Genomic DNA, 115,343 nt, shown 5'->3' on the forward strand with positions numbered 1-115,343 from the left:
CAGGGTAGGTTACCCACGCGTTACTCACCCGTCCGCCGCTCTCCCCCGAAGGGGTTCGCTCGACTTGCATGTGTTAGGCACGCCGCCAGCGTTCATCCTGAGCCAGGATCAAACTCTCAAAAAAAATTTGATGGCTCAGATACTATTGTTATCAAAATATCTGGCTTTATATGGTTTGTTTCTTGTTTTCTTATAAATTAACCTACTGTTTAATTTTCAATGTTCTTTTCAATACTATCTCTGTGCTTTTCTTTGTTTCGTTTGCGTCTCTTTCGAAGACAAGTATTACTATATCAAATTATAAATCTTAAGTCAACACTTTTTTAAAACTTTTTTTAAAAAAATTAAAAAAGGTTATATTTTTGTTATTGATCCCCCTATTTCTTATACAATAACAGTATAACCTTTTAGTAATTATTTAACAATATCTTAATTTTATTTTTATTTTGCTACTTTCTCCATATAGTAATTTACTGTATTTTGTCCACTTACAACACCTGCTCTTGGTGTAGCACCCACCTTAACATTAGATTTACGTTTCACATTTGCACTGCTATTGAATATATTCACCGTATCTTTACACAGAAAAACCATTACATCTAGCACTAAAAAGCTTACACAAAAAAAACACAATAGATTAATTAATTGAAACATATCCGTTCCTCCACCCAATTATTTATTTTTCATGTATATACAGTTCTTAATTATATTCAAACTTCCTTTACAAAAATTCCTTCAAATAGTATCACAATAAAATGTCATCTACTAAAATTTATCAGTATAAAGTCGCAACCCCCAAAAACGTATATCAATTTATAAGAAATGTTGTATGATTCTAAAAACAAAACATTTTTTATATAAAATTTTTTATAAAAACTTTCAAATTACTATAAAATTAAACACAAAACTTCCAACGATTTATTGTTTTATAAAAATATAGTCTATTAATAGATGCTAATAACTGCTAAAAATTAGATTAATATATCGATTTACTATTAATTTTCACATAATACTTTTATATTTAGTACAATAAAAATATACTCCTACTCTAATAATTATAAATTAGCGCAGGAGTATATATTTTTATAATATAACTTTTAAAATTATAAATCTATTTACTAATATAGATTTACACATAAATAACATTTATTAAATAATTGTTTTTACTTTTACTCTTCATCTTCATTATCTTTATTATTGTCTATTGGTTTCATAGTAGGGAATAATAATACATCTCTTATAGATGGAGAATTAGTCAATAACATCATAACTCTGTCTATACCTATTCCTAGCCCACCAGTAGGAGGTAGACCTACTTCTAGAGCGTTTAAGAAGTCTTCATCAGTTTCAAAAGCTTCATCGTCCCCAAGCTCTCTTTTTCTCTCTTGATCCATAAATCTCCCTCTTTGGTCAATTGGATCATTTAACTCTGAGAATGCATTGGCAAGCTCCCATTTATTAGCAAATGCTTCAAACCTATCTGTTCTTCTAGGATCATCAGCATTTCTCTTAGATAGTGGTGATATTTCAACTGGGTGGTGAGTTATAAATGTTGGCTGAATTAATTTATCTTCACCAAATTCCTCGAAAAATGCATTTATAACCTCTCCCCTTCTCATACCAGGAGTTAATTCTATTCCTTTTTCTTTAGCTACAGCTAAAGCTTCCTCATCTGTATTAATTGTTGAGAAATCTACGCCAGTATACATTTTTACACACTCTTCCATAGTCATTCTTTTCCATGGAGGTGTAAAATCTATTTTAGTTCCTTGATAGTTAATTACCATACTACCTGTAGTTTCTTTAGCCATATAAGAAATTAAATTCTCAGTTATATCCATCATATCAGTATAATCACCATATGCTTGGTATAATTCCATAGCTGTATACTCAGGGTTATGCTTAACTGACATACCTTCATTTCTAAACATTCTTCCCATTTCGTAAACTTTGTCAAAACCACCAACTATTAGTCTCTTTAAATATAGCTCGTTTGCAATTCTTAAATACATAGGAATATCAAGAGTATTGTGGTGAGTTATAAAAGGTTTCGCATTAGCCCCACCTGCAATAGTGTTTAGTATTGGTGTCTCAACTTCTAAGAATCCCCTTTCATCTAGGAAGCTTCTTAGAGCTTTTAAAGCCTTAGTTCTAGATAAGAATGCCTGTTTAACCTCCGGATTAACTATTAAATCAACATATCTTTGTCTATATCTAAGTTCATGGTCTTTTAGACCATGATATTTTTCTGGAAGTATTTGTAGTGATTTACTAAGTAATACTACACTCTTAGCCTTAATAGATATCTCGCCCTTTTGAGTTCTGAAGATCTCTCCTTCTATACCTAGAATATCTCCAATATCATATTTTTTAAAGTAGCTATAATCTTCTTCACCTATTGCATCTTTTCTAACGTAAGATTGTATTCTACCATTTTGATCTTGTATATCTATAAATCCAGCTTTTCCTTGGATTCTTTTGCTCATTATACGACCAGCTATTCTTGCTGTTTGACCTTCTAATTCATTAAAGTTATCTTTTATTTCGGTCGAGTAATGAGTTCTATCATATCTACTCTCTTTAAATGGATCTCTACCATTTTCTTGTAACTCTGTTAACTTGTCTCTTCTTACCTGAAGGACTTCACTAAGATTTTCTTTTACTTCAGATTCTCCATTATTTTGCCCATTGTTTTTCATTTTTTACCTCCAATTTATCTAATTATCTTTTGATATCTAAAATTTCAAATTTTATAACCCCATCAGGAACTTGAACATCGACTGTTTCGCCTACGCTTCTTCCTAATAGAGCTTGCCCAACTGGAGATTCGTTTGATATTTTGCCATCATAAGGATCTGCCTCAGCTGAACCAACTATAGCGTATTCTATTTCTTCGTCATACTCTAAATCTTTAAGCTTGATTATAGAACCTATAGTTACAACGCTAAGATCTATCTTGCTCTCATCTATTATTACAGCTTTTCTAAGCATGTTCTCTAACTTAACTATTCTTTCTTCTAATTGTGCTTGTTCATTTTTAGCTTCATCATACTCAGCATTTTCTGATAAATCACCAAATGAAATAGCAACCTTTATTCTTTCTGCGACTTCCTTTCTCTTTGTAACCTTTAAATACTCTAACTCAGCTTCAAGCTTTTGATATCCTTCTTCTGTTAATAACGTTTCTTTCATATCTACCATAATCTCCACATCCCTTTCGCATACTTTAGGAAAAACCTAATTTATTTTAATTAGTTATAATCTTTTATATTGTTAAAATTTTTTATAATTTATCCGCTATATTATAAGTCACTCTCTTTTTTATGTCAAGGAATCCTGCAGATAGCGTTTTAATTTTGCTACTACTTCCTCATAAGATTCAATCTTATTAATTTCATCTCTAAGTCTTGCAGATTTTTTTAATCCTTTTAAATACCAAGCAATATGTTTTCTCATTTCCCTAACTGCTACATACTCCCCATCCTCTTCTAACGCTAAATTCAAGTGGTTAATAGCAGTACTTATTTTTTCCTCTACACTCGGCTCTGGAACAATTATCCCACTATCTAAATAGCTATTAATTTGATTAAATATCCATGGGTTACCTTGCGAACCCCTACCTATCATTATAGCATCACAACCTGTTTTGTCTAACATTTTTATTGCAGCTTTTATATCAAAAACATCACCATTTCCTATTACAGGAATTTTTACTGTTTCTTTAACCTGTTTTATAATATCCCAGTCAGCAACTCCTGAATAATATTGCTCTCTAGTCCTACCGTGAACTGCAATTGCAGATATACCTGCATCCTCAGCTATTTTTGCTATTTCAAGTGCATTTATACTGTTATCATCCCAACCTTTTCTTATTTTAAGAGTCACAGGTTTTGTCGAATTATTAACCACTGCCTTCAATACTACACCAGCTTGTTTTGGATTTTTCATAAGAGCTGATCCATCTCCATTTTTTACTACTTTAGGAGCAGGACATCCCATATTTATATCCAAAATTTCATTTGGATATTCATTTAAGATTTCTGTAGCTCTACCCATGTAATCTGGATCGGATCCGAAGATTTGCACTGAGATTGGGTGTTCTTCATCTCTTATATTTAGCATCTTTTTTGTCTTTTCATCATCATAACACAAAGCTTTAGCATTTATCATTTCCGTATAGAGTAAATCACATCCTTTCTCTTTACATATAAGTCTAAACGCAAGGTCAGTAACTCCTGCCATAGGAGCTAAAAAAACTCTACCTCCAAGTTCTACATTTCCTATCTTCATATCTATCTCCTTACTAAAAGTATTCATCATTGTCTAAGTTAAATTATATTAAATTCTTAATATATACATCTATAATAAATTTTCCTTCTATCTAACGATTTCAATTCATTAATTTGTAGACATATAAATTATATATTGCATATAGAAATTCCTTCAATAATTTTAAAAAGGGAACTAGATATATCAATCCAATTCCCTGTAATTCTATTCTTTATTTTTTTCGTATATTATTCTTAATCCTTCTAGTGTAAGCAATGAATCTACATAATCTATACTGTCGGTTTCAGATGCTATCAAATTAGCTAGACCTCCTGTAGCAATTACCTTTATATCAGGATGATTCAACTCTTTTTTCATCATGTCTATGATCTTATCAACTAGTCCAACATAGCCGTATATTATACCAGATTGCATAGAAGCTACTGTATTTTTACAAATTGTAAACCCTGGCTTAACCAATTCTACTCTAGGTAATTTCGACGCTTGTTGGAAAAGAGCTTCACTTGATATCTTTATTCCAGGTGCTATTGTTCCACCTAAATACTCATTGTTTTCTGATATTGCACAAAATGTAGTAGCAGTACCAAAGTCAACTAGTATAAACGGTGAGACATACTTTTCAATGCCTGCAACTGCGTTTACTATTCTGTCTGCACCTACTTGTTTTGGATTATCATATTTTATATTTAGTCCAGTCTTTACACCTGGACCAACTATAAGAGGCTTCTTTTTACAGTATTTATAACAAAAATTTTCTAGTGAGTGCATTACATTAGGCACTACTGAAGATATTATTATATCTTGTACTGAATTTATATCCAAACCATCTCTTTCAAATAAACTGCTTATAAGTATACCGTACTCATCAGATGTCTTTTCTTTATCTGTGTTTATTCTCCAATTTTTTAATAGCTTTTTACCCTTGAAAACACCTAAACCCATATTAGTATTTCCAATATCAAATACTAGAAGCATGTTCTTAACCTTCTTTCCTTTTTTTGAATGCAACAGCAATTGAGGAAACAACTAAAGCTGCAAGTACAGCTTCTGGGATCCCATTAGTCACAGCAAGTCCAAATATAACTTTACCTCCAGAACCGCTTAGACCTAATGCATGCATATATTTATCAGCATATAAAAGATATACAAGTCCTAATACGCCACATGTGTTCATCAAAGATCCAATCAGACCTGTAATAAACCCAGATAAGTATACCTTTTTTGTAACTTTCAAAATTAATTTGAACACATAATAAGACAGTACTCCCATTAGAACTCTAGGAACTAATGCAACTATTGGATTCATAAATACGAAAGATACAACTGTTGGAGCAGTAATCGCTCTGATTAAACTCGTCATACCAAAAATAAATCCTATTGCCGCTCCAACTACTGGCCCTTCTATAATTGCTCCTATAATTACAGGCAAATGCATAATTGTAGCATTTACTGGTCCTATAGGTATAAAACCTAAAGGTGTCATAGACAACATTATAGATACTGCTGATAATAACCCAATAACTGTCATTTGTCTTAAATTATTCTTACCCCTTGATGATACATTTGTATTCATTTTTAAATACACCTCCGTTTCAGCTCTGAAAAGATGCCGAACTATTTTTTAACTTTTGAATCTTCTTTATAAATCTTTTGTCATTAGTCAAGCTTTTAGAAAACTAAAATGCTAGCTAGACAAAACAATTTTATCAATTCAATATTTCGTTGTCAATAATTTATTAAAAACATGTTATTTGTCCAAATTGAGCCATTATTCGAAATTAATTTTATTTTTGATTATTTTTACTTTAATTATTATTTATTTTATCTTTTAATTTTAATTGTCTTATTTTTCACAATTAATGTACAAATTTCGCAATTTAAAACTTTTTTTATAAAATACTACTTAATTACGTTAATTAATACTTACTTATATAAATATTTAGCGTTAATTATAATGTTTTCAATTTATAATCTTCTAATTCTCTATATGAAACAATTCCACCAAGGGATTCTGCATTTTTAATTGCGTTAACTATGCTTTTTTCAACCACTTCTACTGCTAATGATCCTACAAGTGTAACATCTGTTTCTATCTCCCCTGTTGCTAATGTAAAAATGGTATCTCCATCATGTTGAGTATGTATCGGAAAAATCGATCTAGCATATCCATCATGAGACATTTGCGATACTTTTTTACAATCTGCTTTAGAAAACTTAGCATTAGTAGCTACTATTCCAATTGTTGTATTATCTATGCTAAAGCCGCCATTAGAAACTCCCTTTTTCATCAAATCATAACTATTTAAATTCGTCTTCTTATCATCATCAAGTACCCCAGCTATAATTTTACCATTTTCATAGATATCTCCAAAGGCATTTACTGCAACAATTGCAGATACTACAAGACCGTTATCTAATTTAACAGAGTGGCTACCAATTCCACCCTTCATGGAGAATTCTTGACCTTTAACCTTACCAACAGTTGCGCCACAACCTGCTCCATAATTTCCTTGTTTTAAAACTTTATCAGAGGATACTTCACTAGCTTTGTAACCCATTTGTTTATCTGGTCTACATTTACAGTCACCTACACCTAAATCAAATAAAACTGCGCCCACTACTATCGGTACATTTGTTACACCTACATCAAACCCAATATTATGTTTTTCTAAATATTCGCTTACTCCACAAGATGATTCGAGTCCGAATGAAGATCCTCCAGATAAAACTACCGCATGAACCTTTTGTACCATGTTAATAGGATCCAATAAATCGGTCTCTCTTGTGCCTGGCGCTGATCCCCTAACATCTACACCACAAGTTGCTCCGTCTTCGCATAGAACCACCGTACAACCTGTCATACCTTTTTCATCTTCTACCTGTCCTACTTTTAGCCCTTTTACATCTAAAATATTATTAAACATATCCATTTTCTCCTCTTACAGATACTTCCCCAGAATTAACTTCTGTAATATTTCCATGTTCATCCTGAACTAGCAGATTACCTTCTTCATTAATATCAAGACATTTCTTTAATTTTCTTTCATTATTCTCAATTACATATACATTTTTTCCTATGATTGCTGAGAATTTTCTATTTAAAATTAAAATTTCTCTCTTGTCATTTTTTTCAACATATTCTTTATATATAGTTTCAAAATTCTCTAGTATACCAATTATGATAGTTTCTCTATCTATATCGAATCCTTCTTTTAATATTGATGTTGCTTTAGTTGATAATTCTTGATCAAAATCTAGAGTTTTTACATTTATACCCATTCCAAGCACAATATAGTTTATACTCTCATTTTCTGCAGATAACTCTGTCAATATACCACATATTTTTTTACTATTTAAGGTAATGTCGTTTGGCCATTTTATACGAGCATCTATTCCCAAATTATTTAGTGCTTTTACTACCGCCGCGCCAGCTACTAAAGTTACAAATGGCGCGTTTTGTATTTTTATTTTAGGTTTAAGTATCATGGTCATCCAAATGCCTTCTCCAGAATTTGATGCCCAATTTTTTCCTAATCTACCTTTACCAGCTGTCTGTTCTTCACTAATAATAAGAGTACCGTGCTCATTATCTTTTGCAACTTTCTTCGCGTATACATTAGTCGAATCTATTGTATCCAAATAAACTATATTTTTTCCTATACTCTCAGTTTTTAAATTACTTTTTATTTTTTCTATATCCAACTAAATCCACCACCCCATGTTAAGTCTATTAAAATTCTAATATAATTCAACATAAAAGACAAATAAAAAAGAGTTATATCAAATGTTTTTGTATCACATTTAATATAACTCTAAATATTAATTATTATTTATCTTATCTAGTCTTCTTTATTTGAATCATCATCTTCATTAGATTCATTATTATTAGTAGTGTCTCTATTATCTCTAGTTTTATCTTCTTTTGATTTATCTAAAGAAATATCAATCTCACTTTTTCTAAATTCTATTACTTTTTTGTTTGAGTCAGAATCCTTAGAATCTTCTCTATCGTTAGTTTCAGCTGTAGTAGCTTCTTCTCCACTTCCTAGAGATAATTCTTTATTAAAAGCTTTTAGGAATTGATCTGCATCAAGAGTCTCGTATAATAGTAACGCCTGTGCTACGTACTCTAGTCTATCCATATTATCTAATAATATTTTTTTAGTCATTCCGTATGCTTCATCTACTATTTCTTTTACCTCTTGGTCTATTTCAAATGCTACAGCCTCAGAGTAATGTCTAGTGCTTGAGAAACTATTTCCTAAGAACACTTCATCCTGACTATCGAATGACATAGGTCCAAGTTTAGAACTCATTCCGTATTTAGTAACCATACCTCTTGCAGTTGAAGTCACTCTTTCTAAATCGTTAGAAGCTCCTGTAGATATATCTTTTAGTATTAATTCCTCAGAAACCCTTCCTCCTAGTAAGACTACTATATTTTCTTCCATTTCGTTCTTTGTAGCATAGAATTTATCTTCTACAGGTAATTGCATAGTAAATCCACCAGCCATACCTCTTGGGACTATAGTAACTTGATGAACTGGACTTACATTGTCTTGTACATGTGCACATATTGCGTGGCCAGCCTCATGGTACGCCGTAAGTCTTCTTTCTTTTTCACTTATAACTCTTGACTTCTTAGCAGTACCTGCAATAACTTTTGTTATGGCCTCTTCTATAGTTTCCATTTTTATTTTCTTTTCTCTTTTTCTTGCAGTTAATATAGCTGCCTCATTCATAAGGTTTTCTATATCAGCTGGAGTAAATCCAGGTGTTCTTCTCGCTAATACATCCATCTTAACTGAGTCGTCAAGAGGTTTGTTTCTAGAGTGAACTTTAAATATAGCTTCTCTACCTCTTACATCAGGCGTACCAACTACTACCTGTCTATCGAATCTACCGGGTCTAAGCAGTGCAGGGTCTAATATATCAGGTCTATTTGTTGCTGCCATGATTATAATCCCTTGGTTTACACCAAATCCATCCATTTCGACTAATAATTGGTTAAGAGTTTGCTCTCTCTCGTCGTGTCCTCCGCCAAGTCCAGCTCCTCTCTTCCTACCAACAGCATCTATCTCATCGATAAATATTATAGCTGGCGAACTCTTTTTAGCTTGTTCAAACAGATCCCTAACCCTAGAAGCACCAACCCCGACAAACATTTCGACGAAGTCTGAACCACTTATACTGAAAAATGGAACTCCAGCCTCTCCTGCAACAGCTTTTGATAGGTATGTTTTACCTGTACCAGGAGGTCCAACCATTAGCATCCCCTTTGGTATTCTGGCTCCTAGCTCAATATATTTTCTTGGATTTTTCAAGAAATCTACGACCTCTTGTAAATCCTCTTTTTCTTCTTCTAGACCAGCGACATCTTTAAATGTTACCCTTGTCTTTTCATCATCTTTATGAACTTTGGCTTTTGACTTACCAAAACTCATGACCTTTCCGCCTCCACCTTGAGACTGATTCATAAATACGAACCAAAGCACAACCATAAGGAAAAGTATCAACATAGTTGGCAGCATCTCTACAAACCATGGTGTAGTAGGACGTGGCTCCCCAGTAAGTTTTAATGTTCCGGCTTCTGCTTGATCTAAGACCTCATCAGCTAGTTTATCACCCATAACCTCTGTTGGAACGTATGATTTAAACTCAAAAAGCTTTGGTTTAGGCTCTTCACCTTCTTTTTTTGCTTTTTCTGTTATTATGTTTCCATTTTTATCTTCTTTATATCTTTTACCTTCTACTTGAGTTCCACTTATAAAATTAATTTCTTTTATATGTTTATTCGTCAACTCACTGTAAACTTCTGAAAACTTTAGGTTTTCGATTTCTTTTGGAGTATTGCCATAAAATTGAATAACCCCAAATATGATCACAATTAGTATCGCATAGAATGCAAACCCTTTAAATTTCTTATCCAATATAGAAGTCCTCCTTTCACGCGTTGTTTTTTCTATAAATTGTTAAAAGTAATTTTTAAGACTTCTCGTGTATTCTCGTCGATTTTATAATCTTCACTGAGCCTATAATCACCTACACACATAACACCAACTTCATCTAGAACTATAGGTATCCTACATCTTTCATCTTTAGGTATTTTTAGATCTATAAACAAATCTTTAATTTTTTTACTTCCTACGGCGAGTTTAATTTTATCGCCTTGCTCCCTATTTCTTATTACTACCCCTCCCTTTACCTTATTAAAATCAAATCCTTTAGAATTTTTACCAAGTCTCATGCTTTTATATCTGTCTATACTTATAATCTCTGTCTGAACGACTTTATTTATATCTTTGATTTTAATAAAGCCGTTGTAAGGAATATTATAACAAAACTCTATTTCCTCAGTTACAAGTTCTTTATCTGATAGTATTATACTATCTTTTTTCCTATATGCAAACATACCCCTTGGAAGTATTATCATTTTATCTATTTTAGAATTACTTTCTAGAGACATTACATCATCAATGTGTACTTGATCTATAAAGTTAGTATCTCCTAGAATTTTTTTAACACCATATCTAATTACTCTTGATTTTATAGCATTGTGAAGTTTTGTATAAATTGGCATACTTATTTCTATGCAATTTTCATTTTCTCCATTCTCTAAAATGTCATTAAATACTTTTTGTACTTCATTATCTATGAAATCACTATCATTTTTTAAATTTTTACTCATTCTCACTATAGACTCTATTATATTTGGATTAAAATTATCCCTCATATAAGGCAATAATTCTAGTCTTATTTTATTTCTAGTGTATATACTCTCTAAATTTGTTTGATCTATACGTGGATTAAGGTCGTACTTTTCACAATACTGTTCTATCTCATCCCTACTTAAATCAAGTATCGGTCTGATTAAACAGCCATCTCGCTTGTATTCTATACCTCTTAGACCCTTAAGTCCTGTTCCTCGCATAATACGCATTAGAATCGTTTCTGCTTGGTCATTCATGTTATGCCCTATTGCTATTTTATCTGATTTTGTCTTTTCTTTTATTTCATAGAACATCTCGTAGCGCAATTTTCTAGCTCCATCTTCTAAAGACATCCCTTTTTCTTCACAGTATTTAGGAACATCAATTGATTTAACAAAAAAAATAATGCCCAATTCTTTACAAAGTTGAGATACAAATAATGCATCCCTCTGAGCTTCTAAACCCCTGATTTGGTGATTTAAATGGGCTGCGTAGATTTCTATATCTAATTCTTCTTTTAATCTATTCAAAACGTGTAATAGACATACTGAATCGGGTCCACCAGATATGCCTAGTACGATTTTATCACCTTTTTCAATCAAATTGTGATTTCTTATTGTATTCATTACTTTTTCAAATACCATATCTATCCCTCTTATACTTAGTTTTTATTAACTTTTAAGTATGTTTTCTATAAAAAACTCTTAAATCCTTGTTTTTTACGATTATAAAGTTTTATATAAATACAATAATACCAAATAAATTAATTAAAAGGTAGTTTTTTAACTACCTTTTAATTAATTTCTCAAAATAATTGTATCTATTCAGCTTTTGTAATTTTTATATTTATATCATTTTTGCCAGATAACAAATCCTGTATCTCAATATCATAATTTAAGTTTACCTCTACACTGTCATCATCTTTAAAATCAATCGACATAAAATTTGTTTTAATGTTCATTAATATTACACCTTGTGGAGTCTTATATTTAGTGGTTGTTAGGCAATCTTCTTTAAAAGTCATTAGAGACTCAACATTCCCAAATTTTTTTATACTTATTGACCCATCTAATATTTTAATTGTATTAGTAACTTCCATTTCATCTTCAACTTCTTTATATACTATATAAACACCGTCTTTTTTATAGTATATTCTACCTAAGGTTTTTACTTCTAAAAAATCTACTTCATTATCTCCAATTGCTTGTCTTGTGCTTATATCTATATTTACATTCAAAATACTTTCCTCCAAATATCGCGTGACAATTTAGTATTTCTGTATTTCTACTTGATTTACATCAGTTATTTCTTTCTTTAAGAATTCATTTGCTATTGACGAAAATTTCACCGGTATATCAGACACATAGTACTCGTATTTTACATCTTCAAAATCTCCGTTATTTAAAATGCCTTGATCTCCTAGTATTTTTTTTAGATCCATAGCCGTTTCCTTGGCTGGATTTACCAGTTTTATATCCATACCTAACTCTTCTCCAATTGTTCTCTTAAGTATCGGATAATGAGTACAACCTAATACAAGACAGTCTATATCCTGCTCCTTTAATTCCTTTAAATATCTTTTAGCTGTAAGTTTTGCCACATCGGTGTTAGCCCATCCCTCTTCAGCTAGAGGTACAAATAGAGTACATGCTTTATCTACAATTTTTATCTCTTTATTTAACTTTGCAATCTCTGTATTATAAGCTTTCGATCTTATAGTACCTTCTGTACCAATAATACCAACTATATTATTTTTAGTTGTATTAACTGCTGTCCTAGCTCCGGCCTCAATAACACCTAGTATTGGAATATCGTAATGTTCCTGAGCCTCTGCTAGAGATCTAGCTGTTGCAGTGTTGCAGGCTATTACAATAGCTTTAACATCTTTGCTTTTTAAAAAGTTTATTGCTTGAAATGTATATTTCATAACGGTCTCTTTGGATCTAGTACCATATGGCACTCTTGCTGTGTCTCCAAAATAAACTATATTTTCGTTTGGCAATATTTTAGTTATTTCTTTTAGTACTGTTAGTCCCCCTAATCCCGAGTCAAATACTCCTATAGGTTTATCACTCATTTACTACACCCACTTTGCTTTTACGTTATGTTTTCTTTATGAAATTTACCGATATTTATATTTTTCTTTATATGTATTTCTATATTCTATTGATATTTCAATTTATTGTCGATTTTAAAAATTATTACCTAAATGATAATTATAGATTATTTCAACAAAAAAATAAAGGAGCTATCTTCAAATAGAATAAATTTTCTAAAAAAGATAGCTATAATTAAATTTCATATTAAAACTAAAATGATTTTTCTATTTTATCTATTATTTCAACAACCTTAAACTTCATTTTAGTCTTACTTGCAGTACTTTTACTCTTTTGAGTTATAAGCTTATACTCATCTTCAGTTAAAACACTCCTCAACTTCTCATCTGTCTCCTTATCAATAACGCCACTTTCTTCATCTACAAAGCACAGTGGAGGAAACATTACGCACCACCAATTACGCCCTTCTCCCTTCCCTATAACTACCCTTAATGCTTTATATTCGCCAGCAGGCAAAACCATATTTGAGTACTGTTTAGTAGGGAATTCACTGTACGTTATACCTACTTCAACAGTGTAGTTATAACCATTTTTTTCTATAACATTTTTACTTATTTTAGTTAAATTACTATACTCACTTTTTATTATCTTTTCACTTTCTTCAATACTTTTTGATTTTTTTAACTTAGGTTGAAGGTAAGAAATTATTTCATCCCTAACCTTTAACTTAAGAGCTTGATCCTCATCTGAATCGCTATTTGCTATTACATGAAACCTTATTAACTTTTCTTTATAATTTTTGGATAAATTATTTATTTTAAGAGCATCACTACTTATAGTAACAGTCATAATAGTAATAACTGATACTAATCCAAGTATTAAAACTACTAGTCTCATCTTTCTTCTTTTCATCAAACTGCCCCCTTTATGATTTTACTATCTTGGAGTATATCCAGAAGCAGTTATATTATTCATTAATTATTTAATAATTTTTGATTAGGTTAAATATAGGGCTTTTCAAAAGTATTTTTATCACCTCTCTTGAATAACCCTTTTTGTTTGTTATTGATTTTCACTATATACGATTAGCTATTAACACTATAACGGCCAGATGTGCTGGATAGAAAATATAAAACATCCACTTTGTAAACTTATTCTTCAAACCAAGCTTTCCGTTGTACATTAAAATAGGTAATATAGCGAAAACCATCATCCATTGATAATCGTAAATAAATATTTGATCATACATCTCAGGTGAACTTAAATTTTCTATTACTTGGCATAAGCTAAATAGTACGTAGACAATCGCCATTGGTATTTTTTTTTCTTTTAAAAAGTAAAAAATTAAAGTCATACCTAGACCAAATATTGAACCTTCAGTAAACATGTATGCTCCACCTAAAACTATTAATGCAATAATTGAAATTATTTTTTTAGTTGCTGAACCTGACGTTTTAAAGTATTCAATTAGCATCATTATTGCAACTGATAATGTCAGTGATAGGAATATATTGTTATGAATACCTAGTAACTTATCTACTCCAATCATAATTATCCCGAATACTGCTAATCTTTCTAAATATTTTTTTCTACTTCTAGTGTGAAAGAAACCTTCAACTATTAAGTAGAAAAATATTGGAGCTGCTATCTTACCTAAATATCCAAACCAAATGGGAATATTTATACCCGCTCCTCCTAAGTATGTGTATACATGATCTAGCGTCATAGTTATAATTGCTAATATTTTTAAAGTAAACGAATCTAATCTTTTCATAATTCCTCCTAAGTTAGTTATTTTAATTTCATATCTATATTACAAATAATATTTTATTTAAACAATTTTGGTCTATGACAGTATTCTTACATTTTTGTTATATAAAAAAAAAATTAAAATATCAAATAATTATTTAATTAACTATCTATTTTCCTATATAATAGTGATAGTAAAAAATTTATAATGATTAGAACTATAAACCATTGGAAAAACTATCTATTAGAAAGGGGCGATTTATCATGAATTATAAAATTTGGATCGTAGAGGATGATATAGGAATTGCAGAACTCCTAAGCGGTCATTTAAAAAAATACGGGTTCGATGTTATATGCTGTGAGAACTTTGAAAATCTAATGGATGAGTTTTATGTAATTGATCCTCATCTAGTACTTATGGATATAAATCTTCCTGTATTTGACGGTTTTCATTGGTGCCAAATGATACGAAAAACTTCTAAGTGCCCTATTTTATTTATATCTGCAAAAAATGAAAATTCTGCACAGGTATTTGGAATGGAAAGCGGCGGAGATGATTATATTACTAAACCATTTTCATTTGAGATAATCACAGCAAAAATAAACGCTCAGTTAAGGAGAGTCTATGGATCATATGCAGAAAATAAAGATGATGATATTTATTGTGTAGATTGTAATCTTTCTCCACGAGCACTTATGCTACATCGAGGGGAAAAAAGTGTAAACCTATCTAAAAATGAAGTTGCTGTATTAAAGTTATTTTTTGAAGCATACCCTCAGGTAGTACCAAGAAAACTTCTTTTAGATGAACTTTGGGATACAGATGAATTTGTAGAAGAAAATACATTAAATGTCAATATAAGTCGTGTTCGTAAACGATTAGAAGAAGTGGGTTCAAACATTTCAGTAAAAGCAGTTAGAGGTATTGGCTACCGTATGGAGAAAGAAAATGAAGTATAAATTTAATTTATTCATAAAAGATCATATTTGGATCTTTATATTTTATACAGTTGAATTTGCCTTTATATATATTGGGTTAAAATATCTGAGTGAGGAATTTACAAATGTACTATATATGGGCTTTTTAGGACTGTTTATATTATTATGTTTTTTAGGGATTCGTTATTATAGAACAAGGGAGCTTTATCATGCACTAGAAGAACCAAAAGTTAACATAGAAGATTCTATCCTAATAGATCCCAAAAGTTCACTATCTCAAGCCTACAGCGATTCCCAAAAACATTACCGCACATCATACCTCAATGAAATTAACAGTTTGAAATTAGAACGTAAAAAATTTGAAGTCATGAGCAATAGATGGGTACACCAAATGAAGACACCAATCTCTGTCATACAACTAATATCTCAAAATCATAAGTTGGAAGATGATTATCAGCGAATTACTTATGAAACTGAGAGGTTAAATCACCAACTAGTACAGTTATTGAATATATATAAAATCGGCAGTATGGAACATGATTTTCATATAGAGAAGACCTCTCTTAAAGACTTAGCTAAGCATGCTGTCAATGATTTAAAAACATTATTTTTACAAAAATCAATATATCCTAAAATTCAAATGGAAGAAAACCCGTATGTATACACTGATGTGATGTGGATGGAATTTGTATTATACCAGTTGCTCAGCAATGCAATTAAATACAGTGAAGAAGAAGGAAGCATAACTGTATCAGCTGAATACAAAAATAATACAGTAAATCTTTTTGTTATAGATGAAGGCTTAGGCATCGATAACTCCGACCTTCCTAGAATCTACAACCTATTTTTCACAGGTTCAAACGGGAAGTCTAAAGGAGAATCAACAGGAATGGGGCTATATATGGTAAAGGAAGTACTTGATTATCTTGGACATGGAATTAAAGTATCTTCTGTTAAAGGTAAAGGAACCATGTTTAATATTACATTCCAAGGAGAAAGGTGACATCTATGTCACCTTTTGTAATGTTAGTAGATTTTTTCTTTTATATTTTATTATTATAATAAAGAAAAAAAGGAAGGATTAAATAGATGAAAGTACTTAAAGTTAATCAAATAGAAAAAATTTATGATGGAAAATTACCATATCAGGCACTAAAAAATATTAATTTTGAAGTAGAAAAAGGCGAGTTTACAGCAATTATGGGACCATCTGGAAGTGGAAAATCTACACTACTTAATGTTATTTCAACAGTGGATTCACCAACGAGTGGAAAAGTTATTATAAACGATCAAGAACCACACAGCATGGGAGATGACAAACTTGCTAGTTTTAGAAGAACTGAACTAGGATTTATTTTTCAAGATTTCAATCTAGTTAACACTCTAACCGTAGGAGAAAATATTATGCTTCCTCTTACACTTGAGGGAATACCAATTAATGAAATGAAAAAACTTACAAATGAAACTGCTGAATTCCTTGGAATAGGTAAGATTTTAAATAAAAGAGTGTTTGAAATTTCAGGGGGACAAGCCCAACGTTGTGCAATTGCAAGAGCAGTCGTACATAACCCTTCTTTATTATTAGCAGATGAACCCACAGGTAATTTGGACTCTAAATCAGTCAAAGATGTTATGAATCTCTTCACAGAGTTAAATAAGAAACATCAATCAACAATTCTGATGGTAACTCATGATGCTTACGTTGCAAGCTTTTGTGACAGGGTATTAATAATAAAAGACGGTATGCTATATCAGGAACTTTACAAAAATAATTTACAATCAGTTTTCTATCAAGAGATTCTAAACACGATGGCCTTCTTAGGGGGTGACGATCGTGACTTTATTTAATTTCGCATGGAATAATGTGATGCGTTCAAAAAGGACTTATCTTGCTTACTTTTTGAGCTGTACTTGTTCAGTGTTTGTGTTCTTCTCATTCGCTGTATCTTTGTTCCATCCGAACCTATCTGTCATTGATAGTGGCTCCACTTTAGGTTTGACTATGGGAGTAGGAAATGTAGTCGTTTACTGCTTTGCATTTATGTTTATTACGTATTCACTCAATTCGTTTTTGAAAGCCAGAATGAAACAATTTGGACTTTTAACAATTTTAGGTACATCAAAAAAACAGTTAAATAAAATAATATTTCTAGAAAATATGGTAATAGGAATATTATCAATAATAAATGGTATTTTTTTCGGAATTGTTTTTGCGAAATTTTTCTTAATGCTATCTGCTAAAGTTGTAAAAGTAGAAGATTTTAATATGTATTTTCCTTTAGTTCCAATAGCAGTTACATTTTTATTATTTTTATTACTATTTTTGGTTGTTTCGTTATTAATTCCACATATGATTAGGAGAAAAGATATAGTTAAACTTTTACATGCAGAAAATGCTAGTGAAAAGCCTGCTAAGTTCAATCTGCTTTTAACTATTATAGGTATTATTGCTTGGGTATCGCTATTTGTGTTTTATAAGAATTCAAGCGACTCATCGTCCGGTACTTACCTAATGATTGTAGCTTTAATTGTTGGAACATACTTTTTATTCAACCAAGTACTAGGTGGATTCCTTAATATTATCAAAAGGAGAAAATTATATTTTCGCAGTGCAAACATGATAACAATTTCAGGAATTTCTTTAAAAAACGGATCTAACTCTCAGGTTATGATGCTTGTTTGTGTATTGTACATGATTTCGTTCCTTGCAATTGTGGCTTTAACGGGACTTAGTAAAAATGTAGAAGAAATCGCAAGAGAAGATGAACCGATTGCGTATCTTTACGTTGATAGAGGCAGCCCTGAAAAAACTAACGATCATCTAAAAGAAATTGAAAATATACTTAAAGATAAAGAGGGATATAAAAAAGCCTCATTTGATTTTTTAACGATTGGTGATAGAAGCGGGGTTATTTCGCAAAAGGATTATAATAATGCAATGAGTCTTACAGGAAAAACGGAAGTAGACCTTGATGATTCAAGGGTTTACCTTGTTCCAGGTAATAACTATAATACAAACTTGCAAATTGATAATAAAATCAGACAAAATTTAGAACATAGTACTAATAATAAGTTAGAAATATCTGGAAAAGCTGATACATGTGTTATAACTACAGGGTATTTTTCACAAGTATATGTAATAAGTGATGCGAACTATAAAAGCGTTGAAAAATCAAAAAAACTTCCTGTAACTCACATGTTTGGATATGAGATTAAAGATTGGAATACTGATAATTCGGAGTATAAAAAATTTGAAAAATTAAATCATAAGTGGACAGTTGTAGAAGGTGATGGATCCGATTTAGGTTTATTGGGATCTGCAACATTATATCAAGTTGAAAAGCAGGGAAAAAATCTTTCTTTATACCTAGGTTTTTTACTATGTTTAGTGTTTCTTCTTTCAGCAGCAAGTCTTATATATTTTAAACTATATACCGAGCTTGACAGAGAGTGTAAGCGTTTTGCAGGTATTGTCAAAATGGGCTTATCAAAGAGAGATTTGTCCAACATTTTATTGAAAGAAGTTTCACTTATGTTAATGCTACCATTTATACTAGCGTTTATCTATATGTGGTTTGGTATATTTCTTCTTAACCAAACTATTAATACTCCGATAACAAAACATGCTATGCAGTTAAGTTTGGTATTTATAATAGTCCAAGTAGTTCTTCTTACAATTGTTACTGGAATTTACCGAAAAGCTGTTTTTAAAGAAGTCTTTAAATAATTTTTTAATACTATATGTTTTATTTAACACAAATGATTAATTGTTTTTCTTATTTTTATATATTAAATTAATTTTATTTAATTATTTATAAAAATTAGATAATTAAAAAAGAGGGTAGATCTACCCTCCTTTTTATTTAATCAAATTTTTATCCTCGGTTTAAAAAATCAAGTGCAAACTGAACGTGTAGTGCTGTTCCATATTTTAAGAAATCTTCATCAACTTTGAATTTTTCATGATGAGGAGGATATACACAATCCTTAGCTTCGTTGCCAGATCCTATCCAAGCGAATACACCTTTTGCATGTTCAAAGTAGAATGACATATCTTCTGATCCCATAAGTTTTGGCATATCAGCAAGACAATCTTCACCGAAAACTTCACCAGCCGCTTGTCTAGCTAGCATGGTTAAATCATCGTCATTGTATACACTTAGTGTACTTGGTATTATTTCGATTTCAACCTTTATTTCATATGCATCTGCTATCGCTTTTGCATGTCTTTGTATAGCCTTAAGAACTAAATCTCTCACATCTTTATTGAAATATCTCAAAGATAAATCTAATTCTGTGAACTTAGCTATTATATTAGCTTTTGTTCCTCCAGAGAATTTACCTACTGACACTACTATTGGCTCTTGTGCGTCAACATTTTTAGTTACTATTCCTTGTATATCAGTTACAAACATCGCAGCTGGATGTATTGTATCCTTTGCTAAATGTGGAGTTGATCCATGTCCAGATACCCCTTCAAATTTAACGTGTATAGTATCACACCCTGCTGATATATAACCAGGATTCATAACAACTTTTCCTACTTCTAAATCTGGATAGTTGTGCATTCCGAAACATCCGTCTACACCTTCCATGCCACCGTCTGCTATTATTAGTTTTGCTCCTTCAAACGTTTCTTCAGCTTCTTGAAAGAAGAACCTTACTTCCCCATTTAATTGATCTTTCATTTTTGATAAAATCTTTACTACTCCAAGTAGCATAGCTGTATGTGTATCATGACCACAAGCATGCATTAAGCCTTCTTTAGTTGATTCATAGTCTACACCAGATTCTTCTAAAACAGGAAGAGCGTCTGTATCTCCTCTAAGCATTACTGTTTTACCAGGCTTATCTCCCTTTATCCAAGCTATAACTGAAGTTCTTCCAGCTTTTTTGTATTCTACTCCTAATTTTTCTAATTCTTCAATTATTCTAGTTTGAGTTCTAATCTCTAGACCACTTAACTCTGGATTCTCATGTAAATCCCTTCTAAAGGCTATAATATAGTCTTCTATTTCTTTTGCTTTATCTAATATAATTGACATAAAATCACCTAACCCTTATAAATGTTTTGAGCCTTAGTTTCAGTTGCTAGCAGTGAAAATACTATTGATGATGCTACCGCTATAACCGGAACTATAAATGCTTTTTTATATGAAACTGCAAGCGCTAGGCCTGCTGCTACATTTGCGTCTATAAACTTCCCACAAATTACAGGAAGTATCGCTGCGAAGAAGAATCCACAAACATTAACTATTGACATTGACATACCAGCTAATTTTGGATTGCTCACTTCTTTACCAAGAGACCAACAAATAACGCCTATTGATCCTGAGATACCTATCATTGCTGCCGCTACTGTTACTAACCATATTGGCGGTTTTGCAAATACTATAAGTGACCATCCTACTATTCCTATTATAGATAAACCCAACATTGGTAATTTTCTATTTCTCATCGTGTCTGATATCTTACCGACGAAAACACATGCTATACCAGAAGCTAATAGAGCTATTGCTATTATATTAGCTGCAGATGTTTTACTAAGGCCATATTCAGCTATCAAATATGGAACCCCAAAAGTACCTGAGAATAAAAGTGTAGAACCATTTATTGTTCCAAATGCAAACGCTGGAAACCAAATTTTAGGATTCTTAACAATAGCAAATAACTGTTTTACTACTCCATCTGATTCACCGCTTGGTGCAGCTTGAACTGGATTAACTTCTGGCAATCCTTTTTCAGTAGGAGTATTTTTAATAAATAACATTACTAGTACAGCAAGACCTAGTGATATTACACCCATTGATAAGAATGAGGCTCTCCAACCAATTAGACCAACTATTATTAGAAGTGGTGTTTGTGCAAGTAATCCACCTAAACTTCCTATAAAACTTGTTACACCACTCATAGTGGCGAAATCTTTTGCTGGGAACCAGTTTGCTTGTATCTTAAGTATTGATAAGAAAACAACTGAAACCCCAAGTCCAACAAGTAATCTACTAAAATATGCTAGCATTATTGTACTTGCGAATGAGAATAATATTGAACCTACGGCTGCAATAACACTTCCCGCGATAACTGTTTTTTTAGGACCTAAATAATCAACTAAAATACCTGTTGGCACTTGCATTAAAGTATAAGCATAGAAATACATAGCACCTAAATTTGCTATCTGAGTCGCGTTCATTCCAAAAGATTTTTCTAAGTCGCCAACTATAACTCCAACAGACATTCTATGAAAGAATACTGTAAGATAAATTACAACCAATATTCCCCACACTACCCATCTATAAGAGCTTACTTTTGATTCATTTTGAATGATACCGCTTTCTTTAGACATTTTTTGCCCTCCTCAATTGCATTTTTTTATATTTATAACTGCAAATTTATTTAATTAATTAATAGTTTAATTTATTCTGAATAATCTTTCATCGGTCTTTGATGACAAATAAAAGTACTTTTTTTTGTTCCTCTGGTACATATATATTAAATATTATTGAGTATGAGCGAACTATAAGTAAGATTAGTTATAAATTAAACGGTATTAAAATTTCTTTATTAAAAAATAAAATCAAAAAAAGCCTGGATAATTGTCCCAGGCTTAAAATATAATTTATTTAAATTTATTATTTATTAAATTTTTAATTTAGTCAAACATCTGGTATATTCTTACAGCAAGTAATACATTAACCTTAGATTCATAATCAGTAAGATCATCATCAACCAGTTCACATATTTTTTTATACCTATACTTCATTGTGTTGTAGTGTATAAACATATCCTTTGCGGAATTTTTTAAATTCCAATCGTTATCTATAATACAAATCAAAGTTTTTAAAAGCTCTGAATTGTAGTTTTCATCATGATCTAGAATACCGGATAGTTTCTCTTTATAAAATATCTTCGTCTCTTCATTTTTATAGATTGTATACAAAAGTCTGTAAACACCTAACTTTTCATATAAAATAGTTGCATCATGCCCCTTATGAATAACTCTACCAATTTTGATAGATAAATTTGCTTCTTCATAACTTTTATGTGTTTCCATAACATCAGATTTTATACTACCAAACCCTACAGTTGCAGTGAACTTATGTTTACTAGAAATTACAGCTCTTAAATCATCACCTAATTTTTTTACATAATTATCGAAATCACTTTCATTTTTATCATCTTGTTGTATTAAAAATACTATCCTATCACTAAACTTAACGTATACAGTGTCATTGTAAGTTATCTTCATGAAATCTACGCACGTTTGTAGTATTTTCTTACTTTCATTCTCTAGTTTATCTATAGAAGATTTATTCTCTAACTTTAAATATTCTTCTTTGAAATCATCAATATCTACAACCATAGCGCATATGCTTCCAGAAAAGTCCCATCCATATATAGATGCTCTACTTTTTATCTCATCTTTAAACTTAATATTATTCATTATAAGGTCTTGTACAAATTCATTTCTATGTCTTTCTTTAATCTGCATACTAGAAATCTTTTTCTGAACATCTAGTATAATGGCTGTATTCACATGTGATAATGCATTATTTGCATCACTGTCAATTGTAAATCCATTTTCATTTAAAAATATGATATATCCATATGTCTCGATATTAACTCCTATTCTATAATTGTCAAATTCCTCGAGTATTGATTTAATATTCATCTTTTTCATATTCTCGTACATATGGTTTTTATTATTAGAAAAATACATCTTTTGAAAATGTAAATCATAATACATTAGATTCTCTTTTAATAAATCAGATAGTACATCTATGATAACTTGCATTCCTTCGTTATTTATAACTATATTAGAAAACCTGTTATTAATTTCCTCAGATAACTTTAGTGATTCAGACTGATGATCTATGATCTGTATAAGAGCGGGATTTATTACATCAATAAATGCAAATCTAAATGGAACGTCTATTATAGGAAAGTTTAATTCATCAGCTTTTTGCTTAACATCATCTGGTAGTATTTTTATAAATCTAGATAGTTTAATGAATAGTGAAGACATTCCATTATCGTGCAATTTCTGTATCGTATTTACAAATTGATCAGGATTTATTTTGAATATATATCCACTGCATAAAACAATTTCATAACCATTGGTCCATGGAAATGGATCTGGAGCATCCATTACTGTTATTGATCTTACAACTCTATCTAAACCATTCTCTCCAGCAATAACAGTCATTCCTTCAAATTGCGGATTATTTAAAATATCTCTTACAGAAGTTTCATTTCCCAAAAGTTACCCTCCTTAATGATATGTTCTACATTTGCATCGTACTTGAATAAAAGAAAAAGAAGGTCTCCCTTCTTATAAATCTGCTTGTTTAAGTGTAGCATTATTTATTATATACTCTTCACTATTTTTTATATGTGTTAATGCACTTTTTTCTGCTGTTATAACATCTCCATCAATAATGGCCTTAACAAGTTTTTCGTGTTCATCAACAATCCTTAGTGATATATCGTACCCACTCATATATGACAACCTAAATTTATATTCTTTTTCCCAAATAATTTTAGTAGTCTTAGTCAATGATTTATTATTAGCTATATTAAATATATAATGATGTAGTTCTATATCAAGTTCCGAAATCGCTACCATTAAACTTTTATCTTCTTTTTCTGATAAATCTTTAATTTTTTTTATTATTTGTTTTAATTTTTCTATATCTTTTTCATTTCTTCTCTTAGCTGCCAATTTTGCTGCCAAACTTTCTAGACTCGCTCTTACTTCCAAAACATCTAAAATTTCTTTTAAAGACATATTTGTTACATAAGCACCTTTTCTAGGTAACATCACTACTAAATCTTCAAGTTCGAGCTTTCTGATCGCTTCCCTTACAGGTGTTCTACTTACTCCTAAACCTTCTGCAAGTTGTATTTCCATTAGTCTTTGTCCAGGTTTTAATCTTCCTGTTAGAATCGATTCTCTTAAGTTTTCAAAAACTACATCTCTCAATGGTTTAAAATTGTTCAAATCTAGCTTAGGTAAGTTATACATTGATTTCAGCTCCTTTATCACTATTTTTAGTAAAATATACTTGCTTATATCTTTTTAATAGCTCCACTTTACATTTCAATGCATCCTCTTCACTTTTAAATATCCCAAAAACTGTTGGGCCGCTACCACTCATTAACGTCCCTAAAGCATTAAAATCCATAATTATACTTTCTATTTCATTTATTACTTTGTGTTTTTTTGAAGTCACACTTTCTAAGACATTTACCATATTTTTTGAAACAGTTTCTATATCTTCTTCCTCTAGTTTTTGTAATAATAACTTTGTATTAGGTCTAGTATCTACATTTGCCATATTTAAGTTTTGGTATACTTCTTTTGTAGAAACAAACAAATTAGGTTTACAAACCACTATGTTAGTACCATCAGGAAGCCCTTTTATATAGGTTAATTTCTCACCTATATTTTGAGCTAATGCGGGTCTGCCTGAAATACAAAATGGAACATCTGATCCCAACCTAAGGCCTAAGTTTTGAAGTTCTTCTTCTCTTAAATTAAGGTCCCATAATTTATTAAGACCTACTAATATTGCTGCAGCGTTAGAACTACCACCAGCTAACCCAGCTGCAATAGGAATGTGTTTCTCTATGTATATTTCTAAACCTTTACTAATATTAAACTCTTTTTTTATTAATACCGCAGCTTTATAGGCTATATTTCGTCTATCTAAAGGCATATTTGAGCTATTGCTTTTAATTATTATTTTTTTATTATCTAATTCCTTTATTTTGATAATATCATGCAAATCTATAGATTGCATTATCATCTCAACTAGTGAATATCCATCTTCTCTTCTACCTACCACATCAATTGACAAATTGATCTTAGCTCTGCTCTTTAACTGTATAAAACCCATAACTGCCTCCTGTATACTTAATACAAATTTTATGTATATATCACTATTATACTATAAAAGTATACCTTGCTTCATTACCTTTTTACTATTTTGAAAAAAGTTTAATCTTATATAATTTTATTATTTTTTATATAAAATCTTAGAGATATTTGAGGTTACAATATTTTTTTCCTGAATATATAAAAAAATGCAGTCAATCTTTTACAATTGACTGCTCGACAAGTAATATATTTATCTTTTCCAAAGTGCAGTAAAATACCATTCACTGAATGCTCTGGCAACTGCTCCGAAGTATCTAGCCAAAACCCGATTTTCGGAGTATCTTTTAAAATTCTGAATACAGCAGGAATGAAATAGTCTTCTTAACCTATATTTGAGAGAGTTTTTATACTTTTAATTTTAACTAAGCATAGCAACTTTCTTTTCAAGAATTAGACACTTACCTTCTTGAATTGGTTCTTCCAGGCTAATATCATTTAAATCTGCTATCTCAGATTCAGTTGTATTATACTTCTTAGCTATATTCCAGAATGTATCTCCTTTTTTACACATATACACTATGATACTTGGAGCATTCGAAAGGTCGTAAGGCCCTTGGTCCTCTCCTTTAACTATAAAGCTTTCTGTGTTTTTATCTAGAGCTTCTGTAACCCTCTTAAGCCTTACATTTAAATCTATCTGATCTCTATTTAGATCAGCATCAACCTTGTCAATTGATACTGTATTAAATACTGTAGATACATCTGTCATATTTTCTATAGGCATATCATTCTCAAATGGAATTTCTTCGCTTATTGTGTACACCATTTTTAAGCCTTCAACAGGTACATATAATACGTCTAATTTAACTATACCTTGTATTACACTTTTGTTGTCTTCTACATATGAATTCTCGATTGAAGCAGTACAGCAAACGCTTACTATATCTTTTATTTGTATATCGTCATTGTCATTTCTTAGATTCTCTCTTACTGTAAATGTATCTTCAAAATTACTTAGTGCTTTATTTAATTTTATTGGTTTATGGTCGAACTTTATCATTGTCTGTGGTGAATATGCATCTTGTAATACTTCTCTCGTAACTTCATCAGTTACCTTAACTTTACAAAGAGCAGTACAGTCGATTTCTAGTACTCCATTAGAACTATCGGAACTTTGTTTGAAATTATGGTTGAAGTCAGAAATAGTTAGCAATACCTCTTCCTTCATTCCATCGCCTACACCAGCCATCTCCACAAATTGAGTAAACTCTATACCCAATCTATCTAATTCTACCAGTTCACCCTCATAAGTACTTGCAAGAGGATTTATCTCCAAAACTCCTCCTACTATAACTTTATTATCCGTTACTCTGCTTTCCTTAACCCTTATGCAAGGATTTAAGCTTATAATCGATTGTATTTCATCTGTATTAATATTTATAGTATCTCTTATAGAGCTATCTGACTGTTCTATACCTACTATATCCTGAAATTTGATCTCTTTTCTATGTTTTTGTATGCCTTCAACTTGAGAAACATCTTTTACTATATCTAAGGCCTGCTTTTCAAATAAACTTCCTCTGACATTCATAAGAGCTCCTATTTTTAGCTTCCTTTCATTCATAATAGTACAGTCCATATGCTCTACTTCTGGGAATAGCATGTGGTCCATATTGTGTAGTACATTGTCTTTTTCTACTACCTCGTTTATATCTATCTTTCCATCAACGTTTGAGACAGTCTTTTTATCATCAGCTATGTAAATTACATTGTAGTTAAAGCTTCCTCTTAGAAGTATTTTTCCATCTGTTGCTTCAACTTTTCTAAATGATATGTACCCTTCAGTTTTGACAATTTCATAGACATCCATCTTTTTATCTGGCACAACAGTCTCCGCTTCAATAAAAGTCTGGAATTTTCCAAAGTCTATTCTATTATCAAGTTTAATTACATCTTTAATAAGTTCCATAGTTTACCCTCCTAATACAAAAATAAAATATCACACTATATTTATATTAAAAGAACAAAAAAAAAATTACACCTATTTTAAATAGGCATAATTTTTAACTTATCTGTAAATTATCTTGATCTCTGAAAACTTGTAGTTTAACGTTAGATGTCAATAGGTCCGAATAGCTATATGATACTCTAGGGTATCCGTTACTCTCATCATCTAGTTTTATAACAAACACGCTTGGATATACTTTTTCTAGTATTCCCTCTTTAGTAATAATCTGCTTTCTTCCTTTATTGGCCTTCAATAAAATTTTCTTGCCAATGTGTCTTTCTAAGCTCATTCTGATTTTATCCAAAGTCTGAACAGTAGCCACAAAATCACCTTCTTTAACGATTATATGTTTACATAATATCATAAATAAACATATTTGTCAAATGCATAAACAATAATTTTATATTTTTTTGAAATAAAAGTCAATACTTTTTTTAAAATTTATGAAATTATTGTGAATTTTTTACTATATCATCATTTTTGGCATGGCCCATCTGAATTTTCCTCTAGTTTCAGAACCTCCTACTCCCTTAACTCCTGTGACTGTTTGCTCTATTACTTCTTCTATCGGAACTACTACATCAATTCTAGAACAAGCTATTTTTTCAACAATAAAAACAGGGTCCAACGCGTGTATCATTATTCTTCCAGGAGAACTCGCATAGTTAGCCCCTGCCCCTATAATTTTCTCATAATTTGATTGGCATGCTCCTGCAAATATCACCAAACTATCTAAGTTTGGTTGCCATTTTCTGGCTTCTTTTACTGCCTTAATAAAGTTTAAAGAGTTTCTATAATTATTTATATTATCTACACTGCCTCTTTTAAGAGTCATTGAATCATGGCCCGTTATTACAAGTATATCCGGGTTGTATTTTTCCAAGAGACCTCTAACTTCTTTATATTGATTTGACTCTGACACTGCAGCCCCAGCAGCTGGAATTCCAAGCTCAGCATATACATCTAGGCAGATATTCAAATACTCTTTATCGCCATCAATTTGTAGAACTTTTCCAGGTATCCCATATGCATTGGCGGTAGCTTGAAGTTTAGGTATTGATCTTGTCATCTTCTTTTCCCTATCTTTAGCCTTTTTTACTGATCTAGATAATCTAGTTTCAACTTCTTTATCTATTAATATCTCCCTCAAATCAGGAGCTGTAACCGGCACTAAATCGTCTAACTTAGCATCTGCTATAATCCTAAAGGCAACACCCTTTAAAATTGCTATTTTATCTCCTGTTTCATCTGTACCAAAAGATACTATTTTGAAGATTATATCTTTATTATATGATTCTCTAGCTACAACGTCTCCTATCTTCATAGTGAATAAACCTCCAATAAAATATTCTTAGTCTATACTATGTTTAATATAATGATTTGTTTACTAGCTAGTTCATCTGTACTTTATAAAACATCTTTAATTACTCTAAGGACGTTTTTATTGTAAATTTTCTCTATTTGATCCTCTGAGAAACCTTCTTTTTTTAGTGGATCATAAAGTTTTCCCATTTCAGATGCGTCTTTTATATCTAAATTTGATTCTATACCATCAAAGTCACTTCCAATGGCAATTACATCTATTCCGCCTACATTATGAATATGTTTTATATGATTTACCATATACTCTAATTTACTATCAACTCCTTGGTCTTCGGATAAAAAAGTATGATAAAAGTTTATACCTGTAACACCACCGCAGTTCGCAATAACTTTAATCATATCATCAGTTAAATTTCTAGAATGGTTTGTAACAGCTCTAGCATTTGAGTGAGTGGCTATTATAGGCTTTCTAGATATTTCTGCAATATCATAAAAACCTCCATCTGATATATGTGAAACGTCTATAATCATTCCTAATTCATTCATTGTATGTACTACTTCTCTTCCAAAATCTTTAAGCCCTTTTTTTCTGAATTTTTCCTCATTATGAGGATAACAAAGCTCATTTTCGTGATTCCAACTAAGTGTTATCATTCTGACACCTAAATCGTAAAATTTATTTAAGTATTCGATTTTTCCTTCTAAAACAGCTCCCTCTTCTATAGATAAAAGCGCCGTCACTTTATTATGCTGTTGATTTTTCATGATTTCATCGTAATTTGTAGCAAGTTTTATAAATTCTTTGTTATTGTCCATTTCTTCATGAAACTTTTTAGCCATACTCATACAATAATCGTATGGATTTTTGATTACATCAAGGTCTATATAAAGCGCAAATGTCTGAGCTAAACAGTTACCTTTTATAAGTTTTTCAATATCAACGTGAAAATCATTTTTTTTAAGGCCACATTTATTATCATCCATAAGTTTTGAAACTGTATCACAATGTAAATCTATAAACTTCATAATTATTCCCCACTTTCACGATGTTTTTATAATATAAATTATTTAAGAATCAATAAAATTATATCACGATATAATAAACTATTTTATAATCAATTCTATTTTCAAAATCTTTAACCATGTAATAATTTATTTACAAGTTTTATAAGGCAAGCTTCAAATTTAGCATTATCCACTTCTTTTCTCTTTTTCGGATTTGAGGTTTTAAATCCTCCTCTTCTAGCTGTACTGTTTAGATGTCTCTCAAATAACATTTGATCTATATTATCTAATGTATATAAAAATCCATTTTGATGTATGACAAAGGCTTTTTTCCCAAGAGCCATAGAAGCCAATCCATAATCTTGGGTTACAAGTATATCTTTTTCTTTAATTTTATTTATAATTGCGAAATCTACTGAGTCACTTCCTTTTTCTACCACAATAACATTACTGTAACCGTCGTTTATATCGTGAGTTGTATCAGTGAACATTTTTACTTTAAGGCCATAATCTTTCGCGACCTTTACAATCTCTTTTTTTACGGGACATGCATCAGCATCAACGAAAATTACCATAATTTCTCCAATCTTCGAAATAAAAAACTATCTCATCATAATTCACTATAAAATTATATTGAGATAGTTTATGTTGACAATGTTAAATTTTTATATAAAATGCCTATGATATCTTTCTAAAAGTTATTTTCCTCAAAACAACTATTATTTACCACAACATTTTTTGTATTTTTTACTACTTCCACATGGACAAGGATCATTTCTACCAATTTTTTCTTCTTTAACTATAATTTTAGACTTTTTGTAGTCTTTGATTACTTGTTTTCTATGATCTAATGACAGTATATCATCCCAGCCTGGAAGTCCATATAACCAATGAGCTTCTACATTTACCATATTAAAGAATAGTTTTTCCAAGTCAATTTTCAAAGATACTTCTGAATCAGCTTCTATATCCTCTAATACTACATCTTCCTTTAAACTTTCACTTATTCCATCTATGAATCCCATAAAGTACTCATTTGATGTATTAAACTTCTCAGCAAGTTCACTTACTTTTCCTTCTACAACGTCTAATTTTTCATTTAAAATCTCGTTATATATACTAGCCTCAACTTTTAAATAGTCTTCCCAAAATTTAACTTCGGCGTCTTGGCTCTCATGATTGTCACTTAAATCATTCCAAGAATCAAATAAACTCATAAGTTTTCCTCCTAAATTACCTTATATTTATACAGTATCTTTTGATCTTCTACAAAATTTCTGTACTGGCTTTATTAACTATTACATTATATCATAATTAAACAATTCTTTTAACACCTTAATAGCATAGTTTTGATCAATGAAAAAAGGACTTGTTGCAACTGTTATAACAGTTGATTTCTCTATGTATTCTTTAATTTTGCTCATTTTAAAGTCTCTATTTATGTAGTCCATATCCTTCGAGAATATATCTAAATCTATATCTAGTACATATTCACCGGTTATCTCCAAGTTAAAGCTATACATACTGTCTACTATTATAACTTCTGAGAATAAATTATACTCTAGCGCAGGCTTAATAAAATTTCCAACATTTAGAACTTCATTTGTATATCTAAAAACATCATCTATATCTTCTATATTTACATTGTAGTTTTCTGGAGCTCTAGTATCCTTATGTTGATCTACATGTACTAATTTACACCCTTTTTCAAAGCCTCCAGACAAAAAACTATTTATCCAAAAGTAAAATGCATGATTGTGATTGTCAAATATATAAACTTTTTTACCATTAAAATTGTATTCTACTAAGTTTTTTAAGCCTTTACAAAGAATCTCTTCTCCATTCTCAACTTCATTAAAACAGACTTCATCTCCTAATACAACGTCGTTTAGATCTCCATTTATAAGCCTTGGTACAAATATACTTTTGTTACTTCTTTCATCATATGAAAATATATTATTACCTACAGGTCTGTTTATATAGAATCCAGTGTATTTATCCATAAATTTTCCTCCTCTCGACTTATCTTATATAGTATACAATTTTTCATGTATTATATAAATATATTATATAACTTCCTATAAATAAAAATGGGGATGAACATTTATAGTTCATCCCCATATTATATTGTGTACATAAATCAATTCCGTTTATATTAACAGTTTAAGCAATCAATTCCGTTTATATTAACAAGTTTAAGCTTATTTAGTACTATTTTTCTTGTTCATTTTCATAAGTGTATAAGTAGCGAATATTCCTATAAATGCACAAACCACTGAAAGTATGAATATATAAGTGTAACCTGTTTGCCCGTACTTATCTAACCAGTTACCTGCAACTGTATAATAGAATGCATCTGGTGAGAATCCTAAAAATGATGCAAAACCAACTACAGCACCAGTAGTCTCAATAGGTATATTTGACTCAGAAACTGTAGCAAAATAAATTCCTCTAGCTCCAAATAAAATTACACTTAGTATTATCATGTTAATAACTGCTATCCACATAAATGATGGACTCTTTGGAATAAATAAGAATGCTGCAGTACTTACAGCCATAAATAAAAATCCTACAAATAATACTTTAATAGATGATCCAACCTTATCAGTAACTATTCCTGTAATAGGCGATGCACCCATTTTAATAACATATGTTCTAATTATTGATAGTGCAGAAACTAATGTTAAAGGCATTACATAAACTTCCGATAAGTATGGACTTAAATATGTTAAACTTGAGAATACAAGATAAACTGAGAATATAGTTAAACCTAATAACCAAGCTTTTGGCATAGTTATCACTTTTAAGAAAGATGAAATACTCATTCCATCATTTGATTCTTCAGTGTCTTTAACATCATCAATTAAGAAGTATAATATTATTCCGCAAACTATTGAGGATATAGAATATAGCCAAACAACATATTTAAATCCTACTGTTATTTCAGCAAATTTACCAAAGAAATAAAGTCCTATAAAAGAAATAACTGTTCCTGCTATTCCTGATAGACCTTCATAGAATCCAAATAATCTACCTTGCTCAGATTCATCGCCAAGCATTCTTATAACTTTAACCGAGGCTGGGAAGAATGTCATTATAGTTGTGAATCCCCACAAAACGAACATTACAACTAACATACCGTATGATGGGAATGTAGCAAAGTAAAATCCTAAAAGTCCCGAAACAACTAGTGAAAGTGTGATCAGTTTTTTTACAGAAAATTTGTCTGCAAACCAACCTCCTACGAAGTAAGATACCATTGCAACCATACCATAAGTACTAAGTAAGTTACCAATTTGAGTATGGCTAAGTGATAATGCCTGTTGCATAGGATCATAAAATGCCGATTTCATATATGGCAAACTATACATTGCTGTCATACCAAATGCTAATATAAAAATAATTGAAAATCTTTTAATATTGCTCTTTTTTTCCATGGTTAGTCTCCTTGTTGTATTTAATATCTATCTTACTAAATAATTTTATTTTTATTATATTACTTAATTTTTTCAATAGATTTAGAGAAATCATTTATTATGTCTTTTGATGATTCAAGTCCTAAGGCTATTCTTATTAGATTTTCTCCATCCATTTGAACTAGCGTATGTTCTTCTCCTAAACTAGTAGCTATCGTACATACTTCTAATGAGTTCATTAACTTTCTACTAGCCTGATCCCTTGTAAGTCCATTTATCCCATCCTTTAGTTTGAATGAAACTACTCCACCGCCAAGTCCATTCATTTGAGTTTGACATAACTCATACTGAGGATGTGATTTTAAAGCTGGATACTTAACTATTTCAACATTTTCGTTGTTCTCTAAGAATTCAGCAACTAATAAAGCATTTTCACAGTGTTTTTTGATTCTCATGTCTAATGTCTTTATACCTCTTAATATAAGCCATGCATTTATTGGAGACATGGAAGCTCCTGTGAAACAACATAAGCTTGGCCATCTTACTAGATCTATTAATTCTTTAGAGCCGGCAACAGAACCACCTAATGCGTCTCCATGACCGTTCATATATTTTGTTAAACTGTGTATAACTAAATCTGCTCCTAAATCTAATGGCCTTTGAACAATAGGAGTTCCAAAAGTACTGTCTACTATCAATAAGCTCTTATGTTCATGTGCTATGTCTGCTACAGTTTTTATATCAACCAAGTCTAATGATGGGTTTAAAGGAGTTTCAACATAAACAATTTTCGTATTCGCCTTCATTTCATCTTTAATATTTTGTGGATTTATAGCATCTACAAATGTAATTTCTACTCCAAATTTTGAAAGTAATTCGCTCATAAATAGTTTTGTATGTGAGAATATGCCATTTGAACTTATTATATGGTCTCCACTTTTAACCAAAGCCAATAGAGTAGATGTTATTGCACCCATTCCAGATGTACTTGAGATAGCGCTTTCTGCATTGTCAAGCATAGCTAATTTAGACTCTAACTCTGTTAATGTAGGATTACATTCTCTTGAATACACATACCCCCAAGTCATACATAACTCTTCAAAATGTTCAACTGAATTTGCTGCAAAAGTCGCAGTCTGATATATTGGAGAAGCCAAAGATCCTGTTGTCGGATCTGGCTCATGACCCCAATGAATTATTTTTGTCTCTAGTTCATGATTGTTATTCATACTCATTTTCATTTCCTCCATGCAATTAATAAATATCGTTTTCACACTTAGTGTTCCTCAAATTTGTATATAAAATCCAATTTGTAAAATACCAAGTTTAATAGCTCATTCTGCAAATGATTTTATTCATTCGACATATAAATACTTTTTTCTCTTTGTCATAACCTATTATAAACTCTATAGTAACTATAGAGTCAATATCTTTTTATCATGATTTTATTGTATTTAACGGGAATTTTAATCCTTTTTTACATATTTTTTATCTTAACACTGTATCAGCAATAGAGTTATTGCAGTTTTAGGGCAAAGTTTAAGACAGTACATATAAGCTAGATGAATATATATATAAATCTACATCATTATGCTTAAATTAATACTGTCTTAATAAATATTTTGATTACAAATATTATTTAAATTCTGTATTAAATAAACTATCGTTTAATAAATTCAAATTTTTTAAATTATAATCAAAAGACATCATTAAACCCCAACTACAGTTCCAACTCCCCAAGTTCCACAAATTTCGGGTGACAGATTAGCGATTACTGTATTATCACTACCTCTTATAACCGATATGTCACCAGAACTATAGTTGGCAACATACACTATATTTCTAAAGACATCAATTGCTATATCGTAAGGTGCAACCCCTACTCTCATAGATCTAATAACTTTGTCAGTACTACCATCAATTACTGATATAGTACCACTTGTAGTATTTGAAACATAAATCAAATTTGTAATAGGGTTTACACTCAAAAATTGAGGTCTTTTCTCAACCACTATATTATCTAATATACAATTCGTTTCTTCATCTAATACCGTTACATAATCTGTACTCGATGAATTATATCCGATATAAACTTTATTTGTATTTGGATTTACTGCTATCCCAGACGGTGCAGAATCTACATCTACATAATCTAATACAGAGTTTGAGATTCCATCTACTACTGTGATATTATTAGATCCATTATTAGTGATATAGATCCTATTTGTATTTAAATTTATATCTATTTTTGCTTGTGAGCTTCCTTTTGGAGTCTTAATATTATTTATAACTTTGTTAGTTATACCATCAATAACAGATACAAATCTTGATCCCCTATTAGCTACGTATATTAAGTTTGTATTTGGATTAACTCGAACATAAAATGGAGACTCTCCAACCTCAATTTTTTTTACGACCTTATTAACTCTTGCATCAACTACTAAGACGTTATTTCCAGTAATATTTGCAATATAAACTAATTTAGTAAAATTATTTACATCTACACCTCTAATATCTGACGAAACCTTTATTTTTTCAATTATATTGAAATTTACACCATCAACTACTGAAATTACACCTTTTGATGATTCCATGCCCAATCCTGAAATATAAATATTACATTTTTTGCTTTTACAGTCATTTTCGACATCACGTTTTAAACCGTGATCATTCATTGATAACCAACCTCCTATCAGAAGTAACCAATAAAGATTTAACTAATATTTATTTTATGTAAAGCAAATATTTATGTTCTTCTTAGGTAAAAAGCAACTATATATTAAAAAATACATTTAAAAAGGAGATTATTTTATATAAATAATCTCCTTTTTAATCAAAATTAATTTAATTTTATACTAAGCATCTAAGGTCTATTTCTCTTTTCTTTACCTGTATCTGTATTTCTGTCAATAAATCATCCTTGTGACTAGCCGATAGTGGATCTACAATTGGAATCTCGTAAATATACCCCTCAACTGGAATTCTCTTGTACTCTACATAATCGACAATTTTTTTTATATGTTCGTAATTGCCACTGTAATCTCCCTTATATGTCATACAAATAAAATCACCAGAAGAAATTTCAGATATATACTTTTGAGACTTTTCATTAAAAAGATCTCTTTCTACAGTTACAAAACTGTTCTCATAATTTACTCTATTTTCTTTTATAAAATTATCGATAGAAATTAGTCCACTTACTCCACCGTAAAAAACAGATATATTTTCTTCTAAGATATTTGCTATCTGTCTTCTAGACAACTCTAATGTCTCTTCGTGGCTTAAACCTTCTTCATAGTCTATAGACAAAATACTTCTTTTCGGTATATGTTTTCTTATTATCTTTCCTACTTCATCAGCTTTGAAACCTTTCTCAATGGTCTCTTTTTTTGTACTTAAAACTTTTTTGATTAACTCTAATTCTTTAATTTTATCTTCTACCATTCCTATTTTACTATTTAACAATTTTAATATTTCTTCATTACTATCTTCTAAATTTACTTTTATCTCTTTAAGTGACATCCCCAGGTATTTTAAATACTTGATTAAATCAAGTTGAGAGAACTGATCGATAGAATAATATCTATAACCGCTATCGTAATCGACATGTACTGGCTTAAATAAGTCAATTTGATCGTAATATCTGAGTGTCTGAATGCTTATTTTATGAAGTTTTGCCATTTCACCTATAGAAAAGTATTTACTCATGTGATCCACCCTCTATCATTATTTAAATATATTCCATGGGTATTCATTTGGCTGTGAAGATTCAAATTCCATTTTTTCTTTGGTCGTTGGATGCACTATTTCAATTTTTTGTGACCAAAGTGCTAATTGTTGCCCTACTTTATTCATCTTTTGACCATATCTTTGATCGCCATATAGCGGATGATTTCTGCTTGCAAACTGAACTCTAATTTGATGAGACCTTCCAGTCTTCAAATCGACTTCGACCATACTCAAGTCGCCCTTACTAGAAATTAAATTGTAGCTTAGTTCAGCATTTTTGGCTTCTTTATGATCTTTGTTTACTATACTTACCGTATTAGTTTTTTTATTTTTATATAAATAGTCTTTGTACACATCATTTTCCTTATTGAAACTTCCATGTACTATAGCTCTATAAGTCTTTTTAAAAGTTTTATTTCTGACTTGTTCAGAAAGTCTAGAAGCAGCTTTAGAAGTCTTGGCAAACACCATAACTCCACCAACAGGTCTATCAAGCCTGTGAACAAGCCCAATAAAAACATTTCCCGGTTTATTGTATTTATCTTTTACATATTTTTTTAGTAAATTCACCATATCTTTATCATTTGTTTTATCCGACTGAGATAGTATGTTTACAGGTTTTTCAACTACTAGAAGATGGTTATCTTCGTAAATAACTTTTACCACTATATGCTCTCCCATCTACCAAATATTCCGCACGGTAATATTTTACCGTCTCTAGATGCTGGTATTCCAAGTTCTCCACCGTATATATTACCATCTTTTACTTTTTTTCCAATTGTTGTTGATAGAACATTTTCTAGGACTATAGGAGAAAAACCTGTAGTGTATGAATTTATTAAGAAAAATAGAGGATCATCAGAAAGAACTCCCATACATAACTCAACAAAACTAAATAGTTTCTCTTCTATTTGCCAAACTTCTCCTTTAGGTCCACGTCCATATGAAGGTGGATCCATGATTATTGCATCGTATTTTTTACCTCTTCTTATCTCTCTCTCAACGAATTTTACTACATCGTCTACTATAAATCTAACTTGTCTAGATTTAAGTCCAGACAATTCTATATTATCCTTTGCCCAATTTACCATTCCTTTTGCTGCGTCAACATGACAAACCTCGGCTCCTGCATAAGAACAAGCGACTGTCGCTCCTCCAGTATAAGCAAATAAATTTAATACCTTTATTGGTCTATTTGCTCCTTTTATCTTATCCATCATCCAATCCCAATTTGCAGCTTGCTCAGGAAAAAGACCTGTATGTTTAAATCCAGTTGGTTTTATATGGAACTTAAGTGCTTTGTAATTTATAGTCCATTGCTCTGGATACTTTTTTTTATGCTCCCATTGTCCTCCACCTCTATTACTTCTATGATAGTGACCATGTGGATTTTTCCATAGAGCCCATTCAGATTCCATAGGCCAGACTACTTGAGGGTCAGGCCTTCTAAGGACATATTGACCCCAACGCTCTAATTTCTCTCCATTTCCCATATCTATTAATTCATAATCTTTCCATTTATCTGCAAGTAATAACATTTTTTCCTCCTGTTAAATACATCTAATATTCAGTATTATACCATAATTTTATAAGCTTTATGTTGTTTTTGTTAACACAATTATATCTCAATTCATACACTATTATAGTTTAAGTAAAGTAGAGAGGAGATTTCTATGATTAATTATCGTGTTAATGCAAATTGTACTCACAATCTTTTATACGTAAGATTCAACGAAGAATTTGGGAGGGAAGGATATTTTTCTTACGATATGCAATACCCCTCATTGTTTAATATCGCCGGACAACAAAATGCTGGAAACCCAGGAGTTTTAAGAGATATAAACACCGCCATAAAAAAATCTGTTGATGATTTTAAAACTGGAATTTCTGAAGAAGCCGCTGCCTATAACAAAAATGCTGAAAACAGTTCTCAAACACCTAGCAGATTCAATGTTACTTCCAACTATGCAATAACATTTAGTATGAATTCAACATTAAGTTGTATTCTAGATTTAAAAGGTCAAGCTACATCCGCTGGAATTTTGTATAATACCCTAAACAATTACAATGTAGATCTAATCACTGGGAAAGAACTTACTCTTGCAGATGTATTTAATTCAGATGTAGATTATATCAATCTTGTATCCGAGTACATAAAATCTACAATTACTGAAAATATTAATTGGTTTTATGCACTTGATAATTTTGAGATTCCCGCTGATCAAGCATTCTATTTAACATTTGATGGTGTTGTAATTTATTTTGGAATAGATCAAATTGCTCCAGCGGAATTCGGTATACCTAAATTTAAGATTAACTATGCCGACTATGGTACTGAGATAAACCCTAGATTTTTCTGCGCTTTTTAATCTAAAAAAGGTGATAACGTATATGTTATCACCTTTTTAAATTTATACTTGAATTAAATTTTATGTTTTAATTAATTTTAGCTATTCTCCTAAATTGTATACCTTAAGCTTATCTTCATCTATCTTCTCTTTTCTGACTCCTACCATAGCCTTTAGTGTATCAAGAGATGTCATTACCTCGGTTGAGAACTCTATTGCAGTTCTTCTTATCTTAAATCCGTCTCTCGTTGAATCATTACCTTTTGTAGGTGTATTTATCACTAGATCTACTTGCTTATTTCTTATTACATCTAGTATATTGGGTCTAGCTTCTTCTACTCTATTTACAATTTCAGCTTCTATTCCATGTTCCCTTAAGCTATTTGCTGTACCTTCTGTAGCTACAAAAGTGTATCCAAGATCTCTCATATCTTTTGCTATATTTATAAATTCTTCTTTATCATTGTCATTAATAGTTGCCAGAACAACACCTCTTTCGTCAGACATATGTTTTCCAGCTGCTATAAATCCTTTGTAAAGGGCTTCTTCTAGATTTTCTCCAACTCCAAGAACTTCTCCCGTAGACTTCATTTCCGGTCCAAGACTTACTTCTACTTTAGATAGTTTTGACATAGAGAATACTGGAACCTTTACAGATACTAACTCTGGTTCTTTGTATATTCCTGTTCCATATCCAATGTCTTTTAACTTATCGCCTAACATGCATTTAGTAGCTATGTCTATTATTGGTACATTACTAACTTTACTGATATATGGAACCGTTCTGCTCGCTCTTGGATTTACTTCTATTATATATAACTCTCCATGGTATTCTATAAATTGTATATTTACCATTCCTATCACGTTTAGATCTAGTGCTATTTTCTTAGTATAATCTAGTATTTTTGCTTTTATTTCATCCGAAATATTTTGACTTGGATACATTGTTATACTATCCCCAGAGTGAACTCCCGCTCTCTCCAAATGTTCCATTATACCCGGTATTAATATATCTTCTTGATCACATATAGCATCAACTTCTATCTCTCTACCAGTTAGGTATTTATCTATAAGAACTGGATTTTTACTGTCCCTATTAAATGCATCTTCTAGGTACTGAGTTAATTTTTCTTGGTTGTAAGTTATCTCCATCCCTTGTCCACCAAGTACATATGAAGGTCTAACTAATACTGGATATTTTAGTTCATTTGCTACTTCAACACCTTCTGCTACAGTCCATACACCTTTTCCTTTTGGTCTATTTATATCCAATCTCTCTAGAAGTTCATCGAATTTTTCTCTGTCCTCTGCTGCGTCTATATTTACAAAATCTGTACCAAGTATCTTTATATTCTTTTCATGTAAAAACTTAGCAAGTTTTATAGCAGTTTGACCACCAAATTGAAGTATAACTCCATCTGGATTTTCTTTTTCTATTATATTTAAAACTTCTTCTTCAGTTAATGGTTCAAAGTAAAGTTTATCAGAAGTATCAAAATCTGTACTTACTGTCTCTGGATTGTTATTTATTATTATAGTCTCTATGCCTTGTCTTCTAAGTGATTTTATACAATGAACTGAGCAATAATCAAACTCAATCCCCTGACCTATTCTTATAGGTCCTGATCCAAGAACTATTACTTTCTTTTTATCACTTACTTCTACTTCATCGTACTGATCGTAAGTTGAGTAGAAATATGGAGAAAGTGCATCAAATTCTCCTCCGCATGTATCAACCATCTTATAAGCAGGCTCTATACTATACAGTTTTCTAAGCTCGTATAATTTTTCTGGGCTTAATTTCATTAAATCTGAAATTCCTTTATCCGAGAATCCTTTTTTCTTTAATTCTAGCAAGTAATCTTTGTCTAAATCTTCTATCTTAAGCTCTTTTAATTTTTCTTCTTGTTCAACTATCCATTTAAATTTATTTATAAACCATTTGTCTACACCAGTTATCTCTTCTATCATCTCTAGCTTATATCCTCTTCTAATCATTTCGGCTAGATCAAATAATCTTTCATCATCGGGTACTACAACTCTTTGTTTTAGTTCTTCTATTGTTCTCTCTTCAGAAGCTCTGTGGACTAAAGAGTATTTTCCAGTTTCAAGAGATCTTATTCCCTTTAATATCGCAGCCTCAAAATTGCTACCAATACTCATTATCTCTCCAGTTGCCATCATTTTTGTACCAAGCTTTCTGTTAGCATGTCTAAATTTATCAAATGGCCATTTTGGTATTTTTACCACTACATAGTCTAATGTCGGTTCGAAACAAGCGTAAGTCTTTTTTGTGACAGCATTTTCTATTTCGTCTAAAGTATATCCTAATGCAATTTTTGCAGAAACTTTTGCTATAGGATATCCAGTTGCCTTAGAAGCGAGTGCTGAAGATCTACTTACTCTAGGATTAATTTCTATTATCGCATATTCTAAACTGTGTGGATTAAGCGCTATTTGAACATTGCATCCGCCTTTTACTTCTACTGCATTTATTATATCTATAGATGCTTTTCTAAGTAATTGGTACTCTTCATCGCTTAAAGTTTGACTCGGAGCTACAACTATACTATCTCCAGTATGAACTCCTACGGGGTCTACGTTCTCCATATTACAAACTGTTATACAGTTTCCATTTCCATCTCTTACTACTTCGTACTCTATTTCTTTCCATCCTTTTATACTCTTCTCTAAAAGTACTTGTCCTACTGGGCTTAATTGAAGTCCGTGTTGAAGTATCTCTCTAAGTTCTTCCTCAGTATCTGCGATTCCTCCGCCTGTTCCTCCTAATGTATAAGCTGGTCTAACTACTACTGGATATCCAATCTTATCGGCAAATTTCAAACCAGATTCTAAATCTGTGACAATATCACTGATTACTACTGGTTGGTTTATTTCCTTCATCATCTCTCTGAATAAGTCTCTGTCTTCACCTTTTTTGATAGATTCAACTGAAGTTCCTAAAACTTTTACATTGTATTTTTCTAGTATACCTTTTTCGTGTAGCTCAACTGCAAGGTTAAGACCTGTTTGTCCACCCATTCCTGCAAGTAGACTATCTGGCTTTTCTTTTTCTATTATCTTTTCAATAAATTCTACTGTTAATGGCTCTATATATATTTTATCTGCTACCTCTTTGTCAGTCATTATAGTAGCTGGGTTACTGTTTATAAGTACAACTTCTACTCCTTCTTCTTTTAGTGCTTGGCAAGCTTGTGTTCCAGAGTAGTCAAATTCTGCTGCTTGCCCTATTATAATAGGTCCTGAACCTAGTACTAAAGTCTTTTTTACATCTTTTAATTTAGGCATAATTTTATCTCCTCGCATAACAAATTTTAAATCGGTCCTAACTCAAATTACATTTGAGTCCATACCTTCTTTAATCTATACTTATATCCAAACTTTTATCTGAATTCTATTATATAAGGTCTAAAAACTTGTCAAATATATAGTCGTTGTCTTTAGGCCCTGGGCAAGCTTCTGGATGATACTGCACACTGTATATCGGAAGTTCTTCATGTCTCATTCCTTCAACAGTATTGTCATTTAAATTTATCTGAGTTACTTTCACTTGTTTAGGGACATCTGAAACATAGTAACCATGGTTTTGAGAAGTTATAAATACTTTACCTTCCTCTAAATCCTTAACTGGATGGTTACCACCTCTATGTCCAAACTTAAGTTTAGATGTCTTCCCACCAAGAGCAAGTGCTAGTAGTTGATGCCCTAAGCATATTCCAGCAATTGGTTTTTTGCCTATTAAATCTTTTATATTGTCTATTACGCTTACTAAATCTTCAGGATCTCCAGGCCCGTTTGATAAAAATATTAAATCTGGATCTAAATCTAGCACTTCTTTAGCAGTTGTTGAAGCTGGAAGTACTGTGATATCACAATCACGTCTTTTAAATGATCTAATAATATTTTTCTTTACCCCATAGTCCATTATTGCAACTTTTTTTCCGTTTCCCTTTATATACTCTACTTCTTTTCTAGTAACGGTATTCACTGCTTCTGTATTTGAAAACTGCTCTAATTTGTGCTCAACATCTTCTAGTTCATTATGTTCAAGCGTTATTATACCCTTCATACTTCCGTTTTTTCTTAATATTTTTGTTAGTGCTCTGGTATCTATACCTTCAAGCCCTATTACTTTATTTTGTTTTAAATATGTCTCTATATCCATCTCACATCTAAAATTATTTGGGAAATCACATTTTTCCCTAACTATAAATCCCTTAACATGAACTCCCGATGACTCAACTGAATCTAAATTTATTCCATAATTACCTATAAGCGGATAAGTCATAGTCACTATTTGTCCGTAGTAAGAAGGATCTGTTAAAACTTCACCATACCCTGTCATTGAAGTATTAAATACTACCTCTCCTACGCTATCTTTTAAGTACCCAAATGCTTTACCTTCAAATACTGTACCATCTTGTAAAATTAATTTTCCCTTCATGTTACTACCTCCTAAGCATTTTCAATTTCTCTTACTATGTTAATAGCTGATTCTCTTGGGTTTTCTGACTTCGTTATAGGTCTTCCTACCACCAAATAATGAGCTCCTCTTCTTATTGCATCTGCTGGAGTAACAACTCTCTTTTGATCCCCTACTTCAGCTGCCTTTGGTCTTATTCCCGGGCAAACTGTTATAAAATCTTCTCCACAAGCTTCTACAATCTTATCTACTTCTTGTGCAGAGCATACTACACCATCAATTCCAGCTTCTTTAGCTAACTTCGCTCTCTTAATAACTAATTCCTCTGTTCCTAAGTTACATCCTATATCTTTTAAATCTTGGTCACTAAGTGAAGTAAGAACCGTCACTCCGACTATTATCGGTCTTTCTATATTTAATCTTTCAGCTTCTTCACTTGCAGCTTTAGCACACTGTCTCATGCCCTCTATGTCAGATACATGAATTGTCATCATCCAAACTTCATCTCTTACCCCTGATCTAATAGCACTTTGCATAGTGTTAGGTATGTCGTGAAACTTAAGGTCCAAGAATATTTTTTTATTTTTTTCTTTTAAATAGTCTACAACTTTTCCTCTAGTAGACAGATATTGCTCAAGGCCTACTTTAAATATATCTACACTGCCATCTAAATTATCAATCATTTTCTTAGCTTTATCTAAGTCGTCGGTGTCAATTGCAACAATAAGTTTTTCTTTACCATTTACCATTTCATTCCTCCTAAACTATAAAGCCTAATCCTCATATTAAAAAATCCTTCTACCAAAGAGGTAGAAGGATTCATCTGCACGCTAAATTCCACATAAGTGTGGTATGAGATATCTTTCCCAGTCTCTCTGGACTAGTTTAAAAGACTTTATGTATTTATTTTTATTATCAATAGTAGTTAATCAACTTTTCTCCTCAGCCTCTCTGGACCAAAAAAATTATTGATTTAATTATAATAGTTTAATTCCTATATCGATATTTAATATTTTATTTTATCTTCTAATTATTAAACCACTTATTGCTCTTTCTGTCAATAAATCTTTTAATTTTTTATCGTTAAACTCAGCGATTACATTTTATTTTAAACTATTATAAATTATAAATTTAAATTAATGTAACAATTTAATTATAATAGGAAATTAAACTAGTTAAAAGATAGGTATATGATAAAATAGGCTATTTTCAATTAATAGCCTATTTTTTATATTTTAGTATTCTATTATTAATATTTTCACATTTATATACAGCGACCAATTAAATAGGATCAAATTTTAAGTCTCTTTGAGATAAGGTCAACTGTTTTTTCATGATCAAATTTTGTATTTAGTATTATATTTTTAACACTTTGGGGTAAATCAACATCCAAAGCATCTGTATACACGTTTGCCTCAACTATTATTCCATCTTTCACTAAAAGATCAATGTCTACTCCGCCCCACGTAAATCGTTTTGAAATTTGATAATTAAATTCAGGTGAAGATCCGAAATTCCATTCCCAGCTTTTGTAAGTATCCATAAGTTTGTTTATATCACCTAATCTTATATGATCATCTTCAATAACTTTTTCGTCAACCATAAAAACCGATGCTTTATTGCCCAATGATGAGAATGTATTTATTAAATCTGTTTTTAAACTCTCAGTTGAAATATCTCTATTGAGTTTATTTATATTAATTACTCTAGATTTTACTGATTCAATTCCCTTGGATTTTAGCTTATTTTCAGAAACAGTTAATATACAACCCAATTTTTCTATATCAACATCAACTAATAAAGTACCATGGTGACACAGTATATCGTCTTCAACGAAAAATGCATTTCCTGAGATCTTATTGCCATCAACTAGAATATCATTTTTACCACTGAATTCAGCTTTAATTTCTTTTGAAGCTAGTGCTTCAATAATAATGTTTGTATTCTCTTTTAATTTGCCCTCATAATAAGCTGAAATAAAAGTAAAGTTTAGATTCCCTTTATCATGAAAAACAGCTCCTCCTCCAGAAAGTCTTCTTACTAGCTTTCCTTCTTGGAGATTTAGTTCTTTTATATTACATTCCTTCCAAGGATTCTGGTTCCTACCTATAACTACAGTATTTTGATTCTGCCACAAAAATAAAATCTCATCTTTGTGTGAATGATACTTAACAAGGTACTCTTCAAAAGCTAAATTAAAATATGGATTATAACTATTTGAAATATATATTTTATGCAAAATGAATTGCCTCCCCAGTTATACCTAAGATAGCTTCATTGATAGACTCTGCTGTAGTCGGATGAGCAAAGACAGTCTTGTTTAGAGTTCTGTAGTCAGTCTTATTTTCAATAAAATGTGTAAAATTTGAAATTAAATCTGTAGCACCAGGGCCAATCACAGCAGCACCTAAGATAGTGTGATCTTTTTCACAATAAAGAACTTTTACAAACCCTTTACCTTCACCCTGGCTTAATGCCTTGCCGTTTGCAGCAAATGGAAACTTACTTATTTTATAAGGAATTTCTCCCCTCTTAGCTTCTTTCTCACTAATCCCTACTACACCAATTTCTGGAGATAAAAATACTGCACTCGGAATAGCTGTATAATCCATAACACTTGTTTTGCCCATACAATTTTCTGCCGCAACAATTCCTTGATGGCTGGCCACGTGAGCAAGTTGTATTTTATTTGTAATATCTCCAATTGCATAGATAGACGGATTTGTAGTAACCATACTACTATTTACTTCAATTCCATTCTTCTTCTCATTTAACTCTACATCAAGTTCATCTAAATCAATGGAAGATATATTAGGTTTTCTCCCAACTGACATTAAAACAGTATCACTAATCACAAAATGCTTTTTATCATTTTTTGAAAAAGCTATTACTGTTTGATCATCTTCAGACATAAATATTTCTTCTACCTTCGAATTTGTGCAAATTTTAATTCCACGTTGATTGCATTCATCTACAATTATATCTATTATATCGTCATCAAGACTGGATAAAATGTTATCCATATATTCTACTACCGTTACTTTACAACCAAACGAATTAAAAATAAATGCAAATTCCATTCCTATAACTCCACCACCAATAACAGTAAGTGTCTTAGGTATACTTTTAAGCTCTAAAATCTCTTCATTTGTTAAAACTGATTGTAAATCTGCACCTGGAACGTTTAATTTCGCCGGAGATGCACCTGCCGCTATAATTATATTTTTAGCTTTAATAGTAGCGTCTATTTTGTTGTTATTAACAGTGATAATATCTTTTGATACCTTTGCTTCACCCTCGATATACTTTATCTGCCAGTGCTCTAAAAGATGTTTTATTCCACCAGTTAAGTTTGATACTACTTCATTTTTTCTTTCTACAATTTTTTCTAGCTGTATATCTATCTGATCAGTTTTAATTCCAAATTCAGAGCACTTTTTCATTTCATCATAAAGGTGTGAACTTTTGACAAAACTTTTTGTAGGGATACAACCATAATTTAAACATGTTCCACCAAGCTTGTCCTTTTCAATTAATACAACACTAGCTCCTAATTGAGCTGCACGAATTGCTGAAACATATCCACCAGGTCCTCCACCAATGATTGCAACATCACAATCTATGTCTTCTTTCTTAGGTTTTGCAAAACCAAAGTTATATTTAGCATTAGATTGTATAGGCTCCTTTTTAACCTTTTCCCCTTCTATTTCCGCTATAGCTTCACCAATTTTGATATTCTGACCTTCCTCTATCAAAATGTTTAGTATCGTTCCTTCATATTGTGATTTTACAAGAAAGTTTCCTTTAGCAGATTCAGCGTTAAAAAGTCCATCACCCTCTTGTATATTTTGACCTTGCTCTATTAAAATCTTGCCAACTTTTGCACTTTTATCCTCGCCGGATAATTTATTTAGTATAATATTTGTCATATCATTCTCCTTAAAAAAGAGGTTAGATTAGATACCCTCTGCTTCGATTTAAATATATTTTATTTATTTGAAATCGTTTTCAAATTCGTTAATGCAGTCCTTTAATATAGTTACTGAATATGCCATAGAAGGTCCTCCACCGAAAGCCACTGAAACCATCGCTGCTTCTATAATTTCTTCTTTAGTAGCTCCTGCTTCAAACGCTTTGTAAGAATGGTAAACTATACAGTATTCACATCTATTGTAACAAGCGATTCCAACACTAATTAGTTCTTTTGTTTTAAGATTCATCGCGTTTGGTTCATACGCAGAACCTAATAATCCCATAAATGCTCCAACCATCTGCTCGTTTGTTTCACCAAGAGCTCCAATCCCACCTACAAAATCATTTAGCATCTCTCTAACATTTTTCGCCATTTCATTACCTCCTAATATTTTTTTATATTTAAATTACTTTAATTAAAAATACTTGCTATACTAATTATTAGTATAGCAAGTATTTTTTTTAAAGTCAATAAAAAAAGAAATGATATAATTATTATCATTTCTTAATATTAATGGACATTTTGTCTAAAACTTTATAAAAAGTTAGTAGTTCTTCATTTGTTATTCCCTCTAATAGTAAATCACTAAAATATTTTCCTTCAGGCAATAATGCCTCAATCTGATTTCTACCATTGTTAGTTAGTTCAAGAAATTTCACACGTTCATCTTTTGGATTCTCAACCCGTTTAATTAATCCATCTCTCTCCATCCTGTCTACTAGTCTAGCAACAGATGAATCTTTAATGTTCATCAAAGAAGCCAACTCCTTTTGACTTATAGGTTTGTTTTCTTCATTTAAAAAATATAAAGCAATCCATTGTATTCTAGTTGATCCTTTAGCTTCTAAGCGTCTATTGAAATCTTCTGAAACAAACTTCATTGTTGTATTAGTTATAAATCCAATACATTCAGACAGATTAAATTTCATTATTATCATTCCTTCCGTATACATCATTTTGATGAGTTTCTTAATTAGTTATCATTTAGATTTACATTATAAACTTTATAAAGTTTTATAAATACAGCTTTATAGTGGATTCTATATATTATATAATACATTACTGTGAAATTTATATGTAGATATTTTAGATATATTATTCAATTAATAATCATCGACAATCTAATTACGTATTCATTTAATTACTTTATTTAAATTTAATCTGCCTCTGTAACACTAATTCGTAAAACAGTTTTCATTTTTAAAGGATCAGCCTTACGCGGATCAGATAAATATATTTCTCTATGCTGAGTTTTATTTCTAATGAGTTTATTATCCTTTATAAAATCATTCATCTTCCTAAAACTAGCCGGTTCATCATCATAGGATCCAATATGCATAAGTTGCACAGATAAACCGTCTTCAATAACATCATAACTAATTTCATCTAACAAAGGAGATGGTTTTTTCTTTTTTGTAAATTCAAGAGCCATTTTAAATACATCATCAGTTACAAACTCGGGTTGACGAATCATAATCGTATAAATTAAATCATCCTTATTTATAGAACTCAGATCTTCGGGTTTGATATCCAGGTCCCATAAACCCTCCAAAGGAAAAACAGTGTAATCAAAGTACCCCTCCGGAGTAACACCTCTTTTTGGCATCATCTTAATTGAATAAGCTAAAGAATAAAGCGCACCAACTTTATCTGCAAATGGTTTGTCATTTGGATTTCCTTTTCCATCTATAGTGATAAATTTCTGATTTGGAATAAATATAAGTTCTGGCTTAGTTTTTGGTATATATATTTCTTTTTCTTTTTTTCTCCACTCATGTTTTTGCATTGAATCCCCTCCCAAATAAATTTAATTAAGATTAACATAAATAATCTGACATAAGCTGTCTAGTTTAAATCAATTTATTTTGTTGTTTACACCGAAATATAACAGGTGCTAACTAATTAAACTAAATAGTTAACACCTGTTATATTTCTATAATACTTATTTTTTACCTTTCAAATTTTCATATTATTGTTTATACAGATTCAACATTAGAATTGGCATTAGGGTTTTTAACACTTATAAAATACTCCTTACCTCTTCTATCTTTATGTTCAGATTTACAATATACTACTTTTACTCCATTATTTTTGCAAGCTATATCGAAATGTCTTAAAGCAACTCCCATGCTAATTTTTGACATTTCCAAATGATGCTTTTGTTTTTTTTCGTACAAGTGCAATATTTCTTCGTCTTTATAAAAAACCCATGGTTGGCAGTTGTTTATAGATGGTGCTCTTCTTGTCATGTCTAGAATTGTGTCCCAATCATCAGTACCTTTAAAACCTTTAGTGATATCCTTTACAGATTTTCTATCTGGTTTTGAATCTCTTCTCCGAAATAATTCTTCTCCTTTAGCAGGGTAACCAAATGCTATTATTACATATGGTGTTTCATCAATTTCTTCCACTTCTTCAAAGAAATCTATTTGAGAATCATCGCTTTCATTTTGCTCTTCGTCATTAAGTATATCTTCCATATCTTCTTTATCTAAATTACTTTCTATGTAGCATGTCCCTATTCCTAAAGATGTGAGCTGAAGAACAACACTTTCAATAGCAAAGCCTATATTTTGTAAATAATCTTCTCCTTTATCAGATGTCACGACTATATAGTGAGGAGCTTTGACCTTACATTCTTTTCCCATCAGAAAATGAATTACATGGCCTCTATCTACGACATTAGCTTTTATATTTAAATCCTCATTGAGGTATGTTATATTCTTACACATTCTTTTGATATCTTCTATCATAGGTTGTTTAACTTTTTTTATAGAATACTTTTCTACAGTTTTTCTATAAAAAATCGCTTCATATAACTCCACCCAGATCCCTCCTAATTAAATCTTACATACTCTATTCTATAATAATTAGACATAATAATCACGATTCTTTTACATTTTTTTCAAAGTTTTTTATAAATAACCTAATACGGGTATAAAAACATATAATATGTTCCAAAATTTAACTAGTGGTATAATATATATAGATTACTTTTATAGGAGGTAAACAAATGGATTTACAAAGAAATTTACAGAAATACGCAGAACTATCAATAAAAGTCGGAGTTAATATACAACCGGATCAAGACTTACTTATTAGATCACCTATAGAATGTGCAGAGTTTGTAAGGCTAGCTGTAAAAGAAGCTTACAAATGTGGTGCAAAGAATGTACACGTTGAATGGTCAGATGAGCAAACTTCACTTATTAAATACCTAAATGCTCCAGATGAAGTATTCAACGAATTTCCTAAATGGGTAGCAGATCAGTATACAGATATAGCAAAGCGTGGTGGAGCGTTCTTGTCTATATACGCTCAAGATCCAGATCTACTTAAAGATGTAGATCCACAGAGGGTGGCAAACTTCCAAAAAGCATCCGGTGAAGCCCTAAAAGAATGGCGTTCATACACACTTACTGATAAATGTAAATGGAGTATTGTTGCTATTCCAACAGTGCCATGGGCTAAAAAAGTATTCCCAGATGTAAGTGAATCTGAAGCTATGAACAAAATGTGGGAAGCTATCTTTGAGTGCACGAGAGTTGAAGGTCAAGATACTATCAAAGCATGGGAAGAACACAATAAAAACCTTAAAACTAGAATGGACTTCTTAAACGACAAGAACTTTAAAAAATTAGAATATAAATCATCTAAAACAGAATTTACAGTAGAACTTCCAGACAATCATATTTGGTTGAGTGGTGCATCTAAAGACCCTAATGGAATAGACTTCAATCCAAACATACCTACTGAAGAGATTTTTGGTATGCCTCACAAACACAAAGTAAATGGCATAGTTTACAGCACAAAACCACTAGTATACGGTGGTAATGTAATAGATAACTTCTCAATAACTTTTAAAGAAGGTAAGATAGTAGATTTTACTGCTGAAAAAGGTCTTGAGACACTTACTAAACTAATAGAGACTGATGAAGGTTCTCATTATCTTGGAGAGGTTGCTTTAGTCCCTTACGATTCACCTATATCAAACAGCAATATAGTATTCTTCAACACTCTTTATGACGAAAATGCATCTTGCCACTTAGCAATAGGTTCAGCTTACAAAACATGTATTAAAGGTGGAGATAGCATAAAAGAAGAGGATTCAGATAAATATGGAATTAATGAAAGTATTACTCATGTAGATTTCATGATTGGATCTTCTGATTTAGATATAGTTGGAACAACTGAAAGCGGAGAAATAATACAAATATTCAAAGATGGTAACTGGGCATTCTAAGTTTAATGATTAAAATTTATTTAACTTTGTACTGAGAGTCAATTTTATTAATAAAAAAACGGGTTTATTTTAACCCGTTTTTTATTTCACTTATTAAATTATTTAATTTATTATATATAGTTATTAATGATAACATCTATTTTGCATTATAATTTTATTATTCCTCTTGATACTATTTAGCTTAAAAAATTAATTCTGAACCACACTCTCAGATTCTTCTTCAACAATCGTGACTTTCTTAGTCAAATTTCCTGAAATAAATATTCCAATACCTACCCATATGCATATAAATCCTGATAATTGTGCCACAGTAAACACCTCTTTAAACAGAAATACCGCAGAAATAAGCATTAATGTCGGACTTACATACTGTATAAATCCCAATGCAATATAAGACAATTTTTTCGCAGCTATAGAGAACAGTAATAGCGGAATAACTGTTACAATTCCTGTACCTATAAGAGTTGATTTTATACCTAAATCAAAACTTAAAAATCCGGCTGATGAATAAAGTGCTAAATAAGCAAGTGCAAAAGGAGCTAGTATAAACGTCTCCATAAACAAACTTGTAGAAGAAGAAATGTCTACTTTCTTCTTAGTTAAACCATACAAGCTGAAAGTAACAGCTAGCAGTACTGCAGTCCACGGGAATTTTCCTGTATTTATTGCTAATATGATAACACCAACAGCAGCAAATATACATGCTAAAATCGATGTTTTTGTAATCTTTTCTTTTAATATAACCACTGCGACAAGTACATTTACTAACGGATTTATATAGTATCCTAAGCTGGCATCTATGACATTGCCATTAGAAACTGAAGTTATAAACAATAACCAGTTCATGGATATAAAAAATGCTCCTAGCGACATGTATGTTAGTTTTGTTTTATTATGAAGTATATCTTTTATCTCTGATGTTGTCTCTTTCATTTTTCTTAGTGCTACAAGAGCTAAAAATATAAATATACTAGAAAATAATATTCTATATGCCAATACTTCTTTTGAATCTATATGTTGCAGAATCTTCCAATAAAAAGGAAGTATACCCCAAGCTATATATGCAATAAAGCCATATAGGTAGCTTTTATTATCCTTATTCATAACACTACCTCACTCTTAAATAATGAATTTTATATTGTTCTAACTAACTTCTACAATTTAACATAAACATTTCGAACATTTATCTATAAATTCTTCTTAGCTATTTCTACTGCTGACTTTGCATCTTTTGAATAAAAATCTGCTCCTATTTCTTTTGCATAGTTTTCTGTCAAAACAGCTCCGCCTACAAAAACTTTTGTATCTAAATTATTTTTTCTTAAATACGATATAGTATCTTCCATACTTTGTACTGTTGTAGTCATAAGGGCACTTAAACCTATTAATTTTACTTCCTGCTCAGTTGCTACTCTTACAACCTCTTCAATAGGTACATCTTTTCCTAAGTCAATAACATCATATCCGTAGTTTTCAAGCATTATCTTAACTATATTTTTTCCTATATCGTGTATATCACCTTTAACAGTTGCTACTATTATCTTTCCTTTAGAAACTGTTTCTGTACTCTTTTCCAGTGAAATAGACTTTATCACACTTAAGGAATTTTTAACTGCCTCGGCAGATTGTATTAGTTGAGGCAAAAACATTTCTCCAGAATCAAACTTTTTACCTACTTTGTCTAAAGCCGGTATAAGTATATTATCTATTATGTAATCTCCGCTGTTATTTTCAAGTAATCTTAATGTTTCTCTTTCTGCTTCATCTTTAAGACCTCTTTCAACTATTGTGTCCAGTGATATATTTGAAGTCGTATTATTAGAAGATTTAGGAGTATCAATACTTATATTGCTGTATTTGTCTATATAGTCAACACTGCCCTTGTCTATGTTATATAAAACTCTAAATGAATCTATAGCTTCCATCATACTAGATGCATTAGGATTTATTATTGCTAAATCCAAACCTGATCCTAGTGCCAGTGTTAAAAATGCAGTATTCATAGCTATTCTATTTGGTAGCCCAAAGGAAATATTCGATACACCTAAAATAGTTTTAGCTCCAAGTTTTTTAACCTCTGTTAGAGCTTTTAAAGTCTCCACTGCTTCTTCTTGTTGCGCAGATACAGTTAAAGATAGGCAATCTATGAATATATCGTCTCTCTTTATTCCATATTCTTCGGCCCTTTTTATAATTTTTTTTGCTATTTTGATTCTTCCCTCTACAGAATTAGGTATTCCATTTTCATCTAGAGCAAGACCTACAATTCCAGCCCCATACTTCTTAACAATAGGTAAAATACTATCGAGTGATTCATCTTTTCCATTTACTGAGTTTACAATTGCTCTACCATTATAATATCTAAGCCCAGCTTCCAATACCTCAGGATTAGAAGAATCTATTAAAAGTGGTATATCAGTAACTGATTGTATCTCTTTTATAAATTTTATCATAACTTTTTTTTCATCAATTCCAGGAAGACCTACATTTATATCTAGTATCTGCGCTCCAGATCTAGCTTGCTCAAGCGCTAAATTAATTGCATACTCCGCACTTTCCTTTTTTATAGATTCTTGGAGCAATTTTTTACCTGTAGGATTTATTCTTTCCCCAACAACTATAGGTGAACTGATCTCTAGATTTTGTGAATACGAACAAACTCTACTCTTATACTTATTATTTAACACTACTTTTTTAAGTGAAGTCAAATTATTAGAAATTTCTTTTATAAAGTCTGGGTTTGTCCCACAACATCCGCCTACTATACTTACCCCCATATCTACAAACTTTCTAACTCCGCCTAAAAACTCTTCTGGTGTTACATCGTAAACAGTAACTCCATCTACGACTTTTGGAAGCCCTGCATTTGCTTGTACCATAACTGGTCTCGATGCAAGTTTTGTGATCTTATCAACAATAGGTATCAGTTGTTTCGGACCTAATGAACAGTTTACACCTATCGCATCTACACCTAACCCTTCAACAGTAACTACCATACTTTCTGGAAGACATCCTGTAAAACTTCTTCCACTCTCATCAAATGTCATTGTGCAAAATACTGGAAGGTTTGTATTTTCCTTTGCAGCTAGAACAGCAGCTCTTACTTCTCCCAAATCCATCATTGTCTCAATTACAATTAAATCTGCACCAGATTTTTCCCCCTGTACCATTTGTCTCTTAAATATCTCATAAGCTGTATCAAAACTAAGCGTTCCCATAGGCTCTAGCATTTCACCAATTGGTCCTACATCTAATGCAACATATCTAGGTTTTTTTTCTTCCTCTTGTATTCTATTTATTGCTTTCTTTGCTACACTAATTGCATTGTCTATTATCATCTCCACAGTATATTCACCAGTCAATTTTAATTCATTGCAACCAAATGTATTTGTTAATATAACATTGGATCCAGATTCCAGATAGCTATAATGTATATCTGAAAGTTTATCTGGATTTTGATATCCGAATATTTCAGGATTCTCCCCCAATTTTAATCCTTTCTGTTGAAGCATCGTCCCCATAGCACCATCAAACAATAGTATATTACTCTCTATGTACTCTAATATTTGCACAGCCCCCATCCTCTCTTCTATAGATACAATTATCTTTATTATTGCAATTATTGCAAGACTTCTTTATATCATTATTACTATATTTTAATGCGCTTACCCCCATTATTGCAACAACTGATTTTCTAGGTATCATAATTCCACTGTCTGTTATTGTAAGTCCAATATTTTTTTGAGCGTTTAAAACATCTAAAATACCAATATTATTTTCTATCCCCAAATCCCCATAACCTGGACTGTATCTCATAGTTGTAGTTTGTCTTTTTTCACTCAATCCTTTATTTATGGATTCTTGCACACTATCACAAATTTCCTCTATAGCAGTTGTAGCGCACGAATCAATTATTATACTTTTTGTAAGGTCTGAGTAAGAAAATCTTCTTGTCAACCTTTCTATCTCAACACCTAATGTAGCAGCCATAATAAAAGCCCTATTACAGTCCTTTAATAATTCATATATATCTTCACTTGTATAAACTAAATTCGTATTTTCAAACTTTATTGTTCCTTTTTTACTACTGTCTATTTTGTAAGAAGAATATATGAATCTAGGATTAATTGTACTTAAAGTGTTTATGATACAATCATCTATAGTATTTTTTAAATCATCATCTATATCTTGATCTTTGTACTGTAAATATCTTAATACTTCATTTTTATCAATATCTATCTTAGCAATTATATCATTACTAGTAAATTCATTAAAAACATTATCCATATTTAATCTCCCTTTTAGTTTTACAAAATTAGTTCAGCATCATCAAAAAACAATTTATTTCCCAAGAAATATTTAATATATCTTTCTAAACGACAAAGATACTATCACTATTATATATTTCTTGGGAAATAACGTAGAAAAAAATATGTAAAAGTATAAAATCAACTGTCCTAAGATTTAATCAACCAATATTTTCTCTAATTTTTCAACACTTTCAGCAATATAATTAGGTTCAGATTCTTGTATTTCTTTTAAATCTCCATAACCATATAATACTCCCAAAGAACTTATTCCTATTTTATTTGCACTGACTATATCGTATTTCCTATCACCAACCATTACTATATTATTTTTATCAACATCTTTATATTTATTCAATACAAACCTTATAACTTCTTCTTTATCAGATCTAGTTCCATCAAGATTACTACCAATTATATTGTCGAAATACTTATGAATGTTAAAATTATTTAAAATTTTTTCCGCAAAAATCGTCGGTTTCGACGTCGCTAACGATATCTTTTTTCCACTATTATATAATTTTTTGATTATACTCTCAATTCCTGGGTATATTTTATTTTCATATAAGCCTTTTTCTTTAAAATACTCTCTAAATTTATCAACGGCTTGAATTACTTTTTCGTCATCAAATCCGTAGTCTATTTTGAATGTATCGTGAAGTGGAGGGCCTATAAATTTAACTAGATTTGATCTGTCCTCCTCTATTCCAAAGCTTTCTAGAGAGTACTGAATAGATTTAGTGATCCCTTCTTTAGGATCGGTTAAAGTTCCATCTAAATCAAATAAAATTACTTCAAAATTTTTTTTGATGATAATCTCCTCCTTTTAAATAAATATTATAAGTATATAGCACTTAATTTTATTTTTTACAATATTGTTATTAAATTTTCTAAAAATTGTGTTAATCTTGTATTATACACTATATTTTTACTAAATTCTATATGAATGTAGCCACAGATAGTTTTAATGTTGTGAAATGATGTTTTTTGTCGTGAATACTTCCATTCAATATAAAAGTATTATATAATTTATATACAATATAGGATATTTCTAATAGTATACAAAATACATATTAATAGTAATTATTAATTAAATTAGAAAGGATTTGTAGAGATATGTTAGAAGTTTTTTTATGCGATGATACTGAAAGTATTATTGAAAAATATAAAAATATCTTATTAAATATTTCTAAAGAAAAGGATATCAAGATAAATATTACTACTTTTAGTAGCGCAGAGCATCTTTTGTTCGATTTGGAAGGTAAAGATTGTTATGCAGATATAATTTTTTTAGATATCTTAATGGGAAAAATGAATGGGATAGAGCTTGCCAAAATTTTACGTTCTAGAGGTTGCAAATCCGAGATTATATTTTTAACTACAAGTGTTGAGTATGTCTTTGAGTCTTTTGACGCACTTCCTTTTAACTACATCATTAAGGATAAAGTGACACCAAAAAAGTTCGAAGAGGTATTCTTAAAAGCAGCTTCCACTGTAGACAGAAAAAAGACTGATATGTTTGTATGTGAGTCTGGATCAGTAGTTAAAAAGATTCCACTTAATGATATTTTATTCTTTGAAGTAAGAAATCGTATTACTACTGTATATTACGGTGAATCTTCTTTTAATTTTTATTCCTCAATGGATAAGATAGAGGTTTCTTTAGCCAAAAAACATTTTATAAGAACACATAGATCATATTTGGTAAATCTTAGAAATGTAGATAAAATCGAAAAAAATAATATAATTATAACGAATGGCATTTCTGTGCCACTTAGCTTATCAAATTCTAAGAATGTAAAATCTACTTTTTCAAAATACCTAACTGAATCTATCTAGACATATAACAAACAGATTAAACGGCATCCATTTCATCAGTTTTATTTATTGTTATTTCTTCAGGTAATTTTACTATAATAATATATTTTTTTTCAAAAAGTTAAAAAGTCACATGAACATATTCGTTCGATGTGACTTAGTTTTTAATTAAATCTAAACTATAATTATTATTTAACAGTTATAGCTGAAACTGGACATCCCTCTTCAGCATCTTTAGCACATTCTTCAAATTCAGCTGGAATTTCCCCTTCTATCGCTTGAGAATGACCTTCATCGCTCATGCTAAATACATCTGGACATGTTCCTATACATGCTCCACAAGCTATACATACATCTGGATCTACTACTGCTTTCATAATTAATACCTCCATAATTTTCATATTTACCTTTATTATACCTGATCTTCCTCAATTTAAACAATTATTTTTTTACAAAGTTAAATTTTAATATATTAAATAATATATAATAAAATTTAAACTAATATACAAAATTTATATATCAATTTAATTAAAAAAATGAATTTATATATTTTAGTTTAAAATAATAAGACTGTATAATCAAAGAAGGATATCTAAAACATTAAAACTCGCCCTAGATATCCTTCTTTTTACTTTTCCAGTTTAAATTTTGCTTGCCTAATTATAACTTTCTAATATACCCTGTGTTTCTCCTTCTTTTTTTGTTGTTTATTCGAAAAATTTTATCTTTATCTTCTTTGAATCTATCATTATTTTCGATCTTGTTTTCCATACTGAGTTTTTAGGACAATTAATACAAACTTTTCATAAGAAACATCTAACTTTAATCTAAAAATTAAATTCACTGTCCCAATCAAATCTCTCTGAACTCTCAACGCATTTTGGCCAATGATCACACCATTTTGGTACTTTAGGATTTTCAATACGATCTACACTCGGAGTATACGGCTTTATATCCAGAATATCACTTCCATTAAAAGCATCGATATATGACGTTTCTATGAGTCCTTTTTCGTAGTCAATAGATATTATATCAACTATTGAAAGTGCAATTGGATTTGGCCTAACTGGAGATCTCATTGCAAATGTACCTAAAATTTCAGGAGACATCTTATATGGTTTATTTGCTGTTAGTATACTTCTAAATTGTGGCGTATCAAATTTACTAAACCACCAAAGTATGTCTAAATGACCAAACCCTTCTAAACCTCTCAATGCTGGTGAGTATTTTGAGTCTAATTTTATAAAAAATCTCTCTCCATTAATTTTCACATTTCCTATAGACTCTACATAAAAATTATTCATACTAACTACCTCCTTATATTTTGTTACTTTATAATAATCCCTCACACAATGTTAGAGTCAATAACAATATTAATTTTTCAAGTATTATTTTAAGGAATGATATTAACGATTAATTAACTCAAATATTAAGTATTATAATCTTTTGACTGGTATTTGTATTTCTGTGAGGTATTTATCTATATCCATTTCATTATGAGGTCCTTTATGACATATTTGTCTACTCTTCCCCAACATTTTATACTCTTCATTTCGAGAAAGCCAATAAGCAAATGATTGAAATGCAGGGGCGATGTTTTCATAAGCACCGTAAACCATACTACATGCCATTAGATCAATAGCCTCAGTTTCTCTATATATAAATCTCTCTTAATACAAAATCGTACATCTTTTTCCAAAGTAATCCCTCACAAAAATAATTAGGAATAACTTCTCTAAGAGAAAGAATACTATAGCTTGGAATTTGTTTAAATACTATATTGTAATTTACATGAAGGTTGTTATTTAATATATTATCAACAGCTCTATCTATTCTATTAACTCGTCCATGCTCTTCTATTATATGTATTTGTATATCTTGCTTTTTTTGATTTAATTTATCGATAATGTATGTTTGGTCCCAATTATCTAAAGCATATTTTATTTCATCAATATTGAATTTCATATCCCTAAGTAAAATCACCTTCTGTAATTTAGGAATTTGATCTACAGAATACATTCGATATCCAGTAGATTCATCAACTTTTAATGGTTTAAATACATCCATTTCATCATAGTATCTCAACATTCTAATGGAAACTTGAGTTAACTTCGAGAACTCTCCTATTTTAAACATATTGGCCTCCCTTTAGTAGTAATATAATTAGTATAATTAACTTAATTATATACTTCAATTGATTTATCTAAAGTTAAGTGACCCATAATATCTAAAAATTCTGGTATAATGAAATTAAAACTAAAGAAGGGAATGATATGATGTATAAATGCTCTATATGTGGATATATCTACAATGAAAAAGAACAAGGCAAACTATTCTCAGAATTACCAGAGGATTGGAAATGCCCCATATGCACTGCCCCTAAGTTTTTATTTGAAGAAGTTGAACAAAATAATGAGAAAAAACAAGATACAACCGGATCTTCTAACGATCATCCTATTATCGAAGATCCTAATTCTCTAGACTATCTGGGAGAATATATAAGAACGAATGATAATGTTGAAAAACATATGGATATAATACATGAAATGGCAATAACAGGGTCCCCTGTTATTGCCCCTATGAAAACTCAATTACCGATTATATCTTGGGATGATATATTAATTTTGGGAGCTCAACTGAATCCTTTTCCACTAAACGAACATGATGACGTAAATACTAAAACTACAATTGGGAAAAAAGCGAAAAAGCCTATGGATATAGAAAGTCCTGTATATATTACACATATGTCATTTGGAGCTCTTTCAAAAGAGTTAAAGGTATCACTAGCTAGAGGGGCTGCAGCTAATAAAACTGCTATGTGTAGCGGTGAAGGGGGAATACTTCCAGAAGAAATGCAAGAATCTTATAAATACATATTTGAATACGTACCAAACAAATACAGCGTTACAGATGATAATTTAAAAAATTCAGATGCTATAGAAATCAAAATTGGCCAAGGTACAAAACCCGGTATGGGAGGTCATCTACCTGCAGAAAAAGTTACTAAGGAAATTGCAGAGATAAGAAATAAACCTATGGACCATGATATAATAAGCCCTTCAAAGTTCGAAGAGGTCAACTCTAAAGAAGAACTTAAAGAAATGGTTGATATGCTTAGGGAAAAATCCGAAGGACGTCCGATAGGAATAAAAATTGCAGCTGGTCATATAGAAAAAGACCTTGATTTTATAGCTTATGCTAACCCTGACTTTATTACTATTGATGGACGTGGTGGAGCTACAGGTGCTAGTCCAAAGCTCCTTAAAGATGCTACTACTGTTCCAACTATATTCGCACTTCATAGAGCCAGAAAATATTTAGATAAAAACAATTTAGATATAGATTTAGTTATTACTGGAGGCTTAAGAGTGGCATCAGATTTTGCCAAAGCATTAGCTATGGGTGCAGATGCAATTGCTATAGGGAGTGCCGCTATGATGGCCGCAGGATGTCAGCAATACCGTATTTGCGGAAGCGGAAAATGTCCTGTTGGATGTGCAACTCAAGACGAAGAACTTAGAAAGAGACTAGATGTAGATAAAAGTGCCAAAAGGGTATTTAACTATCTTCACGCAAGTCTCGAAGAACTCACATCTTTTGCTAGAATTACTGGTCACAAAGATATACATGACCTTAATGTAGGTGATTTGTGCACAGCAAACTCAGAAATATCTAACTATACTGATATACCTCATGTTTAATATCAAATAATTAAATATAAAAGAATAAAAAACCTCAGTAAATTTATAAATAAGTACTATTTATTTAAACTTCACTGGGGTTTTATTTTTTGTTTATATATATTTTATTGGAACGTATTAGCCTCTATAATCTATATAGTTTATTTATATTTGTGAAATTATGCCCTATAATACACTTCAATTTAGTATCGTACAATATAACTAGATAGAAATTTTTCTTAATCGGGAACAATATGTGAATTTTACTCTTATCCCCATTTTCATATAATCTCTCGATATAAGTGCTTTCATACTCAGTCTCTTTTATGTCTTTATTTATAAACATCTCAAACATGTATTCATCTATGTCCTCTAATAATTCCGGTTCTACAACCTCTATTTCGTTCATTGGTTCAAAAAATGTCTGTTCAAATTCTACGCTAGTTAATTTTTTCATTGTATTTATCAATCCTTTTCTTCAACATTAAATATCCTCCAACCTAACTATACACAATTATATTGTGAAACGTACATTGACCATCCCCGAAGTTTTCATAGGCATGTTCAACATTTGCTGTATATCTAATACAACAACCTTTTTCTAAAATTACCTCTTTGTCATACAAAGTCATTTTTAATTTTCCGTCTGTAACCATAATATATTCTTCAACTCCATCATCATGTTTTGGTGATATGTGTTTACAGTTTTTATCTAAATCGATGACCAATATCTCAAAATTCTTTTTGCTGTCAAAAGGGAATACTGGATAAATCCTCATTTTATCATTATTCTCTGAAATATGACTTATTTTTTTTACATCTACAAATTCGTAATCGCAAAATTGTTTTTCTATAAATGAAGAAAATGGAACTTTTAAGCCAGTTGAAATCTTCCAAAGTGTAGATACTGTAGGGTTAGTTTTTCCATTTTCTATTTGACCTAGCATGGATTTACTAACTCCCGTAAAATTAGATACTTCTTCTAAACTAAGTTTTTTATTATTTCTTATTCTGTTCAAATTTTTACCTATAACTAAATTTAAATCTTCCATCTACATCCACCCCTTTGTATAATATATTGAATAATTATTCTTTATATTGTATTATATAATTTGTAACAAAAAATAGCTATAATTTTTAGCTATATATACCAATATTAATTGCATCCTTTACATATCCTTTAGGAAATAGACATATAATAATTTATAGACCTAGCAAAATGATTTGCTAGGTCTATTTTAATTCTTTAAGTTATATTTTCTTTACGAATTCTGACTTTAGTTTCATAGCTCCGATACCGTCTATCTTACAGTCTATATCGTGATCACCATCTATAAGTTTTATATTTTTAACCTTTGTACCCATTTTTACTACTAGAGAACTCCCTTTTACTTTAAGGTCTTTTATAACGGTAACTGTATCTCCATCTTTAAGCTCATTTCCATTTGAGTCTTTAAATAGTTTTACGTCACTCTCTTCCCCAACACCATCTTTTGACCATTCATGTCCGCACTCTGGGCATACAAAAAGATTTCCATCTTCATAAGTATACTCCGAATTACACTTCGGGCAATTTGGTAAATTTTCCATTATACATCCTCCATTAAATATATTGTTTATTCTACTAATACATATACTGCCATATGGAGAGTATAAAGGCAAGTCAATTTGAATTATTCTTATCCTAAATTGCCAATTACTTTAACCTTTATTAGAAGAGCATTTCCGAAATATTAACAAGCGGTATATCTCTACTTCTTCCATGTAATTTTTGTCACAATATTTAAATATTAATTAAATTTTTACACTTAAATGAAATATTTCTATTGATTATTATATGTTTATTGGATATTATGGTAATTAAGTGAATTTGTTAATAAATTAATGATAAAAAATTAATTGTTTTTGCTCACAAGTCAAGCAGACTTTAATTTAAATTTTATAAGCACATAGAGTAATGCATGACTTTAGATAAAATAAAAAAGAGGAGATTATCTAAAATGGAATTTAAAAAAGTTACACTAGTAAAAGCAGCAAACGTATATTTTGATGGGAAGGTAAGTAGTCGAACATTTTTTATGGAAGATGGTGAAAGAAAAACTTTAGGTTTCATGATTAACGGTGAATACAAATTTAACACTGATGCTGAAGAACTGATGGAAGTCCTTGGGGGAGAAATGGATATTAAATTACCAAACCAATCAGAATTCTCAACATACAAGACAGGAGAATCTTTTATTGTTCCTGCTAATTCTAGCTTTGATGTAGTTGTAAAAACATATGCTGATTACTGCTGCTCTTATAAAGAAGCTTAATTTATTTATTTTTTAATAATTCTAAAAATTTAATGATATAAATAAATGGGATGACTCAAAATATCAATGCCTTTGACCATCCCATTAATATTTTATATAATAGTTACACGCTTTACATAAACCTGTGGTTCTATTATACGATAATAATTGTACTGAATTTATATCCTTGCCTCTTTTTCCTACAGCACAAAAGTCTCTACTATTGTCCAATAAGTCTATATACTCATGAACCGCATTAATAACAGAATCTATAAGCATTGGTTTTTTACTACTTAAACCATCATTAGGGCATACTACTTGAAACTTCAACACTTTTAATTTATATGATTTTAGTATCCTAATTCATTTAGCAATCTTGATAGTGTTCTAAATCGCTCTCCTATTAATTCACCTTGCTTATTTAATTCATCATGAAGTACTTTCACGTCTATATCAATGTCACAATTTGAATCACATATAGATACGGTCATTGCATCTCCCTGCATTCCTATTCTATCAATCACTGGATTATCTTTATCATAAAAATTTGGCAAACTATATGCGTCTCTAAAATGAAGACTCGTTTCACATATCATAATTGCTAAATCTATTGCCCTGTTCATAGGTAGCTCATCAAAGGACCCGTCATCCTTTAAAATTCTAGTTATTAACTCTAAATATCCATTTTCATCTTTAGAATATCCAATAGAGAGGCTTTCTACATCTGAATTATATGCTTTTTTTCCATCTACATTACTGTAATTTCTGCTTTCTATAACTTTACTAAAGCTTTTATTTTCCATGTTTATATTTCCTCCACAACATCATACTTATCTTTCCACATGTCTCTTAACGCTTTTAAATCTTCTGTGTAATCTGTTTTTGATTCATCCTTATCGTACTCCAATACTTCAAGGACTTTAATTTCAAAGCCTTTTTCTGTAACTTTAGTCCATTCTTTCTGAAGTACCTTATTTTTATGACCACCTGCATTTAATTTAAACCTCTCACTATTTAAAGTCCCTTTTAAGTCTTTGTCGTAACCTAAATATACTTTGCCTGTATTTAGAGACTTAATCATGTATACACCCATATCAGGTTTCATTTCCTTATACTTTAGTAATAATTCTTTTTTTCTTTTTTTATCTATCATTTTGCTCACCTCGTTAATATATTTTATATTTATACTATTACAATATTATAAATTTCATATTATATTATTTTAATTATCATGTCAAGTTAATAGTTTATTTTATTTAACTATTAATAATATTTATATTTATATATCAATACTGTATTATTTTACTCTAAAATTATCTGACAAAAAATTCTCAGACATGTACAGGAATTATGTGAAATAACGCAAAAATGGTATTAACAATAGGAGATAGGTATGTTTGATAAAAGGTGTAAAACAATGTAAATAGCAATAGCGAGTCCTATTTAGATTAGTGATTACAGAAGCTAAATTTTACACTAAAAATGCTCAAAGATTAAAATTAAATTTTTTATTGCAAAACCACATATAACTATCTATACTGTAATTAATAAGCCTTCTAAACAAATAATTTATGAAAGGGGGAACTTAAGATGATATATCCATCGTATAAGTTTAGAACGGAAAAAAATTGTAAGTCTACAGTTAAAGAATTAGATATAAACGATGAGATAGAATTATTCACTAAATTAGGTGTACTTTTGACAGGTGATATAAATGTTATAAAACATAAAGCGGTTTTAATTAATAAAATTTTAGACTATGATGAAAAAAGATGTAATGACATTATAGATTTTATAGATTTGATTTACAAGGAAAATTAGCAATTTATGAGTTAACTAAAAAGGTACTGTTTATTTGGGTATAAACAGTACCTTTTTAGTTCGTATTTGTTATTTCCTAGATTTATCTTAAAACACTAGCTACTCTATAATAATATCCCATTTATGCCTCCAAATAACCCAGTTATACCTATATTGTTGTATGTAATTATAAAGAGTGTTAAGATTTAGTAATAATAATGTTTACTTTAAAAGGTTTCTCTATAAAAACTGAGAACATTTTTGCAATATAACCTTATAATAATCACTATATAAATTATCGTTTTACTGATTTTAGCTTTATTTTTTACTTTTATAGCAGTAATTCCAAGATTGGCAATATTAGTATCTATTGTATATATTTATATTAACACCGAAGATATCAAATATAATATTATTTTGCATATGTTATATAATTCTACTCTTATTTTTATATAACTTATATAAGGAGGGAGACTTAATTGAAACTTAATAAAGGTATTAAATTTATAATCGGATTATTTATAGATATTGGTATTAGTATACTATTAGGTTTTGGACCTATAGGAACAACTTTATTTGCCATATTATATGTAATATTTTTTATCCCTGATGTTTACAATAGTATAAAAAAACATTAATAAAAAAGACACGATACAACGTGTCTTTTTAATTTTTCATAGGTGTCATAATGTTAGTATTGAAACCAAGAAATTTATTTAATTCTAGTATTCATTTCACATAATTTATTTATTACATCATAAAATTGTATTAATCCGTTTTAAAACTTTAATAATTTAACCCTCATACAGTTCAAATCTATATACTTGATTTGTATAATTATCTTTTCTACCTGGGTCGACTTTTTCCATAAACATTTCAAGAGGTCTTACAAACATACCGTAAGGCGGATATAGAGCTTGATATGATACCAAGATTTCTTCTGTCTCAGTATGTGTGACTATTTGGTGCACATAATATAGTTTGCCTTTAAAATGTCTATATGGTCTTTGTATTTCTATTTCTCTATTCATAATTTTTCCTTTCTAAATATTACTTTATTTTTACTATTTTTAATTTATCATTCGTTAGTTATTAATTATATACTAATTAAATATAAAAACCTTTTAATTCTAAATATACCATAAAATACTATTCGTGAATTCTTAAAAATGGTATAATCATCTTTGCTGAATAACACCAAATTAGGGTTTATAAAGGGGGAGTTTTTATGTCGACACCGAGAAAATTAAAATGGCTATCCGCTGCTCTAGAGGCTGTTTTGGGAATACCATTTATTGGAGCAATAATCATTTTGAAATTTTTATGGCTACCTCTAGTGTTAATGTTTGGTTTACATATCATTACATTAATTCTTTCTAGAAGAGAAGGGTTGGATTCTGGTGGAAGTATTCTTGGTATAATTACATCATGTTTAGGTTGGATTCCGTTTTTAGGTATGCTTCTTCATTGGGGGTCTGCGGTATGTATCGTACTAGACGCTGAAAAAGCTGCATACCAATCTAAAAACTATTATTAGTATGAAATTAAAAGAGGTGAATCTAAATAAGGTTCACCTCTTAATTTAAAATAAATTTAGCTGCATTTCATACTGACTTGCAAATTCTTCAAATCTCAAATTAGTTAAGAACTCCTTTACAAAAGTATTTTCATCATCTATGTTAATAACCCTGATCTTTTCTGATTTAGTTTCCTTTACCAAATCATTTAAAATACTTCTTCCAACTCCTTGATGTCTATGACCATTCTCTACCGCTAGTTGAGGTATATCTCCAGTTTCTAAATCTATTACCCCGTATCCTATTATTTTATCTCTATTTAAAACGACTGATACCCTGAATAATTCTTTTACATCAACTATTGAATCTATAGAATTTTGCCATGAAGGATTTGCATCCCAAAACTCTTTTATATTTTTCCAATCATCAAAGGTCATAATTCTCGACACTACTTCGTGAGTATTTTTCGTTAGGTCATATTTTCTTTTATCTATTTCGTAACAGGTAAATTCTCTAGTTACTTCAAATCCCCTATTTTTATATACTTCTATAGCCGTTTGATTATTTTTTAGTACCTCTAATATGTATAGCCTTATATTTCTTTCCTTCAATATTTCTTCATTGTATATCAACATTTTATTTGATAGACCCTTACCTCTAAATTCACCTATAATTCCGGTACCTAAATCGTACGCTGCCCATTTTCTCCTATCTATTTTTCTGATTCCATTTAACACAAATCCTATTAATTCATTTCCATCGAATAATCCAACAGATGCTTCTGGATCAAATCCTTTCCTAGTAATCATTTGGTCAAATTTTATTATAGACATATTCATATCTATTTGGTAGTCAGAGAAAGCTTCTTTAAATGAATTATATAGCGTTTCTAAACTTACATCCTCCAATGTCTTGTACCTCAATTACATACATCTCCCTTCTATTTGTATCTAATTTAATTTAAACAATTCGTTTCTAAACTTTAGAAACATTTATATATAATAATACTTATATTAAGCATGAGATAGCACAGGAAACATTAAGTGGTCAGCTTCAAATAGATTATATATATCCCCCCTTATAAAAAGAGTTGTGTCTTCTTCAATTAACAGTGATCGCTCATACTTAGAACTATCCATTGGAGTAAATCCTAAAACTATGTTTTCTACTTTATTATATGTTTTTACTATTTTACTTACGACATCATCCAGATTTACATCTTCTGTACTTAGTATTTCATTAAAAAAGAGAGTATCTCCTTCTAAATCGCAGATGACAACTGCATTACTATCTTCTAGATAATAGATATTATCCTTCATAAAATTTGTACAATAAAACATTATAAGTCCAGGATTATCTATCATTGATACCTTTGAGAAGATTTTAGTATTAGATGCTAAATTATGCAAAGTATCTCTATCCTCTATATTATCCATGTCTAATTTTCTAATATGTTTAAAGCTAGTCGAATTTGTGGAAATATCTATATTACTTTTTCTTATTGAGTAAACATATTCATTACATTTTTTAAATCCAAATTTCGGATAAAAATCCAAAACGCTATCATTAGCGAATAGATATATTAGATCACATTTGCCATTCCATTCATCTAAAATCTTTTCCATAAGAACCCTACTTAAACCTTTATTCTGAAACTCATTATCTGTCATTACTGTTCCGATTTGAACAAATCTTTTTTTATTACCTAATATATCGAAGTCTATAATATTTACTGATACATTAGAAACTACTCTATCTTCGTACAACAGAGAGTACGGTATATATCTGTCTCCCCAGTAACCATCTAGATACCATTTTTCAAAGTTAAATCCGAAAGTTTTCTCTGTCAATTTATTTAAACTATCTCTTAATTCAAAATCATCCTTATATCCTGAGCTATATGTATAAATTTCTTTATTTATTTTTATAATTTCATCCATATTTTAGACCCCCTTATTCAATCCGATTGCTTAAATTACAATAAGCTTAATTACACATCATTCAATTTTTATTTAGACTAATCCTGCCATCTATATAAATATCTTTATATATTTATTCAAACTTAGTTAAATAAAAAAACTACTTTAGCATCTACTATAACAAAACTATAAAAATAAAGCCATATGGCAAACACAGTATGGCTTTTAAAATATAGATGATATTGCAAGGACTGTAGGATACAAAAAAGCAAGTAAATTTAGAAAGGTATTTTTAAAAACTTTAATAATGCTGCATACAAATCATTTTGAAAAGCGAAAATGCTTTTAGTATGTACCACAAAAACTATAGAAATTTATTTAAACACCATTAAAATTGGAACTCAAATTTTTACTGATCAATATAATAAATCAAAATAAGGAGAAGAACCTATTTCTACAGATTCATTCTCCTTAAGAATTTTTATCACACATTTATATATAAATACTAATTTAAAAACTATTTGGTTAAGTATAAAATAAAAATTAAGAAATTTTATTCTTTAGGTTCAGCTATTACCCACTGTTGAATAGCATGGTCGTCAGGTAGCACGTTTCTATCTTGCCACATATAGAAAAATCTCTCTGCTGGATATATATAATAACCATCTTGGTTGTGATCTGACGTATCGTAAGCATCAGCGAATATTATAACATCATCACCAAAATCATCTGTTCCCATAGTATCGTAACCAATGATATCTTGCCAGTGACCTGCCCAATCTATCCATTCTATCATAATCGGAGTTTCTTTCTTTAAATTCTTAATAACCCAAGTCTTAAACTCCTCTGGGTCAGTAAAGCTGTATCCATCCTTGTCTGCCTCAGTTAAACTAGATGTAACATTCCAACCTATTTGATCAAAGAATTTTACCATCCCAGCTGTTGATGTTCCGTACTCGCCTTTTTCATTAGCCACACCTGGGTTCTCTTTATTATTTCCATTTATATCTTTATTACTTTGCATAATGTCAGCTATTTTTAGCTCCTCATTTCCTTTTTCACCATAATGCTCTAAAACCATAAGTGCAGAAACAGGTCCACATGTATATTCAGTAGTTTGTTGATACGTCTTAAACTTTGGTATCACTGTTAAAGTATCACTAGACTTCATATTGTATACGTCTAAATCTTTGAAATAAGGTGAATCCTCATGATCTCCCGAATTTGCATAAGATGAAGCTCCAGAAGATTTGATATCATAACCTTTAGGAAATGATATCGTGTTTTCAACTTTAGTTTTACTACTAGCTTTACTTTCATCCTTATCTTTTTCTGCTGCCTTACTACTACACCCCACAAAACTTACCCCAATTGCTAGCGATAACACTAACGTAATAACTTTTTTCATTAATCTACTCCTTTTTCCTCACATTTTATATTTTCTTAATCAGTATATCATAAATTCCAAAATTATAAACCGTTTTTCTATTTTTTTCAATTTAACGCCTGCCATACACATTACTATTTTTAATGTATACAGTATTTTTTATTTAAAAATTTAGTATTTGTAAACTTTTTAGTTAGTTTAGTATATGTAAACTTTTATCATTTTTTACAAGTTTATTTATTGTGGATGATTCAAATACGATTCAAATACTAGTATATTATTTTTATTAAGTCTGAGTATTTCAAGCTTTTCTACTTTATCTCAATTAAATTCGTTTCATTTATCTTTTATTTTCTATAAACTTATATTAATTTCACAACAAAAAAAGCAATTTAGTTTACCTTATATGGCACAAACTAAATTGCTTATTTATATTTTTACTATTGAATACTCCAAAGATAGAAAAAAATTAAATTTACACCTACTCTATAAATATATATTTACAGCTTTTTATCTATCATTTCAGTTCTATATCCAATTTCTTTATTAGCCAGTTTATATCCTTCTTTTATCATATCTAGAGTAGACATTGCATTTCCAGTTAGGTTATCAATACTAAGTTGATTTCTATCGCTGAAGTACTTTTCTAGCAAAGAATTTTCTATATACCTTTCGTCTTCGATATGTCCTTCATGAACTATATGATGTACCTCTAATCCTTCTTTTCTTAGAATCCTTCCCATCAATATACTTCTATGACATCTAATTGGATCTTGCATTGCTCCTAGTAAAACTATTCTATATCCCAAATTACATCCATTTTTAAGTCTTTTAATTCCGTTCAAAAATATATCCTCTTTTATTACCTTTTCAAAATCTGCATATCCTTCAAGTGTATAACTCGCTGGGTTTAATCTTTTTGCACCGAATTCTTTTCCCATATAGATATAAATGTAACCTGATTTTTTAAGGCTTTTATGAAAATCTTCTTTGTTATACTGCACATTATATTTAGAGTATGGCGTTTCCCTGATGTCTACTACACAGTTTATATTATATTTTTTTATCATTTCTATCAGTTTGTTATACGGATAATTTGAATGGCCTATTGTGTATATTTCCATTTAATCACCTATTTCATTCTGTGCAAAAATATAAATTTTATTTATAATAGATTTTTCTGTATTTTTTCAACTTATCCTTTATTTTGGTTTTATCAATTGAATAAGACATAAATACCAATACTGAAAAAACTGTAATACCTAAACTCCTATATGTAAACCAACAATGCATATATGAGTGATTTTTTAGAACAGAGTACCATATGTAAGGATAAATACCTATTATAAGTATTGGCAACATATTTAATATTTTATTTTTTCTAGATATCAACAAAATAATCAGCCACAATAATAATATTACGAAAAATATTTTTATTGTTATATCATTAAAAATTAAATCATTATTCATCTGTATTATCTCGTATTTATTTAAGACAGAATTTTCTACGGTAGAAGATGTCCTAACGAGTATTTGAGATAATGACTCTTTAACAATATTTTTTCTTAGTACAGCACTTGCTATAATCCACTTAGACGCCCATGTTGCCGCGTATCCAATCGCCCAAAATATTGAAAGTTTTATCGTAATTATAAAGTTTTTAATTAATTTGTTTTCCCTTTCCTCTAACATCAAATAGGCAATTAGCGGTATACCTAACGACAATAGAGGCGCTGTTAATAAATCGAAAAAACTTGTTATTGATCCTATTATAAAAAAAATATATATCCCCAGTTCATCAACTTTTATCTTTTTATGATATATCAGTATTGCTACTGTACTTAAGAACATTACATAGAACATATTTGAAAATTGCAGTGACATTGGAGCTATAAGCACTCTTATCATAATCATTGATATCATAAAAGCTAAAGAATATCTAGTTCCAAGCTCTCTTTTTATTAGATAACAAACAAGTATAAATACTCCAATAAGAATAAACGAATTTATATATCGTATTTCTTCATAATTAAGCTTTGTTAATAAAGGCTTTAAAAACATTAGATATCCATGCCAATATCTACTGTATGAGCCTTTTTCAGCATTATCATCATCTATTGTTTTTGATAAATTATCAACCTTATTTTCAGCATCTTCATTTTTTCTAAATGTATTTTCAAGTGCTGATTTTACAGGCTGTCTACTGTCACCATCCATTGCTATACTCAGCATCCACGCATCCGTAAAGTTATCTAATTGATTTGAAATTGAGTTAGACATTACTTTTGGATAAGGTCCTTCAGTCTCTAAAATAGGCAAAGATTCTCTAGTATGATCAATTATACTTTTGGTAGGTATAGCGTATGATATAGACATTATCAAAAGGAATAATATTATTAAACCAACATATAAGATCGATAACCTCTTACATTTCTTTAGAATATTGTTTAATTTACTCTCAACCATAAGTTATTTATTATCTTTCTCTAATAAGTTAATTGCTAGCTCATAAAACTGATCTGAATGTTTCTTAACTGTGTCCAATATAAGCCCACATCCAAATGATACTAGAGCTGATGTCATAAGTCCAATAGATACTATTAATGTAGGGAATTTAGCTACCAATCCCGTTTTTAAATATCCTAAAAACACAGGTATAAATGCTAATATTCCTATAATTAATAAAATTGCCGAAATACCTCCAAAGAATGATAATGGCTTATAGTCTTTATATAGGTTTAATATTGTTTTCAATACTCTAAATCCATCTCTAAAAGTATTTAATTTAGATTCACTTCCATCTGGCCTGTCTCTGTAATCAATCTCTACTTCACCTATTAAAAATCTCTTATCCAGTGCATGTATACTCATTTCTGTTTCTATTTCAAAACCTTTTGATAAAACAGGAAAAGTCTTTACAAATTTCCTATTGAACGCTCTACATCCTGTCATAATATCCTTTATATTGCTTTTAAATATTTTGTTTATCAATGCCCTAACTAATTTGTTTCCAGTATTATGAAACGGTCTCTTATTCTCAGTAAAATAAGTGCTCGAAAGCCTATCCCCTATAGCCATATCTGCTTTACCTTCAATTACAAGCTTTGCGACATTGTAAGCATCTTTAGCGGGATATGTATCATCTCCATCAACCATTATATATACATCCGCTTCAATATCCCTAAACATACTTCTTACAACGTTCCCCTTGCCTTGATGATATTCCCTTACAACTATTGCTCCAGCTTCTTTCGCTATCTCCGCAGTTTTATCTTTAGAGTTATTGTCATATACATAAATGTCAGCAGTTGGTATTATATTTTTAAAGTCATCGATTACCGACTTTATAGTTAATTCCTCATTATAACAAGGTACTAATACCGCTATTTTTTCCATATTTATATCTCCCTAGTGTTAATTATTTTCTATTTTTTTATTGTTTAACACAATTAATTTGCTAAATTTAAAATTAAGAATCAAACTAATCTTGATTATATAGTAACACTTATATATGCGTTTTTACAAGTTTGAGGTATTAATGAAATTTGTAAGTTTTGGTATAAAATTATATTTTTCTAAAATATCATAAAAAAGATAGGACATTAATTTAGATTTGTCCTATCTTTAAAAAGTAAGTGATATGTAAATTTTTATTTAACCTTTATGAAGAGCCTTTTAATTTTCATTTATGGTCTTCTAGCACCTCTGTAAGTTTTTTGGTAATAAGATGATGATAAATTAGATTTTTTAACTCCATCCCTGGCATTTGATGCATGAATAAACTCATCATTGCCTACATAAATACCAACATGGCTAACTCTACCTTTACCCATAGTATCAAAGAATACTAAGTCCCCAGGTTTTAAATTTTCTTTATCAATAGCTTGTCCAGTTTTACTTTGCTCATAGGAAACTCTAGGTATGTCTTTTCCTAGTGCATTTTTATAAATGTATCTAGTTAATCCAGAGCAATCAAATGAATCTGGACCGTTAGCACCCCATACATATTTTTTTCCTATTTGCGCTTCTAACAGTTTCATAGCATCATTCATTTTAGTAGATGCTGTAGAATCTGATGTTGTAGATGCTGTGCTCGAAATATTTGTATTATTAGCAATATCATTGTTACTTGTATTGTTGCTTAAGTTATTATTTTGAGCTACATCTAATTTTACATTATTTAAATATCCAGTAAATGTAGTCAGCATTAGTAATTTACCTAATTCACCAATACCGCTACAAGAACATCCGCCATTACCTCCAACGAGAGTATTTAATGTGTCATCTAGTATGTTATTAAATGAGTTTGAGTTTGACTTAGAAGACATTGAACTTCTATTATTTTCATAAACTCTACTTATATTATTTAAAAGAGTGGTTGCTACTATTTGATTTACATCGCTCATATATACAGCTCCATTTCTGATTTTTTTATGATTTTAAGTCGGTTTATATATTAATTAAAATAATTATACGAATTGAACATTTTTTTATTATAAGTTACTTTATTTTAGATTGTATACTTATAATTATTTATAAATCTTATAAATTTTAACTACTAATTACGTTATTTAAATACCTTTATATTACAATATAGTATAAATTTAGTATAAATTGTTATTTAATCCCATTATATTATCTTTTGTGAAGTTATGCAATTTTTAAATATAAACAAAGAAGAAGAATTGATATTATATAACAATTCTCCTTCGCTAATTTATCTATTTAACTTCTATTTTTTTAATACCGGAATATAAATCTCCATTACCGTATCTTTCCTAGCATGGCATCTTTCATCATAAAACTCAAAATCAACCTTACCTTCATCAAATGTATATTCACTATTTCTGAACCACTCTTCAAAAATATATTTCCAAGTTTCTTTTATTATATCAGAAAATTCTCTTTGCTCTATATCATTTGATGTATCTACAGGTGGTGTCGTAAAAACAGCATATGTTGCCTCTGGTATAGTTATAGTCATCATTTCTTCAGTAATGCATTCAAAGTCGTTAACTATGACACCTAAAAGATATAAAGTATCTCCTTTGTCGTTAGATGGTATACATACCCCAACTTCACCATGCTTTGGTGGATCTAAAATTTTATACATCTTACTTTCCAAGTTTTCTCCATAATAATTGCACCAAAATGAAGCAACATCTTTAGTATAATTACCATTAGTTATATTAGTCTTAATTCCATATCCAGCAACTTTAAACTCTGGTATATTTTTAATGACAGGATTCATAACATAACCTCCAATTTTATATTTTGATTGTTTAGAAAAGTACCCATCCATCCGTTTTATATATTGTGTGGGACTAAAACCATATTCTTTTTTAAATGCTTTAGAAAACCCATTATGTGTACTAAATCCAAACTCCAACGCTATGTCAATTATTCTATTCCCCTCAAATAATTTTATAGCTGCCAATGCCAACCTTCTTTTTTTAACATAATCCATTAAAGATATACCTTGATGAATATTAAATATCCTACAAAAATGAAAAGTTGAATATCCGCATTTGCTTGCTATTATTTCAGGAGATAGATCTTTATTTATATTTTCTTCGATAAATTCAATGCTTTGTGATATTACTTTGCTATAGTTCAATTAATATCCCTACTTTCATCACGTGATATTTAAATTATAACAACTAAGTCAAAAATATATTGTTCCTATATTGCTGTGTTTGTTATAATTATTGAGTCAGTTAATAGGAGGATATATCAATGCAAAAATTACTAAGTAAAGCAAGACAAGCTATAAAAGACTTTGATTTAATACAAGAAAACGATAAAATTGCGGTTGGATTATCTGGAGGAAAAGATAGTTTAACCTTATTACACATCTTAAAAAATTATCAAAGATTTTCTCCACAAAAATTTGAATTAATAGCAATAACATTAAATCCAGGCGGCGTTGATAACACACCACTTTATAAGCTATGTAAAGATTTAGAAATTCCATTTTACGAAATTCAAACGAATATTAAAGAAATTGTTTTTGATATAAGAAAAGAAAAAAATCCATGTTCATTATGTGCAAATTTAAGACGTGGAGCTTTAAATGATAATGCTAAAAAGTTAGGATGTACGAAGGTTGCTCTAGGCCATCATAAGGATGATGCTATAGAAACTTTTATGATGTCTATGCTCTATGAAGGGAGAGTCAGCTGTTTTTCTCCCAAAACTCATATGGATAGGCAAGATATTACAATAATTAGACCTATGATATATATTGATGAATACATGACAAAAAAGGCTGCAAAAGATTATAATTACCCAATCATAAAAAATCCATGTCCTGCTGATGGTAAGACAAACAGGCAAAGTATTAAAGAATTATTAGCGAAAATAAATAAAGAAATACCTGGATCTAAGAAAAACTTATTTGGAGCATTAAATAATTCTGAAAGTTTATTTATTTGGGATAAAGATAAGATAAAATAAATAAATATAACCGTATCACATACTTAAATATATGATACGGTTATTAATTATAACAATAATGATATCGGTTTTGTAGCTTAATACACAAAACTTTTAAATATCTCCAATAGATTTTATTAATCTTTAAAATTACATAGCTCTAGTAGGGAATACTACATCTAAAATTCCTATAACTACAGCAGCCAATATCGCCCCTAGTATAGTTACATTCATGTTAGGAACTATAAATTGTGCTAAGTATATTATTAGAGCTGCAATTATAAACCCACTAATCCCTTTTCCAAATGGAGATGCATCAACTCCCATAAGTAACTCAACTAAATAATCTAGTCCTGTAATTACAATAGCAGCTACTATATATGACCACATTCCAGCGATTGTAAATCCTGGTGTTACAAATGAAGTTATTGCTAATATAATTGCAACTAATATACATCTTCCTATCCATCTTAATATACTGTTATTGTCGCCTTCTCTTTTTCTATCATGTTCATATTCCATATTAAATACTCCTTTATAAAATAATATTTTATTTGTTTTAAACAAATTTTATGACTTATAATCTAAGACTTGATTAGTTTATAATTAAGACTCAGTAGTGATTATTAATAAGTCACATAATATAATAATAAATATACATTAATTTCCTATATTTATTATTTTTATCTTACAGTTATATATTGACCAATATGTTTAATAATATTCCATATAATATTGATAAAATTTGAATTTAAAAGTTTTTATTGTATTAACATATGTTTTTAGAATCTCTTAAATGAATCTTTTATCTAAAAGTTTACTTTTTTGTAAAAATATACATAAAGTAGTATTATTATTATGTTGCTATAATTTTTAAGTTTAAATTTTACTTATCTCTAAATTTTTATGGACAATTATGAAATATTTTTATTGTCTACTAAACTTTAATTTAATTTTTGTAGTCATATAAAAATATTTTATGATACAGAGGGTATAAGTAAAGTATAAATTACTAAATATAGTTCTTAAAATAAGATTATATGGAATAAAAACAGGAGGTATGGAAAATGTCGAATTGTGATTCATGTCCATCAAGAAATAAGTGTTCAACTAAAGATACAGGGTGCAGTATTATAAATAATCCCGACAACAATATAAAAAATATAATTGGTATAATGAGCGGAAAAGGAGGAGTTGGTAAATCAACTGTCACTTCTCTTATTGCAAAAAAACTAAATTCAATGGGATACAAAGTCGGTATCTTAGATTCAGATATTACTGGACCTAGTATCCCTAGACTAATGGGCTTAAAAAACTTAAAGGCTTATTCAGACGGTAAAAATATTATACCAGTTACAAACTCAGACAATATCAAAATAATGTCTATAAACTTACTTATAGAAAACGAAAATGATCCTATGATTTTAAAAGGACCTCTGATAGGAAATCTTGTAAATCAATTCTATACTGATGTACTTTGGGGAGAGCTTGATTATTTATTAATAGATATGCCTCCAGGAACTGGAGATGTAGCTCTTACTGTAATGCAAAATATACCTTTAAGTGGAGTTGTAATGGTCTCTGTCCCACAAGATTTAATTTCCATGATAGTTTCAAAAGCTGTGAACATGGCTAGAAAATTAAATATCGATGTACTGGGCGTTGTTGAAAATATGAGTTATATAAAGTGTCCAGACTGTGATAATAAAATAAAATTATTCGATGGCGAAGAAACTGATAAATTTTTATCTGATATGAACTTAAGCCTGCTTGGTGAACTACCAATGACTAAAGAAATCATAAACATAACACATAATGGAATTAATGAAATGAGTGAAGATCTGAATTCTACTATAACTGATATTGTAAATAAAATTAAATAGACTTTGAAGTATATGTAATAATTGTTTATTTAAATTTCAGATATTATAAAAAAGAATGAAAGGCGTTTTAAAAAGCCTTTCATTCTTTTTTAATTAGTTGATTTTATTTTTACCCACGCATCATCATACATTCTTTTTACGTCCTTAGAGAAATCTTTATAAATTTCACATCTATCCATTATTTCTTTCGGCATATATGCATTTGGATTATTTCTAACTTTATCTGGTTGCTCTAATCTCGCTTCCTTATTTGGTGTAGTATAACCGATTTCATCAGCAATTCTTAGCGCACTTTTCTTATCGCTAACAAAGTTTATGAATTTTTCGGCTCCTTCAGTATTTTTAGCATTACGAGGTATACATAAGCTATCAATCCAGAAGTTTGCACCTTCCTTAGGTACAACATAAACTAAATTAGGATTTTCATCTTGAAGATTTAATCCTTCTCCTGACCAGATCATATTTATATCGGATTCTCCTGCTGGAATCATTGTAGTACCGTTATCTACTCCATAAATAGGATCGACTAATTTTCTTTGTTTCAATAGTAGCTCTTTAGCTTCTTCAATCTCTTTTGGATTTGTTGAATTTATAGAATATCCTAATTTCTTTAAAGTTGCTCCCATAGTATCTCTATATGTATCAAACATAAAAATTTTATCTTTATATTTTTCATTCCATAATATATCCCAACTATCAACTTTTTCTTTTACTACATCCTTATTATAAATAATTCCTATTGTTCCAAACATATAAGGAACTGAATACTTATTGCCTGGATCTATTTCTAAGTTTAGGTACTCATCATCCATTTGAGATATATTAGGTATATTTTCTCTGTTTATTTCCTTAAGAAGATCCTTTTTAATCATTCTTGGCATTAGAGCATCTGATATTAAAATCACATCATATTTTACTCCTCCACTGCTGACCTTTTGATACATCGTTTCCATATCATCAAAGGTTTCGATGTTAACTTTTATGTTGTATTCTTTTTCAAATTCTTTTATTGTTTCATTGTCTATGTTCTCTCCATAGTTTAAAAAGTTTATTTCTTCTGTAGTTTTTTTACCACATCCTACAATAATAATACTTATAATTACAATACAAATTGATAAACTCAAAAATTTAAATGATTTCTTCATATTACTTATTCCTTCCGTTGTTATTCGATTACTTTAATACCCTAAGCATCTGTAGTAAATCTTTATGTTTTTTCCTATTCTACTATTCTGTAGTATTCTAATACAACTGCATAAATCTAGCCACCTTTGTACCTTATTGTCATCATTTATCTTGGGTATCTATGGCAGCATTTGGCTTATTAGCCTTTATTGTTACTTTTGGTAAAGATTCTTTGGCAAAAATATTTTAAAAACCTATTAAACCTGGCAAAACTATTGCGTTTATTCTATCCCTGTCATTTGCAGTATCTATTATTAGCGCTTTGGCTCTTAATAATATTGAGAGACACCAAAAGCAAACCCTATTATTGCTAATCTTAATATTATAGATGCTCTATCTCTTATTACATCTTTTTATTACTCCTTAAGCATATTATATTACAAACTTATGGCTTAAACAAATTACCTGTTTAGTATATAAAAACTATTTACAATACCCCTTTATTATTTTATCAATTATTGGTTAAAATAGCATAAGTGTTAAATCTTTTGATAAAGGAGATCTTTTATATGGACTTTTTATATGCTCAGGCAACACTTAGCACTATTGACTGGATACTTCGTGCTACTATTGCTTTTTTCTTATTATTGGTTGTTACGAAACTTTTAGGGCAACGTTCCATATCCCAATTAAGACTAATTGATCTTGCTATTACTTTAGTTATTGGTAATATTATTGCTCATCCGCTTTCTGATGAAAAGTTGGGATTAGAAGGCTCCATTATTACTACACTTGTGTTGGTTATCCTATATCTTGGTGGATTAATCTTTATTCTTAAATTTCCGTCTTTTAGAAGACTTATTAATAATTCACCAATTACAATAGTTCAAAACGGTGAAATCCTTTATAACGGATTAAAAAAAGCGAGAATATCAATTGATGTATTATTAGAAGAATTGCGTGAAGAAAAAGTATATGATGTGAAAAAGGTTGCACTAGCAACTTGGGAACCCGATGGAAAAATTTCTGTTTTCTTACATCCAGAATACGAACCAATTACGCCTTCATCCATGCAAATAAAAATGGAACCTTTTAATTTTCCTAGATTAATCATTAAAGAAGGTAAAATTAATTTTAGGGAACTAAATGAACTTCATAGAGATGAAGAATGGGTTATCTTAAAATTAAAAGATATATATCAAACTGAAGTAAAAAACGTTTTGCTCGCCACCCTTGATAATAAAGATAATCTAAAAGTTTTTTTATATAAGTGATATATGTATATATAAACACTCTTAACATCTGTGATGAATATATAGTAACTATATAAACAGTTAGAAGTGATAAGTTTTATTTAAAATTATCACTTTTATATATATGTATTTAACCAGTATTTATTTTAGTTAGGAGGGAGGTTATATAATGAAAAAAAAATTAAATAAATTTTTAAACAAAAAAATAGTTAATAAATTAAGACAATTTCCTTTTGAAATTGAAGTCATAGCTGAAAACTTATATGTGCCATGGGCTATAGATATAAGCGATGCAAGTGACTTATATTTTACTGAGCGTTCTGGTTCAATTAGAGTTATTGAAGATGGTAAGCTTAATCCACAACCACTTATAACACTACCTGCACCCTTTATAAGTCAAGGTGAAGGCGGTTTGATGGGCATTGCCCTAGACCCAAATTATTCACAAAACAATTACCTTTATGTTATGCATACATATATGGAAGATAATCAGATTTATAATCGAGTTGTCAGATTAGTAATAAACGAAAACACAGCGTCTATTGACCGAGTCCTTATAGACAAAATCCCTGGAGGACAAATACATAACGGGGGAAGAATAAAGATTGGACCGGATAAAAACTTATATATAACAACAGGAGATGCAGGCAATTCTGCATTGTCGCAAGATCCAACAAGTACAGCTGGAAAGATACTACGTATAAGGTTAGATGGAAGCATCCCAGATGATAATCCAATTGTTAATTCACCTATATATAGCTTAGGCCATAGGAATCCCCAAGGCCTAGCATGGAATTCAAATAATGTGTTGTATGCAACAGATCATGGCCAGTCAGCGCATGATGAGATAAATATAATTCAACCAGGTGCTAATTATGGTTGGCCACTAGTTCAAGGTGATGAAGAAACCTCTGAGGTTACAACTCAAAAACCTTTAATACACAGTGGCGAAGAAACATGGGCACCTTCTGGTATTACTTTCGTAAATCAAGGACCATGGCAAGGTAATTTACTAGTTGCAAATTTGAGAGGACAGCAACTACTAGATATTTCTCTTAATGATAATGGAACATCAGTTAATAATATTGAATTTTGGTTAAGGAATCAGTATGGGCGTTTGCGAGAGGTAATACAGAGTAAGGACGGATCAATTTATATATCAACAAGTAATAGAGATGGAAGAGGGAATCCTGATTTAACTGATGATAAAATAATTCGTTTAATTCCTAAATAAATTGATTCTGTATTATATTTCTTATGTTAAAAACTGTATCACTTATTTGTGATATGGTCTTTAACATTGAGTTATCCTTTGATATATCCATAAAAGATTTAAATTACAAACAAATAAAAAGGATTATATATCATTGACTCATGATATACAATCCTAATATAATTTTACCACTTACCTTTAGCCATATGACCTGCTAGTTCTGCTTTACATCTTTGTTTTATAACCCAAGCTTCATCTTTTGCTTTTTCAAAACCAGATACACAATTTGGATCAAGGTTTATTTCTATACCTTCTTTTGAAAGTTTAGCAATTTTATCTGCTAATACAATGATCTCCGCATGAATGCTGTTAGTTCTATCTGAAGAATGAATCTTTTCAGCGTCTTCACTGCTAAGTTCAACAAATTTTTCTTTCCCTAAATTACATTTTGGACATACTTCTGGCGCTTCGCCTCCTTCAGCGATATATCCACATACAGTACATTTAAATAACTTTTTCATAATTATTCCTTTCTAAACCTTATATTTTTATTTTTTAATTTTCTTATATGGCATTTTAAATAATATTTATCGTCAATTTATTGATCCTATAAGTTGCTATACATTTAATAATACCCTTTTTCATAAATAATAATCATCTCAATTTTTTAAACTATTAAGTTAAATTAGCAGCCATCTCAAATTAGTCAAAATTTCATATATTCTTCTTTATGTTGAATCAATTCAAAAATCCTATAGTGTTTCCAAACAAAGTTTATTATGGAATAACTTTCTTGACAAACAACGCACCGCTAGATTATGTTTGAATAATGACGATACAAAGAAGCTATTGTTAAAAGAACAAGGGCTAGAAAGGGGTTATTATGAATCAAAATAAAATATTAGTAATTGATGATGATAAAGATTTGTGTCAATTATTGAAACGTCAATTATTACAAGAGAAATACAGTGTAACTATCAGTCACGATGGACAAAATGGCTTACATTCCTTTTTACTTGATGATTTTCAGCTTGTAGTTTTAGACGTTATGCTACCTACAATTAATGGGTTTGATGTACTCTTAAAAATACGAAAAACAAGTAATATACCTGTTTTAATGTTGACAGCAAAGGATTCGGAGATTGATAAGGTTTCCGGTCTTAGATTAGGGGCGGATGATTACCTGACAAAACCGTTTTTAATAAATGAATTTATAGCCAGAGTTCAATCACTTATAAGAAGATATACCATATTTAATTCAAAAGAAGATAGAGATAGTACAATTCTAAAATTTAACGGTATGGAAATTAACCATTCCTTGCGTAATGTTTTTGTAAACAATAGGGAGGTCCACTTAACAGCAAAGGAATTCGATTTATTGTATTTTCTTTCCTCTAATCAAGGTAGAGTTTTTACGAAAGAACAGATTTATACACATGTATGGCAGGATAGCTATTCCTATGATGATGGAAATATTATGTCCTTTATTAGTAAGTTGAGGAAAAAAATAAGAAATGATATTTTAGATATAGATTACATACAAACAATTCATGGTATTGGATATCGATTCAATATGAAATACAGTATGGAGAAATAATTAGATAGGATATTCACGACATATTAATAGGAGGTATAAATGTGATCAGTCTCATCATAGCAGCTTTAATACTTACAATAGTTTCTATATGCCAATTCTTTTATATTCGAAGTATCAAAAATAGGCTAAAAGAAATATCCGATACACTTGATGAAATCATGCAGGGTAATTTTGACCGAAGATTGTATGCAACAGAAGACGATGTGACAAGTGACTTGATTTATAAAATAAATGAAATTGTAATACATAATAAGAATAAGATATCAGATCTTAAAACTACAGAAAAATCATATAAAGAATTGGTTACAAGTCTATCACATGACATTCGCACACCTCTTGCTTCTATTATTGGATACTTAGATGTTTTGGAGAATGAGACTGTAAATTTAGAAGAACAAAGACAATTTATTAAAACATCAAAAAATAAAGCTCTTAGCCTAAGTGAATATATACAGACATTATTTGATTGGTTGAAATTAGAATCCGGTGAATGGGTTTATTCTTTTGAAAAGGAAAATATCTGCGAACTGACAAGAACTATACTTGCTGACTGGATTGTCAAACTTGAAAAAAACAATATACGTTTTCAATTTAATATTCCTGATAAGAAAATATATTTAGTAATGGATAAAAATGTTTATGAGAGAATTGTAAATAACATACTCTCAAATATTATCAAGCATAGTAAAGCTGATTTCCTTATCTTCTCCCTTGTCTTTAATGATTCCCAAATCATGATTAAAATTGAGGATAATGGTATAGGTATTTCTAGGCGTGACCTGCCTCATATTTTTGACCGACTTTACAAATGTGATAATGCACGAACAGAAAATAGTAATGGTTTAGGACTTGCAATAGTAAATGAATTGATATCTGTATTAGACGGGAAAATTTATGTTGAGAGCCAATTAAATGTTGGAACCACCTTCACTATGGTGTTTCAATATAAACATAAATAAAGTATGATTCTGGCAAGGTATTGGCAAGGTTATTATGCTAATATTAAATAGTGCGAAAGGGGGTGCAGTATGAAAAATGAAATCATTCTAAAAACAAATTGCCTGACTAAAAAATACGGTAAGCAAGTAGCCATAAACAACGTATCGCTAAATGTCGGAAAAGGTAGGATTTATGGATTGTTGGGAAGAAATGGTGCAGGCAAAACTACCATTATGAAAATGATTCTGGGTCTGACTTCTGTTTCATCTGGGGAAATTACAATATTCAATAGATCATTAGACTCTAATCAAAAAAAAATTTACCCTCGAATCGGTTCTATCATAGAAACTCCAGGATTTTACCAAAACTTAACTGGTACAGAAAATCTAAAAGTATTTGCCAGATTAAGGGGAACAATTAACAAAAATGCAATCGAAACCGCATTGTCTATAGTTGGTCTGCCTTATAATGATAAGAAGAGCTTTGCTTCTTATTCTCTAGGGATGAAGCAACGTTTGGGAATTGCGAATGCTATCTTAAACGATCCAGAGCTTTTGATTCTTGACGAACCGACAAATGGATTAGATCCTATTGGTATAGCCGAAATAAGAGCTTATCTAAAAACGTTGTGTCATGAACAAGGTAAAACAATTGTTATTTCTAGCCATATTTTGTCAGAAATAGCATTATTGGCAGACGATATAGGTATTATTCATGAAGGTGTACTATTAGAGGAATGTACTATCCAAGAACTGAAACAAAAATCTAAACAGTATATCTTAATTCAATCATCCCATGTACATAAAACAGTATATCATTTAGAAAATATACTGGGGATTAAGAATTATTTGATTGAAAATAACAATTTTATTCGTATATATGATTTGAGCAAACCAGTTTGCGATATAGGGAAGTCATTATTTACGTCAGACCTTGAAATAACACATTTGCAATTGTGTACTGATAATCTTGAAGATTATTTTAAAAAAGTTACGGGAGGTGCTGGTATTGCTTAATATACTTGCAAATGAGCGACTAAAATTAAAGAGAAACAAATTGCTTTCAGTATGTACTTTTTTAGCACTAGCCCTACCGGCATTTATGTTGCTCGTTGACTTTATGGATAAGAACTTAATTATAACTAAAATGACAGGGAGTGATTGGCTTATTAGATTAATTATTCCTATACAGATTATAGTATATCCTGTACTAAGTGGACTTGTATTAACATTTCTAATTCAAAAAGAGTATGTAGAAAGAACATTGATTAACACATTGACTGCACCTACAAACAGAACGAAATTTTTGCTTGGAAAATATATAGTCTGGACATCTTGGGTTGTTATTGTCACATTAGGATTTTTAGTAATTACTTATACAGGATTTTTCTTTATTTTTGGTAGAACATTGTTTCAAGAATCAATTTTAAAAATTACAGATCAAATTCTAAAAACAGGTATATTGAATTTATTGTCAATGAGTCCATTGTTGATTGTCTGCATATTACAAAAAAGTGTTTTTTACCCTAGTTTGCTTTTTAGTTTATTAGTCTCGGGAGTTGGTTTTTCGGGATTATATTGGCCTGAAACTATACGTAATCTTATACCTTGGTCGGCTGTAACTTCTATAACTATATTGGAAACTATGGCGCTACTACCTTATGTTTCTATTTTTTTTGGGTATTTTCTTGGTTTGTTTTTAAGTATATATTGTTTTAAAAAACAGAATTTATAAGACTTTGAAATGTAAAATAAGAAAATATTATTTTAAAGAAGCTATTCTACAAAGGTAATATTGAAATTTAGTAGCAACTTAACTTAGATGAAACAAGGGGTGAGTTTAATGAAGGAAACTATGAAAAGACTATTTAAAGTAGCATTATGAATTTTTGCAATCATAATTGTAGTAATTGCTATTTGGTGCATTACTCATCAGATTCTAACTGCCGTTGAAAAAAATAATACACCTGTTCTTGGAGATATAGTGATGGTTGATGGTCAAAAAATGTGTGTTTACTCAAAGGGTGAGGGGGAAAATACCTTTGTACTTATGAGCGGGCTTGGAACTACCTCTCCTATCCTGGATTTTGCACCGCTATTAGATAGGTTATCTAAAAAGAACAGAGTAATTGTAGTAGAACCACTTGGTTATGGCTTTAGCGATTTGACAGACAAAGAACGAAGCGTACAAAATATTGTTAAAGAGATGAGAGGTGCACTGAAAGCCTCTGAAATACCAGAACCATATATACTTATGCCTCATTCTATTTCGGGAATTTACGCCACATACTATGCAAACACTTACCCGGATGAAGTCCAGGGAATCATCGGAATCGACTGCACATTGCCAACACAGGTAAAATACTTTGAAAGTAGTAATAATTGGAAGGTTCCATTCTTAGCCAAATTAGTATGCCCGATCGGTGGATCAAGACTAATTTCGATGACATCTCCACAAACATTTATATCTGATAATAAGCAAAACGCTTATTCGGATGACAATCTAAAAATGCAAAAGAAAATATCTGCATGGAAGGGCTACAACAAAACGGTTATCAATGAGATTAATCATATTAATAAAAACATTGAAACCACCTTCAATATGAAATTTCACAGAAATCTTCCTCTTTTGTTTTTTACAATCCCATCAAAAATTGTAAGGGAAGATGGAAAAACAAGCATAAGCTTTTATCAGACCTACATAACAAATGAATCTTGTCAACAAGTCATAGAAATGGATGGCACTCATTACCTTCATTGGAGTTGTGCCGATGATATGAATTATGCCATAGAAAAATTTTTAACTAATTATATTCGGTAGACAACTTTTTTGCCAAACACTGATCACAAAAACAAAGTTTAACTCCATATATCTCTAAAATGAATACACTATCTATTAAAATTTGTATTCATTTTTTCTTTTGTATCTAATTAATTTATCTGTATTTGGGAGCTAGGTTTACACGCAAATGATTCTAAAATCTCTATAACCAAGATCCATCAATTTTTAACCTCATTTCACCTATTACTCAGAAACAGTTCTTTCATATAGATAGAACTTAATCACATTTTTCATCGTAAACTGATGGGTTGTCTCCCCACATCGTACCATTCCCTGATGCTCGTAAAAGCCATAATTGCAACTACTGTCCGTATACAGAAAATAGCTTTTAATCTGCTGACTATCAAAGTATTCCAATGCCATATTAAAAAGCGATTTTCCAATTCCAAGGCCACGACACTGTTCGTTCATCGCGAAAAAAGCAATTTCACCATCGTAATTCTTGTGCTGTTCAGATAAAAGCTTTAAATCAATACTGTTAATCTCCAAAAATATTTTTGCGGTTTTTCTACCCTCTTTACTTAAATATAGTGGGATTGCGCTTATGAGCTGGTTATACAGAAATCGGAATGAATTTTTATGTTTGGTAATATTTTTTGCCATAATAATTCCAACTGGCTTATTGTCTATCAGAGCCACTTTTGCGTAATCCTGTTCTACAAGGCAGCTTGCAAGATAAAGCCTTGCCATTTGCTTTGCTACTTTAGGGGAGCAGAATGAATCGTACTCCCACGTATTTCTGATAATATCTTCAAGAAAGGGCGCATCCTGCTTTCGGTATTCTCTAAATGCAACATTATGTTCCATAATAAAATCAATCTCCTTTTCTATCCACTTTTTTATTGATATAATGAGCATAAGGTATACAGTAACTGTAATGTCAATAAGGAGAATAGAAAATGAAAAATAATGCTGCTGTCTTCACGTCAGGCGAATTTGCCAAGCTTCACCATCTTAACAAACGCACACTTCATTATTATGATGATATTGGTTTATTTTCACCTAAGTATAAGGGAGAAAACGGGTATCGTTATTATACCTATGAACAAAGTATGGAACTTGAAAATATTCTTACTTTAAGGGAATTGGGGATGTCGATTGAAGAAATCAAAAAATATGAAAAAAATCCAAATAGCACAGCCTTCCTTAAAATCATTGCTGCTAGAACAGAGGATTTAGACAAAATGATTGAAAGGCTCAAAACATTACGAGACGTCTTGTCACAGAAAGAAGAAATGTTAAATCGATGTAATCGTGTGTTCGATCAAAAAATCGAGATTGTGGATTTAGATGAAGAATATATGTTGATGACTCCGCTGCCTTTGATTTTTGAAAACGAGGATAATTTATTCCAAAACGCAGTGCCAATTATGGATCATTTGCGAAAGTCCTGGGAGCTCTGTACTTACAAAAAAAGTTGTGGAAGCTATCTATCCGTAGAAAAAATTAAAAATGGAAATTTTGACGAATATGATGGATTATTTACTTTGATAAATTCCAAAAATAACAACCTCTTTGTAAAACCAAAGGGGAGGTATATCAGAGGCTTTTCAATAGGGGATTGGGACAAAATTCCTGATCTTTATGACAAGATACTCTTATTTGCGTCAGAACATCATCTTACATTAAGCGGATATGCTTTTGAAATGGGAATCAATGATTTCGCAACGTCCGGGCTATATAATTATGTCACTCAAATCGACATATATTGTAAAGAAAGAGATGAAAAGTAGGCTATTGTTAAATAAGTTCAATAAAGCATGATTGGTATATTCTATTATTTCCTTTAGTGTGTGCACAGCCTCGTGTCAACTTGTACCAAAATTCAGGAGGTGGACGAAAGATTTTTTTTCGTTTTTTATTTCTTTATCATTTGTTCTCTTATCATCATTATTTTCCTCGAAATTTGGAAGCTCCTTAAGATAAAACTTAGTCGGGCGTTTTCCTACCTTAACAAAACCCGAACTTTCATTATCTCTAATATCTACATATATTCGAGCACTAATAGTCTTCCATGGAGTTTTACCTAATGTATTTATTTTTTTATCTAGTCCAAATTCAATAGATTTATTCCATATCTCTACTTCTGTTAAAGGAACTCTAACTTTTTTTAATACTTCTCTAGCAAGCTCTAAAAATGAATATCTCGCCATATTATCCTCCGATTACATACAATTATTGTAAATTAATTTATTTAACTAATATAATTATTTACAATAATTATATTACAAATTTCAAACTTCCACAATTTACCTTATCGAAATGCAAGAAATAAAGACTGCCTTTTGTTTGGGCAGTCTATCCTCCATCATTAAGTAACACTATATATTCCCTACTATATCTAATTCTTTTACATTCCATTTAACGAACAATATAAGTCCAATGTTTATTATAGCTGTTGTACCTAAGATTACTCCTATTGACATTCCCATATCTATTACTTGTCCATATAATATCTGACCTGGTGCAACACTAATTGTTGCAACTGCCGTTGAAAAAGCTGATACACGCCCTAGCATATCTGCTGGCACTTCTTTTTGTATAAAAGTCAAGGTTAACACGTTGGATAATGCTAAGGATAGCATTATTACCATACCACTAAATGCAAATATTCCCGCTAAAGCATAATTATTTAACTTTAAAAATCCTAATGTAGACATTAGCATAACCCCCGCTATCATAGGAAAATATGTATAATGAACCTTCTTCATAGAAAACATATTTGGTTTTATGCTTATCCAAGCGCCTCCTAATATCATACCTAAAACACATATACCTTCTACTATTCCATAAACATGTGAAGGTAATCCAAGTAATATGTTAATAAAATATGGTGTAACTATTGATAGTATTGGTACTGAGAATATATTACAAAGGGCATAAGAAGCTATAATTCCTAATACAATTTTCTTTTCATTCTTTAAGTAAACAAAACTATTTTTCATATCCACAAATGATTTTCTTACAAAGCCTATTGATAATAATTTTTCTTTATCATTAGATTTTACTTGTTCTCTTTTAACCACATCTGGAATGTCTAAGAACAATTCCATTATTGCTGATATTAAGAAACTTATTGCATTTATAACAACTATTAGCTTTATTCCTAGTAAACCATAAAGAATTCCTGCAAGTATTGGTCCCAGAAAGTTTACAACTGATCCCACCTGGTTTATTATTCCATTTGCTGTAGTGAGTTTATCTTCATCTACTATTTGTGGGATTGACGAAACTACTGCTGGACCGTATAAAGTAGCACATATTGATAGTATAAACATAACTGTCGCGACTATTAACTCATGATCTCTTCCATTTAGTAGTATAAATGCATAACCCCCAATAATTACAGAACATAATAGGTCTAAATAAACCATTATTTTCTTTCTATTCATATTATCTGATAGCCTACCTGCAATTGGTGCAAATATTATATAAGGTATTGTCGATATCGCTAATATATTTGCAAAAACTGCTGTGCTTCCTGTGAATTCTAATAAATATAAGGCCATACTAAACCTTTGAATTGCATTTCCGAAAATCGAAATTACCTGCCCTATTACAATTATTATAAAGTTTTTATTTCTCATGCACCCTCCCTGAAAAGTTCGTATTCAGTACATACTGGGTACTCTCCATTTTCACTTTGCTTAAGCCTAGCATCTATTCCATATATTTTTTTTAAAGTTTTTCTATTAATTACATCTATTGGTTTTCCTTCACAAATAATTTTTCCATTTTTAAGACCTATTATATTATCTGCAAACCTGCAAGCATTGTTAAGTTCATGAAGAACTATAACTACTGTAATATTTTTTTCTTTGTTAAGCTTTTGAAGTACTTCTAATACCTCAAGCTGATAAGACATATCTAAATAAGTCGTCGGTTCATCAAGCATTATAATATCTGTCTCTTGAGCTAATATCATGGCTATCCATGCTCTTTGTCTTTGCCCACCAGATAAACTTTCAACTTCTCTATTTGCAAATTCTCCAAGTCCAGTTTCTTCTATTACCCAGTCAATAACTTCTTTGTCATGATTATTTAGTCCACCAATAATTTTTTGATGAGGAAACCTTCCATAAGCCACAAGCTCTCTTACTGTAAGTCCACTTGGACAAACCGGTCCTTGTGGTAGAAAAGCAACTTCTTTTGCTATGCTCTTTTCCTTTATCTTCTTTATATTTTTATTATTTATATAAATATCTCCATTTTTAGGTTTATTAATTCTTGCTATAGTTTTAAGCAAGGTTGATTTTCCGCATCCATTAGCTCCTATTATTATACTTACCTTTCCCTTTGGTATAGATAAATTCATATCTTCAATTATAGTATTATCTTCATATGCCACTGATAAGTTTTTTACACTAATAACTTCCATAATTATTTCTCCTTCATCATTAAATAGATAAAATATGGTACTCCAAATATTGATACTGTTATTCCAACAGGGATTTCAATTGGAGAAAATAAATTTCTTGAAACTGCATCTGCAAAAAGAATTATTATAACACTTATTATCGCCGATATTGTAATAAAGTTTTTATGATATGGTCCAACTAACCTTTTTGCAATATGAGGAGATATAAGCCCTAAAAACCCGATATTTCCTGCAAAGGCTGTCGCTGTTCCAGCTAATACAACTGCATAACTTAAAAACTTTTTTCTTTCTCGTTCTAAATTTAATCCTAAAGATATAGAAAGCTCATCTGAAAGATTTAAAACATCAAGTTTTTTATTGTTTAATAAAACTAATATAAACATTGCAACTACTATTGGAATGATTACTTTTGCATAACTCCATCCAGATCCCCAAAGGCTTCCTGATGTCCATACTAATACTCTATTGTAATCTGCAGCACCACCCCTAAAAGTAAAGAATGTGATAAAGGCATTAAGCCCTGCATTTAGTCCAATTCCTATTAGCAAAAGTCTCTTAGGTCTTATTCCTTTTCTGCTAGATAACATATATATAATAAAAGAAGTAATACCTGCCCCTAATATAGCCATAACTGGTAATACAAAAATGGAAAATTGTCCGAGTTCACTATAATAATTTGCAGTTTGATATTTAATAAATATTAATGCTGCTACTGAGGCTCCTGCATTTATACCTATTATTCCTGTATCTGCTAAATCATTTTTTGTTACAGTTTGAAGAATTGATCCTGCTGTTGATAAGGCAATTGCTACAAAAGCTCCAACTAAAAGTCTTGGTAATCTAATATTTATTACCGCCGTATTTTGGAGCTTAGTCCCATTTCCTAAAAGAGTATTTATAACCTCTAAAGGAGAAACCTTATAAGTTCCCCAACATAGCGTAAATCCAAAGGAGACAATTAACAAAGCAATTAAAACTAATAATACTATATTAAATCTTTTTTTCTTCATTATCCTCTCTCCTTTCTGGCTATTGCTATGAAAAATGGAATTCCTATTAATGCTGTAAACACTCCAATTGGGGTCTCATAAGGATCAAATAACATTCTTGCTGCAATATCTGCATAAGTTAAAAGAACTGCTCCAAGCAAAAATGCGCATGGGATATTTTTTCTATAGTCTTCTCCTAGAATTTTTCTAACTATTTGAGGAACAATAAGTCCGACAAAAGCTATATTTTTACCAACTGCTACTGCAGCTGCACACATTGGTATCATAAGCATAAGAGTAGTAAATCTTATTTTTTCTGGATTTTCTCCAAGTCCGATAGCAACATCATCTCCAAGATTTAATATATTTATCTTTGATGATAGAAGCATTGCTATAAAAAGTCCTATAACTCCTACTACAAGTACTAATTTGAAATCTGACCAACTTGCATTTCTAAATCCGCCAGATACCCAAAATCCTATCATTTGAGATTGATTTGATAATAATCCAATTACAGTAGTTAATGAAATAAAAAATGTACTCATTGCAGTTCCTGCTAAAAGGATCTTGGCTATAGAATTATTATTTGCTTTTTTTGATATAAAACCTAATACTATAATTCCTGTTATTAGTGCTCCTATAAAAGAAGCTACCATTACATTTTTAGTATTTACTGCAATTCCCGATGCATAAAAAATAGCTATTACTAAAGTTGCTCCTTGACTAACACCTAATATAGAAGGTTCAGCTATAGGATTTCTTGTAACGCCTTGAATCATAGCGCCTGTTACACCTAAAATGCCACCTGTCAATAATACAGAAAGTGCCCTCGGAATACGCACATCCCTAACTAACATAAGCTCTAAAGTCTCACTATAATTAAATATACTGTCCCAAATATCTGTAAAATTAATATGGACGGATCCTAGCATTATTGCTAGAATCAGTCCTCCTGTTAAAAGTAACGAACTACAAATTACAAATATTATTGTAAGGTTATTACTTCGCTTCATTTAACAATTCACCTATTTCATCTAATAATAACCCTCTTCCTATTGGGCTGTATCCTTGATTAAAGTATGGTGACGAATCTAATGTTACAACCTTACCCTCTTTAACTGCAGGCAAGTTATTCCAAATTGCATTATTTTTAAGCTGAGCTAAATCCTCTTTTGTTGCCATTAAGAATATATAATCCGTTTTTATTGATGCTAATCCTTCATAAGTTACAACCGGAAGACTTATATCACTTTGCTCTGGCATACCTTCTGGTTTTGCAAGTCCCATATCCTCATATAAAACACTACCAAAACCAGCTCCATCAAATACATAGAATTGTCCACCACTTGCTAAAAATGACAGATATGTTGTATCATTCCCGTATTTTGCTTTAACCTTTTCCCCGGCATCTTTAGCTTTTGATTCATAATCTGCTATCCATTTATTTGCTTCATCTTCTTTATTAAATACCTTTGCAAATGCTTTAACATCATCTTTCCAGTTTAAAGCTTCTAATTTAACCATAACTGTTGGAGCGATTTCACTCAATTGGTCATACATTTTTTCTTGAACTGTTGATATGACTATTAAGTCTGGTTCTAAATTCATAACTGCTTCTACATCCATAGTGTCTTGCATGCTATAACCTAAAATTTCTGCCCCTTTTAATGTATCCTCTAAATATGAAGGGAATTTAGTGTAATCATAAGCATCACTGTTTGCTGTCCCTACAACTTTATATCCTAAAATTGATAAAATATCACTATTACCACTTAAATCTACTATTCTTTGAGGCTCTGTTGGTATTTCAACTTCTCCTTTTACATCTGTAACTTTTATAGTATCCTTGCTTGTTTTATCGTCGCTCGAACTGCTATTAACCCCACATCCAACAAGCATTATAGCAGTCATACAAGAGATCAATAATAATTTGATTAACCTACTTTTCATAAAATACCTCCACATATTATATAATAATTACATTAACTGTTTTATCCGTTGTAATTGTATATGATTTTCATTATCGTTGCAATCTTTACATCTAATTTAATAATTTTATCATCTTTTATGATAATTTTTGTTATAATAAATATAAATATTAACTTTACATTTAGTATGTACAAATTTTAATAAATAATAAAAAGAGGAATAAGCTATGATTTCAAAAACAACAAATGAGTTTCAAAGAGAAGTCTTGAACAAAATGACTTTTACAGCACATCCTAAGGAAAACCACACTCTATATAAAAATGAAGATAAACCTGACCTTGGTTATTTTATTAAATATAGTAGAGAAGGCTACTATGACTTTGGAATTGGTGATTATTCAATAGCATCAAACTTTACTCTTTGCTTTGAACATAAAGAAGAACTAATGCGCTTTGGTACTGTATATACCGGTGAGACTGCATTTAAAATTGATAATAATCCTGTTTCTTCTTTTACCCCATCTTCATTTTTTGTAGTTGAGAAAGAAATAAAAGGTCAACAAGCGTGGAAGAAAGGTCAGCACTTTCACGGAGCTGAAATAACAATTTATAAAAAATACTTTGATGAAATAATAAAACCAAACTTTTCAAATACTATAAACTTTGATAACTTTATAAGCAATTTTACGTATCGCTATCTACCTCTTGAAATAATTTCTATCATTCAGAGTCTTAGAAGTTTAGCTGAGGTTAATCGATTAAATCCTATATATTTAGAAAGTAAAATTTTAGAATCTATAGCTTTACTTTCAAATGAAATATATTCATCACGAGAAAATGCTTTTTCTAATCAATTAAATTATGGTGATATTAAGATAGGGAAAAATAGATATGTTACTTTAACTGCATCAGATGCTAATGCAATTAAAAAAGCTCATGATATCTTAACAAAAGAAGCTTGCAACCCACCAACTATTAAAAGCTTAAGTAAAATAGTATTTCTAAATGAACAAAAACTAAAAGCTGGTTTTTCTGCAAAATATCATATGTCTATTGGTGAATACACAACCTCTATTAGAATGGCAATGGCAGAAAGCCTACTTTCTACAACAGATTTAAGTATAAATGAAATAGCAAATGCAGTTGGATATAATTATAGTGGGAACTTCGTAAAAATGTTTAAAAAGATACACGGTAAAACTCCACTGGCTTTTAGGAAAATGAAAGGATAGAAAAAACACAACTTTCCATTTAGAATAGTTGTGTTTTTCATAATTATAGTTTTCATATCTTTTAATATTTCACTAAAAATTAGCCTTAAACAGGTTAGCCTAAGAATTCTAACATATTTATTTGTGATTTGGTTCTGCGCTGTACCTCAAAAGGAGGTCGTTTTTCTATTCATGTATGTATTTACACTTATCTTTAAATTTTATAAAATCTAACTTCATCTTTATTAAATGTTAAATTCATCATAGCCCAAATGATATGATATAATAGCCTTTCTCTTTGTGTACTAATAATAGCCATTTCTTTAAAATTTAAAACTAGTATTATTCAACGAATTGTTCTCTTAAAAAGGATAGTAATAAGGATATTGTAATAATGATAATGCTATTAATGCAGCAAGTGGTATAGGTCTACGTATAAATCTTCTAAATCTTCTAGGACGACCAAATTGTCGATGTTGATTATTTTGATTTTCATGTCCTTGATCCATTACATCCTCAGCAACCAAAACAATTACACGATCTGGCTCTACACTTTCAATAATTCCGTCAAATACACAACCATCATCCATCGTAAAAATAATGTGATAATTCATTAACCTTTTACATTCATCATGCATATTCTTTACGTTCATATCCTTATTCTGTACGTTCATATCCATATTATTTCTTTGAAAGTACATTCTTAACCAACTCCTCTCTTCTACCATGATATTAAATTATAGAAATAGTGTTCATTTTTTTATAGATATTTCGTTATAAAAAATTCTACAAATAATTCATATACATTTCTTTCATAATATAATTTTTTTGCTTCGAGCTTTTTATTATACTAATTTATATTAATACGTGATTTTATAGCGTCCATTGGCCAAGTTCTTCTAGATAAAATCTAGGTGTACAAATTTATTTTATTATTCAATAGAGTTGACGATAAATGGTTATTTTATTTGGTAAAAAAATATGTATCGACTTTTACGTCAATACATACTTAATTAACATCTATGATATTACAAAACTGCTACCGTTCTGTGAACCTTACTCTACAAAGCTTATGTTAAGTACCCTTTTATTGTCACTTGCGTACAAAATGATGGATCATTATAGTTCACGTACTTTTAATTTAAGAATTTTCTTATTTCATCTCCTTGATTAACAAGAGAGTGACCTTCATTATGAATAAGATTTATAATAGCATGTCCTAGTAATGATTCTAAGCGTTTTGCCGTTATTTTAGAATGTAACATAATATCTTTTCCTCCTACAAATAATGCAATCGGCATTGTTAATTTAATTAATTCATTATCTGTAAATAGAGGAATAACTTCTTTTCTAAAGTTAAAGTGTTTTGCGATTAACTTTTGATAATTTAACATTTCCTGTGGTAAAGCTTATTACCATTAATTTTATAATATAGTTTATCAATTCCTCTTTCTCCTAATAACATATAAAATATCGATTTAAAAATAAAAGACTTTTTTTGAGGACCTATGCCTGCTGGGCAAAGTAAAACAAGTTTATTTACCTTTTGTGAATATTTTATAGAAAACTTTGCTCCTAACCAAGCACCTAATGAGATTCCTACAAGACTTGCTTTTTCTATTGATAGGGCATCAAAAACATCATTGAGCCAATTTGCAAAATTATCTCCCTCTAGTGGCAACTGTATTTCATTACTTTTCCCTGGTTCTCCAGGCATATCTACTGCATATACTCTATATTTAAGTGAGTACTTCTCCATCTCATTTATCCACATAACTGAATTCATACCACTACCGTGAAGTAATATAAGTGGTGGTAAATCTTCTTTTCCACTAGCCAAAATAAATGTTTCACCATAATTTGTATTGATGTAAATTTCTTCATGTGAAACATAGTATTTCTCAACTAATGATTCGTAATACTTTAAAATTTCATTTTTTCCTTCTTCTGATTTAAAAGCTTGCACTCTATTATTATCTATTTTACTACCACTTGTTATCATCATTACACCTCCTAATTATTTAATATTTAAAATCCAATTTTCAGCATCTTTCATATTATCAAACACTCTAAAATCATTTGATTTGTTTAATTCATTGAGTAATTCTTTAAATTTACCTTGAATTGTACTAATATCTTCTATCGTTGCTGAAACTTTTATATGATAATTAATAAATTTTTGTAAAACCATACCGGCTAAACCTTGTTTGAGATTAATAAATTCTTCAGTAAACACTTCTTCTCTAAGTAACAATAATTTAATATCATTTGAAATACAAATGCCAATAACATCTAATACATCAGACTCACAAGTAAATGGCTTTTTAACTTCAATATATTTTTTATTTATTTTCTCTACTATTTTGTAATTCATTTTTTTACCTAATTTTTATTTTTATTTATATTTCATTGGGTTGTGTAAGCATGGATATAAAATCTAACATCTCTTTAGTAAATTTAATGTCTCCCCACAACATTACTTTTAATTTTTTTTCTTTTTGATAATGTTTGATATTAATAGTTGAATTGCTCATTTTAGAATCTTTACTATTCATTACTGCTAAAAGCATGTTTGACATTCTTCTATATTCATCGTTATCTACTTTATTAATGTCTACAACAGTAGATATATTTATCTTATTAATATTGTTGTTAATATCTACCTCACCAGTACAAAATTCAATTTTTTCATTTTCTACATCGTTTTTATTATTAATGTTAACATTATTATTTTCTATAAAGATGCTCAAATCATGTCCTGATATTCTCCATTGCTTTCCAACTTTATTTGCTCTAAGCTTACCTTCTGTTATAAACTTTCTTATTGTTTTATGGTGCATGCCTAATATTTCTGCGATTTGATCAATTGTATAAAATTTTTCTTCCATTAAAATCAATCCTTTCATTTAATTATGTACCTATTATATTATATATTTTATACAATGTAAATGTATTTTATTAGACTTTGTTGCTATTTATTAAACTTTACTTCCTTTTTCAGTTTAAACTCATGATATAAATCAATCAACTAATAGCTGATTGATTTCTCTATTGGGTAAAAAAAATATGTATCGACTTTTAGGTAAATACATACTTAACTAACATCTATGATATTTTCTCTTAAAATCCTTACCTTTGATAGTTCTTCGTTAAACTTCCATGGGATATTATTTTACATTTCTATGAATGAAAGTTAATTTTCATATAATTACTATTAAAATAAATTAAATCTCCTTCACTATAGTTCCATACAGCTTGAAATTTCATCGGTACATTAATACCATTAACAACTTTATAATTACCTACAACTGCAGACCACTTCTCATAAGTATTTGTGTCTGCACATAACCTTTTTTTATCTACGAAATGCGTCATTTCATAATCCTTATTAAAATAAAATATACCTGTTGTTACCCTACCATTAACTCTTATTGTTGCTTCTACACTATAATCATCAATTTGTTTATATGTAATATTGTCTTGAAGTGCAAGACTTGGGTGCATTATACATTCTGATAAATATGCAGAGTCAATAATCTCAAATTTAGTATTAAATAGTGTTATATGTTTTGCAAGTACCCCTTTCATTGAGGCATTTCTATCATTACAAATGTCTATTCCTTGAAATGGTATACCAAATATCTTTGAATCAATCAAAGCTACTCTTGAAGGTTCCTTTATAAAATCATATACTGTATAATCAATCTTTACATTAGGTTTATTAACTCCCATAGAAAATTCTACATCTTTAAAATCAAACATAATAATACTTGCACTTTCAATTCCTATGTATCCATTTTTAATATAATACTTTTGTAAAACTTCCGGTAGTACTTTTAAATTATCTTCAGTAATTATGCTTTTTGATAGTTTATTATTCTCAGCTAATCCTTTGACAATATCATTATATTCCTTTTTAATTGGTGAGTATGGAATCATTAAATAAATGATAATTAACATAAATAAAATACAAATCAATCCAATCATTCTTATGCCTCCCTTTTTCTTATAAATTCAACTCCCTAATCTAAATCTAATATATTTTTTTCAAGTTTTTTCAAAATCATAAACGTATTATCTAATTCGTCTTCTGTTATCCCATCATATATACTTTTAAGAAATTATTCTTCTTTTGCTTGCCAACTTGTAAAGTAATGGTGACACTTATTTGTCAAAGATACCCTTAGTACTCTACTGTCATTTATATATTTTTGTAGCTTTATAAAACCTGCTTTTTCTAAATAAAGAGCTAGTTTTTTTACATTTTGCCTATTATATCCGATATTTATAGAAACTTCCGAAGCGTAGGATTTTTAACCCCACTTCTTATTATCGAAATTAATAAAAACCATTGTTAGTTGTAATCTCATTAAAAACCTTATCTCCTGCATTTTGAATCCTATTAGAAAGGAAAAATATTGCTCCAAATATATAGCTTTTTTTACATAATTTATCATCACTTCAAATAAGTAACTTGTTACTTTTGTAAGTATAAATAATAGCTTTAGTATTGTCAATTTTATTTCCAGTTGTGCGAAATTAAAATAAATAATGATATTTTCTTTAAGGAGTACTGTTTTAGTACTTCTTTTTTTGTTGAATTAATAAAATTAATATTTATATTAATAATATTAGTATTATACTCATAAAAATATCAACAAAATTAATTATAATATTAAAATATTTAAAAAATCCCTTTACATTCTATGAAAAAAATAGTAATTTATTATTAGAGATAGGAGGTAATTTATGTATAAACTATTAACTCGTTGTCCAGTATGCTCTAATAAACTAAAAGCAATAAGATTAAAATGTAATAGTTGTAATACTGTTATAGATAATGAATTTGAGTTATCTAAATTTGATTATTTAAATAATGAGCAATTATATTTTATAGAGACCTTTATAAAATGTAGGGGAAATATAAAAGAAGTTGAAAGAGAACTGGGGATTTCATATCCAACAGTTAGAGCAAAATTAGATGAGGTTATTGAAAGTTTCGGTTATTCAACAAAAGAAACTAAAGTTAAACAAGAGAGTAAGGATATATTAGCCGCTCTGGGAAACGGAGATATCTCAGTTGATGAAGCAATTAGTAAGTTAAAAGATTAAAATTAGGAGGGATGATTGTGAACGAAGAAGTTATTATGGTATTAAAAATGGTTGAAGAAGGTAAGATTTCTGCCGACAAAGCAAAGTATCTAATTGAAGCTTTAGGGGATTCATCAAAGAAAACTGAAGCTATCACTCCCAAAACATATGAAGATAAATTCTTAAAGGTTGAAGTTTTAAGTCATGAAGGAGATAAGGTCAATGTACAGTTACCAATTAAGGTGATTAAAGAAGTTATAAAGATTACTGGTAAATTACCTATATCAACACATATTGAAGGTATGAATGGAATCGATATTGATGAACTAATGAACACTCTAGTATCCTGTTTAGATAATAAAGTTATGGGAGAAATAGTAGATATCTGCTCCAGCGAAGGAGATACAATTAAAATAGTTATAGATTAGAGGTATTTAAATGATTGTTTCAATAAAAAGTGAAAATTTTAATTTAACTTTACCAGTGCTCTTATCTATGGGAAGTGTAATAATAAGATGTATCCCAAAAGAACAGCTTAATAATCAGCAAAAAAACATAGCTTTACAGCTTTTTAAAGCAGTGAAAGGTAGCTTAAAAGGTTATAAGGGATTAAAAGTGGTAGAAGTTGTATCACAAAATGGTGAGCATATCACTGTCACAATATAGTAGTCGAAATCATGTCCATAAAAAAGGTTGCTCAAATGACCAACCTTTTTTGAATTAATAACTATATTATCTATTACATAAGTCTTAACTTCCTAGGCTAATTGAATATCATCAACTTCAATCATATGAACGATCTTATACTTATAAACTTCATATTCTATATATTACCTATTATTTTTCAATTCAAATTTAGTAGAAACCTTATTTACTTTTATGATAAAGTTCTCCGTATCGTTGTTAAGAAGTGTTATTTATAACTAAAATAATTTAGGATATTTCTTAGTAAGTCTATTCTACAATTTTCAATTACTTTAAAAAAACCTCTCTAGCATTTGTTATATTTATGAACATTGCTTGAAAGGAGTTTTTTAATATTTAATTAGTTTCTTATCACTTCTTCTTTATTATCGGGTTTATCTTTTTCTTTTAAAAATGCATATTGGTGTTTATCATTGCTACATGCTATGTCTCCTACTAAAATATGATCCGCTGGAAGATCATCTGCAAAAACTACCACATCTTTTGATAATGTTCCACCACCGTCTTCACCACATGCATACTTATCAATCCATATAGCGGGCAGGATTTCTTTTTCTGTAGTACATATCACATTTGCATTTACAGTTAATTCTGGATCTCGATCTACATCCTTACCTCTTGAAACTTCTATTCCCCCAAATTGGTTTCCACTCACATTTATTGTTTTATCTAATGTTACTTTGGATCCATTTACAAGTATTCCACCATCTGCTCCTGATGATGATACATCACTTAGTGTAACTCCTGTCGTATTATAAACTTGAATTCCGTATACTCCTTGCCAATCAGCGGGTTTATCATTCACCTTTACTTCTAAATTTTCTATCTTTGCACCACTTTCTGTTATTAATATTCCGTTTTTTCCAAATTCTTTCTCTACGTCTGTACCTTGTTCACACATTATATCTTTTGTAAATGTTAATGTATTATGATCTCCATTTATTGTTACTGCTCTATCGACATTTATTGTATTAGGTATTTCAGAAATTGATTCAGTTATATTTATTGTGTCTATACTATTATTTTCTAAAGCTGCCATTAATGTCGGTAAATTTGATACATATGCTTCCTTAGTATAGAAATATTGATGTTGGTCTCCCTTACATACTTCTCTACCGTTTAATTCATGACCATTTTCAAACTTTACAACCTTTGTTGATAATGATCCGCCATCTTCTTTACCACATGCATATCTATCAATCCATATAACTGGTTCTGTTTTAGTTTCTTCATCATATTTTACAGTTGCATTTACAGTTAAAAATGGATCTCTATCTACGACCTTACCTTTAGATACTTCTATTCCTCCAAATTCATTTTCGCTTACATCTATTTTATCCTCTAATGTTACTATAGAACCGTTTACTAGTATTCCACCATCTGCTCCTGTTGAAGTTATATTCTTTAATGTAACTCCTGTTGCATTATATACTTGGATTCCGTAAACTTTATCCCATTTACCATTATTAGCATCCATTTTTACTTTTAAATCATTTATTTTAGTATCACTTCCATCACTTGTTATTAAGATACCATTCTTACCAAGTTCTTCTAGATTATTTATTTTATTTGTAAACTGTAATGTATTGCCATTTCCATTTATAGTTATCTCTCTGTCAACTACTAATCTTTTATCTATACTATTTTCACCGTCTATTGATTCAATTATATTTATAGTCGTAACCTTGTTATCCGCTAATGCCTCTTCTAATTGTTCTAAATTCTTTACCTTTGCTACAGAAGGATCTGGCGTTACAGAACCTCCACCGCCTCCAGTTGAACCACCTGGTCTATTTCCATCTATGCTTGGTGCTTGATTTCCTGTTGGATTATTAGTTATAGTACCACTATTATTTATTACAGTTCCTGGTGCATCATTTTTTACATTTGTTACTGTTCCTTTATTTACTACTTCTACGTTACTAGCACTTCCCTGAACTTCTATATCAGTTATTATTGCTCCACTCGTATTTTCAATTTTTCCACCAACACTATCTTTAACTACTATTTTAGATATTGTACCTTTGTTTACTATACTTGCATTTGGCGCACTTACAGTTATAGTATTTTTGTAGTTTCCTGATAAGTTTATTGCTATAGCTTTGTTAGTTTTTATAACTATTTCTTCATTTATATCAGCTGATGCCCTATTTATAACATTGTTTGTGTCAGCTTTAGCTATAGCTTTATTAAGCGCAGCTGGTGCCATATTTATAACATCGTTTGCGTCAGCTTTAGCCATAGCTTCATTAAGCTTAGCTACAGTAGATACATTATATGTAGTAACTCCTTGCATAGTTTTTAATTCATTAAATGAAGCTTCGTTACTTCCTCCACCAACTTGAGTTATAGTTTTGAAAGTCTTAGTATTAGTTACATCCTTTTGACCTTGACTTAAGTTCTTTCCAACTAATAAAACTGGTGAATCATTTTTAGCAGCTAATACTCCAACAGCTAATCCATCTATTAGCTCGTCTTCTTTAGTCATACCATTTTTAGCTACATAAACATTCTTTAACTCCTTTTCTGTATAGAATGTTTCTATAACCTTTGCATTAGTTTCATTTCTATCTATACCTTCTACTCTTGTTGCATTTGGAAGTTTATTTGCTATTTCATTTGATACTGAGTTTGTTCCACCTATTACATATGAAGATTTTATAGACTTTTCTGCTATAAATTTATCTGCTACTTCAGTTCCCTTACTTGGACTTGCAAGTAATATAGGCATATCTTTATCTGCTGCAACTGGCGCTACACTTATAGCATCGACTATACTTTTTTCTCCATTAACTACTGAGATTTCAGATACTTTTTTTATATCGTCTATTCTTTTTGCTAATTCTAGAGAAGTTTCGTATCTAGTATTACCCCAAATTCTGTCAGTTGATATTTTCTCAGAATTTAATGCAGATTCTACAGATTTATTTAATGAATTTTCTCCACCTATTAAGTATACCTTTGTTACGCCTAACCTTTTTAACTCAGCTTTAGTTCTATCATCTAATTTATTATTTTGTGTTAAAAGTATTGGAGCATCTTTTGCTTCTGCAAAAGGTGTCGCAGTTAATGCATCCGCTAAAGAGTTATCATTTACTATTACTGCTTCTTTAGCTTTTGTCCAACCTTTTTTACTTATTTCTATTGCTGTTTCCCATCTTCCATTTCCCTTTAATGTATCACTTGATACACCTTCTGCTGCATCTACAGTCGTTAAATTCCCTAGTACACATCCTGCTACTAATGTTACAGTAAGCAGTGATGCTATTTTCTTTGGTAATTTCATAATACTCTCCTCCTATAAATGGTATATTACTCCTTATTCTATAGTACCATATTTATCTGTCATATTTTGCCATTTTACGTAGTATTATTTATTTTTTATTTGAATTTTGTCTTTATATAAAAAAATGTATGCTTCGCCTTTGGCTCTGCATACATTATACTTTTTCTTTAAAACTCAAATATATACTATTCTCTCCTACTATAATCTACTATCTACTTAATAGCATAACTAAAACAATTAAGGGCAGTTATACAAACCACCCTTAATTTATGATATATCAGAGATTTTTTATTATCTAAGAAAAATAAAAATGTTAAAATACTTTTACTTAAATTCCTTATTATCTAAAATAATAACCTCTGACTTAACTTCCTTTGCTACCTTTTTTGTATTATTTACGAGATTTATAACATCTTTATATGATTGCTTTGCTCCTTTTATAAGCAAGGGTACTCCTATAAAATCAATCTTTAGCCACCTAGAAAATAATCCACCAAAGGTCATTGATAATGGAACCGTCGGCGACGTATTGGAAAATACAATTTCCTCGTTTAATAGATTTTGTTTATTAAGTATAGAAACTAAATTATACAATCCTGGAATTAAAACCTTTGAACGTCCCCTGCCAATAGTATAGACTTTATTTCCATCCTTATCACTTCCATAATAAAAAAATTCTCCGCGATTTCCAGATTCTAATTTATTAAAGTTAGGTAAATTCAGTATCTCTTCCTTAGTCGGTTCTCGAGTTTCATCCAGCATTTCTAAGTGATAAGCAATTGCTAAAATAGATGAATGGGTTCCCCCAAAACAATTATAAATGTATATCATTAAAATCACCTAATTTCTTATTTTAATAATTGTAGTATATGCATTGAACATTGAAATTAAAGGCGTATAAATAAATAAGCCAATGATACTTTCAGCATCATTGGTTTATTTATTAGTCTCTATTAATCTTTACTTATATCGAGCTTTTCTTCTTATCTTAATATAAAACTGTAACTATTCACATTATTTATTATGGATTTCCATTTCATTATTAACATATGCTTCACAAGAACGCATAGCTTGAATAGTTTCTTCAAACAATTTATCTAACTCCCATCCAAGCATCTCTGCACCTTGTTTAATTACATCACGTGAACATCCTGCTGCAAATTTCTTATCCTTGAATTTTTTCTTAAGACTTGAAAGTTCCATATCCATAGCACTCTTAGATGGACGCATTCTTGCAGCTGCACCAATAAGTCCGGTAAGTTCATCCACTGCAAACAATATTTTTTCCATCTGATGCTCTGGTTTAGGCAGTTCCCCTGAGCAAAGTCCATATCCATGACTAGCTGCCGCTCTTATTAATCTTTCATCAATACTTCTTTCTCTCATGATTTCTTGAGTTTTGATACAGTGTTCTTCTGGATACATTCCGAAGTCTAGATCATGGAGCAATCCAACCATAGACCAAAATTCTACTTCATCTCCATATCCTAATTTATCTGCAAAATACTTCATAGCTCCTTCAACTGTTAAAGCATGTTGGATATGAAACGGCTCTTTATTATATTCATTAAGTAAACTCCATGCTTCTTCCCTTTTTATCATAATAATATCCTCCTTTAAAATTATAAAATATAATACAGAAATTAATCTGTACTAAAATACTTAAATTCGCTATTTTCAATGTCAAAATAAATTTTATCTATTTATTTTCCTTGTTTCATATAAGTGATTACTGTATAATAGTTTACGAACGTAAAATATATTTATCGTTAATTTTATTTTACTTTTGTTAATTATATTTGTCAATACTATTATAGGAGGTTATACCTTTGTGGATATAAATTGTATTATTGCAGAAAATCTAAAAACACTTCGAATTGAGAGAAATTTAAGCTTAGGTCAACTTGCTGAATTATCTGGTATAAGTAAAGTCATGCTATCTCAAATTGAAAAAGGTGACACTAATCCAACTATAAACACTTTATGGAAAATAGCTAATGGGTTAAAAGTTTCTTATACCTCATTACTTGAACAAAAGGAGCATGATACCTATATTATAAGGAAAAGGGATATTGAAGCTCAGCTTACTGAAGAAGGTCACTATCGAGTATATTGTTATTACACTAGTACACCCTATCGTAATTTTGAACTTTTTCAAATTGAAATTGACGAAGGTTACTCATATAAATCTGTAGGTCATTCTGAAAAGTCACAGGAATATATCATGGTTTTAGAAGGAGAATTGACAATAGAAGTAAACAATCAAACTTATAAGCTAACTCCTGATGATTCAATAAGTTTTTCTGCATCTAGTCAACATTTATATGTTAATAGTGGAAGAGGGACTTTAAAAGCTACTATAACAAATTTTTATCCTGCTTAAGATTAGGAGAATTATCTAAATTATAATATAACTTAAAGCAAAAAATTTTTATATCATTCAAGTTAACAGCATTAATATTTCTATTTAAATAGAAATGTTCCCTACACATCCACATATGCTCTTGACTGTATATTATTCATTAATAAATACTAAAAGACCGTATCCATTATTTTGATACGGTCTTTTTTATCTATCTTATAAAGTTTGTAAACATCTTATCTTCTTTTTCATTTTCTTTAACTTGAGATTTTCCAGATTCAACTAATTTCATAACCCAAGACATATTCTTACCAAGTACTCTCATTATTTGCATACCTTCTTCATCTTGCATTACTTCTCCAGGAGCAGTTCCATAGGCTACGTTCCAATAATTAGATGTCGGCATTATCATTTCTGAGTAATTAATATAATTATTTAATTGGTCAAATACAGGTATTCCTCCTGATCTTCTTACTGCTACCACACTTGCCCCCACTTTATGTCTAAACATTCCTCCATTTGAAGTAGCTACAAAGAAAGCACGGTCTAAAAATGATTTCATAGTACCTGCTATTGCCGAATAATAAACTGGTGATCCTAAAATTATTCCATCCGCTTCTTTCATTTTTTGAATCCATTCATTTACTTCATCCTTTTCTAAAACACATCTTTCATTTTGGTTTCTTGAACATCCCCCACAAGCTATACATCCACGTATTAATTTGTTTCCTACATGAACAATTTCTACTTCTATTCCTTCTTTTTCTAATTCTGTTGCTACAGTTTCTATAGCATTATAAGTGTTTCCTTTCTTGTTAGGACTTCCATTAAATGCAACTACTTTCATAATTTTACCTCCAGTCAATAGTTATTTCTATATGATTATTATATTTAAATGTGGCATTCCCTTTATTATTAACAAAAATATTATATCTATCAGATAGCTTTAGAAATCTACTTTATCAGGATGAAGTCCTGAACCTCCACAATCAGTTAATCTATCAATTCTATCAACATCTTGTGAACTGATTTCAAAGTCAAATACCTCAAGATTATTTTTAATTCTCTCCGGTGTTACAGACTTTGGTAATGGTACAATACCTTTTTGAATAATCCAGCGCAGACTAAGCTGAGCCACAGATTTTTTATATTGATCTGCAATTTCCTTTAATACTGGATGATTAAAAATCTGGCCATTTGAAAATGGAGCCCATGCCTCAACCAAAATATTGTGTTGATTACAAAATTCCACAGTTTTATCTTGCAACATACCAGGATGTAATTCAATTTGATTCACCATCGGTAGAATCTTAGCAGTTTTCAACAATGGCTCAAAGTGGTGCGTAAGAAAATTACTAACTCCGATTGCTTTGACTTTACCTTGTTTATAAAGTTTCTCAAATGCTCTCCAGCTCTCGCTGTTTGCTTTCTGCCAGTTATTCTTAGATGCCTTTGCAATTGGCCAGTGGATAAGGTATAAATCCAAATAATCAAGCTGTAAATCCTCTAAAGTTTGATTAAAGGCAGCTAACGTCTCTTCATATCCTTTATTATCATTCCACAGTTTACTTGTTACAAATAATTCTTCGCGTACCACACCAGATTTACGTATAGCTTCACCTACACTTTTTTCATTTCCATAAGCAGCAGCACAGTCAATATGCCTATATCCTGATTTTATTGCATTTATCACAGATTGCTCTGTTTCTTCTCCACTAGGTGTACGAAATGTTCCAAATCCTATAGTTGGAATCTTATAGTTATTGCTTAATAAGTAAAAGTTTTCTCTCATGTTATTATTTTCCTTTCAGATTTACTATTGTATAAAATTAATCCAAACGTGCTCTTCTTTACAAAACATATATTTTCTCTTTTCCTGTATCAATTGTACATACAATTGATATGGCATATTTTGCACTAATTTCTTTGCTATAAGGCAAGTATAGACCCTACACTTAACTCTAAGTCAATAGTATATATATAAAAAATTTTATATTTATAAAAAATTTATAACATTTTATATAACTCTACTCAAATGTAATCTTACACTTAATAATATTCATAATCACCCTTGACTTAGATTTAAGTGTAAGTTATATAATATATAAAAACTATTTGAGGTGATAAATATGAACTATTCTATAGCACAAGCCGCTAAAGAAATGAATTTAACAACATATACATTAAGATATTATGATCGTGAGGGATTGCTCTCTAATGTTAAAAGGGATAAATCAGGCAAGCGCATTTTTACAAAAGATGATATGGAAATGCTTTCACTTATATGCTGTCTTAAAAATACTGGAATGCCTATTAAGGAAATAAAGCAATTTATAGATTTGCAAAATGAAGGTAATAATACTCTTCATGATCGTAACAATATATTAGGAAAACATAAGGAAGATATTTTAAACCAAATAGAAAATTTTAAAAAATATCTTCATTTGATTGACCGAAAGCTAGATTATTACCATGACGCCTGCCAAGCATATGATACAAACTCACCAATTCCAAGTTGTTGTGCATATACAGATAATGATTCAAAATTTTAGGATTAAAATATAGAAGCTATCTAATTAAAAAAACAGTAACTTTAAATTAAAAGGGGATATCACAGAACACTTTTTATGTTCATATGACAGCCCCTTTTTGTAAATCTTAAAATACGTGCTCCGTTATGTACGGTTCTCCGTATCATACACAACGAAGCGTAATTCACTAAATCAATTTATATATAATACAAACACGATGTTATATTTTTATTAAAATTCCTCAATCCAAGCTTATTATTTAAAATAAAGTTTATAACAAGTGACCAGTAAGGACACCTTTTTTACTAAATTAACTTTTCTAGAAGTCTCTTTTTTATATTTACAAAATCCATAGAACTTATTAAATCTATTGTTCTAGGTCTTTTAAAGTCTATATCTATTATTTCAGATATGAGTCCTGGATTTTTACTCATAACTACCACTCTATCAGACATTATTATTGCTTCCTCTATATCGTGTGTTACAAACACAATAGATGGTTTGTAGTGTGACCAGAGTTTAAGAGTGAGCTTTTGCATTTCAAGTCTAGTTTGGTAGTCTAGCGCTGAAAAAGGCTCATCCATAAGCAATATTTCTGGTTCTAGAATAAGAACTCTAGCAAGGGCAACTCTCTGTTGCATTCCTCCAGAAAGTTGTTTTGGGTAGTAATTTTCGTATGAACTAAGGCCTATTTCTTCTATGAATTTTAGACTTTTACTTTTTATTTGTTCTTTATTCATTTTTTTAAGTTTTAGTCCGTATCCAACGTTATCTACTATGCTCAACCAATCAAAGAGAGCAGGTTTTTGAAAAATATATCCCCTTTGAGATGAAGGAGAAGTTACCTTCTTTTCGTTTACTAGAATTTCTCCAGTAAAATTGGTGTTTATTCCTCCAATTGCACTCAAAAGAGTAGATTTTCCACAACCGCTTGGACCTATTATACTCACTATTTCACCTTTTTTAACGTCTAGGCAAATAGAATCTAAAACCCTTTTTTTCTCTTTATTATTTTCAAATTGAACTGAGATGTCTTTTATTTCAAGTATAGTTTCTTTCAATGTATTCACCTCTACTTAATTGAAGGAGTTAAAAATTTAAATACTCCCTGTAGAATTAAATCGCAAATTCTACCCAATATTGATATAGATATCATACATACTATTATCATATCTACGTTTCCAAGCATTCTAGAGTCCATCATTACGGCTCCAAGTCCTTCATTTACCCCAGTCAATTCTCCTAAAACTAAATACGACCAACACACTCCCATTGAAAGCCTAAGCCCTGAAAAAATTCCAGGGAGCGATGAAGGTATGATTACTGTTTTTAAGACGTCTTTAGAATTTGCTCCAAGAACTCTAGATGCATCTATTAGAGTTTTATCTACATCGCTTACAGCTCTAATAGTATTTACGTAAACTGGGAAAAATGCTGCTAGTGCTATTAAAAAGATTGTAGTTTTATTTCCAATTCCGAACCAAACCATAGCTATTGGAAACCAACCAATTCCTGGTATCATTCTTATAATGTGAATAAACGGGTCAAAAAGTCTTTTTACTATTAAAAAATATCCAGAGAGTACTCCAAATACCACTCCTGAAATAGAGGCTATTAAAAATCCTATAATAATTCTATATAAACTGGCTGCAGAATGTTTGAAAAACATTCCTGAATAAGTATTTAACTCCTTATATCCTGTAATGAAATCTAGAAAACTTTGAAATACTTTTCCGAGTGATGGAAGAAGATATTCCGGTGTATTTAATATAATTGGTAAAACCATCCAAAATATTAGAAAAATTATCGGAACGATAAAATTTACAAAGTCTATAGTTTTATTTTTATTCAAAGAAAACTCTCCTTTTATTTTTGTTCCTTAGCTTTTTCTAAGAAAGATAAATCAAACATCGAATCTACATCTGGAACATTGTCTATCATTCCTAAAGCTTTCATTCTTTCAGCTAAGCTTTTAACTTGTTTTATAGTTTGAGGAGTTATATCCCAAGAAAGCTCTATGTTTTCTGTAGATTTTTCTAGGTATTTTTCTTCTGTTCCGAATTTTGCTGCTTTTTCAATCCATTCTTTATTGTTATCCATTAAGTACTTACTTGATTCCACGTGCATGTTTACCAGTTTTTGTATTTTTTCTGGGTTTTGTTTAATTTCATCATCAGTTGTAATCATTGCAGCATTTATATATCCAATGCTATCGTCGTAGTATGGGTATTCTAAAACTTTCCCGTATCCATCTATCATAGCAATTGATGGGTATGGTTCTCCACTACAAAATGCATCTATTGATTTTGAAGCAAGTGCCTGTCCCATATCAAAGAAATCTATCTTTTTTAAAGTAACATCTTTATCAGGATCTAATCCTGCTCTATCTAGTACTTCTAATAATAAAATATGGTGCATAGTACCTGGAACGTATGCTATAGTTTTTCCTTTTAGATCCTTTGTAGAATTAATATTACTGTCTTTTCCAACTACTAATGCAGAACATTTTTCTGTCATACTTCCAACAACTTTTATAGGTTCTCCCTTAGATGCTGCCATAATTGCAGTTACCCAAGTAGTTCCTGAAAAATCTATGTTCCCAGATAAAAGAGCAGTCTTCATATCTCCAGGATTTGTAAAAGGTATAACCTCTACTTTGTCGCCTCCTTCTTTAAATTTATTGTATACGAAAGGTTGAATAGTTTGTGCTGTTTTCCAAGTCCCCACTTTCATCTCCATTTGATTAGAACTTGCTTTTTTAGTTTCTTCTTTTTTTAAACTACATCCAGCTAAAGTTGTAGTAACTAAAATTAATGATAAAATTATTCCTAAATATTTTTTCATAATTCCTCCTAATGCTTTTAAATATTTTTAGTAAACGTCATTTTATATGAAATTAAATATCATATCCTTTTTCTTTTAATGCCTTTTTAGCTTTTTTAACATCTTGTCCATCCCATTCTTCAAGGTGGACTTCATTGGACCTAGGAATAGCACCTATATCTACCACAAGTGCATTTGCACCGCTTTCTAGTGCCGAATCAACTTTAGGGTGTATTACTAAGTCTTTTATATGGTCTTTAGTAGATATTCTAAGAATAGCTGTAATTTGAGCAATTCTATTATCTGAAAGACTCCCAAGTTTGTATTTTGGAGTCCCCTTTACTGGAACTCTTATCATAAGTCCGGATACTTTAGTTTTTTCTTTGACTATGTCTATAATTCTATCTGCTATTTCTTCGTTGGTGTGTTCTGGTCCTAATGGTTCTAAGTACTGAGATAAAATCATTTCTGACTCAGTAACTTTTTTAATTGCTCGCTTTCTTTCCTTTAAGTCAAATTTTGTATCTATTCCTTCTCTGAGCCTTATTGCTTGATAGACCATTTCATATCCAGATTTTTTCAGTTCATCTGCCCTTAAGGTGTTATCGTTTCCAGTATTTACAGTTAAAGTGAAGTTTCCAGATAAGTTGTCTTTTATTAGATGTGCGTAGTCTATGAGTTTACCTAAAGGATAGAACTCTGTACTTCTTAAAACTAACCAGTCTATTCCTTGATTTACAAAAGAATTTGCTATATTTAAAACTTCTCTTTGAGTTAGTTCATAGTGTTTTTCTGTAGAGTTGTATTTTTCTCCAAGCGAACAGAAATCACAGCTCATTCTACAACTTGCATAATCCAACCCAATTGCAGCCCAGATTCTACCAGTATTTTTCGTCACTTTTTTAGTTATTGCTCTGGCTTCTTTTCTTAAAGCTATTACTTCTTTTGAATTTTCATCTAGTTCTAGCAACTTTATTATTTCTTTTTTAGATAACATTTTTACCTCCTTTCTAATTTGATTTTAAGCATCCATATCTCAAGTTATCAATTTTGTAAAAATTTAGCAATAAAAAAAGTTTTTTTATTATAGAAAATTTCTATATAAGGATTTAAACTTTATTAGGGGTTACTTGATTTCCACAATTTACCCCATTAAAAGAAGAAAAAGATAGAATACCTTTTGTCTAGGCATCTACCCTCCATCATCATATATTTTAAAACTTCGTTATTTATTTGTAGTTCTATGCTTTAAATTTCTCATTTTTCCTTTATATTTATCTATGAGATTAAAGGAGTATCAACTTTTTCCTCTGTTCAATTATGCTTGTAATTAAAAATACTTCTTTGCACTTGTAGCCCTATCTTATGATAAGGTTTTCCGTCAAAAATCAACTTGCAAAATTTATATAGAAGTATAGGAAATAAACATCTGACAGATTTGCTTGAGAACTACAGAAACAAAAATCACATTTGAATAACTTACTACTCCTAAAAAAGCACATCAATTTAAAGTCAAATTGATGTGCTTTATCTATCTATATGCTAAATTGGATTTGTCGTGATCATGGTATAATTATTTTGTACTACTATTCAATAATGTAAGCACTAACAATTTCACCATAGTAAGCTGTATGGAAATCTTTGTTTGCTCCATGGAATGATCCATCTACATCTTGTGGATAACATTCTTTTAAATTTTCTTCTGTAATCTCATTCTTGTCTTGTTCTTGTTTATATATAACCTTACATTCGAGTGTTAATGGAAATTCTTTTATTCCTGGAACTGAAATACTTTTAGGTTCTTCAAGTGATAAATTTAGTTCACTAATTTTATCAGTAGTACGACCTGATTTCGTTCCACATACACCTAATATTTTTTTATTAAATTCACCAATTGGTATGTTTACAGTGAATTCAGGA

The 115,343-nt window shown here is 30.1% G+C and carries 117 protein-coding genes and 1 rRNA gene (1 of these 118 running past the window's edge); 28 read left to right on the forward strand and 90 right to left on the reverse strand.

Annotation, left to right across the window (positions count from 1 at the left end):
• The 15 genes from KQI18_RS10715 to KQI18_RS10785 all read right to left on the reverse strand — a co-directional run.
• Window positions 1-124, reverse strand: a 16S ribosomal RNA gene (locus KQI18_RS10715); the annotation flags it as partial.
• A 317-nt stretch (window positions 125-441) separates the two neighbouring features.
• A complete protein-coding gene (locus tag KQI18_RS10720; protein WP_216467872.1) occupies window positions 442-654 on the reverse strand; it encodes a hypothetical protein in 213 nt (70 codons plus the stop codon).
• 515 nt (window positions 655-1,169) lie between these two features.
• Window positions 1,170-2,699, reverse strand: coding sequence for a lysine--tRNA ligase (gene lysS / locus KQI18_RS10725; RefSeq protein WP_216467873.1), 1,530 nt, complete (start codon window positions 2,697-2,699; stop codon window positions 1,170-1,172).
• Between the two features lie 22 nt (window positions 2,700-2,721).
• Complete coding sequence (gene greA / locus KQI18_RS10730; protein WP_216467874.1) at window positions 2,722-3,201, reverse strand: transcription elongation factor GreA; 480 nt, start codon at window positions 3,199-3,201, stop codon at window positions 2,722-2,724.
• 120 nt (window positions 3,202-3,321) lie between these two features.
• Entirely contained in the window at window positions 3,322-4,290 is a 969-nt protein-coding gene (gene dusB, locus KQI18_RS10735) for a tRNA dihydrouridine synthase DusB (protein WP_216467875.1), read from the reverse strand.
• Between the two features lie 204 nt (window positions 4,291-4,494).
• Window positions 4,495-5,265 (reverse strand): type III pantothenate kinase, encoded by a 771-nt coding sequence (locus KQI18_RS10740; protein WP_216467876.1) that lies wholly within the window; start codon window positions 5,263-5,265, stop codon window positions 4,495-4,497.
• A gap of 4 nt (window positions 5,266-5,269) precedes the next feature.
• Complete coding sequence (locus KQI18_RS10745; protein WP_216467877.1) at window positions 5,270-5,863, reverse strand: ECF transporter S component; 594 nt, start codon at window positions 5,861-5,863, stop codon at window positions 5,270-5,272.
• Window positions 5,864-6,239: 376 nt separating this feature from the next.
• On the reverse strand, window positions 6,240-7,214 hold the full coding sequence (locus KQI18_RS10750; RefSeq protein ID WP_216467878.1) for a P1 family peptidase: 975 nt from the start codon (window positions 7,212-7,214) through the stop codon (window positions 6,240-6,242).
• Complete coding sequence (locus KQI18_RS10755; RefSeq protein WP_216467879.1) at window positions 7,207-7,992, reverse strand: biotin--[acetyl-CoA-carboxylase] ligase; 786 nt, start codon at window positions 7,990-7,992, stop codon at window positions 7,207-7,209. Before KQI18_RS10755 ends, KQI18_RS10750 begins: the two co-directional genes overlap by 8 nt.
• A gap of 137 nt (window positions 7,993-8,129) precedes the next feature.
• Window positions 8,130-10,220: an ATP-dependent zinc metalloprotease FtsH gene (ftsH, locus tag KQI18_RS10760; protein ID WP_216467880.1), complete on the reverse strand. Its 2,091-nt coding sequence runs from the start codon at window positions 10,218-10,220 to the stop codon at window positions 8,130-8,132.
• Window positions 10,221-10,252: 32 nt separating this feature from the next.
• Window positions 10,253-11,644 (reverse strand): tRNA lysidine(34) synthetase TilS, encoded by a 1,392-nt coding sequence (gene tilS / locus KQI18_RS10765; protein WP_216467881.1) that lies wholly within the window; start codon window positions 11,642-11,644, stop codon window positions 10,253-10,255.
• A gap of 176 nt (window positions 11,645-11,820) precedes the next feature.
• Complete coding sequence (locus KQI18_RS10770; protein WP_216467882.1) at window positions 11,821-12,237, reverse strand: DUF1934 domain-containing protein; 417 nt, start codon at window positions 12,235-12,237, stop codon at window positions 11,821-11,823.
• A 30-nt stretch (window positions 12,238-12,267) separates the two neighbouring features.
• Window positions 12,268-13,077, reverse strand: a complete 810-nt coding sequence (gene murI / locus KQI18_RS10775; protein ID WP_216467883.1) for a glutamate racemase — start codon at window positions 13,075-13,077, stop codon at window positions 12,268-12,270.
• A 232-nt stretch (window positions 13,078-13,309) separates the two neighbouring features.
• Window positions 13,310-13,969: a stage II sporulation protein R gene (spoIIR, locus tag KQI18_RS10780; protein WP_216467884.1), complete on the reverse strand. Its 660-nt coding sequence runs from the start codon at window positions 13,967-13,969 to the stop codon at window positions 13,310-13,312.
• Between the two features lie 163 nt (window positions 13,970-14,132).
• Complete coding sequence (locus tag KQI18_RS10785; RefSeq protein WP_216467885.1) at window positions 14,133-14,831, reverse strand: TraX family protein; 699 nt, start codon at window positions 14,829-14,831, stop codon at window positions 14,133-14,135.
• Window positions 14,832-15,070: 239 nt separating this feature from the next.
• On the opposite strand from KQI18_RS10785, the gene KQI18_RS10790 reads away from it, so the two are divergent.
• The 4 genes from KQI18_RS10790 (at window position 15,071) to KQI18_RS10805 (ending at window position 19,472) form a co-directional block, all read left to right on the forward strand.
• Window positions 15,071-15,766 (forward strand): response regulator transcription factor, encoded by a 696-nt coding sequence (locus tag KQI18_RS10790; protein ID WP_216467886.1) that lies wholly within the window; start codon window positions 15,071-15,073, stop codon window positions 15,764-15,766.
• Between the two features lie 370 nt (window positions 15,767-16,136).
• Complete coding sequence (locus tag KQI18_RS10795; protein WP_216467887.1) at window positions 16,137-16,748, forward strand: sensor histidine kinase; 612 nt, start codon at window positions 16,137-16,139, stop codon at window positions 16,746-16,748.
• 86 nt (window positions 16,749-16,834) lie between these two features.
• A complete protein-coding gene (locus KQI18_RS10800; RefSeq protein WP_216467888.1) occupies window positions 16,835-17,593 on the forward strand; it encodes an ABC transporter ATP-binding protein in 759 nt (252 codons plus the stop codon).
• Window positions 17,580-19,472 (forward strand): FtsX-like permease family protein, encoded by a 1,893-nt coding sequence (locus KQI18_RS10805; RefSeq protein ID WP_216467889.1) that lies wholly within the window; start codon window positions 17,580-17,582, stop codon window positions 19,470-19,472. The genes KQI18_RS10800 and KQI18_RS10805 overlap by 14 nt, the downstream gene beginning before the upstream one ends.
• Before the next feature lie 148 nt (window positions 19,473-19,620).
• On the opposite strand, the gene KQI18_RS10810 is transcribed toward KQI18_RS10805, so the two are convergent.
• From KQI18_RS10810 to KQI18_RS10895, 18 genes are all read right to left on the reverse strand, one after another.
• The gene (locus tag KQI18_RS10810) at window positions 19,621-20,790 is read right to left on the reverse strand and encodes an amidohydrolase (protein WP_216467890.1); all 1,170 of its coding nucleotides are present in this window, start codon (window positions 20,788-20,790) and stop codon (window positions 19,621-19,623) included.
• 8 nt (window positions 20,791-20,798) lie between these two features.
• The gene (locus tag KQI18_RS10815; RefSeq protein WP_216467891.1) at window positions 20,799-22,088 is read right to left on the reverse strand and encodes an MFS transporter; all 1,290 of its coding nucleotides are present in this window, start codon (window positions 22,086-22,088) and stop codon (window positions 20,799-20,801) included.
• A 306-nt stretch (window positions 22,089-22,394) separates the two neighbouring features.
• The gene (locus tag KQI18_RS10820) at window positions 22,395-24,002 is read right to left on the reverse strand and encodes a PucR family transcriptional regulator (RefSeq protein ID WP_216467892.1); all 1,608 of its coding nucleotides are present in this window, start codon (window positions 24,000-24,002) and stop codon (window positions 22,395-22,397) included.
• A gap of 72 nt (window positions 24,003-24,074) precedes the next feature.
• The gene (locus KQI18_RS10825; protein ID WP_216467893.1) at window positions 24,075-24,767 is read right to left on the reverse strand and encodes a GntR family transcriptional regulator; all 693 of its coding nucleotides are present in this window, start codon (window positions 24,765-24,767) and stop codon (window positions 24,075-24,077) included.
• Window positions 24,760-25,641, reverse strand: coding sequence for a 4-(cytidine 5'-diphospho)-2-C-methyl-D-erythritol kinase (gene ispE, locus KQI18_RS10830; protein WP_216467894.1), 882 nt, complete (start codon window positions 25,639-25,641; stop codon window positions 24,760-24,762). The genes KQI18_RS10825 and ispE overlap by 8 nt, the downstream gene beginning before the upstream one ends.
• Window positions 25,642-26,040: 399 nt before the next feature.
• Entirely contained in the window at window positions 26,041-27,591 is a 1,551-nt protein-coding gene (locus KQI18_RS10835) for a DUF3794 and LysM peptidoglycan-binding domain-containing protein (RefSeq protein WP_216467895.1), read from the reverse strand.
• Window positions 27,592-27,685: 94 nt separating this feature from the next.
• Complete coding sequence (locus tag KQI18_RS10840; RefSeq protein WP_216467896.1) at window positions 27,686-27,952, reverse strand: Veg family protein; 267 nt, start codon at window positions 27,950-27,952, stop codon at window positions 27,686-27,688.
• A gap of 144 nt (window positions 27,953-28,096) precedes the next feature.
• Window positions 28,097-28,954 carry a sporulation peptidase YabG gene (gene yabG / locus KQI18_RS10845; RefSeq protein WP_216467897.1) on the reverse strand — a complete coding sequence of 286 codons (858 nt, stop codon included), beginning with the start codon at window positions 28,952-28,954 and terminating at the stop codon, window positions 28,097-28,099.
• A gap of 83 nt (window positions 28,955-29,037) precedes the next feature.
• On the reverse strand, window positions 29,038-29,979 hold the full coding sequence (locus tag KQI18_RS10850) for a dipeptidase (RefSeq protein ID WP_216467898.1): 942 nt from the start codon (window positions 29,977-29,979) through the stop codon (window positions 29,038-29,040).
• Window positions 29,980-30,089: 110 nt separating this feature from the next.
• Window positions 30,090-30,533, reverse strand: coding sequence for a YaiI/YqxD family protein (locus tag KQI18_RS10855; protein ID WP_216467899.1), 444 nt, complete (start codon window positions 30,531-30,533; stop codon window positions 30,090-30,092).
• 144 nt (window positions 30,534-30,677) lie between these two features.
• Window positions 30,678-31,175 carry an SEC-C metal-binding domain-containing protein gene (locus KQI18_RS10860; protein WP_216467900.1) on the reverse strand — a complete coding sequence of 166 codons (498 nt, stop codon included), beginning with the start codon at window positions 31,173-31,175 and terminating at the stop codon, window positions 30,678-30,680.
• A gap of 81 nt (window positions 31,176-31,256) precedes the next feature.
• Complete coding sequence (locus KQI18_RS10865; RefSeq protein ID WP_216467901.1) at window positions 31,257-31,961, reverse strand: UPF0489 family protein; 705 nt, start codon at window positions 31,959-31,961, stop codon at window positions 31,257-31,259.
• A 198-nt stretch (window positions 31,962-32,159) separates the two neighbouring features.
• On the reverse strand, window positions 32,160-33,395 hold the full coding sequence (locus KQI18_RS10870) for an MFS transporter (protein ID WP_216467902.1): 1,236 nt from the start codon (window positions 33,393-33,395) through the stop codon (window positions 32,160-32,162).
• 59 nt (window positions 33,396-33,454) lie between these two features.
• On the reverse strand, window positions 33,455-34,609 hold the full coding sequence (locus tag KQI18_RS10875) for a trans-sulfuration enzyme family protein (RefSeq protein ID WP_216467903.1): 1,155 nt from the start codon (window positions 34,607-34,609) through the stop codon (window positions 33,455-33,457).
• 474 nt (window positions 34,610-35,083) lie between these two features.
• The gene (locus KQI18_RS10880; RefSeq protein ID WP_216467904.1) at window positions 35,084-36,049 is read right to left on the reverse strand and encodes a beta-propeller fold lactonase family protein; all 966 of its coding nucleotides are present in this window, start codon (window positions 36,047-36,049) and stop codon (window positions 35,084-35,086) included.
• A gap of 175 nt (window positions 36,050-36,224) precedes the next feature.
• The gene (locus KQI18_RS10885) at window positions 36,225-37,082 is read right to left on the reverse strand and encodes a MerR family transcriptional regulator (protein WP_216467905.1); all 858 of its coding nucleotides are present in this window, start codon (window positions 37,080-37,082) and stop codon (window positions 36,225-36,227) included.
• Window positions 37,083-37,100: 18 nt separating this feature from the next.
• Window positions 37,101-37,769 (reverse strand): RluA family pseudouridine synthase, encoded by a 669-nt coding sequence (locus KQI18_RS10890; protein WP_330647834.1) that lies wholly within the window; start codon window positions 37,767-37,769, stop codon window positions 37,101-37,103.
• A complete protein-coding gene (locus KQI18_RS10895; RefSeq protein WP_216467907.1) occupies window positions 37,769-38,641 on the reverse strand; it encodes a class I SAM-dependent methyltransferase in 873 nt (290 codons plus the stop codon). Before KQI18_RS10895 ends, KQI18_RS10890 begins: the two co-directional genes overlap by 1 nt.
• Before the next feature lie 135 nt (window positions 38,642-38,776).
• Here KQI18_RS10895 and KQI18_RS10900 point away from each other — a divergent pair, with 135 nt between their 5' ends.
• Complete coding sequence (locus KQI18_RS10900) at window positions 38,777-39,472, forward strand: DUF3298 and DUF4163 domain-containing protein (protein ID WP_197314309.1); 696 nt, start codon at window positions 38,777-38,779, stop codon at window positions 39,470-39,472.
• A gap of 81 nt (window positions 39,473-39,553) precedes the next feature.
• On the opposite strand, the gene carB is transcribed toward KQI18_RS10900, so the two are convergent.
• The 9 genes from carB to KQI18_RS10945 all read right to left on the reverse strand — a co-directional run bounded on the left by carB (window position 39,554) and on the right by KQI18_RS10945 (window position 50,693).
• On the reverse strand, window positions 39,554-42,760 hold the full coding sequence (carB, locus tag KQI18_RS10905; RefSeq protein ID WP_197314308.1) for a carbamoyl-phosphate synthase large subunit: 3,207 nt from the start codon (window positions 42,758-42,760) through the stop codon (window positions 39,554-39,556).
• 109 nt (window positions 42,761-42,869) lie between these two features.
• On the reverse strand, window positions 42,870-43,916 hold the full coding sequence (gene carA, locus KQI18_RS10910; RefSeq protein ID WP_216467908.1) for a glutamine-hydrolyzing carbamoyl-phosphate synthase small subunit: 1,047 nt from the start codon (window positions 43,914-43,916) through the stop codon (window positions 42,870-42,872).
• Between the two features lie 11 nt (window positions 43,917-43,927).
• Entirely contained in the window at window positions 43,928-44,644 is a 717-nt protein-coding gene (gene pyrF / locus KQI18_RS10915; protein ID WP_216467909.1) for an orotidine-5'-phosphate decarboxylase, read from the reverse strand.
• A 542-nt stretch (window positions 44,645-45,186) separates the two neighbouring features.
• The gene (locus tag KQI18_RS10920; RefSeq protein ID WP_216467910.1) at window positions 45,187-46,134 is read right to left on the reverse strand and encodes a lipoate--protein ligase; all 948 of its coding nucleotides are present in this window, start codon (window positions 46,132-46,134) and stop codon (window positions 45,187-45,189) included.
• Window positions 46,127-47,824: a dihydrolipoyl dehydrogenase gene (gene lpdA / locus KQI18_RS10925; protein ID WP_216467911.1), complete on the reverse strand. Its 1,698-nt coding sequence runs from the start codon at window positions 47,822-47,824 to the stop codon at window positions 46,127-46,129. The genes KQI18_RS10920 and lpdA overlap by 8 nt, the downstream gene beginning before the upstream one ends.
• A gap of 63 nt (window positions 47,825-47,887) precedes the next feature.
• Window positions 47,888-48,241, reverse strand: coding sequence for a carboxymuconolactone decarboxylase family protein (locus tag KQI18_RS10930; protein ID WP_216467912.1), 354 nt, complete (start codon window positions 48,239-48,241; stop codon window positions 47,888-47,890).
• Between the two features lie 124 nt (window positions 48,242-48,365).
• Entirely contained in the window at window positions 48,366-48,797 is a 432-nt protein-coding gene (locus KQI18_RS10935; RefSeq protein ID WP_236887741.1) for a MarR family winged helix-turn-helix transcriptional regulator, read from the reverse strand.
• A gap of 227 nt (window positions 48,798-49,024) precedes the next feature.
• Complete coding sequence (locus KQI18_RS10940; RefSeq protein WP_216467913.1) at window positions 49,025-49,654, reverse strand: GyrI-like domain-containing protein; 630 nt, start codon at window positions 49,652-49,654, stop codon at window positions 49,025-49,027.
• Between the two features lie 190 nt (window positions 49,655-49,844).
• Window positions 49,845-50,693 carry a nitroreductase family protein gene (locus KQI18_RS10945; RefSeq protein WP_216467914.1) on the reverse strand — a complete coding sequence of 283 codons (849 nt, stop codon included), beginning with the start codon at window positions 50,691-50,693 and terminating at the stop codon, window positions 49,845-49,847.
• A gap of 188 nt (window positions 50,694-50,881) precedes the next feature.
• On the opposite strand from KQI18_RS10945, the gene KQI18_RS10950 reads away from it, so the two are divergent.
• Entirely contained in the window at window positions 50,882-52,111 is a 1,230-nt protein-coding gene (locus tag KQI18_RS10950) for an aminopeptidase (protein WP_216467915.1), read from the forward strand.
• 189 nt (window positions 52,112-52,300) lie between these two features.
• Here the strand turns inward: KQI18_RS10950 and rarD are convergent, their stop codons facing one another.
• The 4 genes from rarD to KQI18_RS10970 form a co-directional block, all read right to left on the reverse strand.
• Window positions 52,301-53,215: an EamA family transporter RarD gene (gene rarD, locus KQI18_RS10955; RefSeq protein ID WP_216467916.1), complete on the reverse strand. Its 915-nt coding sequence runs from the start codon at window positions 53,213-53,215 to the stop codon at window positions 52,301-52,303.
• Between the two features lie 83 nt (window positions 53,216-53,298).
• Window positions 53,299-55,692 (reverse strand): homocysteine S-methyltransferase family protein, encoded by a 2,394-nt coding sequence (locus KQI18_RS10960; RefSeq protein WP_236887742.1) that lies wholly within the window; start codon window positions 55,690-55,692, stop codon window positions 53,299-53,301.
• Window positions 55,655-56,398 (reverse strand): vitamin B12 dependent-methionine synthase activation domain-containing protein, encoded by a 744-nt coding sequence (locus KQI18_RS10965; protein WP_216467918.1) that lies wholly within the window; start codon window positions 56,396-56,398, stop codon window positions 55,655-55,657. The genes KQI18_RS10960 and KQI18_RS10965 overlap by 38 nt, the downstream gene beginning before the upstream one ends.
• A gap of 177 nt (window positions 56,399-56,575) precedes the next feature.
• Entirely contained in the window at window positions 56,576-57,235 is a 660-nt protein-coding gene (locus KQI18_RS10970) for an HAD family hydrolase (RefSeq protein WP_330647841.1), read from the reverse strand.
• 299 nt (window positions 57,236-57,534) lie between these two features.
• On the opposite strand from KQI18_RS10970, the gene KQI18_RS10975 reads away from it, so the two are divergent.
• Window positions 57,535-58,257 (forward strand): LytR/AlgR family response regulator transcription factor, encoded by a 723-nt coding sequence (locus KQI18_RS10975; protein WP_216467919.1) that lies wholly within the window; start codon window positions 57,535-57,537, stop codon window positions 58,255-58,257.
• Between the two features lie 167 nt (window positions 58,258-58,424).
• Here KQI18_RS10975 and KQI18_RS10980 read toward each other — a convergent pair whose 3' ends face one another.
• The 4 genes from KQI18_RS10980 to KQI18_RS10990 all read right to left on the reverse strand — a co-directional run bounded on the left by KQI18_RS10980 (window position 58,425) and on the right by KQI18_RS10990 (window position 60,372).
• Window positions 58,425-58,613 carry a ferredoxin gene (locus KQI18_RS10980; RefSeq protein ID WP_216467920.1) on the reverse strand — a complete coding sequence of 63 codons (189 nt, stop codon included), beginning with the start codon at window positions 58,611-58,613 and terminating at the stop codon, window positions 58,425-58,427.
• 450 nt (window positions 58,614-59,063) lie between these two features.
• Window positions 59,064-59,540, reverse strand: coding sequence for an SAM-dependent methyltransferase (locus KQI18_RS10985; RefSeq protein ID WP_216467921.1), 477 nt, complete (start codon window positions 59,538-59,540; stop codon window positions 59,064-59,066).
• Between the two features lie 132 nt (window positions 59,541-59,672).
• Window positions 59,673-59,867 (reverse strand): hypothetical protein, encoded by a 195-nt coding sequence (locus tag KQI18_RS14470; protein WP_330654405.1) that lies wholly within the window; start codon window positions 59,865-59,867, stop codon window positions 59,673-59,675.
• 22 nt (window positions 59,868-59,889) lie between these two features.
• Window positions 59,890-60,372 (reverse strand): MerR family transcriptional regulator, encoded by a 483-nt coding sequence (locus KQI18_RS10990; protein ID WP_330654407.1) that lies wholly within the window; start codon window positions 60,370-60,372, stop codon window positions 59,890-59,892.
• 137 nt (window positions 60,373-60,509) lie between these two features.
• Between KQI18_RS10990 and KQI18_RS10995 the strand changes: the two genes are divergently transcribed.
• The gene (locus KQI18_RS10995) at window positions 60,510-61,937 is read left to right on the forward strand and encodes a glutamate synthase-related protein (RefSeq protein WP_216467922.1); all 1,428 of its coding nucleotides are present in this window, start codon (window positions 60,510-60,512) and stop codon (window positions 61,935-61,937) included.
• Between the two features lie 124 nt (window positions 61,938-62,061).
• Here KQI18_RS10995 and KQI18_RS11000 read toward each other — a convergent pair whose 3' ends face one another.
• The 3 genes from KQI18_RS11000 to KQI18_RS11010 all read right to left on the reverse strand — a co-directional run bounded on the left by KQI18_RS11000 (window position 62,062) and on the right by KQI18_RS11010 (window position 63,506).
• Window positions 62,062-62,373 carry a hypothetical protein gene (locus tag KQI18_RS11000; protein ID WP_216467923.1) on the reverse strand — a complete coding sequence of 104 codons (312 nt, stop codon included), beginning with the start codon at window positions 62,371-62,373 and terminating at the stop codon, window positions 62,062-62,064.
• Window positions 62,374-62,416: 43 nt separating this feature from the next.
• Complete coding sequence (locus tag KQI18_RS11005) at window positions 62,417-62,968, reverse strand: helix-turn-helix domain-containing protein (RefSeq protein WP_216467924.1); 552 nt, start codon at window positions 62,966-62,968, stop codon at window positions 62,417-62,419.
• A gap of 199 nt (window positions 62,969-63,167) precedes the next feature.
• Window positions 63,168-63,506, reverse strand: a complete 339-nt coding sequence (locus KQI18_RS11010; protein ID WP_216467925.1) for a zinc ribbon domain-containing protein YjdM — start codon at window positions 63,504-63,506, stop codon at window positions 63,168-63,170.
• A 410-nt stretch (window positions 63,507-63,916) separates the two neighbouring features.
• Between KQI18_RS11010 and KQI18_RS11015 the strand changes: the two genes are divergently transcribed.
• Window positions 63,917-64,231, forward strand: a complete 315-nt coding sequence (locus tag KQI18_RS11015; RefSeq protein WP_216467926.1) for a pyrimidine/purine nucleoside phosphorylase — start codon at window positions 63,917-63,919, stop codon at window positions 64,229-64,231.
• A gap of 329 nt (window positions 64,232-64,560) precedes the next feature.
• Here KQI18_RS11015 and KQI18_RS11020 read toward each other — a convergent pair whose 3' ends face one another.
• Window positions 64,561-65,013 carry a DUF6530 family protein gene (locus tag KQI18_RS11020; protein WP_216467927.1) on the reverse strand — a complete coding sequence of 151 codons (453 nt, stop codon included), beginning with the start codon at window positions 65,011-65,013 and terminating at the stop codon, window positions 64,561-64,563.
• 2 nt (window positions 65,014-65,015) lie between these two features.
• A complete protein-coding gene (locus KQI18_RS11025) occupies window positions 65,016-65,363 on the reverse strand; it encodes a GIY-YIG nuclease family protein (RefSeq protein WP_216467928.1) in 348 nt (115 codons plus the stop codon).
• Window positions 65,364-65,800: 437 nt separating this feature from the next.
• Here KQI18_RS11025 and KQI18_RS11030 point away from each other — a divergent pair, with 437 nt between their 5' ends.
• Both KQI18_RS11030 and KQI18_RS11035 read left to right on the forward strand, forming a co-directional pair.
• Entirely contained in the window at window positions 65,801-66,031 is a 231-nt protein-coding gene (locus KQI18_RS11030; RefSeq protein WP_216467929.1) for a hypothetical protein, read from the forward strand.
• 458 nt (window positions 66,032-66,489) lie between these two features.
• The gene (locus tag KQI18_RS11035) at window positions 66,490-66,648 is read left to right on the forward strand and encodes a hypothetical protein (RefSeq protein ID WP_216467930.1); all 159 of its coding nucleotides are present in this window, start codon (window positions 66,490-66,492) and stop codon (window positions 66,646-66,648) included.
• A 156-nt stretch (window positions 66,649-66,804) separates the two neighbouring features.
• Here KQI18_RS11035 and KQI18_RS11040 read toward each other — a convergent pair whose 3' ends face one another.
• Window positions 66,805-67,041, reverse strand: a complete 237-nt coding sequence (locus KQI18_RS11040) for a DUF1653 domain-containing protein (RefSeq protein ID WP_216467931.1) — start codon at window positions 67,039-67,041, stop codon at window positions 66,805-66,807.
• A gap of 197 nt (window positions 67,042-67,238) precedes the next feature.
• Here KQI18_RS11040 and KQI18_RS11045 point away from each other — a divergent pair, with 197 nt between their 5' ends.
• Window positions 67,239-67,547, forward strand: a complete 309-nt coding sequence (locus KQI18_RS11045; protein WP_216467932.1) for a hypothetical protein — start codon at window positions 67,239-67,241, stop codon at window positions 67,545-67,547.
• Between the two features lie 45 nt (window positions 67,548-67,592).
• On the opposite strand, the gene KQI18_RS11050 is transcribed toward KQI18_RS11045, so the two are convergent.
• From KQI18_RS11050 to KQI18_RS11085, 8 genes are all read right to left on the reverse strand, one after another.
• The gene (locus tag KQI18_RS11050) at window positions 67,593-68,450 is read right to left on the reverse strand and encodes a GNAT family N-acetyltransferase (protein ID WP_216467933.1); all 858 of its coding nucleotides are present in this window, start codon (window positions 68,448-68,450) and stop codon (window positions 67,593-67,595) included.
• A gap of 90 nt (window positions 68,451-68,540) precedes the next feature.
• Window positions 68,541-69,467: a GNAT family N-acetyltransferase gene (locus tag KQI18_RS11055; protein ID WP_216467934.1), complete on the reverse strand. Its 927-nt coding sequence runs from the start codon at window positions 69,465-69,467 to the stop codon at window positions 68,541-68,543.
• 532 nt (window positions 69,468-69,999) lie between these two features.
• Window positions 70,000-70,854 (reverse strand): C39 family peptidase, encoded by an 855-nt coding sequence (locus tag KQI18_RS11060; protein ID WP_216467935.1) that lies wholly within the window; start codon window positions 70,852-70,854, stop codon window positions 70,000-70,002.
• 479 nt (window positions 70,855-71,333) lie between these two features.
• Entirely contained in the window at window positions 71,334-71,957 is a 624-nt protein-coding gene (locus tag KQI18_RS11065) for a DUF488 family protein (RefSeq protein WP_216467936.1), read from the reverse strand.
• Between the two features lie 37 nt (window positions 71,958-71,994).
• Window positions 71,995-73,299: a hypothetical protein gene (locus KQI18_RS11070; RefSeq protein ID WP_216467937.1), complete on the reverse strand. Its 1,305-nt coding sequence runs from the start codon at window positions 73,297-73,299 to the stop codon at window positions 71,995-71,997.
• A 3-nt stretch (window positions 73,300-73,302) separates the two neighbouring features.
• On the reverse strand, window positions 73,303-74,229 hold the full coding sequence (locus KQI18_RS11075; RefSeq protein WP_216467938.1) for a glycosyltransferase family 2 protein: 927 nt from the start codon (window positions 74,227-74,229) through the stop codon (window positions 73,303-73,305).
• Window positions 74,230-74,519: 290 nt separating this feature from the next.
• Window positions 74,520-75,239: a C40 family peptidase gene (locus KQI18_RS11080; protein ID WP_216467939.1), complete on the reverse strand. Its 720-nt coding sequence runs from the start codon at window positions 75,237-75,239 to the stop codon at window positions 74,520-74,522.
• A gap of 326 nt (window positions 75,240-75,565) precedes the next feature.
• The gene (locus tag KQI18_RS11085; protein ID WP_216467940.1) at window positions 75,566-76,450 is read right to left on the reverse strand and encodes an AraC family transcriptional regulator; all 885 of its coding nucleotides are present in this window, start codon (window positions 76,448-76,450) and stop codon (window positions 75,566-75,568) included.
• A 119-nt stretch (window positions 76,451-76,569) separates the two neighbouring features.
• Between KQI18_RS11085 and KQI18_RS11090 the strand changes: the two genes are divergently transcribed.
• Window positions 76,570-77,289 carry an ATP-binding protein gene (locus KQI18_RS11090; RefSeq protein ID WP_216467941.1) on the forward strand — a complete coding sequence of 240 codons (720 nt, stop codon included), beginning with the start codon at window positions 76,570-76,572 and terminating at the stop codon, window positions 77,287-77,289.
• Window positions 77,290-77,418: 129 nt separating this feature from the next.
• Here the strand turns inward: KQI18_RS11090 and KQI18_RS11095 are convergent, their stop codons facing one another.
• Complete coding sequence (locus KQI18_RS11095) at window positions 77,419-77,790, reverse strand: phage holin family protein (protein WP_216467942.1); 372 nt, start codon at window positions 77,788-77,790, stop codon at window positions 77,419-77,421.
• Window positions 77,791-78,335: 545 nt separating this feature from the next.
• Between KQI18_RS11095 and KQI18_RS11100 the strand changes: the two genes are divergently transcribed.
• Window positions 78,336-79,151, forward strand: a complete 816-nt coding sequence (locus KQI18_RS11100) for an Mrp/NBP35 family ATP-binding protein (protein ID WP_216467943.1) — start codon at window positions 78,336-78,338, stop codon at window positions 79,149-79,151.
• Between the two features lie 89 nt (window positions 79,152-79,240).
• Here the strand turns inward: KQI18_RS11100 and KQI18_RS11105 are convergent, their stop codons facing one another.
• A complete protein-coding gene (locus KQI18_RS11105; protein WP_216467944.1) occupies window positions 79,241-80,296 on the reverse strand; it encodes an ABC transporter substrate-binding protein in 1,056 nt (351 codons plus the stop codon).
• A gap of 549 nt (window positions 80,297-80,845) precedes the next feature.
• Between KQI18_RS11105 and KQI18_RS11110 the strand changes: the two genes are divergently transcribed.
• Both KQI18_RS11110 and KQI18_RS11115 read left to right on the forward strand, forming a co-directional pair.
• Window positions 80,846-81,550: a DUF421 domain-containing protein gene (locus tag KQI18_RS11110; RefSeq protein WP_216467945.1), complete on the forward strand. Its 705-nt coding sequence runs from the start codon at window positions 80,846-80,848 to the stop codon at window positions 81,548-81,550.
• Between the two features lie 148 nt (window positions 81,551-81,698).
• On the forward strand, window positions 81,699-82,763 hold the full coding sequence (locus KQI18_RS11115; RefSeq protein WP_216467946.1) for a PQQ-dependent sugar dehydrogenase: 1,065 nt from the start codon (window positions 81,699-81,701) through the stop codon (window positions 82,761-82,763).
• A gap of 164 nt (window positions 82,764-82,927) precedes the next feature.
• Here the strand turns inward: KQI18_RS11115 and KQI18_RS14585 are convergent, their stop codons facing one another.
• Window positions 82,928-83,263: a rubredoxin-like domain-containing protein gene (locus KQI18_RS14585; RefSeq protein WP_216467947.1), complete on the reverse strand. Its 336-nt coding sequence runs from the start codon at window positions 83,261-83,263 to the stop codon at window positions 82,928-82,930.
• Between the two features lie 362 nt (window positions 83,264-83,625).
• Here KQI18_RS14585 and KQI18_RS11125 point away from each other — a divergent pair, with 362 nt between their 5' ends.
• The 5 genes from KQI18_RS11125 (at window position 83,626) to KQI18_RS11145 (ending at window position 88,098) form a co-directional block, all read left to right on the forward strand.
• Window positions 83,626-84,339: a response regulator transcription factor gene (locus tag KQI18_RS11125; RefSeq protein WP_216467948.1), complete on the forward strand. Its 714-nt coding sequence runs from the start codon at window positions 83,626-83,628 to the stop codon at window positions 84,337-84,339.
• 41 nt (window positions 84,340-84,380) lie between these two features.
• Window positions 84,381-85,298: a HAMP domain-containing sensor histidine kinase gene (locus KQI18_RS11130; protein ID WP_330654408.1), complete on the forward strand. Its 918-nt coding sequence runs from the start codon at window positions 84,381-84,383 to the stop codon at window positions 85,296-85,298.
• A 69-nt stretch (window positions 85,299-85,367) separates the two neighbouring features.
• Complete coding sequence (locus KQI18_RS11135; protein ID WP_216467949.1) at window positions 85,368-86,294, forward strand: ABC transporter ATP-binding protein; 927 nt, start codon at window positions 85,368-85,370, stop codon at window positions 86,292-86,294.
• A complete protein-coding gene (locus KQI18_RS11140; protein WP_216467950.1) occupies window positions 86,287-87,012 on the forward strand; it encodes an ABC transporter permease in 726 nt (241 codons plus the stop codon). The genes KQI18_RS11135 and KQI18_RS11140 overlap by 8 nt, the downstream gene beginning before the upstream one ends.
• 252 nt (window positions 87,013-87,264) lie before the next feature.
• On the forward strand, window positions 87,265-88,098 hold the full coding sequence (locus tag KQI18_RS11145; RefSeq protein WP_216467951.1) for an alpha/beta fold hydrolase: 834 nt from the start codon (window positions 87,265-87,267) through the stop codon (window positions 88,096-88,098).
• Between the two features lie 204 nt (window positions 88,099-88,302).
• On the opposite strand, the gene KQI18_RS11150 is transcribed toward KQI18_RS11145, so the two are convergent.
• Window positions 88,303-88,926, reverse strand: coding sequence for a GNAT family N-acetyltransferase (locus KQI18_RS11150; RefSeq protein ID WP_216467952.1), 624 nt, complete (start codon window positions 88,924-88,926; stop codon window positions 88,303-88,305).
• 92 nt (window positions 88,927-89,018) lie between these two features.
• Between KQI18_RS11150 and KQI18_RS11155 the strand changes: the two genes are divergently transcribed.
• Complete coding sequence (locus KQI18_RS11155; protein WP_216467953.1) at window positions 89,019-89,852, forward strand: MerR family transcriptional regulator; 834 nt, start codon at window positions 89,019-89,021, stop codon at window positions 89,850-89,852.
• A 75-nt stretch (window positions 89,853-89,927) separates the two neighbouring features.
• Here KQI18_RS11155 and KQI18_RS11160 read toward each other — a convergent pair whose 3' ends face one another.
• From KQI18_RS11160 to KQI18_RS11185, 6 genes are all read right to left on the reverse strand, one after another.
• Window positions 89,928-90,272: a winged helix-turn-helix domain-containing protein gene (locus KQI18_RS11160; RefSeq protein ID WP_216467954.1), complete on the reverse strand. Its 345-nt coding sequence runs from the start codon at window positions 90,270-90,272 to the stop codon at window positions 89,928-89,930.
• A 168-nt stretch (window positions 90,273-90,440) separates the two neighbouring features.
• A complete protein-coding gene (locus KQI18_RS11165) occupies window positions 90,441-91,706 on the reverse strand; it encodes an MFS transporter (protein ID WP_216467955.1) in 1,266 nt (421 codons plus the stop codon).
• Entirely contained in the window at window positions 91,703-92,497 is a 795-nt protein-coding gene (locus KQI18_RS11170; protein WP_216467956.1) for an ABC transporter ATP-binding protein, read from the reverse strand. Before KQI18_RS11170 ends, KQI18_RS11165 begins: the two co-directional genes overlap by 4 nt.
• Window positions 92,498-92,499: 2 nt before the next feature.
• Window positions 92,500-93,507, reverse strand: a complete 1,008-nt coding sequence (locus KQI18_RS11175; RefSeq protein WP_216467957.1) for a FecCD family ABC transporter permease — start codon at window positions 93,505-93,507, stop codon at window positions 92,500-92,502.
• Complete coding sequence (locus KQI18_RS11180) at window positions 93,507-94,499, reverse strand: FecCD family ABC transporter permease (RefSeq protein ID WP_216467958.1); 993 nt, start codon at window positions 94,497-94,499, stop codon at window positions 93,507-93,509. Before KQI18_RS11180 ends, KQI18_RS11175 begins: the two co-directional genes overlap by 1 nt.
• A complete protein-coding gene (locus tag KQI18_RS11185; RefSeq protein WP_216467959.1) occupies window positions 94,486-95,436 on the reverse strand; it encodes an iron-hydroxamate ABC transporter substrate-binding protein in 951 nt (316 codons plus the stop codon). Before KQI18_RS11185 ends, KQI18_RS11180 begins: the two co-directional genes overlap by 14 nt.
• Window positions 95,437-95,641: 205 nt before the next feature.
• Here KQI18_RS11185 and KQI18_RS11190 point away from each other — a divergent pair, with 205 nt between their 5' ends.
• On the forward strand, window positions 95,642-96,646 hold the full coding sequence (locus KQI18_RS11190) for a helix-turn-helix domain-containing protein (RefSeq protein WP_216467960.1): 1,005 nt from the start codon (window positions 95,642-95,644) through the stop codon (window positions 96,644-96,646).
• Between the two features lie 341 nt (window positions 96,647-96,987).
• Here KQI18_RS11190 and KQI18_RS11195 read toward each other — a convergent pair whose 3' ends face one another.
• From KQI18_RS11195 to KQI18_RS11215, 6 genes are all read right to left on the reverse strand, one after another.
• On the reverse strand, window positions 96,988-97,326 hold the full coding sequence (locus KQI18_RS11195; protein ID WP_236887743.1) for a hypothetical protein: 339 nt from the start codon (window positions 97,324-97,326) through the stop codon (window positions 96,988-96,990).
• A 435-nt stretch (window positions 97,327-97,761) separates the two neighbouring features.
• The gene (locus KQI18_RS14350; RefSeq protein ID WP_272876228.1) at window positions 97,762-97,890 is read right to left on the reverse strand and encodes a hypothetical protein; all 129 of its coding nucleotides are present in this window, start codon (window positions 97,888-97,890) and stop codon (window positions 97,762-97,764) included.
• Window positions 97,891-98,012: 122 nt separating this feature from the next.
• Window positions 98,013-98,630, reverse strand: coding sequence for an alpha/beta fold hydrolase (locus KQI18_RS11200; protein WP_236887744.1), 618 nt, complete (start codon window positions 98,628-98,630; stop codon window positions 98,013-98,015).
• A gap of 12 nt (window positions 98,631-98,642) precedes the next feature.
• The gene (locus tag KQI18_RS11205) at window positions 98,643-98,999 is read right to left on the reverse strand and encodes a DUF4180 domain-containing protein (RefSeq protein WP_216467961.1); all 357 of its coding nucleotides are present in this window, start codon (window positions 98,997-98,999) and stop codon (window positions 98,643-98,645) included.
• Between the two features lie 25 nt (window positions 99,000-99,024).
• Entirely contained in the window at window positions 99,025-99,513 is a 489-nt protein-coding gene (locus KQI18_RS11210) for a helix-turn-helix domain-containing protein (protein ID WP_216467962.1), read from the reverse strand.
• Window positions 99,514-99,805: 292 nt separating this feature from the next.
• A complete protein-coding gene (locus KQI18_RS11215; protein ID WP_216467963.1) occupies window positions 99,806-100,612 on the reverse strand; it encodes a DUF6544 family protein in 807 nt (268 codons plus the stop codon).
• Between the two features lie 762 nt (window positions 100,613-101,374).
• On the opposite strand from KQI18_RS11215, the gene KQI18_RS11220 reads away from it, so the two are divergent.
• From KQI18_RS11220 to KQI18_RS11230, 3 genes are read left to right on the forward strand one after another with little or no spacing between them, the layout of a single operon-like run.
• Window positions 101,375-101,737 (forward strand): DUF2089 domain-containing protein, encoded by a 363-nt coding sequence (locus KQI18_RS11220; RefSeq protein WP_216467964.1) that lies wholly within the window; start codon window positions 101,375-101,377, stop codon window positions 101,735-101,737.
• A gap of 17 nt (window positions 101,738-101,754) precedes the next feature.
• The gene (locus tag KQI18_RS11225; protein ID WP_216467965.1) at window positions 101,755-102,144 is read left to right on the forward strand and encodes an SHOCT-like domain-containing protein; all 390 of its coding nucleotides are present in this window, start codon (window positions 101,755-101,757) and stop codon (window positions 102,142-102,144) included.
• Window positions 102,145-102,154: 10 nt separating this feature from the next.
• Window positions 102,155-102,382, forward strand: coding sequence for a hypothetical protein (locus KQI18_RS11230; RefSeq protein WP_216467966.1), 228 nt, complete (start codon window positions 102,155-102,157; stop codon window positions 102,380-102,382).
• Window positions 102,383-102,761: 379 nt separating this feature from the next.
• Here the strand turns inward: KQI18_RS11230 and KQI18_RS11235 are convergent, their stop codons facing one another.
• The 3 genes from KQI18_RS11235 to KQI18_RS11245 form a co-directional block, all read right to left on the reverse strand.
• Window positions 102,762-105,707, reverse strand: coding sequence for a cell wall-binding repeat-containing protein (locus tag KQI18_RS11235; protein WP_216467967.1), 2,946 nt, complete (start codon window positions 105,705-105,707; stop codon window positions 102,762-102,764).
• A gap of 324 nt (window positions 105,708-106,031) precedes the next feature.
• Window positions 106,032-106,538, reverse strand: a complete 507-nt coding sequence (locus KQI18_RS11240) for a DUF3189 family protein (protein WP_216467968.1) — start codon at window positions 106,536-106,538, stop codon at window positions 106,032-106,034.
• A gap of 183 nt (window positions 106,539-106,721) precedes the next feature.
• A complete protein-coding gene (locus KQI18_RS11245) occupies window positions 106,722-107,309 on the reverse strand; it encodes a hydrolase (protein ID WP_216467969.1) in 588 nt (195 codons plus the stop codon).
• Window positions 107,310-107,538: 229 nt separating this feature from the next.
• Between KQI18_RS11245 and KQI18_RS11250 the strand changes: the two genes are divergently transcribed.
• Window positions 107,539-108,090, forward strand: coding sequence for a helix-turn-helix domain-containing protein (locus KQI18_RS11250; RefSeq protein ID WP_216467970.1), 552 nt, complete (start codon window positions 107,539-107,541; stop codon window positions 108,088-108,090).
• A gap of 190 nt (window positions 108,091-108,280) precedes the next feature.
• Here KQI18_RS11250 and KQI18_RS11255 read toward each other — a convergent pair whose 3' ends face one another.
• On the reverse strand, window positions 108,281-108,916 hold the full coding sequence (locus KQI18_RS11255; protein WP_216467971.1) for a flavodoxin family protein: 636 nt from the start codon (window positions 108,914-108,916) through the stop codon (window positions 108,281-108,283).
• A 99-nt stretch (window positions 108,917-109,015) separates the two neighbouring features.
• Complete coding sequence (locus KQI18_RS11260; RefSeq protein ID WP_216467972.1) at window positions 109,016-109,861, reverse strand: aldo/keto reductase; 846 nt, start codon at window positions 109,859-109,861, stop codon at window positions 109,016-109,018.
• Window positions 109,862-110,198: 337 nt separating this feature from the next.
• Between KQI18_RS11260 and KQI18_RS11265 the strand changes: the two genes are divergently transcribed.
• Complete coding sequence (locus tag KQI18_RS11265) at window positions 110,199-110,621, forward strand: MerR family transcriptional regulator (protein ID WP_216467973.1); 423 nt, start codon at window positions 110,199-110,201, stop codon at window positions 110,619-110,621.
• A 284-nt stretch (window positions 110,622-110,905) separates the two neighbouring features.
• On the opposite strand, the gene KQI18_RS11270 is transcribed toward KQI18_RS11265, so the two are convergent.
• From KQI18_RS11270 to KQI18_RS11290, 5 genes are all read right to left on the reverse strand, one after another.
• Entirely contained in the window at window positions 110,906-111,661 is a 756-nt protein-coding gene (locus KQI18_RS11270; RefSeq protein WP_216467974.1) for an ABC transporter ATP-binding protein, read from the reverse strand.
• An 11-nt stretch (window positions 111,662-111,672) separates the two neighbouring features.
• On the reverse strand, window positions 111,673-112,452 hold the full coding sequence (locus tag KQI18_RS11275) for an ABC transporter permease (protein ID WP_236887746.1): 780 nt from the start codon (window positions 112,450-112,452) through the stop codon (window positions 111,673-111,675).
• 14 nt (window positions 112,453-112,466) lie between these two features.
• Window positions 112,467-113,444, reverse strand: coding sequence for an ABC transporter substrate-binding protein (locus KQI18_RS11280; RefSeq protein ID WP_216467975.1), 978 nt, complete (start codon window positions 113,442-113,444; stop codon window positions 112,467-112,469).
• Between the two features lie 52 nt (window positions 113,445-113,496).
• Entirely contained in the window at window positions 113,497-114,420 is a 924-nt protein-coding gene (locus KQI18_RS11285) for a radical SAM protein (protein ID WP_216467976.1), read from the reverse strand.
• Between the two features lie 589 nt (window positions 114,421-115,009).
• Window positions 115,010-115,343 carry the 3' portion of a flavin reductase family protein gene (locus KQI18_RS11290; protein ID WP_216467977.1) on the reverse strand. It continues 203 nt past the right edge of the window, so 334 of the gene's 537 nt are visible here — the last part of the coding sequence; the start codon falls outside the window, past its right edge; its stop codon occupies window positions 115,010-115,012.

Source organism: Metaclostridioides mangenotii, from assembly GCF_018917235.1.
Classification (GTDB): domain Bacteria; phylum Bacillota; class Clostridia; order Peptostreptococcales; family Peptostreptococcaceae; genus Metaclostridioides.

Excerpts from the sequence above, each read along its gene's own strand:
- KQI18_RS11255 (WP_216467971.1), bottom strand. The coding sequence starts at position 108,916 with ATGAAAGTAGTTGCATTTAATGGAAGTCCTAACAAGAAAGGAAACACT.
- KQI18_RS10835 (WP_216467895.1), bottom strand. The coding sequence starts at position 27,591 with ATGGAACTTATTAAAGATGTAATTAAACTTGATAATAGAATAGACTTT.
- KQI18_RS14470 (WP_330654405.1), bottom strand. The coding sequence starts at position 59,867 with ATGGCATGTAGTATGGTTTACGGTGCTTATGAAAACATCGCCCCTGCA.
- KQI18_RS11025 (WP_216467928.1), bottom strand. The coding sequence starts at position 65,363 with ATGATAGATAAAAAAAGAAAAAAAGAATTATTACTAAAGTATAAGGAA.
- KQI18_RS10960 (WP_236887742.1), bottom strand. The coding sequence starts at position 55,692 with ATGGGGGCTGTGCAAATATTAGAGTACATAGAGAGTAATATACTATTG.
- KQI18_RS11090 (WP_216467941.1), top strand. The coding sequence starts at position 76,570 with ATGCAAAAATTACTAAGTAAAGCAAGACAAGCTATAAAAGACTTTGAT.
- KQI18_RS11055 (WP_216467934.1), bottom strand. The coding sequence starts at position 69,467 with ATGGATGAAATTATAAAAATAAATAAAGAAATTTATACATATAGCTCA.
- KQI18_RS11220 (WP_216467964.1), top strand. The coding sequence starts at position 101,375 with ATGTATAAACTATTAACTCGTTGTCCAGTATGCTCTAATAAACTAAAA.
- KQI18_RS10995 (WP_216467922.1), top strand. The coding sequence starts at position 60,510 with ATGATGTATAAATGCTCTATATGTGGATATATCTACAATGAAAAAGAA.
- KQI18_RS11155 (WP_216467953.1), top strand. The coding sequence starts at position 89,019 with ATGAAAAATAATGCTGCTGTCTTCACGTCAGGCGAATTTGCCAAGCTT.
- KQI18_RS11190 (WP_216467960.1), top strand. The coding sequence starts at position 95,642 with ATGATTTCAAAAACAACAAATGAGTTTCAAAGAGAAGTCTTGAACAAA.
- KQI18_RS10860 (WP_216467900.1), bottom strand. The coding sequence starts at position 31,175 with ATGAGTTTATTTGATTCTTGGAATGATTTAAGTGACAATCATGAGAGC.
- KQI18_RS10740 (WP_216467876.1), bottom strand. The coding sequence starts at position 5,265 with ATGCTTCTAGTATTTGATATTGGAAATACTAATATGGGTTTAGGTGTT.
- greA (WP_216467874.1), bottom strand. The coding sequence starts at position 3,201 with ATGGTAGATATGAAAGAAACGTTATTAACAGAAGAAGGATATCAAAAG.
- KQI18_RS10790 (WP_216467886.1), top strand. The coding sequence starts at position 15,071 with ATGAATTATAAAATTTGGATCGTAGAGGATGATATAGGAATTGCAGAA.
- KQI18_RS11215 (WP_216467963.1), bottom strand. The coding sequence starts at position 100,612 with ATGATTGGATTGATTTGTATTTTATTTATGTTAATTATCATTTATTTA.
- KQI18_RS11185 (WP_216467959.1), bottom strand. The coding sequence starts at position 95,436 with ATGAAAAGTAGGTTAATCAAATTATTATTGATCTCTTGTATGACTGCT.
- KQI18_RS11030 (WP_216467929.1), top strand. The coding sequence starts at position 65,801 with ATGATATATCCATCGTATAAGTTTAGAACGGAAAAAAATTGTAAGTCT.
- KQI18_RS11165 (WP_216467955.1), bottom strand. The coding sequence starts at position 91,706 with ATGAGAAATAAAAACTTTATAATAATTGTAATAGGGCAGGTAATTTCG.
- KQI18_RS10855 (WP_216467899.1), bottom strand. The coding sequence starts at position 30,533 with ATGGTAATTTTCGTTGATGCTGATGCATGTCCCGTAAAAAAAGAGATT.
- KQI18_RS11160 (WP_216467954.1), bottom strand. The coding sequence starts at position 90,272 with ATGGCGAGATATTCATTTTTAGAGCTTGCTAGAGAAGTATTAAAAAAA.
- KQI18_RS11070 (WP_216467937.1), bottom strand. The coding sequence starts at position 73,299 with ATGGTTGAGAGTAAATTAAACAATATTCTAAAGAAATGTAAGAGGTTA.
- KQI18_RS11195 (WP_236887743.1), bottom strand. The coding sequence starts at position 97,326 with ATGTACTTTCAAAGAAATAATATGGATATGAACGTACAGAATAAGGAT.
- KQI18_RS11200 (WP_236887744.1), bottom strand. The coding sequence starts at position 98,630 with ATGATGATAACAAGTGGTAGTAAAATAGATAATAATAGAGTGCAAGCT.
- KQI18_RS10720 (WP_216467872.1), bottom strand. The coding sequence starts at position 654 with ATGTTTCAATTAATTAATCTATTGTGTTTTTTTTGTGTAAGCTTTTTA.
- KQI18_RS10745 (WP_216467877.1), bottom strand. The coding sequence starts at position 5,863 with ATGAATACAAATGTATCATCAAGGGGTAAGAATAATTTAAGACAAATG.
- KQI18_RS10895 (WP_216467907.1), bottom strand. The coding sequence starts at position 38,641 with ATGTTATTACTTGCAGATAAATGGAAAGATTATGAATTAATAGATATG.
- KQI18_RS10850 (WP_216467898.1), bottom strand. The coding sequence starts at position 29,979 with ATGAAGTTTATAGATTTACATTGTGATACAGTTTCAAAACTTATGGAT.
- KQI18_RS11075 (WP_216467938.1), bottom strand. The coding sequence starts at position 74,229 with ATGGAAAAAATAGCGGTATTAGTACCTTGTTATAATGAGGAATTAACT.
- KQI18_RS11230 (WP_216467966.1), top strand. The coding sequence starts at position 102,155 with ATGATTGTTTCAATAAAAAGTGAAAATTTTAATTTAACTTTACCAGTG.
- KQI18_RS10880 (WP_216467904.1), bottom strand. The coding sequence starts at position 36,049 with ATGAATGATCACGGTTTAAAACGTGATGTCGAAAATGACTGTAAAAGC.
- KQI18_RS11045 (WP_216467932.1), top strand. The coding sequence starts at position 67,239 with ATGTCGACACCGAGAAAATTAAAATGGCTATCCGCTGCTCTAGAGGCT.
- KQI18_RS10810 (WP_216467890.1), bottom strand. The coding sequence starts at position 20,790 with ATGTCAATTATATTAGATAAAGCAAAAGAAATAGAAGACTATATTATA.
- KQI18_RS10785 (WP_216467885.1), bottom strand. The coding sequence starts at position 14,831 with ATGAAAAGATTAGATTCGTTTACTTTAAAAATATTAGCAATTATAACT.
- KQI18_RS10990 (WP_330654407.1), bottom strand. The coding sequence starts at position 60,372 with ATGTTTAAAATAGGAGAGTTCTCGAAGTTAACTCAAGTTTCCATTAGA.
- KQI18_RS11020 (WP_216467927.1), bottom strand. The coding sequence starts at position 65,013 with ATGGAAAATAAAAGCTTTAGTAAAGTTATAGAAAGCAGAAATTACAGT.
- KQI18_RS11205 (WP_216467961.1), bottom strand. The coding sequence starts at position 98,999 with ATGAATTACAAAATAGTAGAGAAAATAAATAAAAAATATATTGAAGTT.
- KQI18_RS11115 (WP_216467946.1), top strand. The coding sequence starts at position 81,699 with ATGAAAAAAAAATTAAATAAATTTTTAAACAAAAAAATAGTTAATAAA.
- KQI18_RS11000 (WP_216467923.1), bottom strand. The coding sequence starts at position 62,373 with ATGAAAAAATTAACTAGCGTAGAATTTGAACAGACATTTTTTGAACCA.
- KQI18_RS10940 (WP_216467913.1), bottom strand. The coding sequence starts at position 49,654 with ATGCAAAAACATGAGTGGAGAAAAAAAGAAAAAGAAATATATATACCA.
- KQI18_RS10935 (WP_236887741.1), bottom strand. The coding sequence starts at position 48,797 with ATGAAATTTAATCTGTCTGAATGTATTGGATTTATAACTAATACAACA.
- KQI18_RS11150 (WP_216467952.1), bottom strand. The coding sequence starts at position 88,926 with ATGGAACATAATGTTGCATTTAGAGAATACCGAAAGCAGGATGCGCCC.
- KQI18_RS10980 (WP_216467920.1), bottom strand. The coding sequence starts at position 58,613 with ATGAAAGCAGTAGTAGATCCAGATGTATGTATAGCTTGTGGAGCATGT.
- KQI18_RS11065 (WP_216467936.1), bottom strand. The coding sequence starts at position 71,957 with ATGGAAATATACACAATAGGCCATTCAAATTATCCGTATAACAAACTG.
- KQI18_RS11240 (WP_216467968.1), bottom strand. The coding sequence starts at position 106,538 with ATGATATACATTTATAATTGTTTTGGGGGAACCCATTCATCTATTTTA.
- KQI18_RS11285 (WP_216467976.1), bottom strand. The coding sequence starts at position 114,420 with ATGTTATCTAAAAAAGAAATAATAAAGTTGCTAGAACTAGATGAAAAT.
- KQI18_RS14585 (WP_216467947.1), bottom strand. The coding sequence starts at position 83,263 with ATGAAAAAGTTATTTAAATGTACTGTATGTGGATATATCGCTGAAGGA.
- lysS (WP_216467873.1), bottom strand. The coding sequence starts at position 2,699 with ATGAAAAACAATGGGCAAAATAATGGAGAATCTGAAGTAAAAGAAAAT.
- KQI18_RS10950 (WP_216467915.1), top strand. The coding sequence starts at position 50,882 with ATGGATTTACAAAGAAATTTACAGAAATACGCAGAACTATCAATAAAA.
- KQI18_RS11060 (WP_216467935.1), bottom strand. The coding sequence starts at position 70,854 with ATGAAAAAAGTTATTACGTTAGTGTTATCGCTAGCAATTGGGGTAAGT.
- KQI18_RS11180 (WP_216467958.1), bottom strand. The coding sequence starts at position 94,499 with ATGAAGCGAAGTAATAACCTTACAATAATATTTGTAATTTGTAGTTCG.
- KQI18_RS11245 (WP_216467969.1), bottom strand. The coding sequence starts at position 107,309 with ATGATAAAAAGGGAAGAAGCATGGAGTTTACTTAATGAATATAATAAA.
- KQI18_RS10795 (WP_216467887.1), top strand. The coding sequence starts at position 16,137 with ATGAAGACACCAATCTCTGTCATACAACTAATATCTCAAAATCATAAG.
- KQI18_RS10800 (WP_216467888.1), top strand. The coding sequence starts at position 16,835 with ATGAAAGTACTTAAAGTTAATCAAATAGAAAAAATTTATGATGGAAAA.
- KQI18_RS10900 (WP_197314309.1), top strand. The coding sequence starts at position 38,777 with ATGATTAATTATCGTGTTAATGCAAATTGTACTCACAATCTTTTATAC.
- KQI18_RS11145 (WP_216467951.1), top strand. The coding sequence starts at position 87,265 with ATGGTTGATGGTCAAAAAATGTGTGTTTACTCAAAGGGTGAGGGGGAA.
- KQI18_RS11265 (WP_216467973.1), top strand. The coding sequence starts at position 110,199 with ATGAACTATTCTATAGCACAAGCCGCTAAAGAAATGAATTTAACAACA.
- KQI18_RS11010 (WP_216467925.1), bottom strand. The coding sequence starts at position 63,506 with ATGGAAAATTTACCAAATTGCCCGAAGTGTAATTCGGAGTATACTTAT.
- ispE (WP_216467894.1), bottom strand. The coding sequence starts at position 25,641 with ATGGGTTTTATACAGTTAAAGAGCAGAGCTAAGATCAATTTGTCAATT.
- carA (WP_216467908.1), bottom strand. The coding sequence starts at position 43,916 with ATGAAGGGAAAATTAATTTTACAAGATGGTACAGTATTTGAAGGTAAA.
- KQI18_RS11125 (WP_216467948.1), top strand. The coding sequence starts at position 83,626 with ATGAATCAAAATAAAATATTAGTAATTGATGATGATAAAGATTTGTGT.
- KQI18_RS10975 (WP_216467919.1), top strand. The coding sequence starts at position 57,535 with ATGTTAGAAGTTTTTTTATGCGATGATACTGAAAGTATTATTGAAAAA.
- KQI18_RS10930 (WP_216467912.1), bottom strand. The coding sequence starts at position 48,241 with ATGGCGAAAAATGTTAGAGAGATGCTAAATGATTTTGTAGGTGGGATT.
- KQI18_RS11015 (WP_216467926.1), top strand. The coding sequence starts at position 63,917 with ATGGAATTTAAAAAAGTTACACTAGTAAAAGCAGCAAACGTATATTTT.
- KQI18_RS11100 (WP_216467943.1), top strand. The coding sequence starts at position 78,336 with ATGTCGAATTGTGATTCATGTCCATCAAGAAATAAGTGTTCAACTAAA.
- KQI18_RS10965 (WP_216467918.1), bottom strand. The coding sequence starts at position 56,398 with ATGGATAATGTTTTTAATGAATTTACTAGTAATGATATAATTGCTAAG.
- KQI18_RS10865 (WP_216467901.1), bottom strand. The coding sequence starts at position 31,961 with ATGGATAAATACACTGGATTCTATATAAACAGACCTGTAGGTAATAAT.
- spoIIR (WP_216467884.1), bottom strand. The coding sequence starts at position 13,969 with ATGAAAAGAAGAAAGATGAGACTAGTAGTTTTAATACTTGGATTAGTA.
- KQI18_RS11210 (WP_216467962.1), bottom strand. The coding sequence starts at position 99,513 with ATGGAAGAAAAATTTTATACAATTGATCAAATCGCAGAAATATTAGGC.
- murI (WP_216467883.1), bottom strand. The coding sequence starts at position 13,077 with ATGAGTGATAAACCTATAGGAGTATTTGACTCGGGATTAGGGGGACTA.
- KQI18_RS14350 (WP_272876228.1), bottom strand. The coding sequence starts at position 97,890 with ATGTTACATTCTAAAATAACGGCAAAACGCTTAGAATCATTACTAGGA.
- KQI18_RS11105 (WP_216467944.1), bottom strand. The coding sequence starts at position 80,296 with ATGAAGAAATCATTTAAATTTTTGAGTTTATCAATTTGTATTGTAATT.
- yabG (WP_216467897.1), bottom strand. The coding sequence starts at position 28,954 with ATGAAGATAGGAGACGTTGTAGCTAGAGAATCATATAATAAAGATATA.
- KQI18_RS10750 (WP_216467878.1), bottom strand. The coding sequence starts at position 7,214 with ATGTTTAATAATATTTTAGATGTAAAAGGGCTAAAAGTAGGACAGGTA.
- KQI18_RS11175 (WP_216467957.1), bottom strand. The coding sequence starts at position 93,507 with ATGAAGAAAAAAAGATTTAATATAGTATTATTAGTTTTAATTGCTTTG.
- KQI18_RS10885 (WP_216467905.1), bottom strand. The coding sequence starts at position 37,082 with ATGAGTAAATACTTTTCTATAGGTGAAATGGCAAAACTTCATAAAATA.
- KQI18_RS11095 (WP_216467942.1), bottom strand. The coding sequence starts at position 77,790 with ATGGAATATGAACATGATAGAAAAAGAGAAGGCGACAATAACAGTATA.
- KQI18_RS10825 (WP_216467893.1), bottom strand. The coding sequence starts at position 24,767 with ATGTATAACTTACCTAAGCTAGATTTGAACAATTTTAAACCATTGAGA.
- KQI18_RS10875 (WP_216467903.1), bottom strand. The coding sequence starts at position 34,609 with ATGAGTATGAATAACAATCATGAACTAGAGACAAAAATAATTCATTGG.
- KQI18_RS11170 (WP_216467956.1), bottom strand. The coding sequence starts at position 92,497 with ATGGAAGTTATTAGTGTAAAAAACTTATCAGTGGCATATGAAGATAAT.
- rarD (WP_216467916.1), bottom strand. The coding sequence starts at position 53,215 with ATGAATAAGGATAATAAAAGCTACCTATATGGCTTTATTGCATATATA.
- KQI18_RS11235 (WP_216467967.1), bottom strand. The coding sequence starts at position 105,707 with ATGAAATTACCAAAGAAAATAGCATCACTGCTTACTGTAACATTAGTA.
- KQI18_RS10985 (WP_216467921.1), bottom strand. The coding sequence starts at position 59,540 with ATGAATAATTTTTATGTAGAGTCTATAGGAAATGTGAAAATTAATGGA.
- KQI18_RS11135 (WP_216467949.1), top strand. The coding sequence starts at position 85,368 with ATGAAAAATGAAATCATTCTAAAAACAAATTGCCTGACTAAAAAATAC.
- KQI18_RS11080 (WP_216467939.1), bottom strand. The coding sequence starts at position 75,239 with ATGAGCGATGTAAATCAAATAGTAGCAACCACTCTTTTAAATAATATA.
- carB (WP_197314308.1), bottom strand. The coding sequence starts at position 42,760 with ATGCCTAAATTAAAAGATGTAAAAAAGACTTTAGTACTAGGTTCAGGA.
- pyrF (WP_216467909.1), bottom strand. The coding sequence starts at position 44,644 with ATGGTAAATGGTAAAGAAAAACTTATTGTTGCAATTGACACCGACGAC.
- dusB (WP_216467875.1), bottom strand. The coding sequence starts at position 4,290 with ATGAAGATAGGAAATGTAGAACTTGGAGGTAGAGTTTTTTTAGCTCCT.
- lpdA (WP_216467911.1), bottom strand. The coding sequence starts at position 47,824 with ATGACAAATATTATACTAAATAAATTATCCGGCGAGGATAAAAGTGCA.
- KQI18_RS11110 (WP_216467945.1), top strand. The coding sequence starts at position 80,846 with ATGGACTTTTTATATGCTCAGGCAACACTTAGCACTATTGACTGGATA.
- KQI18_RS10815 (WP_216467891.1), bottom strand. The coding sequence starts at position 22,088 with ATGTCTAAAGAAAGCGGTATCATTCAAAATGAATCAAAAGTAAGCTCT.
- KQI18_RS10870 (WP_216467902.1), bottom strand. The coding sequence starts at position 33,395 with ATGGAAAAAAAGAGCAATATTAAAAGATTTTCAATTATTTTTATATTA.
- KQI18_RS11260 (WP_216467972.1), bottom strand. The coding sequence starts at position 109,861 with ATGAGAGAAAACTTTTACTTATTAAGCAATAACTATAAGATTCCAACT.
- KQI18_RS11280 (WP_216467975.1), bottom strand. The coding sequence starts at position 113,444 with ATGAAAAAATATTTAGGAATAATTTTATCATTAATTTTAGTTACTACA.
- tilS (WP_216467881.1), bottom strand. The coding sequence starts at position 11,644 with ATGGTATTTGAAAAAGTAATGAATACAATAAGAAATCACAATTTGATT.
- KQI18_RS11005 (WP_216467924.1), bottom strand. The coding sequence starts at position 62,968 with ATGGAAGATTTAAATTTAGTTATAGGTAAAAATTTGAACAGAATAAGA.
- KQI18_RS11040 (WP_216467931.1), bottom strand. The coding sequence starts at position 67,041 with ATGAATAGAGAAATAGAAATACAAAGACCATATAGACATTTTAAAGGC.